This window comes from Pseudomonas sp. Marseille-Q0931, assembly GCF_940789645.1.
Classification (GTDB): Bacteria; Pseudomonadota; Gammaproteobacteria; order Pseudomonadales; family Pseudomonadaceae; genus Aquipseudomonas.
This window is the reverse complement of the sequence record NZ_CALNWT010000005.1, coordinates 54,734-148,580: the sequence shown is the minus strand read 5'-3', so window position 1 is coordinate 148,580 and position 93,847 is coordinate 54,734. Positions and strand designations below refer to the sequence as shown.

The following is a 93,847-nucleotide window of genomic DNA, read 5'->3' as shown; positions in this document are numbered from 1 at the left end:
TGAAGGTGGTTGCGGGAGCAGGATTTGAACCTACGACCTTCGGGTTATGAGCCCGACGAGCTACCAGACTGCTCCATCCCGCGGCGGCCATTCTACTCAGGGAGAGAGTGTTGTCAATCGGTTTGTTGCTTTTAATCGAAAATACTAATCGGCTAGGCAAACAAAAAGGCCACTCGCTTGAGTGGCCTTTTCTGAAGGTGGTTGCGGGAGCAGGATTTGAACCTACGACCTTCGGGTTATGAGCCCGACGAGCTACCAGACTGCTCCATCCCGCGGCGGCCATTCTACTCAGGGAGAGAGTGTTGTCAATCGGTTTGTTACTTTTAATCGAAAATACTAATCGGCAGGCAAACAAAAAGGCCACTCGTTTGAGTGGCCTTTTCTGAAGGTGGTTGCGGGAGCAGGATTTGAACCTACGACCTTCGGGTTATGAGCCCGACGAGCTACCAGACTGCTCCATCCCGCGGCGACCATTCTACCGGCAGAGAGCTTTTCGTCAACTATTATCTTCAAAAACTGTTTTCAACTCAGATGCTTAGCATCAAACAGCTGTTAGACTGCAGTGCTCCAGGCCAGGCCGGGCGAGGCTTCCGAGGATGTTGTGCGCAAGATAATCCACGTTGACTGCGACTGCTTTTACGCCGCCATCGAGATGCGTGACGATCCGAGCCTGGCCAATCGTCCGCTGGCCGTAGGCGGTTCGGCGGAGCGTCGCGGGGTGATCGCCACCTGTAATTACGAGGCGCGTGCCTATGGGGTGCGTTCGGCGATGTCCTCGCGGCATGCGCTGAAACTGTGTCCGGACCTGCTGATCGTCAAGCCGCGCTTCGAGGTCTACCGCAGCGTCTCGCGTGAGATCCACGGCATCTTTCGCCAGTTCACCGATCTGATCGAGCCGCTGTCGCTGGACGAAGCCTATCTCGATGTCAGCGACTCGCCGCATTTTTCCGGCAGCGCCACGCGCATTGCCCAGGAAATTCGCCGTCGCGTGGCGCAGGAGCTGCACATCACAGTGTCAGCCGGTGTGGCGCCGAACAAGTTTCTGGCCAAGATCGCCAGCGACTGGCGCAAACCCAATGGGTTGTTCGTCATCACCCCGGATCAGGTCGATGCTTTCGTTGCCGAGTTGCCGGTGAACAAGCTGCACGGGGTCGGCAAGGTCACGGCCGACAAGCTGACGCTCATGGGCATTCGTACCTGCCTGGATCTGCGCGACTGGAACAAGCTGGCGCTGGTGCGCGAGTTCGGCAGTTTCGGTGAGCGCCTGTGGCGCCTGGCCCAGGGCATCGACGAACGCGAAGTGAAGGTGGACAGCCGTCGCCAGTCGCTGAGCGTGGAGCACACCTATGATCAGGATCTGCCCGATCTGGACGCCTGCCTGGAAAAATTGCCAGCGCTGCTGGAAGAGATGAACGGCCGTCTGCAGCGCCTGGACGCCAGCTATCGGCCGGACAAGCCCTTCGTCAAGGTCAAGTTCCACGACTTCACCCAGACCACGCTGGAGCAGGCGGGGGCGAGCCGGGATCTGGAAAGCTATCGAGTATTGCTGAGCAACGCCTTTGCCCGCGGCGACAAGCCGGTGCGCCTGCTGGGCGTTGGGGTCAGGCTGCATGACCTGCGTGGGCGGCAGGAGCAGTTGGAGCTGTTTGCGTAACGCGGATGCAATCGCAAGCGTTCTGCGTTATCTGTTGATGTGCCGATTTGACTGGGTAGGGAGGGCGCCGCACCGCTTCCGGCTCATTTCGCGGATAAATCCGCTCCTACAACAGACCTACCTGACTGCAGTACGCCCTTGTAGGAGCGGATTTATCCGCGATTTCTTTGCCAGAGTGGGGCACCAATTGGGTGACCCCGGATTGCATCCGGACTACCTTCTTATTCCGCCCATAGGCGGATCGGCTTGCCGCTGGCCGGCCACAGCTGCAGCTGGCCGATACCATTGAAGTCCCAGCGCTGCACCTCGCCGAGCGCTGCGAGGAAGCGCTGCTCCTGTTCCATCAGCGCCGGTGCGCACATCTTGCGGGTGCTGCCCGGTGCCTCGAAACGGATCGCGTCATCCTTGAGCGAATAACCGGCGAACCAGTGATTGCAGCCGGCATGCCCGTGCGCCCGGCCGTCGGCGGCGAAGGTGATGGTCAGGTGGCTGCGATCGATCAACGGGCGCTCGCCGATCCACTCCACGCGATAGCTGCGTTCGGTTTCCAGTTGCGGCGTGTCGCTGGCGCAGCCGGCCAGTGTGGCGGCGAGCAGGGCAAGGGGCAGGGCGCGGTGCATGGGGTCAGGCCTCCTGGCAGGTACGGCACAGATGACGACCGGCGTCGTTGCGCCAGCCCAGTTCGGCTATGCGGGCCTCGGCAGCCGGTGCTTGCGCGGCTTTGCCGAGGGCGGCATCGACGGCGAATTCGAAATCCAGCTGTTTGCCGCAGCCGTCGCAGTTCACCTGCCAGTTATGGATGGCCAACTCCTTGAACTGCGGCCCTTTGCACACCGCCAGCCACTGGCCGGGCGGGTTGATCAGGTGGCGAACCTTTTCCACATCCAGGCGCATGTGCAGGTCGCGGCTACCTTTGAGAGTGACCAGCAGCGTGTCGCTGGGCTGGATCGAGCCGCCGTTGCCGGTGACCTGGTAGCGGCCCGGTGCAAGAGCGCGGCATTCGGTAAGGGTGTGCTGCGGGTTGAGCAGGGAATAACGGAAATCGTGTTCGGCCATGGGTCCTCCGGTTCAGCCGGCATGCTATCACGCGGGGCTGCGCGCTATGGCGTCTGCTAGGTGCGGATTTATTCGCGATATTCGCGCTGCAATCGCGAATAAATTCGCGCCTATAAAAGCTGCGTAACCCGGATACCCTGGACTGCATCCGGGCTACAGCTCTGGCTTTACGCGCTCTGGGCAGCTGCTTCGGTCAGGCGTGCAATGGCGTCGTCCAGCTCGTCCAGCGCGCGTTGAGCCTCGGGATCATCCTGCTTGAGCAGCGTCTCGCTGCGCTGGCAGGCGGCGCGCAGCTGTGGCACACCACAATAGCGGGTGGCGCCGTGCAGCCGATGAACCCGCTCGATCAATGCGGTGCGCTCGCCGGCGTCGCGTGCCTGACGGATGGCCTGGCGGTCGCCCGGCAGGCCGGCCAGCAACATGCTCAGCATGTCCGCCGCAAGGTCGGCTTTGCCCGCGGCCAGGCGCAAGCCTTCCTCGGCGTCGAGCACCTTGGAATGCAGCTGGGGCGGCGCAGGTGGCGCGACCTTGTAGCTCGGCTGGTTGCGCAGGTTCAGGCCGGTCCACTTGAGCACCACCTGGGCCAGTTGGCGCTCATTGATCGGCTTGGTCAGATAATCGTCCATACCGCTTTGCAGCAGGGCGCGCTTCTCATTGGCCAGGGCGTGGGCGGTCAGGGCGATGATCGGCGTGGCGCTGCGGGCTTCTTCGCTTTCCCACAGACGAATCGCTTCGGTGGCTTCACGGCCATCCATGCCGGGCATCTGCACGTCCATGAATACCAGGTCGAAGCTGCCTTGCTGGACGGCTTCTATTGCGGCGTACCCGCTATCCACAGCCTTGACCTGGGCGCCCAGATCATCGAGCAGGGTTTGCACCAGCAGCAGATTGGCCGGGTTGTCATCGACGCAGAGAATCTGCGGTCGGCGCGTGTCGCCGATGGCGACCGGCTCGCTGGCCGAGCGTTGCGGGCTGACCATTTCCACCAGCGCCTTGTGCAGTTTGCGCGTGCAGGGAGGCTTGGCCTGCAGTTGGGTGTAGGCGTCGGGCAGCGACTCGTGGAACAGCCCCAGCTCGGTGGTCGGGCACAGCACCAGGGCCTTGCAGCCGAGGTGGTCGAGCTCATGGATACGCTGGCCGAGGACATCGGGCGGCATCTGGCTGGCGGTGATGCCCAGCACCGCCAGGCTCAGCGGCGGTTGGCCATGCTGCTGGGCGTGCACGGCCTCGAAGAGCTGGCCAGGGTCGGCGAAGCTTTGCACTTCCAGGCCGCAGTCCTCGAGCTGGTGGGCCAGTGCCTGACGCGCCAGCTCGTGGCTTTCCAATACGGCCACGCGACGGCCCTGCAGGGCAGTGCGCGGCAGGTCTTCGGCGTCGTCGCGGGCCTTGGGCAGGGTCAGGGTGATCCAGAATTCGGACCCTTCGCCCGGGGTGCTGTCGACGCCGATCTCGCCGCCCATCTGCTCGATCAGGCGCTTGGAAATCACCAGACCAAGGCCGGTGCCGCCGGCCTGGCGGCTGAGCGAGTTGTCGGCCTGGCTGAAGGCCTGGAACAGCGCGCGCAGGTCTTCATCCGACAGGCCGATGCCGGTGTCCATCACGTTGATGCGCAGCTGCGCGGTGTCGGCGCTTTCATCCTCGACCATGGCACGCATGACGATGGTGCCTTCGCGGGTGAACTTGATCGCGTTGCTCACCAGGTTGGTCAGCACCTGCTTCAGGCGCTGCGGATCGCCGCGCAGGGCCAGGGGGGTGTCGCGGTAGATCAGGCTGACCAGCTCCAGCTGCTTTTCATGGGCGGCGGGGGCGAGGATGGTCAGGGTGTCCTGCAACAGGTCGCGCAGGTTGAAGGGAATGGACTCGAGCACCAGCTTGCCGGCCTCGATCTTGGAGAAGTCGAGCACCTCGTTGATGATGCCGAGCAGGCTGTCGGCGGATTTTTCGATGGTCGACAGGTAATCGTGCTGGCGCGGGCTGAGCTCGCTTTTCTGCAGCAGGTTGGTGAAGCCGAGAATGCCGTTGAGCGGGGTGCGAATCTCATGGCTCATGTTGGCCAGGAATTCGGACTTGATGCGGCTGGCCTCCAGTGCCTCCTTGCGCGCGAAGTCCAGCTCGATGTTCTGGATCTCGATGGTCTCAAGGTTCTGGCGCACGTCCTCGGTGGCCTGTTCGATGCTGTGCTGCAGTTCTTCGTGGGCGTTCTGCAGGGCTTCGGCCATGCGGTTGATGCCGCCGGCCAACTCGTCCATTTCATGACTGCCCAGCGGCGGCAGACGGGTTTCAAGGCGGCCGTCCTTGAGCAGGGCGACGCCGGCTTTGATCTCGCGCAGCGGGCCGTTGATGCTGCGGCTCATGCGCAAGGCGAGCAGGGCAGTGACGGCAAGGCCGCCGACGATCAGCAGCAGGCTGGCGAACAGACTGCGATAACCGCTGAGCAGCGTGCCCTGGTGCGAGAGCTCCAGCTCGACCCAGCCGAGCAGCTCCAGCGTGCGCTCATCATCCAGGCTGTCGCTGAGCACCAGGTGCTGGTCGTAGACCGGCAGCAGAAAGCGCGTGGCGTCCTGTCCACTGAGCAGGCTGACGCCCGGTTGGCCGGTGGGCGACGGGTTGAGCATGCTCGGCCCGGCATGCGCCAGTAACGCACGCTCGGGGGCGAGAAAACCGACCGCGCGAACGTCCGGATGCTCCAGCGCCTGCCGGGCGATGCGTTCGAGTTTTTTCACGTCGTTCTGTTCCAGCGCCGGGGCAGCCAACGGCGCCAGGTGTTCGACCAGCATCTCGCCACGCTGCAACAGCTGCGTCTGCAGACCCGACAACTGCACCCAGGTGAAATAGCCGCCCAGCACCAGCGCCAGCAGGCTGGTGGGCAGCAGGGTGAGCAGCAATACGCGCCCCTTGATGCTGAGATCCTTGAACACGATCTTCCTCCTTCAGAACATCTGGGCAGTGTAGCGATTCGGCACGCCGGAATCTGTAGGTGAGCGATTGTCGTTTAGTAGGTAGAATTGTTCTCATTCTGCCTGTTCGGTTTTTCGCCATGATGACCTCCACTCCTGCCTCGGCTCGAATCCTTGCGGTCGAGGACGATCCCCTGCTTGCCAGCCATCTGCAGTCCCACCTCATGGGCTGCGGCTTCGATGTGACGCTCAGCCATGACGGCAGCGAAGGCCTGCAGTTGGCCGAAAACGAGGATTTCGACCTGATCCTGATGGATATTCTGCTACCCGGCACCAACGGTCTCGAAGTGTTGCAGCGCCTGCGTCGGCAGCGCAGCGTGCCGGTGTTGCTGATGTCGGCGCTGGGCGATGAGCAGAATCGCATCGCCGGTTTCAGTCAGGGCGCCGACGACTATCTACCCAAACCCTTCAGTCTGGGCGAACTTAGCGTGCGGGTGGAGGCCATTCTGCGGCGTGTCGCCTATGAGCGTCGCGAGCCGCAGCCGAGCACCGAGGGCAGTGGCTTGCAGTTCGACGAAGGGCGTAGCGACGTCGCCTTCCGTGGCAACTGGGTTGGCCTGACGCCCAGCGAATACCGCGTACTGGAGCTGCTTTGGCGGCACAAGGACGAGGCCCTGAGCAAACCCTTCCTTTATCAGCAGGCGCTACGCCGCGCCTACGCCCAGCACGATCGCAGCCTGGACATGCACGTCAGTCATATCCGCCGCAAGCTGCAGGCTGTCGGTCACGAGGCCACGCGCGTCGATACCGTGTGGGGCAAGGGATACATCCTGGCGCAGGCCGGCGCATGAGTCTGCCAGGGAAGCACTCGCTGCTGTGGCGCCTGGCTGGTGCGCTGGCACTGTTCTGCCTGCTGCTGGTCAGCCTGCATGTGGATGTCGGGCGCGAGCTGATCGATGCGACGTCCTACCTGTCCGAGTCGACCCGCAAGACGCTCAAGGGCTATGCCCAGGAGGCGGAAACCAGCTGGCGTGAGCAGGGTGCGCCTGGCGTCGATGAGTTTCTCCAGAAGCTGCAGGCGCGCGAACAGATCTGGGCCGTGGTGGTCGACGCGCACAAGGATTCGCTGTCCTCGCAGCCCTTGACCGGCGAGCAGGCGCAGCGCCTGGATTTCGTCCGCAGGCTGGAGTTTCCCGTGGGGCGACCGGGTGGTACGCCGACCTTCTATATCCCCTTCGCCGACAGCGATGCCCGCCTGGTAATGGAGTTGCCGCAGCGCCTGAACCCGCGAAGGTACAACGAGCTATGGGAGTTGCTACTGCAGCGCGTACTGCCGGCGATCCTGGCGGTGGTCGTGGCGCTGCTGCTGTACCGCCTGCTGATTGCGCCGCTGGCGATCCTCAGGCGTCAGGCTACTGCACTCAGCGCAGGCGACCTGTCCGCCCGGCTCGGGCCGCAAGTGACGCGACGCAAGGATGAGCTGGGTGAACTGGCGCGCACCTTCGATCATATGGCCGAGCGGCTGGATCGCACCGTGGCGTTCCAGCGTCAGCTGCTGCGCGACCTGTCCCACGAACTGCGCACGCCGCTGGCCCGCCTGCGCGTGGCCGGGGAGAGTGAGCAGGACATCGAGGCCCTACGCCAACGCCTGGCGCGTGAGGTGGCGGAAATGGAAAAGCTGGTCGGTGATGCGCTGGAGCTGGTCTGGCTGGATACCGAGCGGCCCAGCTTGCCGCTCGAGGAAGTGGACATCGTCAGGCTCTGGGACGTGCTGCGGGAGAACGCCGGCTTCGAGACGGGCTGGCCGATCGAGCGCATGCCCTGCGAGCTGCCGGCCGATTGCCGGGTGCTGGGCAATCTCAATGGCCTGGCGCAGGCGCTGGAAAACATCCTGCGTAATGCCATTCGCCACTCGCCGGAAGGCGGGGTGGTGCGCCTGGCTGGGCGGCGCGAAGATGACCAGTGGTTGCTATGGATCGAGGACCAGGGGGCGGGTGTCGCCGAAGGCGAGCTGGAGACCATCTTCCGACCCTTTACCCGCCTCAGTGCTGCCCGTCCGGGTGGGGATGGCTTCGGCCTTGGGTTGGCCATCGCACGCAGCATGATCGCCACCCAGGGCGGGCGCCTGTGGGCAGAGAATGCCCGGCCCGGTCTGCGGCTCAAGCTCTGCCTGCAAAGTGTATAGTTCGTAAATTAGATTTACTCTCAAATGTAAATTCTTACTATTTGCGCCTGACCCGAAAGGGCCGGCAAATAGTGGCGTTCCCTTTTTCAGGTGCGCTCGCTCCCGATGGTGCATCTGGCCGTCCGTGGCTTTGTCAGGCCCCTTTCGTTTGGTTGCGGTCATCGCCGCTGGCTGTTGCCGCTTGTCGTGGTGACGCCTGCGTTGCTGGTTCGCACGGGTCTGCCAGCCCAGCCTGTGTCCGGGGGCGTGCAGGGATTCGAGTTCCTGTTCGGAAGGCTGCTGGCGACCCAGCCGACAACTCGACTCACCTCGATCACTGGGAGCCACTACATGTCACTCAACACGCGACGTCTCGTTGCCTCGTCTCGACCTCGATTCGAGAAAACTTTGCTGGCCGTCACGCTGGCCTCGTTGGCCTGTTCGGCGGTAGCCGAGGAAAAGGCCGAGCAACTGGAACTCGGAGCGGTAGTCGTCACCGCCACGGGCTTCGAGCAAAGCGTCAAGGATGCGCCTGCCGCCATCACCGTCATCTCTGCCGAGGAGTTGAAGAAGCGCTCCTACACCGATGTGACCGATGCACTGAAGAATGTGGCCGGGGTGCAGATTGCCGGTGGCGGGGTGGAGCGCTCGATCCAGATCCGCGGCATGACGTCCGGCTACACGCTGTTTCTGATCGACGGAAGGCCGATGCAGGGCAACGATGCCTTCGGCCTGAACGGTACCCAGAACGGTACGCCGATCAACTTCCTGCCGCCCATCGAGGCCATCGAGCGCATCGAAGTCATCCGCGGCCCGGCGTCCTCGCTGTATGGCTCCGACGCCATGGGCGGGGTGGTCAACATCATCACCAAGAAGGTCCGCAACGAGTTCAGCGGCAGTATCACCGGCGAATATTCGCTGGCCGACAGCGCCAACAAGGTCAACGAGGACGGCTACCAGACCAGCGCGTACCTCAATGCGCCGCTGATCCGTGACGTGCTCTCCCTGCAGCTCAACGGCTCCTTTCTGAATCAGGACGAAAGCCACCTTGCCGGCCTGGACGACAGCGGCGCCACCGACCCGCGCTACAGAAGAAGCAACGCCGGCGGCAAGCTGGGCTGGAACATCAATGAGCAGAACCTCGTCACCCTGTACTACAACGAGGGGCGCCAGCGGCGCTGGGCCAATCCCGGCAGGAGCCTGCCGCAGGCCGATGAGCCGAGCTTCGCCGACTCCATCCAGCGGACCTATGCGCTCACCCATGAAGGCCGCTACGACAACCTGCTCACCGACAGCTACATCAACTACGACCACTCGGAAAACCTCAGTCGCCTCAACGCGACCACCGGCAACGGCATCGAATACGGCGTGCTGACCGCCAACACCCAGGCGACCTACTTCATTGGCTCGCACGCTCTGACCGGCGGCCTGACCCACAAGTACGAGAAACTGGAGGACGGCGCCAGCAGTGGTTTGCGCGAGCCCGTGGTGGCCGATGCCAACGCCGTTGTGGAGATGGACCGCTACCAGAACTCCCTGTTTCTGGAGGACAACTGGAGCCTGACCGACGACCTGACCCTGACTCTCAGCGGCCGCTTCGACGACAACCAGGCCTACGGCAGCGAGTTCAGCCCCAAGGCGTATGCGGTCTACCGAATCAACGACAACTTCACCCTCAAGGGTGGCGTGACGTCCGGCTACAAGGCGCCGAGCCTGCGTCAGGCCGCAACCGATTTCGGCTCCACCTCCCGCGGCGGCGTGATCATCGGCAACCCCGATCTCACGCCGGAAACCAGCCTCAACCGCGAGCTCGGCATCGGTTACGAGAACTTCGATCTGGGCCTCAACACCACGTTGACCGTCTACCAGACCGACTACAAGGACAAGATCAACCGCACTGGCCGAATCTGCGAGCCGAACGTGCCCTGCGTCTACAACGGCACCAACTACCCGGCACACCAGTTCGGCTACACCGCCTACGAGAACGTGGACAAGGCCGAGCTCCGGGGCGTCGAGTTCACCCTGGATTACCAGCTTCTCGACAACCTGATGTACCGCCACAGCTACACCTACACCAGCACGGAGCAGAAGTCCGGCCAGTACAAGGGCGAGCCGCTCAACGACATGGCCAAGCACATGTTCAACGTGTCGCTGGACTGGCAGGCGACGGAGAAGCTGAACCTCTGGACCCAGGTCAACTACCGGGGCGAGACGTCCGGGCGCTGGCAGACCGGCACCAGCGGTGCCTCCAGCAACGGCGTGACCTACCCGTCCTACACCTTCGCCGACGTCGGCCTGGTGTACCGGCCAACCCGGGATCTCAGCCTGAAGTTCGGCGTTTACAACGTCACCAACAAGGAAGTCACCACCGACGATGACTACGCCTACAACCTCGACGGCAGGCGCTACGTGTTCGGTGTGACCCAGAGCTTCTGACCCCTGCGCATTGGCCAGGTCGCCGATGCTGGCGGCCTTTTGCAACTCGTTTCCGGCGCTGGCACGGCGTCGGACATGACCCCCATCGAGAAAAACGAGGAAAGCGATATGACGCTATTCAAGCGTACCCTGACGAACCTGCTGCACCTTGGCGCGCTGATGTGCGCCGTATCGGCCCACGCCGCCTACCCGCTGGCCATTGAACATGGCCAGGGCAGCCTGACGCTGGACGAGGCGCCCAAGCGCGTCGCCGTATTCGATCTGGGCGTGCTCGACACGCTCGACGCCCTGGGCATCGCTGCCGCCGGCGTGCCGCAGATGGCCGGGCCGGCTTACCTGAAAGCGCAATACGCCGGGCGCGAGACCGTCAACATCGGCACCCTGTTCGAGCCGAACCAGGCCGCGCTGGAAGCGCTCAAACCTGACCTGATCATCATTGGCGGCCGCTCCAGCAATCAGTTCGAGACGCTCTCGGCGCTGGCGCCGACCATCGACCTGAGCATCGCGCCGGACCAGTTCCTGGCGGGTGTGCGGAGCAATATAAAGGTGCTGGGCGAGATATTCGACAAGCAGGAGCAGGCTGCGCAGCTCGAGGCGCAACTGGGCAAGGAACTGGCTGCGGTTCATGCCAAGACTGCCGGCCAGAGCTCTCTGACCCTGTTCACCATCAACGATGCGCTGATGCTGCACGCGCCGGGCGAGCGATTCGGCATGCTCAACGAAGTGCTGGGTACTCGTCCGGTGGTCGAGGCGGTCGACCCGGCGAGCGTCGCGCAGGGGCGCCCAGCGCCGGATTCGCCCGAGGCCAGGCAATTGCGTGAGCGGCAGAAGGTGCGTCTGGATGCAGCGTTGAAAGAGCAGCCGCAGCGGCTGGTGGTGCTCGACCGTGGTGCGGCCACCGGTGGTGAAGGCAAGGGCGCCGAAACCCTGGGCAAACATGCAGGTGTCGCGGCCAGCACGGCCTGGCAGCAGGACAAGGTGTTCTATCTCGAGCCGGCTACCTGGTACATCGCCACTGGTGGCTACCAGGGGCTGATGAACACCCTGAAGGATTTTGCCGCCGTGCAATAAGGACGTGGCTTTACTCGACTGCGGTTGGCAGTGCTCGGTCACTGCCAACTGCAGCCGGGCTAAGGTCCGATCACGCCCTGAAACCGATCATGGCGTGATGAAGCCCTGGGTTCGGCGTATCATGACGCCCCTTCGCGTCAGTCTGGATTCGAGCGACCCATGACCCTGCAATTTCCTACCATTGCCGACTGCATTGGCAATACCCCCCTGGTACGCCTGCAACGCCTGGGCGGCGACACCAGCAACACCCTGCTGGTCAAGCTGGAAGGCAACAACCCGGCCGGTTCGGTCAAGGACCGCCCGGCGTTGTCGATGATCGATCGCGCCGAACTGCGTGGTGCCATCGTGCCCGGCGATACCCTGATCGAGGCGACCAGCGGCAACACCGGCATCGCCCTGGCCATGGCCGCGGCGATCAAGGGTTACAAGATGATCCTGATCATGCCGGACAACTCCACCGCCGAGCGCAAGTGGGCGATGACCGCCTATGGCGCCGAGCTGATCCTGGTCAGCAAGGAGGAGGGCATGGAAGGTGCGCGCGATCTGGCCGAAAAACTGCAGGCCGAAGGCCGCGGCAAGGTGCTCGACCAGTTCGCCAACGGCGACAACCCCGAGGCGCACTACAGCGGTACCGGCCCGGAGATCTGGCGCCAGACCGGCGGCACCATCACCCATTTCATTAGTTCCATGGGCACCACCGGTACCATCATGGGCACCTCGCGCTATCTCAAGGAGCAGAACCCGGCGATCCAGATCGTCGGCCTGCAGCCGCAGGAAGGCTCGGCCATTCCCGGCATCCGCCGCTGGCCCGAGGAATATCTGCCGAAGATCTATCAGGCCGAACGGGTCGACCAGGTGATGGACATGGGCCAGGCTGAGGCCGAGCACGTCATGCGTCGTCTGGCACGGGAAGAGGGCATCTTCTGCGGCGTGTCCTCCGGCGGCTCGGTGGCCGGCATGCTGCGCCTGTCGCAGCAGGTGGAAAACGCGGTGCTGGTGGCGATCATCTGCGACCGCGGCGACCGCTACCTGTCCACCGGCATTTACCAAGAACCGGCGCACTGATGGCCAGACGCAGCTCCAACCTGCGCTTTCAGCCCAGCGGCGGCAGTCGCGCGGCGCAGGTTCCGGTCGGCAAGAAGCAGAAGCTCGCCATTGAGCGTCTGGCCGGCGACGGCCGCGGTATCGCCTTCGAAGGCGGGCGCACCTGGTTCGTCAGCGGCGCCCTGGCCGGTGAGCAGGTCGAGGCGCGGGTGCTCAGCGCCCGCAGCCAAACCATCGAAGCGCGCGCCGAACGCATCATTACCGCCAGTAGCGAGCGCCGAGAGGCGCCTTGCATTCATGCCGACCGCTGCGGCGGTTGCAACCTCCAGCACATGCCGCATGCCGAGCAGCTTGCCCTGAAACAGCGCACGCTGGCCGAGCAGCTGTCCCGTCTGGGCGGTATCCAACCAGACGAGTGGGCAGCGCCGTTGACGGGCCCAGAGCTGGGTTACCGCCGCCGTGCGCGCGTCGCCGTGCGCTGGGATGCCAAGGCGCGCCAGCTGCAGGTTGGCTTCCGTGCTGAAGCCAGCCAGGACATCGTCGCCATCGATGAGTGCCCTGTGCTGGTACAGCCCTTGCAGCCTATTTTTAACGCCTTGCCGGCGTTGCTGCGCAGCCTGGAAAAACCACAGGCAGTTGGCCACGTCGAGCTATTCAGCGGCACGGCCGAAGCGTTGCTGCTGCGCCACACCATCGCGCTGATAGAGGCTGATCTGAACCGCCTGCGCATGTTCTGCCTTGAGCACCGCGCGCAGCTGTGGCTGCAGGGCGAAGGCCAGCCCGAGCCGGACGATCCGTCCGCCGAGTTGGGCTTCGAGTTGCAGCGCTGGCAACTGCAACTGGCCTACCGTCCGGGTGATTTCGTACAGGTCAATGGTCTGGTCAACGAGGCCATGGTCGCTCAGGCGCTAGACTGGTTGGCAGTGCAGCCTGGCGAGCGGGTGCTGGATCTGTTCTGCGGCCTGGGCAACTTCGCCCTGCCGTTGGCCCGTCAGGCGGCTGAAGTGGTGGCCGTGGAAGGCGTCGAGGCGATGGTTCAGCGCGCGGCAGCCAACGCGCGAAACAATGGTTTGGGCAATGCGCACTTTTATCGTGCCGACCTGTCCAACCCGCTGGCCAATGAGGCCTGGGCGCGTGGTGGTTTCGCTGCGGTGCTGCTCGACCCGCCGCGCGACGGGGCGCTGGAGGTGGTACGTGGGATGGGTGAGCTGGGCGCGCGGCGTCTGGTCTATGTATCCTGCAACCCGACCACGCTGGCGCGCGACGCCGCCGAGTTGGCGCAGCAGGGCTATCGCCTGCGCCGTGCCGGGATTCTCGACATGTTCGCGCAAACGGCGCATGTCGAGGCGATGGCACTGTTCGAGAAACCCGAGGCTTAGGTCTGGGCAAAGCGGTACGTTCGGTACCGCAGGGGTGTGCAGGATGCGCATCCTTTCAGTTAATCCGACCGGCTCAGAGAAGGCCGGCGACTGCTCGGTGTGATCTATACGCACCGTAGGGAAGGTAAGACGATGGTTCAGGTGAGAGCGCATCAGCCGATCAACGATGACGGCAGCATCAACCTCGAGGCCTGGTTGGATCATGTCACCCGCGTCGATCCGGCGTTGGATCGTCAGGCCCTGCACGAGGCCTGTGAATTCGCCCGCGATCTGGAGCAGCAGGCCAACACCACCGAGCATCACTGGAGCGAGGGCGCGTCGACATTCCGCGCCGGCCTCGACATCGCGGAAATTCTCGCCGATCTCAAGCTCGATCAGGATTCGCTGGTTGCGGCGATCATTTATCGCGGCGTACGCGAGGGCAAGATCACCCTGGCCGCGGTGCACCAGCGTTTCGGCCCGGTGGTGGCCAAGCTGATCGAAGGCGTGCTGCGCATGGCGGCGATCAGCGCCAGTATCAACCCGCGCGAGTCGGTAGTGGTCGGCTCGCAGACGCAGGTGGAGAACCTGCGCAAGATGCTCGTGGCCATGGTCGACGACGTGCGTGTGGCACTGATCAAGCTGGCCGAGCGCACCTGTGCCATCCGCGCGGTCAAGGAAGCCGACGAAGAGAAGCGCCAGCGCGTCGCGCGCGAGGTGTTCGACATTTATGCGCCGCTGGCCCACCGCCTTGGCATCGGCCATATCAAGTGGGAGCTGGAGGACCTGTCCTTCCGCTACCTGGAGCCGGAGCAGTACAAGCAGATCGCCAAGCTGCTGCACGAGCGTCGCCTGGACCGCGAGCAGTACATCAACGACGCCATGGACCATTTGCGCCAGGAGCTGGAAGCCACCGGCATCAAGGCCGACATCAGCGGCCGGGCGAAACACATCTATTCGATCTGGCGCAAGATGCAGCGCAAGGGCCTGCAGTTCAGCCAGATCTACGACGTACGCGCGGTGCGTGTGCTGGTGCCGGAGGTGCGCGACTGCTACACCACCCTGGGTATCGTGCACACCCTGTGGCGGCACATTCCCAAGGAGTTCGACGACTACATCGCCAACCCCAAGGAGAACGGCTACCGCTCGCTGCACACCGCCGTGCTCGGCCCGGAAGGCAAGGTGCTGGAAGTGCAGATCCGCACCCACGCCATGCACGAAGAGGCCGAGCTGGGCGTCTGTGCGCACTGGCGCTACAAGGGCACCGACGTCAAATCCGGCTCCAACCACTACGAAGAAAAGATTTCCTGGCTGCGCCAGGTCATCGAGTGGCACGAGGAACTGGGCGATATCGGCGGCCTGGCCGAGCAGCTGCGCGTCGATATCGAGCCCGACCGGGTCTACGTCTTCACCCCCGACGGCCACGCCATCGACTTGCCCAAAGGCGCGACGCCGCTGGATTTCGCCTACCGCGTGCACACCGAGATCGGCCACAACTGCCGTGGCGCCAAGATCAACGGGCGTATCGTACCGCTGACCTACAGCCTGCAGACCGGCGAGCAGGTGGAGATCATCACCAGCAAGCAGGGCTCGCCAAGCCGCGACTGGCTCAACCCCAACCTGGGCTACGTCACCACCAGCCGCGCGCGGGCCAAGATCGTCCACTGGTTCAAGCTGCAGGATCGCGACCAGAACGTCGCCGCCGGCAAACAGCTGCTCGAGCGCGAGCTGGCGCGCATGGCTCTGGTGGGTGCTGACTTCGACAAGCTGGCCGAGAAGGCCAACCTGAAGACTGCCGAAGACCTGTTCGCGGCCCTGGGCGCTGGCGACGTGCGCCTGGCCCATGCGGTCAACCTGGCGCAGCAACTGGTCGAGCCGGAGCGCGGCAACGAGCAGCTCGAGTTGATCCCGCGCAAGGCGCAGGGCTTCAAGCCGGGCAAACGTGGCGATATCCAGATCCAGGGCGTCGGCAACCTGCTGACGCAGATGGCCGGCTGCTGCCAGCCGCTGCCGGGCGACCCTATCGTCGGTTACATCACCCTTGGTCGGGGCGTCACCATTCACCGTCAGGATTGCCCCACGGCACTGCAGCAGACCGCGCGCGAGCCGGAGCGGATGATCCAGGTGAGCTGGGGGCCGGTGCCGGTGCAGACCTACCCGGTGGAGATCGTCATCAAGGCCTACGACCGTTCCGGCCTGCTGCGTGACGTCACCCAGGTGCTGCTCAATGAGAAGCTCAACGTGCTGGCGGTCAATACGCGTTCTGACAAGGAGGACAACACCGCCTCCATGTCGATCACCGTGGAGATTCCCGGCCTCGATGCGCTCGGCCGTCTGCTGGCGCGTATCGGCCAGTTGCCCAATATCATCGAGGCGCGTCGCCACCGCGTCAGTTGAACGGCAAGCAATCGTAGCCCGGATGCAATCCGGGGCGTGTGACGAGGCATTCCCTACCTCTCCAAGGAGTTCCATGTACCAACTCGATGACCTGCTGCACCTGATGGCACGCCTGCGCGATCCGCAACACGGCTGCCCGTGGGACCTCAAGCAGAGCTACGCGAGCATCGTGCCCTACACCCTGGAGGAGGCTTACGAAGTCGCCGATGCCATCGAACGCGGCGATTTCGATCACCTGCCCGGCGAGCTGGGGGACCTGCTGTTCCAAGTGGTCTATTACAGCCAACTGGCCCGCGAGGAGGGGCGCTTCGACTTCGCCAAGGTGGTCGACGGCATCACCGCCAAGCTGATCCGCCGCCACCCGCACGTATTTCCCGACGGTGATCTGTACGGCGCACCGGATGCGGCAAAGCTGGAGGAGGCCGCGGTCAAGCAGCGCTGGGAAGAACTCAAGGCGCAGGAGCGCGCCGACAAGGCCGCGGTCCCTGAGCAGCTGTCCCTGCTAGACGATGTACCCAGCGCACTGCCGGCGCTTTCGCGCGCCGCCAAGTTGCAAAAGCGCGCAGCCCAGGTCGGCTTCGACTGGCCTGAGGCGCTGCCGGTGGTGGACAAGGTGCGCGAAGAGTTGGACGAAGTGCTCGAAGCCATGAGCGAGAACGATGCCGAGGCGGTGGCCGAGGAAATTGGCGATCTGCTGTTCGTGGTGACCAACCTGGCGCGGCACCTGAAAGTCGACCCGGAAGCCGCGCTGCGCGCAGCCAATGGCAAGTTCGAACGACGTTTTCGCTTCATCGAGCAAGGCGTGCGTGAGGCCGGGCGCAGCCTGGACAGCTGCTCGCTGGAGGAGCTTGACGCCCTCTGGGGCGAGGCGAAGAAGCAGGAGAAGATGTAGCCCGGATGAAATCCGGGAAATGGCTGGCTAGTCGCTCCCGAATTTCATCCGGGCTACGAGGGCCGCATCGTGCCCCGATTCGGGCTGGAGCCGCTGCGCCTTAGCCCTTATGCTGGGCGCCTTGGACTGGCAGCGCGAATCTGCGTGGCTGCCGCAACAACATCATGTTCGGGATCTTTAGTCATGGGTCTTTCCCTGCGCGACCAGCTGCTCAAAGCCGGCCTGGTCAACGAAAAACAGGCCAAGCAGGTTGGCAAACAGCAGCAGAAGCAGAAGCGTCTGGCGCACAAGGGGCAGGCCGAACTGGACGACAGCGCGCGCCAGGCGGCGCTGCAGGCCCAGGCCGAGAAGGCTGCACGCGACCAGGAACTGAACCGCCAGCAGCAGGAAAAGGCCGAGCAGAAAGCCCGTATGGCGCAGATCAAGCAACTGATCGAGCGTTCGCGCCTGCCCAAGCTCGATGGCGAGGACTACTACAACTTCGTCGACGACAAGAAGGTCAAGCGCCTGCCGGTCAACACCATGGTGCGCAACAAGCTGTCCAACGGCTGGCTGGCCATCGTTCGCCATGGTGGCGGTTATGAAATTATTCCGCGCGAGGCGGCGTTGAAGATCCAGGAACGCGATGCCTCGCGCATCGTCCTGCTCAATACCCATGTCGAAGAGCCGGATGCCGACGATCCTTACGCGGCCTATCAGATCCCTGACGACCTGATGTGGTGACGCTGCGTTACTGAGCGCTGCGCTGCATGCACCGCAACTGATCGTGGTGCGTCGCGCTCAGCAGCGCTTGCCGCCCAATAGCACCCGGCCGAAGCTGGCGCCGGCGTCCTGTGGGGTGATCGCCAGCAGGCGATCCATGCGCAGGCGCTGTTGGCCATCGCTCGTGTGCACCAAAAGAAACTCCTCCTTGCTCGCCGTGGTTTCCGTGGACAGGGCCTGGCCCTGCAGGTGGGAACCGTCGACCAGTTCGATATCCAGTTGATAGCGGTGCATGCAGGCGATCTCGAGATAGTCGTAGAGGTCGCAGGCCAGGGGTTGGTAGTCGTCCATCGAGTTATCCTCCGAGATCGTTAGAGCCTAGCCGACTGTTTTTCGGATAGACAAAAAACGCCGCAACCCGGTACCGGTGTTGCGGCGCTTTATTTTCGGCGTGGAGCTTACATCAGCGGGATGGTGTAGCTGACGATCAGACGGTTTTCGTCCAGGTCGCCGATGCTCGCATTTGAGCGCACCATTGCGTTACGCCAGCGCACACCCAGGTTCTTCAGTGGGCCTTCCTGGATGATGTAGCTGATATCGACGTCGCGTTCCCATTCCTTGCCGCTGGCGCCACCTACGCCATCGAAGCCGTCGCCGGTGACGTAGCGTACGAAAGCCGTCAGGCCTGGGATGCCATAGCTGGCGAAGTTGACGTCATAACGTGCCTGCCAGGATTTCTCGTCCTTGCGGGTGAAGTCGAGAATCTGCAGGTAGTTGACGATGTAGGGGTCGGTTTCGGCCAGGAAGGGGAAGGCATTGTCGCCACCGACCTTCTGATAGCCCACGCGGAAGGTGTGCGCGCCAATGCCGGCCCAGAGGTTGACCGAGGTGAGATCGTTATCGAGATTGCCGCCGAGTTTGCGACCGTTGTCCTGGGAGTCGAAATAAGCCAGGTTGGCGCCCAGTTTCCAGTCGCCGATCGGCTGTACATGGATCAGGTTGTACAGTTTCTGATCGTAGATGTCTTCCAGCTCGCCGTACCACAGGCCGACGGTGGTGTTGCCGCCGTTGAACTTGTAGTCGCCGCCGGCGAAATTGTAGCGATCGCTCTCGCCGCCGACGTTGGTGGCGGTGATGTCCTGGCTATTGGTGGAATTGCGGAAATTCACTTCGCGCAGTTGGCCGCCGTTGAGCGTCAAGCCGTCGATTTCCTGCGAGGTGATCATGCCGCCGTTGAATACTTGCGGCAGCAGGCGCGAGTCGCCTGAGGAGACGACCGGCAGCTTGGGCATCAAGCCGCCGACTTTGCCCACGGTCTTGGACAGGCGCACCTTGACCGCGCCGGTGGCTTCGGAGTACTCGTCAGGCCCTTCGTTGCCGAAACCATTGGGCAGCAGGTTGGTACCGGCGCGCTCGTCCGAGGAGTCGAGTTTCAACCCCAGGCCGGCATAGGCATCCAGACCAAAACCCACGGTGCCTTCGGTAAAGCCGGACTCGGCCTTGAAAATGAAGCCCTGCGCCCATTCCTCGCGCTTGGACTGGGCGACGCCCGGGTCGCGCAGATCGCGATTCATATAGAAGTTGCGCAGTTCCAGAGTGGCTTTGCTGTCGCCAATGAAATCAGCCTGTGCCAGGGTTGGCAGGGTCAGGCTGGCGCCCAGCGTGGCGAGGGCCACGGCGCGGGCGAGGGGAGTCTTGCTCATTATTGTTGTCTCCTCGTTGTTATTAGCAGGCTGGCCACAATGTGACCGGCCAGTTACGGCGCGATGAAATAAAGCATCTGGATTGCGAGTCGACTGTAAGACTTTAGTCTGGCGCGTTTGCAAGCGAAGCCGTGGCCTGGCAGACCTACGCTCTAGGACGTGGCTTTGGGGGTTATCGGCTGGTGGCCATCGATCGGAAAAATAAGCGCTCGCGGCCAATGAGACTGAGAAAAAACGGCAGCCGTTGGTCGATAAAGGTTAAAGCTAGTCTTCTTTCGGCCGTTAAGTTCGGCAGATAACCTATTCGGGTACCTAGCCATGAATCTTCTGAGCTCACTCAATTCCGCCGCGTCCCGCGCTGCGCAATCCGGCCAGTCCATGGCGGCGCGCAACAATGCTGCCGACGCCCAGGCCACCCTGGCCAACCGCCTTGCCGAGAAGCTGGGCGTGCCGCCGGGTTCGCTCTCCGGATCACGTGATGACTACACCCCGGAGAAAGTAGCCGGGCGGATCATCGACTTCATCGAGCAGCGCCTGCAGAGCGAGGCGGCCGCTGGCGCTGATCCGGCCAAGCTGGACAAGCTGCTGTCCCAGGCGCGCGACGGTGTGGAGAAGGGCTTCGCCGAGGCGCGCAAGATCATCGATGGCATGGGCGCGCTCAAGGGCCAGGTGGCCAGCGATATCGACGATACCTACAAGCGCATTCAGGACGGCCTTGGCGATCTCGACAAGCGCTTCGGCAGTGCGGCTTCTTCCGCTTCCGACAAGGTTGCCCTGGCGGGTTACAGCGAGCGCTTCAGCGCAGTGGCCGAGACGTTCGACCTGTCCGTCACCACACGCGATGGCGATCGTCTGCGCATTTCCGTGGCGCAGGCTTCGGCCAATTGGTCGCAGAGCAGCTTCGCTGCCGCCAGCGATGGCAATTCCACGACGGTCTCCGGTAGCAGCCAGTCCGGAAGCATGCGCATCGGCGGCTGGCAAGTGGAAGTCGAGGGCGAGCTGGATGATGACGAGGTCAAGGCGCTGGAGAAACTCTTCAGTCAGGTGCAGGACCTCTCCGACAAGTTCTATGCGGGTGATCTGGCTGGCGCCTTCGACCGCGCCATGGCGCTGGATATCGACAGCGAGCAATTGGCGTCGATGTCCCTGCGTCTGACCCAGACCAGCGTGCGTCAGGCCACCGATGCCTACGGTGCGGTGGCCGGGCAGGGCGCCAGCGCGGTCAATGGTGGGCTGCAGGAATATGCCCAGGGGCTGCTCGATGCGCTGCGCAGTGCCGACGGCCTGAGCAAGGATGCCGGTGGCCTGCTCAAGGATCTGCTCAAGGGCGGCTTCTCGCTCGATGATCGCTTCGACCAGGCGCGTCTGGACAAGGCCGACAGCCTCAACCGCAGCCTGCTGGACGGCTTGCAATCGCTGCTCGCCGATCAGGCCGGCAAGGATGTCGACGCGAGCTGATCCAGGCCGGTGCTAAACTGCGCACCTTGCTGACAGTGAGGTGCGCTTATGACACCGGAATGCCAACTTTTCGGAACCCTGGGATGTCACCTCTGCGAGGTGGCCGAGGCGTTGTTGATGCCCTTCGTCGAGAATGGCCTGCTGGTCGAGTTGATCGACATTGCCGAGCACGAAGGGATGGTCGAGCAGTACGGTTTGCGTATTCCGGTACTGCGCCGTTGCGATACCGGCAGCGAGCTGAACTGGCCATTCGATGCCGAGCAGGTGGTGGTCTTTCTGAGCTGAAAGGCCGATGCCGACAAATCGCAGGCAATAAAAAACCCGCCGGTTAAGGCGGGTTTTTGATTTGGTCGGAGAGACAGGATTCGAACCTGCGACCTTCTCGTCCCGAACGAGACGCGCTACCAAGCTGCGCTACACTCCGAATGAGGCGTATTCTACCGAAAAACTTTTATTGCACAAGGGGTTAGCCTGAAAAAATCTGTAGGCCAATCATCCCTTTTTGCAACCGGGGCGAGCCCCGGTGTCTGTCAGCAGTGCCTCAGGTCCGGGCTCAGAGATCCTTGACGGTCTGCACCTGATCCTTGTTGATCGTGGCGCGCTTGCCGTCGAGTTGCTCGAATTCGTAGAAGCCGGAGTCTTCATCGAACTTCGGCTTGTCCACGGTCTGGATCTCACGCCCGTCGTTCAGCGTGATCACCGACGGCGTAGAACAGCCGGCCAGTGCAGCGAGGCCGATAGTCATCAGCAGGGCGGGGATGATCCGTTTGGTCATGGTCTGTCTCCTTGCATTCAAATAAGTGCCATACCCTCGCTCTGACGTAAAACTGTCGTATGAGTTCCGCTTAGGGCGTTGCGCTTCAATTGGGGGCTGCGTTTTCCGCGAGCGTTTCCGGTGTGTTCAGGTTGGCTAGCCGGAGGTCGTCCAGGGCGCAGTCGATCGCCACGGGCGACAGCCTGCCGAACCAGCGTTGCGGGCTGCGTTCGCCTGCGTGCCAGGCTTGTTCCAGGTCATCCTTAAATCGTGTCGGCAGCAGGCAGAAAAGTGGTTGCCAATAGCTGCCCTGGCGAATCACCACCGGCCGGCTGCCGGCGTGGGCGAGAAGCGATTCGATCAGTGCGCGGTCCACCAGCGGCGCATCGCAGGGCAGCACCAGCATCTGCTCGTGGCGCGCCGCGGCCATGCCGGCGCGAATGCCGGCTAGCGGCCCTTGAAAGTCCTGGTGCGCATCGGCGACCAGTTGGTCGGCATAGGCTGCGTAGCGCTCGGTGTTGCGATTGCAGGAAATGATCAAGTCGTCGCTCAACGGCCTGGTCAGGTCGTGCAGCCAGGCTATTAGCGGCTGGCCTCGCCATTCGATCAGCCCCTTGTCGCGTCCGCCCATGCGCTGGCCGCGGCCGCCGGAAAGCAGTAACACCGAGCAGGCGGGAAGGGTGGTGGATGCGTGCATGCGACAGTCTCCGAAGTCAGGCTGTGTGATATAACAGCGCCCATTCTCTCTCAATTGGAAGCCTGCCATGAACCACAAGGCCGATGCGGTTTTCGTGCCGCTGAACATTGCCGTGCTGACCGTCAGCGACACGCGCACGCTGGAGACCGATACCTCGGGGCAACTGTTGGCCGATCGCCTGACCGCTGCCGGGCACCAACTGGCGGCGCGCGTCCTGCTCCAGGACGATCTGTACAAGATTCGCGCCCAGGTCGCGACCTGGATTGCCGAGGATCAGGTGCAGGTCGTGGTGATCACCGGCGGTACCGGCTTCACCGGGCGCGACAGCACGCCGGAGGCGGTCGCCTGCCTGCTGGACAAGCAGGTCGATGGTTTTGGCGAGCTGTTCCGGCAGATCTCCGTGGCCGACATCGGCACTTCCACCGTCCAGTCGCGCGCGCTGGCCGGCCTGGCCAACGGCACGCTGGTGTGCTGCCTGCCGGGTTCGACCAATGCCTGCCGCACGGCCTGGGACGGAATTCTCGCTGAACAACTGGATGCACGGCATCGCCCCTGCAATTTCGTGCCGCACCTGAAACCGATGGGTGCCTGCGAGTCGCGCGGATGAGTTGTTGCGATCATCCCGGCCTGCTGCCCATGGAGGCGGCGCTGGAGCGTCTGCTGGCATTGGCCGATGCTGCGCCCATCGAACAGACCGAGCAGGTTGCGCTGGCCGATGCCGATGGCCGGGTGCTGGCCGAGCCGCTGATCGCGGCGCTGGATCTGCCGCCCTGGGCCAACAGCGCCATGGACGGTTATGCCCTGCGGCTGGCCGACTGGAGCGGCCTGCCATTACCGGTCAGTCAGCGCGTCCAGGCCGGCACTGCGCCCACGCCACTGCAGCCGGGAACCTGCGCGCGCATTTTCACTGGTGCGCCGCTGCCGGAAGGCGCCGACACCGTGGAGATGCAGGAGAACGTCGAGGTCGATGAAGCTGGGCGCGTGGATTTCCGCGAGCGGCTGAAGGTCGGGCAGAACGTTCGCGCCCAGGGCCAGGAAACCCGCACAGGTGAATGCGTGCTGCCCGCGGGTACGCGCCTGGGGCCCATCGAGCTTGGGCTGGCCGCGTCTCTGGGGGCGGCGCAGCTGTTGGTACGTCGGCGCCTGCGTGTTGCGGTTCTGTCCACTGGCGACGAGTTGGTCGAGCCGGGGCAGTCACTTGGCCCGGGCCAGATCTATAACAGCAACCGGCGCCTGCTGATCGCCTGGCTGCAGCGTCTGGGCTGCGCGGTGGTGGATGCGGGGATATTGCCCGATGACCTGCAGCGTACTCGTGAGGCGCTGGGCGCCTTGAGCGAGGTGGATCTGATTCTTTCCACGGGCGGTGTTTCGGTGGGTGAGGCGGATTACCTTGGCCTGGCGCTGCGCGAGGCGGGCGAGCTGGCGTTGTGGAAGCTGGCGATCAAACCGGGCAAGCCGCTGACCTTCGGTCATTACCAGGGCGTTCCGGTGATAGGTCTGCCGGGCAATCCGGCTTCGACGCTGGTCACCTTCGGTTTGCTGGCGCGTCCGTACATGTTGCGTCGCCTCGGCGCGCAGCGAGTGGAGCCGCTGGGTTTCGCCATGCCGGCAGGGTTCACCTGGGGCAAGCCGGGCATGCGTCGTGAGTACCTGCGCGCGCGCCTGGAGAATGGCCGCGTAGTGCCGTACGCCAACCAGAGTTCGGGTGTTTTGCGAAGCGCCGCGTGGGCCGAAGGGCTGGCAGAAGTAATGGAAGGTAGCACGCTGGCCGAAGGGGATATGCTGCGCTTCATCCCCTTGAGCGAGATTCTCGGCTAGCGCCCTGAAGCGCCCGGTTGTGCGAATGGTCGGGCGCTTTAGATGGCGCGGTGAAACCACTGGGTCACATTTCCGTCGATAGAATTTGCAAATGGGCTTTATAGAGGGCATAGTCGCGCACTTATAAATTCAATCGACACGGTCGTGCCCATGCTAAAACGCTTCGCACCCCTCGTGCCTCTTGCACTTACAGTCTTTCTCGCTGCCTGCGCCGGCCACTCGCCGCAACCGCAGGTCAGCGAAGCCACGGTCGAGCCCGTTGTTCGTCCGCTGTCTCAGCAGGCCGAGCCTGCCGATGATGAAATCAACGCGCTGATCGACGACGAACCCTATGAAATGCCGCAGCTGGCCGACAGCCTGCTCGATCTCGGGCGTTCGCTGATCGGTACGCGCTATCGCTACGGCGGCACCTCGGTACAGTCCGGTTTCGATTGCAGCGGTTTCGTCGGTTACCTGTTCCGTGAGGAAGTCGGCCTGGAGCTACCACGCTCCACTCGCGAGCTGATCAATCTCGACGCGCCCAAGGTGGCGCGCGCCGATCTGGAGCCTGGCGACCTGATCCTGTTCAATGACCGCGGTCGTGGTCGTGTCAGCCACGCCGGCATCTACCTGGGTGATGACCAGTTCATCCATTCCAGCAGCAGCCGCAGCGGTGGCGTGCGCATCGACAGCCTCGATGACAGCTACTGGAACCGCAGCTACCTGCAGGCCAAGCGCGTCCTTGCGCTGGCTCCGGTGGAAGAGCAAGTCGCGGCCAAGCGCCACAATTGATGTGTCACGGCGTAACTCCAGGGTTGCGCCGTTTGCCTGCAAGCGGCAGAGTAGAGCGCATTCAGGCCCTGGATCGCCTCGCTTATGCCTTTCACGACCCGTGTCGTCCTCGTTTCTCTCGCACTGCTGCTGACTGCCTGTAGCAGCCGCGCTCCCGCCCCCCAGCCCATCTACCATCCGCCGGTTTCTTCGTCCTCCTATCAGGGTGGCGCGCAGGACGTGTTGTTCCGTGCGCTGGGACTGGTCGGTACGCCGTATCGCTATGGTGGCAACACGCCGGAAGGTGGTTTCGACTGCAGCGGCCTGATCGGCTATGTCTACCGCGATGCTGCCGGTATTAGCCTGCCACGCTCGACCCGCGAGTTGAGCGCGATGCGCACTCCTGACGTTCGCCGTGATGCGCTGCAGAGCGGTGACTTGGTGTTCTTCGCCACCAACGGCGGGCGCGCCGTGAGCCATGCCGGCATCTATGTCGGCGAAGGGCGCTTCGTGCATGCGCCATCCAGTGGCGGCACCGTGCGCCTGGACAGCCTCGACAACGTCTACTGGCAGCGCGTCTATCTCGATGCCAAGCGTGTGATCACGCCCGAGCTTGCGCGCAACCCCTGATTCGCCATGGCCGAGCCCATCCGCCTGCCGCCCCAGCCCGAGGTCTGCGAGCTTTGCGCGCGGCCTGTGGCACTCACTCGTCACCATCTGATTCCCAAGGCGCTGCACGACAAGGCCTACGTGCAGAAGCGCTTTGCCCGTCATGAGCGCATTACCGCCACGCTCTGGGTCTGCCGGGCCTGCCACAACCAGATTCACCGGCTGTTCAGTGAAAAGGAGCTGGCCCTGACCTACAACAGTCGCGAGGCGCTGTTGGCGGACGAGCGCTTGCGGACCTTCGTCGAGTGGCTGGCGAGCAAGCCGCCGGGGTTCACACCCAGGCATTAGTGCGGCGGCGTTGACGGGCAGGGCTGCCAGCCTCTACCCTGCGCGCCTTGCTTCAGGTGCCCCAAGTCGTCATGAATGACCACGCCAGGGTGAAACAGGGAAGCCGGTTCCAATGCCGGCGCTGCCCCCGCAACGGTAGGTGAGTCAAACGCTGTTTCAGGCCACTGTGCAATGCACGGGAAGGCGCAGCGTCGAACCTTCGGGTTCGCTCACAAGCCCGGAGACCGGCCTGTCGCAGTTTCACGGCATCGCGGAGGGCGCTGCCCGGCCAACGCTCCGGTTCCACCGGGGCGTTCGTGTTGTCTGTCTTCCGCTCGCCTGATCAGCCATTGGTGCCTGGATGAGGACGCGCAGCGCATCGCGATCTCTTCATTACCGTTCGCACTGCTCATGCAGGCAACGAGGGCGCCTGACTTGCAGGAGCACAGCATGAGTGAGTCCACCGAACGCGACGTCCGCCACAAGGCGCGTATGCAGCGCAAGAAAGCTCTTATCGATGAAAAGATCGCCCAGGCCCAGGATGAATACGGTCTGCTGCTGGTACACAGCGGCAATGGCAAGGGCAAGAGCAGCAGCGCCTTCGGCATGGTCGCGCGTGCCCTCGGTCATGGCCTCAAGGTGGGCGTGGTGCAGTTCATCAAGGGCGCGGCCAGTACCGGTGAAGAAGCCTTCTTCCGCCGCTTTCCCGAGGAAGTCAGCTACCACGTGATGGGCGAGGGCTTCACCTGGGAAACTCAGGATCGCCAGCGTGATATCGCCAAGGCGCAGGAAGCCTGGGCCGTGGCTCAGCGCCTGCTCAGCGACGAATCTGTCGGCCTGGTGGTGCTGGATGAGCTGAACATCGCCCTCAAGCATGGCTACCTCGAGCTGGAGGCGGTCCTGGCCGATATCGAAGCCCGGCCGCTGCTGCAGCATGTGGTGGTGACCGGCCGTGGCGCCTTGCCGGGAATGATCGAGGCGGCCGATACGGTCACCGAGATGAGCCTGGTCAAGCACGCGTTCAAGTCCGGGGTGAAGGCGCAAAAGGGCATCGAATTCTGATGAATGCACGTCACTGCCCGGCGCTGCTGATCGCCGCCCCGGCGTCTGGTCAGGGCAAGACCACCGTCACCGCCGCGCTGGCGCGCCTGCATACGCGCCAGGGCCGGCGGGTGCGTGTCTTCAAATGTGGGCCGGACTTTCTCGACCCGATGATCCACGCCCGTGCCAGTGGCGCGCCGGTGTACCAGCTCGACCTGGCCATGGTCGGCGAGGCCGAGAGCCGGCGGCTGTTGTGGCAGGCGGCGGGCGAGGCTGATCTGATCCTTATCGAAGGGGTCATGGGCCTGTTCGACGGCAAGCCCTCGGCGGCCGACCTGGCCCGCCATTTCGGCGTGCCCGTACTGGGGGTGATCGACGGTGCGGCCATGGCGCAGACCTTTGGCGCACTGGCCCATGGCCTGGCCACTTTCCAGCCGGACTTGCCCTTTGCCGGCGTACTCGGCAATCGCGTCGCCAGCACCCGCCACGGCGATATCCTGCGTGATGCCTTGCCGCCCAGCATCCACTGGTTCGGCGCCTTGCCGCGCAGCGCAGCAGTGGAGTTGCCGAGTCGGCATCTGGGCCTGGTGCAGGCTGCCGAGCTCGCGGATCTGGATGCGCGCCTGGATGCTGCGGCCGATGCGCTGGTAGCTACCGCCGATGTGGACCTGCCGCCGGCAGTGAGTTTTGCCGCGCCGGTGATTGAGCCGCCACCTGAGCTGCTGGCCGGAGTTCGTATCGGCGTGGCGCGTGATGCCGCGTTCGCCTTCCTTTATCAGGCCAACCTTGATCTGCTGCAGGCCCTCGGCGCAGAGCTGCGTTACTTTTCGCCGCTGGCCGATAGCGAGCTGCCCGAGGTGGATAGCCTTTATCTGCCTGGTGGTTACCCCGAGTTGTACCTGTCCGAGCTGGAGAGTAATCAGGCCATGGCCGATGCGATTCGCGCCCATCACCAGGCCGGCAAACCGCTGCTCGCCGAATGTGGTGGCATGCTCTATCTGCTCGATGAGCTGCGCTACAAACATGGCGCCAGCGGGCGCATGCTTGGTCTGCTGGCGGGCAGCGCCGCGTTGCAGCCGCGCCTGACCGCACTGGCCCTGCAGGAAGTGACGCTCCCGGAAGGTGAGCTGCGCGGTCACACCTACCATCACTCGCGGCTGGAAAGCCCGCTCGATCCACTGGCACTGGGTCGCTGCCCTAACGGCAAGCCGGTGGCCGAAGCGGTGTATCGCCTGGGGCGGCTAACTGCCAGCTACATCCACTTCTATCTGCCGTCCAACCCGGAGGCGGCCGCCGCGCTGTTGCGTCCATGAGCGAGCACGCCTTCAGCCCCGAAGAGCGCGCGGCGGTGTACCGCGCCATCGCCGAGCGTCGCGACATGCGTCACTTCGCCGGCGGCGAGGTGCCGCCCGAAGTGCTGGCGCGTCTGCTCGAAGCGGCGCATCACGCCCCCAGCGTCGGCCTGATGCAGCCCTGGCGTTTCCTGCGTATCAGTGACCGGCAACTGCGCGAGGCCGCCCACGGGTTGGTGGAGGCTGAGCGGGTGCGCACCGCCGAGGCCCTGGGCGAGCGTAGCGACGAGTTCATGCGGCTCAAGGTCGAGGGCGTTCGTGACTGCGCCGAACTGCTGGCCGTGGCGCTGATGGAGGGGCGCGAAGCGCATGTCTTCGGGCGACGCACGCTGCCGGAAATGGATATGGCCTCGGTCGCCTGCGCCATTCAGAATTTGTGGCTGGCTGCGCGCGCCGAAGGCCTTGGGCTCGGCTGGGTATCGTTGTTCGACCCCGAGGCGCTGGCCGAGCTGCTGGGTATGCCGGCCGGCAGCAAGCCGGTGGCGCTGCTGTGTCTGGGGCCGGTGGACGCCTTCTATGAGAAACCGATGCTGGTTGAAGAGGGCTGGGCCACGCCTCGACCGCTGAGCGAGTTGCTATTCGAGAATCGATGGGGAGTGCAGGGTGACTGAACGATGAGCCTGGCGCTGATCACCTGTGCCGGCGTGGCGCTGGATGCCGTGCTGGGCGAGCCGCGTCGCGCGCACCCGCTGGTGGCCTTTGGGCGCCTGGCCGATCGCCTGGAGCAACGCTTCAATCCCGCCGGCGGCGGCTGGCGCAGCCACGGTGTCACTGCCTGGTGCCTGGCGGTGCTGCCGCTGACCCTGCTCACCTGGCTGCTGGTACAGATCAGCGGGTTGGGCTGGGCGGTGGAGATCTTCGCCCTGTACTTCGCCCTTGGCCTGCGCAGCCTTTACGAGCATGCGCAACCGGTAGCGCGCGCACTGCGCCTGGGCGATCTGCCGCTCGCCCGTGAGCGCGTCGGCTGGATGGTCAGCCGCAACACCGCCGAGCTGGACGCCACCGGCGTGGCCCGCGCCGGTACCGAGTCGGTGCTGGAGAACGGTTCCGATGCGGTATTCGCCGCCTTGTTCTGGTTCGTTGTCGCCGGTGCGCCTGGCGTCGTGCTGTATCGCCTGAGCAACACCCTGGACGCCATGTGGGGCTATCGCAACGAGCGCTTCGAGCGCTTCGGCTGGGCGGCCGCGAAAATCGATGACGTACTCAATTACGTGCCGGCGCGCCTGGTGGCGCTGACTTATGCACTGCTCGGGCGTACCTGGCTGGCGTTGCGCTGCTGGCGCAGGCAGGCGCCGTTATGGGACAGTCCCAATGCTGGCCCGGTGATGGCGGCCGGTGCCGGCAGCCTGGGAGTGAGTCTGGGCGGCGCCGCCGAATACCACGGTGAGCTGCATGAGCGCCCGCAGCTAGGCGAGGGCCCGGCGCCGCGCGCGCGGGATATCGAGCGGGCAATGAACAGAGTCGTTGCCGGCGTTGGCCTGTGGCTGCTGTGCCTGATGATCTGGGAGGTGCTGGGTGCTTGAACACGGAGGTCGACTGCGCGCCGCGGCGCAGCGCTACGGCATTCCCCTGGAAGACTGGCTGGACCTGTCCACCGGTGTCGCGCCCTACGGTTGGGAGCTTCCGCCGGTTCCGGCTGCCGCCTGGGCGCGGTTACCCGAGGTCAACGACGGCCTGGAGGCGGTCGCGCGCGATTACTACGGCGCCGCCAGCCTGTTGCCGGTGGCCGGCTCGCAGGCGGCGATCCAGGCGCTGCCACGTCTGCACGGGCACAGCAGCGTGGGCATCCTCACGCCGACCTATGCCGAGCATGCAGCGGCCTGGCGCCGCGAAGGTCATCGCATCACCAAGCTCAGCGAGGGTTCGGTGCATCGAGCCCTGCCACAGCTCGACGTATTGCTGGTGGTCAATCCCAACAATCCGACTGGCCGCCTGATCGAGCCGGCGCGCCTGCTCGACTGGCACGATGAGCTGGCCGAGCGCGGCGGCTGGCTGGTGGTCGACGAAGCGTTCATGGACTGCACGCCGGAGCACAGTCTGGCTGCCTACAGCGATATGCCCGGGCTGATCGTGCTGCGCTCGTTCGGCAAATTCTTCGGCCTGGCCGGCCTGCGTCTGGGCTTCGTCCTGGCCGCCCAGGCACTGCTGGATGAGCTGGAGGTGCTGCTCGGGCCCTGGGCCGTCAGCGGTCCGGCGCGTAGCGTGGCGTTGAGTCTGCTGGCCGACCGTGATGGGCAGCGCCGCCAGCGCGAGCGCCTGCTGGCCGACGGCGAGCGCCTGGCGGCACTGCTGCGTGATTGCGGCATGCCGGTCACCGGTAGCTCGGCGCTGTTCCAGTTCTGCTGCACCCGTCGTGCGGTGCCCTGCATGGAGCTGTTGGCGAGGCGCGGCATCCTGGTACGCCTGTTCGCTGAGCTGGACAGCCTGCGTTTCGGCCTGCCGGCAGACGAGGCCGGCTGGCTGCGGCTGCAGCAGGGCTTGCTGGAGTGCGCGCCGATCCTCGCCAGTCTTGAGGAAACCTCCTGATGCCGACCCTGATGGTGCAGGGCACCACCTCCGATGCCGGCAAGAGCACCCTGGTAACGGCGCTGTGTCGCTGGGCGCGCCGCCAGGGCGTGTCCGTGGTGCCATTCAAGCCGCAGAACATGGCGCTCAATTCGGCGGTGACCGAAGATGGCGGCGAGATCGGCCGTGCCCAGGCGGTGCAGGCGCAGGCGGCTGGCCTGGCGCCGCACACCGATATGAACCCGGTGCTGCTCAAGCCCAACAGCGACATGGGTGCCCAGGTGATCATCCATGGCCGGGCCATCGGCAATATGCAGGCACTGACCTACCACGGCTATAAGCCGGTGGCGATGGCGGCGGTTCTGGAGTCCCACGCTCGTCTGCTGGAGAGCCACCAACTGGTGCTGGTCGAAGGCGCCGGCTCGCCGGCCGAGATCAACCTGCGCGCCGGCGACATCGCCAACATGGGCTTTGCCGAGGCAGTCGATTGCCCGGTGATACTGATCGCCGATATCGACAAGGGCGGCGTGTTCGCCCATCTGGTCGGCACCCTGGAGCTGCTCAGCCCCAGCGAACAGGCGCGCGTGAAGGGGTTCGTGATCAACCGCTTTCGCGGTGATATCGCCCTGCTCAAGCCGGGCCTGGACTGGCTGGAGCAGCGCACCGGCAAGCCGGTGCTTGGCGTGTTGCCGTACCTGATGGATTTCCACCTGGAGGCCGAGGACGCCGTCGATACCCGTCAGCAGGCCAAGGAAGAACAGGCGTTGCGCGTGGTGGTGCCGGTGCTGCCGCGTATCAGTAACCATACCGATTTCGACCCGCTGCGCCTGCATCCTCGGGTACAGCTGACCTTCGTCGGACCGGGTCAGGCCATCCCACCTGCGGATCTGATCATCCTGCCCGGCTCCAAGAGCGTGCGCGCTGATCTCGCGCGTCTGCGCGAGCAGGGCTGGGATGCAGCTATCGCCCGCCATCTGCGTTACGGCGGCAAGGTCCTGGGCATCTGCGGCGGCCTGCAGATGCTGGGGCGGCAGATTCATGACCCGCATGGCCTGGAGGGCGCTGTTGGTACCAGCGAAGGCCTGGGCCTGCTGGATTTCGAGACGGTACTGGAGCCGGAGAAACAGCTACGCAACGTGCACGGCCAGCTCTGCCTGGAACAAGCGGATGTCAGCGGCTACGAGATTCATGCCGGCGTCAGTCGCGGGCCGGGTCTCAATGGCGCAGTGCGGCTCGCCGACGGCCGCAGCGACGGCGGCTTCAGCGCCGATGGCCAGGTGCTCGGCACCTACCTGCATGGCCTGTTCGAACAGCCTCCAGCGTTCGCTGCGCTGCTGCGTTGGGCTGGCTTGGACGAGGTGCAGCACGTGGATTATCAGGCCTTGCGCGAACGCGATATCGAGCGCCTGGCCGATCAGGTGGAGTTGCACCTGGATAGCGAAAAACTCAGAGCGCTGTGCGGCCTATCGGTAGAAACGAATGTGGATTGAATCATGCTTGAACTGATCCTCGGCGGTGCCCGTTCCGGCAAGAGCCGCCTGGCCGAGAAGCTTGCCGACGAATCCGGATTGGACGTGGTGTATATCGCCACCAGCGAACCGCTCGATGGCGAGATGAGCGCCCGTGTCGCACAGCATCGCACGCGGCGTCCGGCGCATTGGGCGCTGATCGAAGAGCCGCTGGCGCTGGCTCGCGTGCTGCGCGAACAGGCAGCCCCCGGGCGTTGCCTGCTGGTGGATTGCCTGACCCTGTGGCTGACCAACCTGCTGATGCTGGAAGACCCGCAGCGCCTGGATGCCGAGCGCGAGGCGCTGCTGAACTGCGTGGCCGAGTTGCCGGGGCGCATCCTGCTGGTCAGCAACGAAACCGGGCTGGGGGTGGTGCCGCTGGGCGAACTGACGCGCCGTTATGTCGATGAGGCTGGCTGGCTGCATCAGGCGCTGGCCGAACGCAGCCAGCGCGTGGTGTTCACCGTCGCCGGGCTGCCGATGACCCTCAAGGGAAATGCCCTATGAGTCTGCAATGGTGGCAGGGGTCGTGTCAGCCGCTCGATCATGTTGCCCAGTCCAAGGCTGAAACCCGTCAGCAGCAATTGACCAAGCCGGCCGGCTCGCTCGGCCGACTGGAGGCGCTGGCCATTCATCTGGCGGCGCTGCAGGGGCGCGAGCGGCCCAGCCTGGACAAGTTGTGGATCGCCATTTTCGCCGGCGACCACGGTGTGGTGGCCGAGGGTATTTCCGCCTACCCGCAGTCCGTGACCGGGCAGATGCTGGCCAACTTCGTCAGCGGCGGCGCGGCCATCAGCGTGCTGGCGCGTCAGTTGGATGCCGCGCTGGAGGTGATCGACCTGGGTACTGCCGAGCCGCTGCCGCTGCTGCCTGGGGTAAGACATTTGCAGGTTGGCGCCGGTACACAGAATTTCGTCCGTGATCCGGCCATGACTCTGGCCCAGGCGATGATCTGTCTGGAAGCGGGACGCGACAGTATCCAGCGCGCCCGCGCCGCCGGCTGCGATCTGTTCGTCGGTGGCGAGATGGGTATTGGCAATACCACGGCAGCGGCAGCGCTGGCCTGCTGGCTGCTGAACTGTCCGGCGAGCGATCTGGCTGGCCCCGGCACCGGCCTGGACGGCGCGGGCGTGGCGCACAAAGCGCGGGTCATCGATGCGGCGCTGGCATTGCATCGGGCACAGATCGATGAACCCTTGCAGGCGCTCGTCCACCTTGGCGGCTTCGAGATCGCGGCCCTCGTTGGCGCCTACCTGGCCGCTGCACAGCAGGGCGTCGCGGTACTGGTCGACGGCTTTATCTGCAGCGTTGCGGCCTTGCTCGCCGTGCGCCTGAATCCTGGTTGCCGTGACTGGCTGCTGTTCGCCCACCACGGAGCCGAGCCAGGCCACGTGCGTGTGTTGCAGGCGCTGGAGGCCGAGCCGCTGCTGGAGCTGGGTTTGCGCCTGGGCGAGGGCAGCGGCGCTGCCCTGGCCGTACCCTTGCTGCGTCTGGCTTGTGCGCTGCACGGCCAGATGGCGACCTTCGCCGAGGCTGCTGTGGCAGAGAGGCCGAGCTAATGCTGCATCTGGAGTTGCTGCGTCACGGTGAGACGGAGCAGGGCGGTGGTTTGCGCGGCAGCCTGGACGATGCGTTGACCGAGCAGGGCTGGGCGCAGTTGCGCGTCGCCGTGCAGGGCGCTGGGCCCTGGGATCGATTGATCAGCTCGCCGCTGCAGCGCTGCGCGCGTTTCGCCGAGGAAGTGGCCGCAGCTCATGGGTTGCCGCTGCACTACGAGCCAGGCCTGCAGGAATTGCATTTCGGTGACTGGGAAGGACGCAGCGCCGCGCAGCTGATGGACAGCGATGCCGAAGCGCTGGGGCGTTTCTGGGCCGACCCTTATGCCTTCACGCCGCCCAATGGCGAGCCGCTGCTGCAGTTCGAGGCCCGCGTGCTCGCCGCCTTGCAGGGGCTGGCGAGGGCGCATGCCGGCCAGCGTCTGCTGCTGGTCACTCACGGCGGCGTGATGCGCCTGCTGCTGGCGCGGGCACGTGAGCTGCCGCGCCAGGATCTGCTGCAGGTCAACGTCGGCTACGCCGAACGCTTTCGCCTGAGCCTGGATGCCGACGGGCGCCTGACGGAGTTGCCATGATTGCGCTGCTGATCGCCCTGCAGTTCCTCACCCGTCTGCCGGTCAGTCTGCCGGGCATGCCGACGCCCGAGCAGATGGGGCGCTCGCTGCTCTGGTATCCCGCGGTAGGGCTGTTGCTCGGCCTGTTGCTATGGCTTGCACATCTGCTGCTGGGGCAGACTTCGGCTCTGTTGCAGGCCGCGATCATCCTGGCACTGTGGGTTGGCCTGAGCGGCGGATTGCATCTGGATGGCCTCGCCGACGCCGCGGACGCCTGGGTGGGCGGCTTTGGCGACCGCGAGCGCACCCTGACGATCATGAAGGATCCACGCAGCGGGCCGATCGCCGTGGTGGTGCTGGTGCTGCTGCTGTTGCTCAAGTTCGCTGCGCTGCTGACGCTGTTGCAAACCGGAAAGGGCGCCTGCCTGATACTGCTACCCTGGCTGGGGCGCAGCCTGCTGCCGCTGTTGTTGGCAAGCACGCCATACGTGCGCGCCGGTGGCCTGGGCCAGGCGCTGGTCGATCATCTGCCGCGCCAGCAGTTGCCCTGGGTGCTCGGCGGGCATCTGCTGGGCATGCTGCTGTTCGGCTGGCCCGCATTGCTGGCTCTGGCGACGGCATTGCTGTTGTTCGTGTGGCTGCGCCGCGCGCTGTTGCGGCGCCTGGGCGGCACCACGGGCGATACCGCTGGAGCGCTGGTCGAACTGGCCGAATGCGGCGCGCTGCTGGCGTTGGCATTGAGCCTCTGAAGCAACTGTTATGGTGACGCGCTACGTAACTGTATGAGTGTGAATCGCCGATGCGGGTATATACCTGCATTTATGTTGCCGACTTCCTGTCTTTGTACCCAACTGCGCCGCGCCAGCCGTGGCGTGACCCGACGCTACGACGACGCGCTGGCCGCCGTCGGCCTTGGGGCTGCCCAGTTTTCCTTGCTGCGCCATGTTCAGCGGCTCGGCCAGCCGAGCATATCCGTGCTGGCCGAAGCCATGGGGCTGGATCGCAGTACTCTGGGGCGCAATCTGCGGGTGCTGGAAGAACAGGGGCTGGTGCAACTGGGGGAAGGGCGCGATTTGCGCGCTCGCGAGGTACGGCTCACAGAGGCCGGCCTGCAACGTGTCGAACAGGCGCTGCCGCTGTGGGAACAGGTGCAGTGTGCGCTGAACGCTCGGCTGGGTGAGAGTCGCCGCGCCGAGTTGATGAAGCTGCTCGACGAACTGGCCTGATGGCCGTATTACTGCCTACGCGGTCGCAGGCGGCCGTACGCTGGAGACAATAATGACAACTGCTTGGCGTTCAACCACCTGGCTGCTGCTCGGCGCCTCGCTGATCCTGGCGCTGTCGCTTGGCACTCGCCATGGCTTCGGCCTGTTCCTGCCGCCGATGAGTGCGGAGTTCGGTTGGGGGCGCGAGGTGTACGCCTTCGCCATCGCGCTGCAGAACCTGATCTGGGGCCTGGCGCAGCCGATCACTGGCGCACTGGCCGACCGTTTTGGTGCGCGCAAGGCCATCGTCATCGGCGGCGTGCTTTATGTGCTGGGGCTGCTGTGCATGGGCATGGCGGACTCGCCGCTGTCATTGTCGCTGAGCGCCGGCCTGCTGATCGGTATCGGCCTGTCCGGCACCTCGTTCTCGGTCATTCTCGGCGTGGTCGGGCGCGCCGTGCCGGTAGAGAAGCGCAGCATGGCCATGGGTATCGCAGCGGCCGCCGGCTCGTTCGGCCAGTTCGCCATGTTGCCGGGTACGCTGGGCCTGATCGCTTGGTTGGGCTGGTCGGCGGCGCTGTTGGCGCTGGGCCTGCTGGTGGCGCTGATCGTGCCGCTGGCCGCGATGATCAACGAGACGCCGCCACCGGCGAGCTATGGCCCGCAGCAAACCCTGGGTGAGGCGTTGCGTGAGGCCGCCAGTCATTCCGGCTTCTGGCTGCTGGCGCTGGGCTTCTTCGTCTGTGGCTTTCAGGTGGTGTTCGTCGCCGTGCACCTGCCGGCGTATCTGGTCGACCACCACCTGCCGGCACTCACCGGCACTACGGTGCTGGCACTGGTCGGGTTGTTCAATATCTTCGGTACCTACATCGCCGGCTGGCTCGGCGGGCGCATGGCCAAGCCGCGTCTGCTCAGCATTCTTTACCTGTTGCGTGGCGTGGTGATCACGCTGTTCCTGGTGGCGCCGTTGACGCAGTGGAGCGCCTACCTGTTCGGTATCGCCATGGGCCTGCTGTGGCTGTCGACGGTGCCGCTGACCAACGGCACCGTGGCGACCCTGTTTGGTGTGCGCAACCTTTCGATGCTCGGCGGTATCGTCTTCCTGTTCCACCAGCTCGGCTCCTTCCTCGGCGGCTGGCTGGGCGGTTATCTCTACGACACCACCGGCAGCTACGATCTGGTCTGGCAGATTTCCATCGGCCTGAGCCTGATGGCCGCGGCGCTCAACTGGCCCGTGCGCGAGGTACCGGTGGCGCGCCTGCAGGGGGCGCCCGCGTGAGCCGCAAGGCGCTGACGTTCGGTGCCGTGGCGCTGGGCTTCGCTTCGCTGCTGGCGCTGGCCTGGTGGGGTTGGCGCCAGGGCGGGCTGGCTTTGCTGCAGTTGGGCGTCGGTATCTGCTAGTTGCCTGCGGGCGGACCTGCGAGTAGCGTGGCGAGATCGCTTTATCGCTCGAGGTTAATCGTCATGTCTTTCCGCCGTTTTGCCTGCTTCCTGCTGCTCTCCAGTTTGGCGCTGCCGGTGCTGGCCGCCGAATGTCCGGCGATGCTGCAGGGCGAGCTGCCCAAGCTGCGCACCAAGGGCGAGAACATCGAACTCTGCCAGTACAGCGGCAAGCCGCTTGTGGTGGTCAATACTGCCAGCTTCTGCGGCTTTACCCCGCAATTCAAAGGGCTCGAAGCGCTCTATCAGCGTTTCAAGGATCAGGGCCTGGAAGTGTTGGGCGTGCCGTCCGACGACTTTCGTCAGGAGTCTGCTGACAGCAAGGAAACGGCTACGGTCTGCTACGTCAATTACGGCGTGACCTTCGCTATGACCGAGCCGCAAGCGGTGTCAGGCGATGACGCCATTCCGCTGTTCAAGGGCCTGGCCGAACAGAGCCGGCAGCCGCGCTGGAATTTCTTCAAATATGTGGTCGACCGCCAGGGCAAGGTGGTGGCCAGCTTCTCCAGCCTGACCAAGCCGGATGATCCCGAGTTGATCGCCGCTGTGGAAAAGGCCATCGCCTCGCAGCCCTGATCCTCAGCGGTTGGAGGTAGCTCACGCAGCCGTCCCTGGCCGCGTGCGTGACGCCGATCAGAAACGGTAGCTGAGCGACGCCCCCAGGCCATGCGCGCTGTTCTTGTAGCGGGCGCTGTAGGCGCCGCGAGTGGCGCTGACGTGATCGACGTCTACCGACTCTTCGCGCAGGTAGGAGTAGGCCAGGTCGATGGTCATGTCCTCGCTCGGGCTCCAGCCGGCACCGACGCTGAAGATGGTGCGGTCGCCGGACGGCACGCGCGGCGAACGGTCGACGTTGTTGGTCGGCGACTGGTCGATGGCGACGCCGGTACGCAGCGTCCACTGTGGGTTGAGCTTGTACGACAGGCCGACCGCATGGGCCCAGGTGTCGTGCCAGTTCTGCTCTTCGACGATGGTGGCCAGCGGCGGCGGCAGCGTCGAGGTTTCGTTCTCGATGCGGATTTCCTGGAAGCGGCTCCAGCGCGTCCAGGTGCTGCCGGCGTACAGGGTCCAGCGGTCGTCGAGTTCGTGGGTGAGCGAAAGGTCCACGGATTCGGGAGTGGTCACGTCGAGCGAGGCATCGTACTTGCCGGCCAGGCCTGCCAGTGCGCCACCGACCTGTACCCGGGTGTCGCCTTCCAGCTCGTACTTCACGCGCGAATGGTAGGTCAGACCGAGGCGGGTCTGCGGGGTGAATTCGTACAGCACGCCGACGTTGAAGCCGACCGCCGTATCATCGCCCTTGACCTTCACCTTGCCGTCTTCGGTGCCGGCATTCAGCGACGAGGAGAGCTCGCCCTCGATATGGTTGAAGGTGGGGCCGAAGCCTACCGACAGCTTGTCGTTGAAACGATAGCTGAGCGTCGGCTGGACAGTGATGACGCGCACATAGCTCTTGTCGGCGTAGTAGCGGCCCTGGTAGCCGCTTTCGTAGTCGGTCATCAGACCGAATGGCACGTAGATACCGAGGCCGAAGGCGACCTTGTCGTCCAGCGGCTTGACGTAATAACCCATGGGCACGCCTGTGACCGGCACCATGTCGCCGTCATTGCTGCCGGCTACAGGGCCGAAGGCGGAGCTGGCTGTGGCATGGCTGATATCGCTCTTGGCATAGATGGCAGCGGCGCCAACGCTGATTTCCTCGCGCTTGAGGCGGGACATGCCGGCCGGGTTGCCGAACACGGTGCTGGCGTCATCGGCGGACGATGAGCGGCCGGCAAACGACGTACCCATGCCGGAAATGCTTTGTTCGTTAAGGGCGAAGCCGGCGGCGAAGCCATGGCTGGAAGTGGCAGTGATAGCGACGGCAAGGCCGGTCTTGAGAAGGCGTTTGCTCACGGGGAAGCTCCTGTGGTGAGGCGAGGGGGCGCACGCTACAGTTTTTCCTGACCGCTGCCAAGGCGCTGAAGTTCCCGAAATAGAGCGCATTGTCGGACAATTGGTGAGATTTGGCGCGTATCTCCCTCAGGTTTTTTCTGACGGCTTGGTCAGGCGACCTGGCTCACCGGCTCGATACAGCGCTGCCAGGCTTCGAGAAAGTCGTGCTGGCGGCCTTGAGGTTGAAAAACCTTGCACCAAATTCGGCCCAAGGCCATCAGGTCATTGGCGGCTGGCAGCTGCAGTTTTTCGGCTTCCACCAGTAGCCAGGCGATGGCCGTGGCGTAGCGCAGGTTGACGGTCAGTTCCATATGCGGGGCTTCGAGAAAGGCGTGCTGGCTGGCGAGACCACGGACGCGGCTGGCCAGTTCGGGGTCGAAGGCCAAATGCTGATCCCAGAGCGTCTGGTGACGCTGCCCGCTGATGCGGTAAAGGCCATGGCCTTGCGGGGTGTCCAGCGCGCTGCCGAGTGCCGATTGGCAGGCTGCAGCCCCCAGCAGCAGGGCTTCGGCCGTGGCGCTATGACACTTCAGATAGAGAAGGGTAGGGCGGATCACGTGCTGGCTGAGATCGCAGGCGGCAATTCCCATGGCATCCTCGCGGAGAGTGCCGGTGGGGCCGGGCGCGTGGCAGCTTTTCTAGTGGCTCTTCGATAAAGGCCCCACCGGGAGCGGGGTTAGCCGCTCAATTTCAAGTCTAGCGCGATATTTCAGCTGTAAAGGACTGTTTTTAAATTGATTCCAGATTTGAGTTATTGCGCATATTTCGATTGGTACTTAAAACCCGGTCATTCTCCGGTGGCAACCGGACGCGCCGGGTCGGTGATCCATTCGCTCCATGAGCCGGCGTACAGCGGTGCCAGCGGATAACCGGCCAGGCTCATTGCGAACAGGTTGTGGCAGGCCGTAACCCCGGAGCCACAGTAGGCCACCAGGTTTTCCAGTGGGCGATCGCCGCGTAGTTGGTCGAAGCGATCGCGCAGCGCTTGTGCCGGCAGGAACCGGCCATCGGCCCCGAGGTTGTCGGTGAATGCCGCGCATTGCGCGCCGGGAATGTGTCCGGCGACTGGGTCGAGTGGCTCGACCTCGCCGCGAAAGCGCGGCAACGCTCTGGCGTCGAGCAGGGTGAGATCCGGATTGCCCAGGCGCAGGGTCAGTTGCTCGGCACTCAGCAGCAGGTCGCTGTCGGGTTGCGCCGAGAAATCACCGGGTGCGTTCTCCGGCGGGGCAATGCTCAGTTCCTGGCCGGCCTCGCGCCACGCCTTCAAGCCGCCATCGAGCAGGTAGAGGCCATCGCGCTTGCCCAGCCAAAGCAGCAACCACCATGCCCGAGCCGCGAAGGCGCCGGGGCCGTCGTCGTACAGCACCACCTGGCTGTCCGCCCGCAGGCCGCAGCTGCGCAAACGTTCGACCAGTGAGCTTGGGTCCGGTAGCGGGTGGCGACCGGTTACGCCCTTGATCACCGGGGCAGACAGGTCTTGTTCGAGATCGAGGAAGTGGGCACCGGGAATATGCCCGTCAAGGTAACTGCGACGGCCATAGGCCGGGTCTTCGAGGGCGAAGCGGCAATCCAGGATCAGCAGGTTGTCCTGGCCCTGGCGACTTTGAAGCTGTTCCGTGCTGATCAGTTGAGCGAATGGCATGGTACCTCCTGTGTCGTAGACGCGTTTGTCGGCATCATACCGCCTAGCCAATGCGCTGCACCCGGATCAACCTCCCGATAAGTAAGGAGCCATTTCATGCTGAGACTGCAACCCATCGCGCACAGCGCGAATCTGGCTCGTCGTGCCGGTGTGGTGTTGTGCACGCTTGGCGTGACGCTGCATTTCTGCCTGCTGGTGATTGGCCGGGCCGCGGTAGGGCGGTTGCGCCGCGAGCACGTCGATGGTTATACCCGTGCCTGGTCTGCAACATTGCTGCGTTTGGTGCGCATGCATATGACGGTGCAGGGCCAGTGTCCGGACTTCAATGACGGTCGGCGTTACCTGATCCTCAGCACGCATTCCAGCCATTACGACATTCCGGCCAGCTTCGTTGCCATGCCGGGTTCGATTCGCATGCTGGCCAAGAGCGAGTTGTACCGCATTCCATTTCTCGGCCGCGCCATGCGCGCTGCAGAATTTCCCTCAGTGGCCCGGCACAATCCGCAGCAGGCCCGACGTGATCTACAGCGCGCCCGTCAGATGATGGAAAGCGGCATCGTGCTGTGGGCCGCGCCGGAGGGGACGCGCTCGGTCGATGGCCGGCTGCAGCCGTTCAAGAAAGGTTGCTTCCACCTGGCGCTGGATACCGATGCGGTGATCGTGCCGGTCGCCATCCGCGGCATTCAGCATGTGCTGCCGGCGCGTACCTGGCGCCTTAATCTCGATCAACCGGTACAGCTGGCGATCGGCGCTGCGATCGATGCCAGTCGCTATGACCGCGATAGCCTCGCCACCCTGATGGCCGATACGCGGCAGAGCATGGAGGCGCTGCTGCTGGGCGCTGAAGGCGCACCGATAGCGGACCTCGAGATGACGGCGGTGATCGAAAACTGTGCGCAGTAGGACGGATTTTGGTGCGCGCGTGAACGGGCGTGAACGGCTTTAAAGCGGGCCATTTGGCCATGCGCCCGGGTTAATGCACTAAAAAGTTTCACTAAAGCGACATTTTGATCTGTTTTGGTGCTTTGCCGCCTGATAGAGTGCCGGCCACTTTTGTCTTTGTGGTGTCGAGGTGCCGCATGTCGTTGTCCGTCGATTCTTTCCTGGCGCGCCTGAAACAGCGCGATCCCGATCAGCCGGAATTTCACCAGGCGGTGGAGGAGGTCGTACGCAGTCTGTGGCCCTTCCTTGAAGCCAACCCGCGCTATCGCGATGCCGGTATTCTCGAACGCATGGTCGAGCCGGAGCGCGCCATCCTGTTCCGTGTGCCGTGGGTCGACGACCGCGGCCAGGTGCAGGTCAACCGTGGCTACCGCATCCAGATGAGCAGCGCCATCGGTCCGTACAAGGGCGGCCTGCGCTTCCATCCTTCGGTGAACCTGGGCGTGCTCAAGTTCCTGGCCTTCGAACAGGTGTTCAAGAACTCGCTGACCTCGCTGCCGATGGGCGGTGGCAAAGGCGGTTCGGACTTCGATCCCAAGGGCAAGAGCGAGGGCGAAGTAATGCGCTTCTGCCAGTCGTTCATGAGCGAGCTGTACCGCCATATCGGTGCCGACCTGGACGTACCAGCCGGTGACATCGGCGTCGGTGGCCGCGAGATCGGTTATATGTTCGGCCAGTACAAGCGTCTGTCCAACCAGTTCACCTCGGTGCTGACCGGCAAGGGCCTGAGTTACGGCGGTAGCCTGATCCGCCCGGAAGCGACCGGTTACGGTTGCGTGTATTTCGCTCAGGAGATGCTCAAACGCATCGGTAAGGGCTTCGAAGACAAGCGCGTGGCCATCTCCGGTTCCGGCAACGTCGCCCAGTATGCGGCGCAGAAGGTCATGGAACTGGGCGGTCGCGTCATCTCGCTGTCCGACTCCGAGGGCACTCTGCATATCGAGAGCGGCCTGAGCGATGAGCAGTGGCTGTACCTGATGGATCTGAAGAACGTGCGCCGTGGCCGTCTGCGCGAAATGGCCGAGCACTACGGTCTGCAGTTCCTCGCCGGCCAGCGCCCCTGGGACCTGCCGTGCGACATCGCGCTGCCCTGCGCGACGCAGAACGAGCTGGACGGCGACAACGCCCGCACGCTGCTGAAGAACGGCTGCATCTGTGTGGCCGAGGGCGCCAACATGCCCTCGACCCTGGAAGCGGTTGACCTGTTCGTCGACGCCGGCATCTGCTACGCACCGGGCAAGGCGTCCAACGCCGGCGGTGTGGCTACCAGCGGTCTGGAAATGAGCCAGAACGCCATGCGTCTGCACTGGAGCGCCGGCGAGGTGGACGAGCGTCTGCACGGCATCATGCAGAACATTCACCATGCCTGCGTGCACCACGGCGAAGAGAATGGCCGCATCAACTACGTCAAGGGCGCCAATATTGCCGGCTTCGTCAAGGTCGCCGATGCGATGCTGGCGCAGGGCGTGGTCTGAGAATTGCGCAAAGTCTGACTTTGACCAGGCTCTGAAAGCAGCGCCGCTGTGACCTCGAGGCCACGCGTGTGAACGCGGGGCCTCGTCATTTCTGGCGCGTGGCTGTGTTGCCCGAGCGATTCAGGCATGCTGCCTGCCCTCACGCTCGCTACACAGGTCCTTGCCACGTATGAAACGTTTTGTCCTGCTCGACACCGCTCCGATCCCGGGTACGAATGGTGCGTTGAACCTGTTCGAATACGGAGAGGATTTCGTCATCAAGATCGCCGGTGGCGATGGCGGGCAGTTGATGAATACGCGTATGCACGGCTCGGAAGATGCCCTGGCGGCGATTCCCTGCAAACAGATTGCCGGTCGTCCACAGGTGCGGGTGCTGATCGGTGGTCTGGGCATGGGCTTCACCCTGGCTTCGGCACTCCAACACCTGGGCGCGGATGCCGAGGTGGCGGTGGCCGAGCTGGTGCCTGGCGTGGTCGAGTGGAACCGTGGCCCGTTGGGGGCGAAAGCCGGTTACCCATTGAACGATCCGCGTGCGCTGATCATTCAGGACGACGTCGCCAAGGTGCTGCAGGCTGCCGAGCAGTGCTACGACGCGATCATGCTGGACGTCGACAACGGTCCCGAGGGTTTGACCCAGAAGGGCAATGACTGGCTGTACAGCATGGACGGCCTGCGCCAATGTGCCAAAGCGCTGAGGCCCAAGGGCATGCTGGCGGTCTGGTCATCCAGCGCTGACCGGGCGTTCTCCGAGAAAGTGCGCAAGGCCGGTTTCAAGGGCGAGGCGGTGCAAGTCTATGCCCACGGCAACCGCGGCACGCGGCATACCATCTGGATTGCCCAGAAGGTCTGAGTCCACCCTTTCGATTTGGTGGGCTGAAGCCCGCCCTACGATAGGGTAGGCCGGGCGGCGATCCGCTTCAGCCCACCAACTTGGGCACGACTGCGAATGACCGCTTTGCCTTTTTGTTGTCATTCGCAGGTGGACTCTGGTCGAACGATCGTGGGCAGACTCTTAGTGAATCTGCAGTTTGCCGATGCGGTCGTTGTCGAGGCTGCCGAAGTACAGGTAATCACCCACCGGCTTCACCGAGGTGACCATGCGCAGATGCGTGCCGCTGGTGTCGTGCAGGCTGCGGACGATGTTGCCCTGTTCATCGAGCGCGATGGCGAAGCCATAGGGAATCGCCTTCGGCCACAGCGCGCGCGGCAGCTTGGCCAGTTGCGCCTTGAGCCAGGGGTGGCGATGGAGGAAATCGGCGTCGGCCTTGCGCGGGGTGGGCAGCGCCACCCAGAAGGTGCCCTTGCGGTCGCCCTGCAGGTTATCCGGCAGCCCTGGCAGGTTATCGATGAAGATGTCGTGCTGGCCGGCCTTATCGCCCTTGAGCCAGTAGCGGGTGATGCGGTAGCGATAGGTCTCGTTGACCAGCACGAAGTCCTCGTTCGCCGACAGCGCCACGCCGTTGGCGAAGTACAGGCCATCGAGCAGTACGCGGGTTTCGCCGCTGGCCGGGTTGTAGCTCAGCAGACGCCCATGCGGGCGGGCTTCGAGCAGGTCGAGCAGGTAGTCCGGCTGTTCGAAGCGCGAGGAGGCGTCGCTGAAGTAGATGGTGCCGTCGCTGGCAATATCCAGATCATCGGTGAAGGCGAAGGGCAGGCCGTCGGCCTCGGTGGTCAGCACCTTGATCGCACCCTGTGGGTCGATGCTCAACAGGCCCTTGTAGGCGTCGGCGACAATCAGGTTGCCATCGGCATCGAAGTTCATGCCCAGCGGGCGGCCGCCAGTGTCGACGAATGTTTCCAGGCTGTCGTCCTCCTGAACACGCACGATGCGCCCGTCATGCAGGCCGGCGTACACCCGGCCCTGGCCATCGACCGCGGTGTCTTCCGGGCCGTGAACCTGACCGCGCGCCAGCAGTTCAGCCTTCATCAGGGTGTCGTTGGGTTCCAGCACGCCGGTCATCTCCGGGGCCGGCGCGGCGTCCCAGGGCAGCGGATCGATCGGGCTGGGGGTCAGGGCCAGGTAACCGGCCGCTGCGGCCAGCAGCATGACGAGCAGGGCAAGCAGTTTCTTCAGCATTGTCGTTCTTCCGTGGCGGAGGTGGTGCGCGGCACAGATTACACAGTTCCTGTTGCCGACGGCAGGCCGCACCCCGTGGGATCGCCTAGGCATATATACTGCGCGGCATTGTTCATGGGAGAGCCGCGTGGCTAACGACATTCACTGGATTCTCGACGACGCCGGCCTGGCCGAGCATTGCGCTGCCTGGCAGGCGCTGCCTTTCGTCGCGCTGGACACCGAGTTCATGCGCGTCGACACCTTCTACCCCATCGCCGGGCTGCTGCAGGTCAGCGCTGGCGAGGGTGCCTATCTGATCGACCCCTTGGGTATCAGCGACTGGCGACCGTTCGCTGCACTGCTTGAAGCGCCGGGCGTGGTCAAGGTGCTGCATTCGTGCAGTGAAGATCTGGAGGTGTTCCTGCGCCTGACCGGCAGCCTGCCGGCGCCGCTGTTCGATACGCAACTGGCGGCCGGTTATCTCAACCTCGGTTTCTCCATGGGCTACTCGCGCCTGGTGCAGGCGCTGCTCGATATCGAACTGCCCAAGGGCGAGACCCGCTCCGACTGGCTGCAGCGGCCGCTGTCCGAGCTGCAGGTGCGTTACGCCGCCGAAGACGTGCTGCATCTGGTCGAGGTGTACCGTGCGCTGATGGCTCGCCTGGCGCCGCAGAAGGTCGAGTGGGTGCTGGAGGACGGCGCCGAACTGGTGGCCAACCTGAGCCGTGAAGTGGCGCCAGAGGACGCCTGGCGCGATGCCAAGCTGGCCTGGAAACTGTCGCGTCAGCAGCAAGCGGTGCTGCGCGCGCTGTGCGCCTGGCGCGAGCGCGAGGCGCGGTCGCGCAATCAGCCGCGTAATCGCGTGCTGCGCGAGCATTCGCTGTGGCCGCTGGCGCGCACCCAGCCGGATAACCTGGTGGCGCTGGCGCGTATCGAGGACATGCACCCGAAGACCGTGCGCCAGGATGGCGAAACCCTGCTCAAGCTGATTCGCGAGGCCGCAGCATTGCCGCCCGAGCAATGGCCGGAAGCCTTGCCCGAACCGCTGCCAATCGAAGCCTCGGCGCTGCTGAAGAAACTACGTGCCGTCGGCCAGCGTGAGGGCGAGCGCCTGGATATCGTGCCCGAGCTGATGCTGCGCAAGAAAACCCTGGAAGCCCTGCTGAAAAGCGGCTTTCCCAATGGCCCGTACCAATTGCCCGACTCCCTGCGGGGCTGGCGCCGGGAGTTGATGGGTCAGGCGCTTCTGAACTGCCTGGCCGCTGAAGGAGAATCCGCGTGAAACGCATCTGTTCCATCTACAAGAGCCCGCGCAAGAACGAGATGTACCTCTACGTACTCAAGGCCGAGGCCCTGACCCGCGTGCCCGAGGGCCTGCTCGCGGTATTCGGCCCGCCCGCGCACGCCTTCGACCTGGTGCTCAGCCCGGAGCGCCAGTTGGCGCGGGAAGACATCGCCACGGTGCTGGAGAATCTCGAAAAGCAGGGTTATCACCTGCAGATGCCGCCGCCCGAAGAAGACTACATTCAGCACTTGCCCGACGAGTTGCTGTGCCGTAACGACCCGGTCTGAAGCATGCGCCTGCTGATCGCAGAAGATGACCACGTTCTCTATGCCGAGCGTATTCGTAGTGCCTGCCCTGAGCTGCAGCTGGTAGCCAGCTCGCAGTCCGAACAGCTGCGTACGCTCGCCGGCGAATGCGAGCTGTGGCTGGGTCAGCCCGACCTGCTCGCCCCCTTGCTGCGCGAAGGGCTGCGCCCGCAGTGGCTGCAGTCGACCTGGGCAGGCATCACGCCGCTGCTGGCGGCCGGCCTGCCGCGTGATTATCGCCTAAGCCGCGCCGTCGGCGTCTTTGGCCAGGTAATGGCCGAATACGTGCTCGGCCATATGCTGGCCCATGAGCGGCGCCTGTTCGCTCGGCTGGCAGCGCAGGTCGAGCAGCGTTGGGATCACAGCTTGCCGCGCAGCCTGCGTGGGCGCCGGGTGCTGGTGGTCGGTTGCGGCGATATCGGACAGGCCGTGGCCACTTTTCTGCAGCCCTTCGCTGTGGAACTGCGTGGCGTTGCCAGCCACGCCCGAGAGCAGGCGCCTTTTGCCGAAGTGGCGGCCATGGACGACTTGCCTCGGCTGATCGCCTGGGCCGATTACGTGATCAACCTGCTGCCGGACACGCCGGCAACCCGCGATCTGTACGATGCCGATCTATTGGCTCATTTCCGTGAAGAGACCGTGTTGATCAATGCTGGGCGCGGTGTCGCCGTGGTCGATGCCGATCTGGTCGCCGCGCTTGAGCGCAACCAGTTGGCCGGCGCGGTGATCGACGTCTGTCGCGAAGAGCCACTGCCGCCAGGCCACCCGTTCTGGACGGCGCCGCGCCTGCTGCTCACCGGTCACAGCTCGGCGCCCACCGACCCGGCACTGATGAGTGAGCTGTTCATCGATAACCTGGCGCGCTGGCAAGCCGGAGAGCCGCTGCGTGGTGAAGTGGATTTCGCTCGCGGTTATTGAGGCACTTGGCGGGTTGCGCCCGCCCTACGGGTGCAGATCTGTAGGGCGGGTGCACCCCGCCAGCGGCGATGACCGGCTCGTACAATCAATCCCTGATGGCGCCATTCGGCATGCGCCGCTTGGCCAGGGCTGGGGCTCAAGCTAGACTGCCGCGCTTTTTTCACCTGAGTCCATACTGCTCCATGACCGCCAACCTCGAACCCTTCTGGAAACGCAAGACGCTCGCCGAGCTCGATCCGGGTGAGTGGGAGTCGCTGTGCGACGGCTGCGGCCTGTGCTGCCTGCAGAAGCTCGAGGACGAGGATGACGGCGCCGTCTATTACACGCGTATCGCCTGCAAACTGCTGGACCTGCAGAGCTGCCGGTGCAGCGACTATCCCAATCGAGTCAAGCATGTGCCCGATTGCATCCAGCTCACGCCGGCGCAGGCCGATCAGTTCCAATGGCTGCCGCCGACCTGCGCCTATCGTCTGGTCAGTGAGGGCAAGGATCTGCCGCACTGGCATCACCTGGTGAGCGGCGATGCGGATGCGGTGCATGCCGAGCGGATTTCCCAGTCGGGACGTATGCTGAGCGAGAACAGCGTGGCCGAAGAGGACTGGGAAGATCATCTGATTTTCCGCGCTGGTTGATTGCCGCGCGGCTTCGTGGCAAATCTGTCCCCCGTTCATGGAATTTGCCCTGTGGCACGGCGGTCATATGCCGCCATGTCCCCGCATCAGGAGTGTTGCTCGATGTCCCTTCGCTTGCCGTTGTACGCGTCTCTGCTGCTTCTGAGCCTGCCGGCCTTCGCTGCCACGCAGAAGGTCGATCTGGATTATCACGTGCGCTTTCTGCCCGAGAGCAATCAGGCTGAGGTCAGCATCACGCTGGAGAAGGGCGAGCGCGTGCGCAGTTTCGATTTCAATCTTGGCGAAGATGGGCGCTTCAGTGATTTCAAGGCCGATGGCCAGTGGTCGCAGGAGGTCGCCGGGCGTGGCAAATGGCAGCCGGGCGAGGGCAAGAGCGTGCTCAGCTATCGGGTGCTGATCGACAGCGAGCGCAAGCCTGGCCGTTACGATGCCAGGATGACCGAGGACTGGGCACTGTTTCGCGGTGATGATCTGGTGCCCGCAGCCAGGCTCGATCAGCGTGACAAGACCGACCTGGTGGCGCGCCTGCAGTTCGAGCTGCCCAAGGGCTGGAAGAGCGTGGAAACCGGCTGGCCGCGCATCGGCAAGAATCGTTTTCGTATCGACAACCCGGAGCGCAAGTTCGATCGTCCCACCGGCTGGATGCTCGCCGGCAAGCTGGGCACCCGCCGCACGCGCCTGGGCGATACCGAAGTCGCCATTTCCGCGCCGGTCGGCGAGGGCATGCGGCGTATGGATATCATGACCTTCCTCACCTTCGTCTGGCCGCAGATGCAGCAGGTATTCCCGCGCGATCCGGACAAGCTGCTGATCGTCGGCGCCGGCAACCCGATGTGGCGCGGCGGTCTGTCGGCGGCCAATTCCTACTACATGCATGCCGACCGTCCACTGGTCAGCGAGAACGGCACCAGTTCGCTGGTGCATGAGCTGGTGCATGTATTCGGTCGCATCTATGGTCGTGATCGCAGTGATTGGATCGCTGAAGGTCTGGCCGAGTACTACGCCATCGAGGTGATGCGCCGTGCCGGAGGTATCAGCGAGGACCGCTATCAGAAAATCCGCGAGCAGCTGATTCGCTGGAGCAAACCGGTCAACAGCCTGCGCACCGACAATGCCAGCGGCCAGGTCACCGCGCGCGCCGTGCTGTTGTTGCAGGAGCTGGACCGGGAAATCCGCCAGAAGACCAAGGACAAGGGCAATCTCTCGCTGGACGACGTCACCCGCGGGCTGATGCGCCTGGATCGCGTCAGCACCAGGGACTTCATCGATATCACCGAGAACGTCATCGGCGGTCCGTCGAAGACGCTGGATACGCGCTTGCTGCGTTGAGTCCTGGTGCAATCCCGCAGGAGCGGCTTCAGCCGCGATTCGCGAATGAATTCGCTCCTACGGACCGCGGTTCAGTCCTTTTTAGCGTCCGCCTGGCCCAGCAGTGCGGCCAGGCCGGCCAGCCCCTTGTGCGTGACCTTGCTGCCGGAACCTGCGCTGGCCGCCTCTTCCTTCTGGTAGTGCAGGTCGACCTGACGCTGGTGTTCGTTGTCATGGCAGTACAGACACAGCAGCTCCCAGTTGGAACCGTCTTCCGGGTTGTTGTCGTGATTGTGGTCGCGATGATGCACGGTCAGCTCGCTCAGGCGCTTGCCGCTGAACTCGCGGCCGCAGCGGCCACAGATGTGTGGGTACATGCGCAGCGCCTTTTCCCGATAGCTGGTTTCGCGGCGTTGCTGGGCTTCGGCGAGAATCTTGTCGAGCTTGCTGGTCGGATTCATGGAGCGGTTCGCTGGAACGTTGGTGGGCAGGAGTTGCCAGAATAGAACGAAAGCCAGTCGAGCAGGAGAGCCATCATGCGTATCCCCATTCTCGCCGCGATGATCCTGGCATCCAGCGTCGCCACCCTGACATGGGCGCAGCAGCCCATGCGCATGCCATCAGCCCCGGAGGCCGGGTCGCCGGGAACGGCGACGCCACAGCCCTATGGCCAGCCCTCGAACGCTGTACCGATCAAGCGCCAGGGAACGGCGCCCCTTCTTCCGCCGCCTCAGGGTCAACCCCTGCCCGGTGCGCCTCGCCCCAACGGTGATCAGCCGATCCCGCAACTGGATGAGCAGATACGCCGCAACAGCCAGGGCCTGGAAGGGCAGCGCAAGCAGGACTGAGCGTCGGTTTGTGTAGGAGCGGCTTCAGCCGCGATGCTTGGGGCGTCGCGGCTGAAGCGGAGTGCCGCCCAACCGCTCTTACGAGTGTGCTACGCCGAGTACGCGGAATATGAACGCATATTCCAGCGCCACATCCTTGATGCCCTGATAACGCCCACTCATGCCGCCATGGCCCGCGCCGAGGTCGGTCTTCAGCAGCAGCAGGTTGTCGTCGGTCTTGTCGCGGCGCAATTTGGCCACCCACTTGGCGGCTTCCCAGTACTGCACGCGACTGTCGTTGTAGCCCGCGACGGCGAGAATCGCCGGATATGCCTGGGCGCGGACGTTCTCGTAAGGCGCGTAGGCCTTGATGCGCTCGAAGACCTCGGGCTGGTTCGGGTCGCCCCATTCATCGTACTCGGTCACGGTGAGCGGCAGGTCCGGGTTGAGCATGGTGTTGAGCACGTCGACGAAGGGCACTTCGGCGATGGCAGCGGCGAACAGCTCGGGACGCTGGTTGAGCACGGCGCCGATCAGCAGGCCGCCGGCGCTGCCGCCGCTGATCGCCAGTTGCGAGGCGGTGGTCAAGCCCTCGGCGATCAGGCGTTCGGCGCTGGCGATGAAGTCAACGAAGCTGTTCTGCTTGTGCTCCAGCTTGCCGGCACGGTACCAGGCTTCACCCATCTCGCCGCCACCGCGTATGTGCGCGATGGCGAAGACGAAACCGCGGTCGAGCAGGCTCAGGCGAGCATGAGAGAACCAGGGGTCGAGGCTCGCGCCATAGGCACCATAGCCATAGAGGTAGAGCGGGGCTGGTTGGCCTGCCGCGAACACCTCGCGGCGCGCCACCAGGCTGATGGGGATCTGCGTACCGTCGGCTGTACTGGCCCAGAGGCGGCGGCTCTCATAGACATCGGCATCGAACGGGCCTTCCACCGGCGTCTGCTTAAGCACCTGCTGCTCACCCGTGGCCAGTTCCAGCTGACGTACCTGGGCGGGGCGGTTCAGCGCTTCGTAGCGCAGCCGAATCACCGGGCTGTGAAACTCCAGGCTGTCCTGCACATAGAGGCTGTAGGCCGCATCCGGCAGCTGCACGCGGTATGCCATCTGGCCCTGCGGCTGCACTTCGAGGATCGGCAGGCCACCTTCGCGCAGCGCCAGGACGATGGCGCGCTGGTTCAGCGTGGCGCCTTCTAGCATCACCTGCGGGTCATGTGGACGAATCTGCTGCCAATGCACGCGCTGCGGCTTGCCCTCGGTGGCGCGGTACAGCGCGAAGTTGATACCGCTCTGGTTGCTGCGAATCAGCCAGCACCACTCGCCGTTGAGCATGCCGTGGTCGACGTCGTATTCGTGATCTTCCTCGCGGGGCGCCAGGCAGGTGAAGGCGTCTTGCGGGGTTTGGGCGTCCAGCACCCAGACTTCGCTGGTGGTCTTGCTGCCCAGTTGCAGAATCAACTGGCGCTCGGAGCTGGAACGATAGCAATGCAGGAAGAAACGGCCATCGGCCTCCTCGAATACCGCTTCGGCTGCGGCCTCGCCGAGGCGATGACGATAGAGCTTGTAGGGGCGGTGGGTGTCGTCCAGTTCGGTGAAGAACAGCGTCTGGCTATCGTTCGCCCAGGTCATGCTGCCGTCGCAATCGTCGAAGGGCAGCTCGCTGATCTGGCCGCTGCCCAGCTCCTTGACGAACAGGCGGTAGATCTCGTCGCCGCTGCTGTCGAGGCTGTAGGCCAGGCGTTGCTGGTCGGGGCTGATGCTGAATGCACCCACGGAAAGAAAGCCGCCACCGGCCAGCTCGTTGGGGTCGAGCAGCAGCGTTTCGCTGGCGCTGTCGACCTGCAGCGAACCATCGGCAGGGCGACGGCAGCGATAGTGCCGTGGATATTCGTCACCAGCGGTGGTGCGCTGGTAATAGAGGTAGTCGCCCCAGGGCGTGGGCAGCGACAGGTCGGTCTCGCGGATGCGCCCCTTGATCTCCTCGAACAGCTGCTCGCGCAGCGCCTGCTGTGGTTCCAGCACGCTCTCCAGGTAAGTGTTCTCCGCCTGCAGATGGGCCAGTACTTCCTCGCTGTCGCGGTTCTCCAGCCAGTGATAGGGATCGTTGCCGGCTTCCTGGCGGGCGATGGGGGCAGAGGACATGGCGAAACTCCAGATCGGCCTGGCCGGCAAGAGCGCCGAGCCGGGTAAAAACCGCTATCATAAGCGCCCCTTTGCCAGACCTGCCACGCCGGCGCCTGCTTATGATGAATGAAAACGACTACCTTCTGGCCTGGGCGGCTTACGGCTTCGCTGCCCTGGGTTGCCTGTTGGTATGGATGCGCCTGACCAGCTGGATGTGGCGCTATCTGCGCGAGCCGCTGGCGGTGCTGGTGGCCGTGCTGCTGTTCAGCCCGACCATCGTCGATCCGACGCGCGAGCTGTTCGCGCCTGCATTGGCGGTCACCGCCATGGACGTTTTGCTCAAGGTTGGCAACAACGCCTGGCGGGCCGTGGCCGATCTGGCGCTCTACAGCCTGATCGCTTTTGCCGTTTACCTGCTGTTCGTCGCCATTCGCTGGCCCATCGAGCGCTGGTGGAAGAACCGCCATGGCCAGGTGGCCGCCGAGCCTGACGAAGACCCGCGCACGCTGCGCGAGCGCATGGAAGAGGACGACGATCTGCCGGTTCGCGACTACGAACGCGATCGCAGTGGCCGTATGGAGCCGCGTATCTGATTTGCCCCCTTGCGCCGGCTGGCCCGTGCGTTCAGCATGATGGCCTTGTGCAAGGGAGGCTCGATGGATTGCGTTTTCTGTGCCATTGCCGAGCGGCGGCTACCCGCTCATCGGCTTTACGAGGACGATGACTTCATCGTTCTGCTGGATATCTTTCCCATGCGTCCGGCCCATGTGCTGATCGTCAGCCGCCTGCATGCGCCGTTTCTGCGTGACTTGCCCGTGCCGGTTCGTGAGCGTCTGCTGACCTTGTCGGAGCGCGTGGCCAGTGCGCTGCGTGAGGCCGGTTACGGGGTCAACGGCATCAATATGCTGATCAACGATGGTCCGGACTCCAACCAGCACGTGCCTCATCTTCATCTACACCTGATTCCGCGTCGGCCGGGCGACTTGCCGGCGCTGCTCTGGCGATTGCTGGTGCGTTTTCTGCCAATGGGCCGCAAGCGACTCGAAGCGCGTCTGCAGGACGAAGCCGAGCGTCTGCGCCTGATCCTCGGCAAGGAGAATTGATTCGATGTGCGAATTGCTCGGCATGAGCGCCAATGTCCCCACCGATATCGTCTTCAGCTTTACCGGGCTGATGCAGCGCGGCGGCCGTACCGGGCCGCACCGTGATGGCTGGGGCATCGGTTTCTACGAGGGGCGTGGCCTGCGTCTGTTTCAGGACCCGCGGGCGAGCAGCGAGTCCGAGGTGGCGCAACTGGTACAGCGCTATCCGATCAAGAGCGAGGTGGTGATCGGCCACATCCGCCAGGCCAATGTCGGCCAGGTTTCTCTGGTCAATACCCATCCCTTCAGCCGCGAGTTGTGGGGGCGCAACTGGTGTTTCGCGCACAACGGTCAGTTGGCCGGTTTGCAGGGCTCCACCAGTTTCTATCGGCCGGTGGGCGAGACCGATAGCGAGGCCGCCTTTTGCGACCTGCTCAACCGTGTGCGGCGCGCCTTTCCCGAGCCGGTCTCGGTGGAAATGCTCCTGCCGGTACTGGTCGCAGCCTGCGCCAGCTACCGCCAGCTCGGCGTGTTCAACTGCCTGCTCAGCGATGGCGATTGGCTGTTCAGCTTCTGCTCGACCAAGCTGGCGCATATCACCCGACGCGCGCCGTTCGGCCCGGCGCAGCTCAAGGACGCCGATCTCAAGGTGGACTTCCACTCGGAAACCACACCCAACGATGTGGTGACGGTCATCGCCACCGAACCTCTGACCGACAACGAACAATGGTCGCTGTACCAGCCGGGCGAATGGCGCCTGTGGCGCCGCGGCGAATGCATCACTCACGGCAAGGCCTGATCCTATGCTTAGAAGCTACCTGCGTCTGACGCTGTTCGCCTTCGGCCTGTTGCTTGGCGTACAGGTGCCGGGCTTCATCGATGACTATGCCAAGCGCGTCGAGGCGCATCGTCTGGAGTCGCAACAGAGTCTCAAGGGCTTCCAGGAAACCGCACAGAAATTCTTCAAGGGCGACATGGACGCGCTGGTGGCGCACTACCGCGTCAGCGACGACCCGGTGATGCGCAGCGACGCCAATAGCGTCGGGCATCTGGTGCAGCGTTCGGCTTTGCTCGAGCGCGAGTGGCAGGCCATGCAGGGCCCCTGGTACGCCCAGGCCTGGCACCTGGCGACTGGCGCCGATCACGAGCTGTTCCAGGAAACCTTGCGGGCGTACCGCTATCAGGTGCTGTTCACTCCGGACGCAATTCTCTGGGGAGTAATTAGCGCGTTGCTGCTGGCCTGGCTGGCGGAGCTGCTGGTGCTGATGTTCGGCTTGATATTCGGGGCAGGGCGGACCAGGCGCGCCCAGCAACGCCACTGGCGGTGAATCGGTAAGCCCTGGGAGCGATACTCCGGGCAAGCCGAGCGGAGCAAAAGGTGCGCTGGTTCGCCAGACGTGTGAGCAGGGTATGTTAATGTAATACCGCGTTACATTTATCTCTTACCCTGTTTCACTGGAGTTTCCATGTCGATCAAGGATTCGATCCTGGCAGCCGCGCTGGCTGCCGTCCTGCCGTTCACCTCCGTTGCGTACGCCAATCCCGAGACCGAGCCAGAAAGCGCTGCGGTCAGCGAGGAGGTCACCGAAGGTGATGATTCGGCGCAGTACATCAGTCCCGAAGAATTCGTCGCCAGCCTGGAGTTCAAGACCGGGCGAGTGGTGCTTGGCAACAACCTGGCTACCCTGAACCTGCCCGATTCGCTGGTGTTCCTCGATGGCGAGAATGCCCAGCGCCTGCTGGTCGACGGTTGGGGCAACCCGCCGGATGACGTACCGCCGCTGGGCATGATCCTGCCGGCCGGTGTGTCGCCGTTGGCCGACGAGTCCTGGGGCGTGACCGTCGAATACGAAGACAGCGGCTATGTGTCCGACGAGGACGCCGCCGATATCGACTATGGCGACATGCTCAAGGACATGCAGGCCGACATGCGCGAGGCCAACACCTGGCGTGAAAAGAACGGCTACGAGCCGGTACAACTGGTCGGCTGGGCCGCTGCGCCACGCTACGATGCTGAAGGTAAGAAACTGCACTGGGCCAAGGAACTGAAGTTCGGCGACAGCGAGATCAACACCCTGAACTACAACATCCGCGTGCTGGGCCGTAAGGGTGTGCTGGTGCTGAATTTCGTCGCCAACATGGACCAGCTGGCTGAAATCGAAGCCAACGTACCGGCCGTGCTGGCAGCTACCGAATTCAACCCTGGCCAGCGCTACGCCGAATTCGACCCGGATCTGGACACCGTCGCCGCTTACGGCCTGGGCGCGCTGGTCGCCGGCAAGGTGGCGGCCAAGACCGGCCTGCTGGCCATGCTGCTGGTACTGCTGAAGAAGTTCTGGTTCATCCCGGTGGTGGTGATCGGCTGGCTGTTCAAGCGTATCGGCCGGAGCAAGAAGGACATGCCGAGCGAAGAAGCGAGTGCGCCGCAAGCGCCGGTAGCCACTGCCGAGAGCAAGCCGGAAGAGCCACTGCAGACCCCGGCCCAGACGGTGATGGACCTTAACAAGCCGGACGACGACAAGCCCTGAGTGCGCGCCTTTCAGGCAAAGGGCCCTTCGGGGTTATGTCGTCAATCAAGGAAAACGCCGCGACTGCTCTGCAGGGGCGCGGCGTTTTTATTTGATCAGGCAGCAGCGACTGCCGCGGCGAGGCAAACTTATCGCGGACAAGTCCGCTCCCACATAGGTCCAGCGTTCGCAGGGCTGGTGCGGTTATTCCTGTGGGAGCGGATTCGTCCGCGAAGCCCTGTCCCCTGGATACCGATTAAACCCGTGGCGTAGCCCTGAACAGCGATGGGTGACAGGCTTTACCCTTTCGTTGCAGCGCTTTCGCTTACTTGGACAGGTACTTCATCCCATCTTCCAGCCCCTGCAGGGTCAGCGGGTACATGCAATCCTCGATCAGTTCGCGCACCAGATGGGTGGAGGCGGTGTAGTTCCAGGTGTCCTTGGGGTAGGGGTTGATCCAGATGATCTTCTTGAACTTCTCGGTGAAGCGCTTCATCCAGACGTAGCCGGCTTCCTCGTTCCAGTGCTCGACGCTGCCACCTGCCTGGGTGATCTCGTAGGGCGCCATGGCCGCATCGCCGACGAACACCACCTTGTAGTCGGCGCCGTACTTGTGCAGCAGGTCCATCGTCGAGGTGCGTTCGCTGGTGCGGCGCATGTTGTTCTTCCACACGCTCTCGTAGATGAAGTTGTGGAAGTAGAAATATTCAAGATGCTTGAACTCGGTCTTGCAGGCGGAAAACAGCTCCTCGCAGACCTTTACGTGGGCGTCCATCGAGCCGCCGATATCCAGCAGCAACAGGAGCTTGACCGTGTTGCGGCGCTCCGGGCGCATCTGGATATTGAGCAGGCCGCCGTCCTTCGCGGTGTGGTCGATGGTGCCGTCCAGGTCCAGCTCTTCGGCTGCGCCCTGGCGGGCGAACTTGCGCAGGCGGCGCAGCGCCACCTTGATGTTGCGCGTGCCCAACTCGACTTGGTCATCAAGATTCTTGTACTCGCGCTGGTCCCACACCTTGGCGGCCTTGCCCTGGCGCTTGCCGGCGTCGCCGACGCGAATGCCTTCCGGGTTGTAGCCGCCGGAGCCGAACGGGCTGGTGCCGCCGGTGCCGATCCACTTGTTGCCGCCGGCGTGCTTCTCTTTTTGCTCCTCGAGGCGCTTCTTGAATTCCTCGATCAGCTTGTCCAGGCCGCCCAGGCTCTGGATCTGCGCCTTTTCCTCGTCGCTCAGCAGGCGCTCGAATTCCTTGCGCAGCCATTCCTCGGGGATCATCGCCTCGATATGTTCGTTGAGGTTTTCCAGACCCTTGAAGTAGGCGCCGAAGGCACGGTCGAACTTGTCGAAGTGGCGTTCGTCTTTGACCAGGATCGCGCGCGCCAGGTAGTAGAACTCGTCCATGTCGGCGAACACGACGTTGTGCTTGAGCGCGTTGATCAGGTCGAGCAGCTCGCGCACCGACACCGGCACCTTGGCCGCGCGCATTTCGTTGAATAAATTGAGCAGCATGGCTGCGCCCTCGTTTATTGGTTGGCTCTGGCACGTTGCGTCAAAGCCTATTGCCGGGGGACGGCTTCTCTGTTGCACGGGGCAAGGGATTGCGAGCTAGAGCCAGGCAAGGCGGAATCAGGTGAGCAAGCGCAGTGTACTTTTGTACATGAGCATTGCGAGCCTGATTCCAACGCAGCATGGCCGACGCGCAGCAGCCCGAATTCCTACCTAGAAGCGCGGCGGGTCATGAAGGCCAGGCGCTCGAGCAGTTGCACATCCTGCTCATTCTTCACCAGAGCACCGGCCAGCGGCGGGATGGCCTTGGTCGGATCGCGTTCGCGCAGCACCGCTTCGCCGATGTTGTCGGCCATCAGCAGCTTGAGCCAGTCCACCAGTTCGCTGGTCGAGGGCTTCTTCTTCAGGCCCGGCACCTTGCGTACGTCGAAGAATACGTCCAACGCCTCGGCCACCAGCTCGCCGCTGATGTTGGGGTAGTGCACGTCGACGATCTTCTTCAGCGTGTCGCGATCCGGGAAGGCGATGTAGTGGAAGAAGCAGCGGCGCAGGAAGGCGTCCGGCAGCTCCTTCTCGTTGTTCGAGGTGATGATGATGATCGGGCGCTGCTTGGCCTTGATCGTCTCATTGGTCTCGTAAACGTAGAACTCCATCTTGTCGAGTTCCTGCAACAGGTCGTTGGGGAACTCGATGTCGGCCTTGTCGATTTCGTCGATCAGCAGGATCACGCGCTCGTCGGACTCGAACGCCTCCCACAGCTTGCCCTTCTTGATGTAGTTGCGAACGTCGTGGACCTTGTCAGAGTCGAGCTGCGAATCGCGCAGGCGGCTGACCGCATCGTATTCGTAGAGGCCCTGGTGCGCCTTGGTGGTGGACTTGATGTGCCAGGTGATCAGGCGGGCAGAGAAGGCATCGGCCAATTGCTCGGCGAGCATGGTCTTGCCGGTGCCCGGCTCACCCTTAACCAGCAGCGGGCGTTGTAGGGTGATGGCGGCATTGACCGCTAGTTTGAGGTCGTCGGTGGCGACGTAGGACTGGGTGCCTTCGAATTTCATCGGGAAGATTCCTCGAACGGGCGCGCGCGGCGCAGCCGGCTGACTTTGTGAATGCGACTATAACGCGCAGCCGGTTCGCCTGTGAACGAAGACGCAGTATTCAGTCACTGAATGGCGGGTCACGCCGATCGAGACCATCTTCAGCGATGATTAGTCTTCACTACCCGGCGGAGCGTTCTCAAAGCGCGCATTGAAGGCTTCGACGAAGCCGTTGCGCAGGATGCCGATGAACGCCTGAAAGGCGCTGATATCCTGCTGACGCGTGCTGCCGCTGAGTTCCACGCGGGTGGCGATCTGGTCTTGGCGCTGGTTCTTCAGCACCTTCTCGCTGCCGCCGACCAACGCCTCCCATATCGAGCGCAGGAAGCCCTTGTCCTGGTCTTCCACATCCTGCTGCCAGTCGAATACCTCGACGTTACGCAGTAGCGGTTTGATATAGCCGCTGAGCTGCGCGTCCTCGGCGTGGGCCTCGATCACCAGGTCGCCATTACCGCTTTTGAAGTCGAACTTGCCATAGGCGTTGGCCAGCTCGTTCAGGCGCGGTAGCTCGATGCCGGTCGCGCGTACGCGGAATTCGAAGTCTTCGAAATTGTGGAAGGGGTCGAACACGGCAGTTGCTTCCAGTGGCGCGTGATCGAGCAGTTGTGCGGTGCCTTCGAACCGGGCGACGCGATCGCCCTGTTCATCGGCCACGTTGGTCAGGTTGTAAAGACTGGCGTCGATAGCGTTGGCGTGCAGCTTCACCGGGGGCGAGGCATTGAAGTTGTAGAAGCCCAGGGTGCCGTCGAGCACGCGCACTTCATTGAGGGTGATTGGCAGCAGCTTGTTCAACTGCTCGCGCCAGTCGACACCTTCACCGGTCTGGGTGTCGTCGCTGTTTTGCCCGTCGACGAAGTTCACCTGCGGCTTGTCGAAGATCACCCTGGCCACCACGGCACGCTCCTGCCACAGGTCGCGCCAGCTCACCGAGATGTCGATGCGCGGAGCATCGACGAAAGGCACCGGTACCTGCTGTTCGGCCTTGACGATGTTCAGGCCATTGATGCGATAGGCGCCGCGCCAGAGTGCGAGGTCGATGTCTTCTATGTGCCCACGGTAATCGCCCATGTCGGCGAGCTTGCCATTGAGGTAGTCGCGAAGGACGTAGGGCAGGGCAACGTGCAGTATCACCAGCAGGGCGAGCAGGCTGAGGCAAATCCACAGCGGCAGGCTGTAACGGCGTTTCATCTGGTGTATCCGTCAGGTCTGTTCACCTCAGGTTGACTGCGCGAGCGGGTGCAGAGTTCGACCTTCCTGATGCTGGACGCCATGGATCATCGGGCATAGGCTGATGGGCTCCGCAACGACAAGGAATCGATGCATCATGAGCCGCATTTTCGCAGATAACGCCCAGACCATCGGCAACACGCCGCTGGTGATGATCAACCGTCTGGGGCCGAAAGGCGTGACCATCCTGGCCAAGATCGAGGGGCGCAACCCGGCGTATTCGGTCAAGTGCCGCATTGGCGCCAGCATGATCTGGGATGCCGAGGAGCGCGGCGTGCTCAAGCCGGGCATGACCATTGTCGAGCCGACCTCCGGCAATACCGGTATCGGCCTGGCCTTCGTCGCTGCCGCACGTGGTTACAAGCTGGTGCTGACCATGCCGGCCTCGATGAGCCTGGAGCGGCGCAAGGTGCTCAAGGCCCTGGGCGCCGAGCTGGTGCTGACCGAGCCGGCCAAGGGCATGAAGGGCGCGATCGAGAAAGCCCACGAGCTGGTCGCCGCCAACCCTGACTACTACCTGCCGCAGCAGTTCGAGAACCCGGCCAACCCGGCCATCCACGAAAAGACCACAGGGCCGGAAATCTGGCGCGACACCGAAGGCGCCATCGACGTGCTGGTCTCCGGCGTCGGCACCGGCGGCACCATCACCGGCGTTTCGCGCTACATCAAGCAGACCCAGGGCAAGCCGATCCTGTCGGTGGCGGTGGAGCCGGTGAGTTCGCCGGTGATCAGCCAGACCCTGGCGGGTGACGAGGTCAAGCCGGCCCCGCACAAGATTCAGGGCATCGGCGCCGGTTTCGTGCCGAAGAACCTCGACCTGGCAATGGTCGATCAGGTCGAGCAGGTCAATGACGATGAAGCCAAGGCCATGGCCCTGCGCCTGATGCGCGAAGAAGGCATTCTCTGCGGGATTTCCTGTGGCGCGGCGATGGCGGCGGCGGTGCGCCTGGCCGAGAAGCCGGAGATGCAGGGCAAGACCATCGTGGTGATCCTGCCTGACTCCGGTGAGCGTTATCTGTCGAGCATGCTGTTCAGCGATCTGTTCACCGAGCAGGAATTGAAGCAGTAAGACCCGCTGCTCGCGATCAAAGCCGCCTTCGGGTTAATGCCGATCAGTTAAGCGCCGACTGGCTACTATTCAGTCCCCTCGCCCCTCTGGGGAGAGGGTTAGGGATAGGGGTAAATGCCCTTTTGCGGTATTTCGGCCCTCTCCCCCAGCCCCTCTCCCGTAAACGGGAGAGGGGAGCCATGCGCTTACAGCCTTAACTGACTGGCATTCGCCTTCGGGCGGCCTTTTCGTAGGGGCGCACCCTACGCCTTGGCTACGCCAGGCCTGACCACCAACCACAGAGCCAGGGCGATCAGTACGCAGCCGGGCAGGTAGTCCCAGCTCAGTGGCTCACCCAGCAGCAGGGCGCCCCACAACACGCCGAACGGCGGGATCAGGAAGGTCGTGGTACTGGCCCTGATTGGCCCGATGTCGGCCAGCAGGCGGAAATACAGCACGTAGGCGAACGCCGTGCAGATCAGACCCAGGCCGGCCAGCGACAGCCAGACTTCCAGACCGCCCCAGCTGGGCGGCGGTTGCAGCGCCAGGCTTCCGATGAACAGCGGTAGCAGGAACAGACTGGCTCCTGCCAGGCTGGCGAAGGCGGTCAGGCGGTTGTCCAGGCCGCCCTGCTGGCCGATCCAGCAGCGGGTAAGAAAGCCCGCGAAGCCGTAGCAGGTGGTGGCCACCAGGCAGGCTCCGGCGCCGAGCAGCAGTTGCAGGTCGAAGGCCACCGGCCCGGTACGGGTCAGCACCGCCACGCCGAGCAGACCGAGAAATACGCCCGCCGCCTTGCTTGGCGTGATGCCCTCATGGAAGAACAGCGCACCGATCAATACGCCCATCAAAGGCGTGGTGGCATTGAAGATCGCCGAGTAGCCGGCCGGCAGGATGAGCGCCGCCAGGCAGTACATGGCCGAAGGCAGGCCGGCGTTGATCACGCCCAAGCCCAGGCAGATGCGCAGCTTGCCGCGAAAGTCCCAATTGCTGCGCAGCAGCACAAGCACGGCGAGCAGCCCGAGTGCGCCGAAGCTGGCGCGAAAGAAGGCGGTCGGCATACTGCCCAGCACCGGTGCGGCAACGCGCATGAAGAGGAAGCTGGCGCCCCAGATGGCAGCGAGCAGCAGCAGGCGAAGCAGATCGGCGGTACGCACGGCGAAGCATCCAACAGGGTGGGTGCGAGAGTGTTGCCGCTGGGCAGGGTTCTGGCAATCCGCGTTGCACTTTTGAACGAGGTTTGTGCAACCCGTAGCCCGGATGCAATCCGGGAAGACGTGGGCGATATTCTCCGGGCTGCATCCGGGCTACGTTAGGCCGGCTTTGCGGCTAAGCTCGCTTCACTCATTACCTTGCGAGACACATGTATGGGGCAACAATGGCCAGCCGGCGAGATCGCTCGCCTGATCCTCGACGGCTTCGACGATTACCGCGAGCACTTTCGCCAGATCACCGATGGCGCCCGTGTGCGCTTCGAGCAGGCGCAGTGGCAGGAGGCGCAGCAGGCCTCGGCGGCGCGGATCAACCTGTACGAAGAGAAAGTGGCGCAGACCCGCGAAGGTCTGCTCGCCGGCTTCGATCAGTCGCTGCTGGAGGTCGGTCAGTGGCCGCTGGTCAAGAGTGCCTATATCGTCCTGATCGATCGGCGTTTTGACGACGAGCTGGCGGAAACCTGGTTCAACTCGATCTTCTGCAGCCTGTTCAGCCATGACCAGATCAGCGACGGCTGCATGTTCATCCATACCACCCGGCCATCGCTGCGCAACCAGCCCGGCGCTGCCCAGACGCGCAGTTACCGGCCCGCCGGCGAGCTGCATGCGACGTTGCAGGCGATCTTCGAGGATTACCGTTTCGACGCGCCCTACGAGGACCTGCCTCGCGATCTGCAGCGCATGGAGGAACAACTGCGCGCCAGCCTGCCGGACTGGGTGTGCAAGGACCCACAGCTATGCATCGAGCTGTTTTCCTCGGTGCTGTATCGCAACAAGGGCGCCTACCTGATCGGACGCATCTACAACCTTGAGGAGCAGTGGCCACTGGCGATCCCGCTGCTGCACCGCGAAGGGCAGGGCATCCAGGCCGATGCGGCGATCACCGACGAGGCGGAGGTGTCGATCATCTTCTCCTTCACCCGCAGCTACTTCATGGTCGACGTGGCGATCCCAGCCGAGTTCGTTGGCTTTCTCAAACGCATCCTGCCGGGCAAGCACATCGCCGAGTTGTACACCTCGATCGGCTTCTACAAGCACGGCAAATCCGAGTTCTACCGGGCGCTGATCGGCCATCTGGCCAGTACCGACGACCGCTTCATCATGGCGCCGGGTGTGCGTGGCATGGTCATGAGCGTGTTCACCCTGCCGGGCTTCAATACCGTGTTCAAGATCATCAAGGACCGCTTCGCCCACGCCAAGACGGTGGACCGCAATACGGTGATCGAGAAGTATCGCCTGGTGAAAAGCGTCGACCGCGTAGGGCGCATGGCCGACACCCAGGAGTTCGCCGACTTCCGTTTCCCCAAGGCCAAGTTCGAGCCCGAGTGCCTGGCGGAGTTGCTGGAAGTGGCGCCGTCGACCGTGGTGGTGGAGGGTGACGCCGTGCTGGTACGCCACTGCTGGACCGAGCGGCGCATGACGCCGCTCAACCTCTACCTGGAAAGTGCCAACGAGGCGCAGGTACGCGAAGCGCTGGACGATTACGGCCTGGCCATCAAGCAACTGGCGGCGGCGAATATCTTCCCCGGCGACATGTTGTTGAAGAACTTCGGTGTCACTCGCCATGGCCGCGTGGTGTTTTACGACTACGACGAGATCTGCTTTCTCACCGAAGTGAACTTCCGGCGCATCCCGCCGCCGCGCTTCCCCGAGGACGAGATGAGCTCCGAACCCTGGTATTCGGTGGGGCCGATGGACGTGTTCCCCGAGGAGTTCCCGCCGTTCCTGTTCGCCGATATCAGGCAGCGCCGGCTGTTCAGCCAGCTGCATGGCAACCTGTATGACGCCGACTACTGGAAACAACTGCAGGAAGCGATTCGTGCAGGCAAGGTGATCGACGTGTTTCCCTATCGGCGCAAGAGCCCGGTGATTTGACCGAGCCGGGTTGAAATCCGCTTTGCCCGGCCTAATCTGATAAGTGAGCCCCTGGCTCTTCCCTTTACTTGGCAGGAGGTCGTACCCATGCTCGCCAAGCTGCAAGAACAACTGCAAGCCGTGCTGCAGGCCCTTGGCCTCGTCCCGCAACCTCAGCCGATTCGTATCAGCGAAGCCGAGCAGGAGCGCCTGCGTCGCGAAGCGCGTCAGCGTCGCTGAAGCTTGTCAGCTGAGCCGATGGGCGTCGAACCAGGCGCCTATCAGTTCGCGCATCCGCTCTCCCGAGAAACTCGCGAAATGCCCGCCATGCACGGTGCGCACGGGCAGTTCGCGCAGGCGCGCCAGACTCTGCGCGTAATCTTCCAGGTTCGAATGGTAGGCGTCCTCGATCAGTGGGCCGTCATAGAGGATGTCGCCGGAAAACAGCGTCTGCGTCTGCTCTTCCCACAGGCTGATGCCGCCCGGTGAATGGCCGGGCGTGTGCAGCACCTGCAATACCCGATTACCCAGATCCAGCACGTCGCCGTCCTCCACCAGGCGCGTGGCCGGCGCTGCCCGTACGCGGTATTCGGCGTAGCACAGCGGGCAATCCGGGTGCGCCTCGAACATGTCGTCACCGACAAAGTCGGTGGCCAGGGTATTGGCGCCATCCGGCGCAGCGAGAATGTCGGCCTCGGCCGGATGCACCAGGCGCTCCTCGAATTCGTGATGCCCGGCGATATGGTCGAAGTGGCAGTGGCTGGCCACGGCCAGCAGCGGCTTTTCGGTCAGCCACGGCAGTTGCTCGCGCAGACTTACCAGCCCGGAACCGGAGTCGATCAGCACGTCATGCTCGCGCCCCTGCACATGCCACATGTTGCAGCGGTAGAAGGGGCGCACGTAGGGCTCGTGGATCAGGCAGATGCCGTCGTGGCGGTGCTCCACCTCGAACCAGCGGTCGCGGCTGACGATTTTCATGGCGGGGATTTGCCTCATTGGCGGGTTGCACCCGCCCTACAGGTTCGTATGGCGGGTAGGGCGGGGGCAACCCGCCACGACTTTCATCACGCTACGCCAGCTGGGCCCGTGGCACCAGCACCCAGCGGCGCAGCACGGCGTAGCTGGCGGCGGTGATCAGGAACACCGGCAGCGAAGCGCCCCAGGCAAGCGGCGAGACCCAGCCCCAGTAGTACGCAAGTACTGCGCCCAGGCCATATGCGATGAAGGCGGCCGGGTTGAAGCCGTTCAGGTAACGATAGCGACCGCCGTCTTCGCTGAGCAGCTCTTCCACTGCGTAGTCACCCCTGTGGATCAGGAAGTAGTCGGCGATCAACACGGCGAACGCGGGGATGAACACGCTGCCGATCACCAGCAGGAAACTCTGGAAGTTGTCGAGGATGCCGGGGATCTGCGAGCCGAGGATCGACATTACGCCGATGGCCAGCGCCGGCTTCCAGAACGGTGTTTTCGGGCTGATGTTGAGGTACGACAGCGAGGCGCTATAAACGCACATGACGTTGGTGGTCATCACCGAGAGGAAGACCACGATGGCCGCCGGCAAGCCGAAGCCGAAACCAGCCAACAGCACGGCCGGGTCGTAGGTCTGCTCCACGCCGGTCAGTACCGAGAAGCCCGACACGGTGGCGCCCAGGCCCATGGCCAGCAGAGTCGCCGCGACATAGCCGACCCAGGTGCCGACCGCCGCCACACCCTGGCTACGGCAGTTACGGTTGTAGTCGGCGGCCAACGGAATCCAGGAGAACGCGGTGGCGATGACGATATCGAAGGCGATACCGGGGGTGATCTCGTTACGCGGTTCGGTTGGCATGGCCAGGAGGCTGGCGAACTCGAACTTCTGCCCCATCACGTAGAACACCGCGCCGGCCAGCAGGAGCATGCCGATGGCGGCCCAGCGTTCGACCCGCTCGATGCCCAGATGGCCGCGCAGGGCGATCAGCAGCACCAGGGTCTCGCAGAGGATGGTGAACAGCGGCAGGTTGGAGTAGCCGGTCAGGTGCTCCACCGCATAGTTGAGGCTCATGCCGGCCAGCAGCGCCTGGATCCAGCTCCAGGCCAGCAGGGTCAACAGGTTGACCAGCGAGGGTAGCTTGGCGCCGCGCGAGCCGTAGCTGCCGCGCGCCAGCACCATGGTGGTCAGGCCCGAACGCTGGCCCATCAGGCCGACCAGCACCAGCGGCAGAATGCCGATACCCGAACCGATCAGCACGATAAGCATGGCCTGGGTGAATTTCAGATCTGGCACTAGCAGCATGCCGGTGAGGATGGTGGTGACCACCACGTTGGCGCCCAACCACAGGGCGATGGTGCCACCGAGACCGAGGCTGCGATGAGCCTTGTCGGTTGGGGCCAGGCCATCCTGGCCGAAATGCTGGCTGAGATTCTTGAACATGGAACGACTCCCCGATACTTGATTATTGGTCTTGGTAGAACGGCAGTCAGTGGTACAGCTGAATCTTGTGGTTATGCCCGTCGCCCGGATGCAATCCGAGGCGGGGATGTCGCGGCTAAAGCCCCTCCCACAGGGGCACCTCGATTTCCGTGGGAGGGGCTTTAGCCGCGATCAATGTTGTCAGGGATGAAAGGGTGCGGCCTCCTGTACTTCGATAATCAAGGGACGATCATGCGGCGCGCCGCGTAGCAGTTCGGTCAGATGCGCATGGTCACGCGCACGTTCGGCCGCGCAGCCAAAGCCACGGGCGATAGCCAGCAGATCTGGCGTGTAGATGTCGACGCCGATCGGCTCGATGTCGCGGCGCTGCATGTAGCGCTTGATCTCGCCGTAGCCGGCGTTGTTCCACAGCAGCACGATGATGCCGACCCGCGCTTCCACGGCGCTGGCCAGCTCGGGCAGGGTGAACTGGATGCCGCCGTCGCCCATCAGGCTGATCACCGGGCGCTGCGGCTCGGCCAGCTTGGCGCCGATGGCAGCCGGCAGGCCGTAGCCGAGGGTGCCGTAGCCGGTGGAGGCGTTGAACCAGCGCCGCGCGCCGTCCAGTTCTACCAGGTGATTGCCGCTGTACACGGTCTGCGTCGAGTCGCCGACGAAGCGGGCATCGGGTAGGGCATCCAGGATGCAGCCGAACAGCTGGCGGTAATGCGCCCAGCCGCTGAAATCCTCATCGAGCCGCGCCTGCACGGCGGCGGTGCGCCGTGCGCCGGGGCTGTCCGCATGGGGTTCGCCGGGGTTGCACTCGGCCAGCAGCATGCGCATGGCTACGCGAGCATCGCCCTGGATCGCCAGATGCGGGGTGAAGTTGCGCTGCAGCTGTTGGGCATCGATGTCGATGCGGATCAGCCGGCCGGGCAGGCGGAAGTCGCCGTCGAACACCACGTCATAGTCGGTCTCGCCCAGCTCGGTGCCGATGGCCAGCACCACATCGGCCTCCAGCGCCAGGTCGCGCACCGGGCGCAGCGACTGGTTGCTGCCCAGCAGCAGTGGGTGGCCTGGCGGCAGCAGACCCTTGGCGTTGATGGTCAGCGCGGTCGGCGCATCCAGCGCGGCGGCCAGGGCCCGCGCTTCGGCTTCGGCGGCGACGCAACCACCACCGAGTAGCAGCAGGGGGCGTTCGGCCTGCTTGAGCAGGCCAGCGGCTTCGCGGATCAGCGTGCGATTCGGTGCCGGGCGGCGCACGGTCGGTCGCGGCGCCACGGCCATATGCGTGGCGTCGGCGGTGATGATGTCGAGCGGCAACTCGATATGCACCGGCCGCGGCCGCTCGCCCTCGAACACGGCGAAGGCGCGGGCCAGCACGGCGGGCAGCTCCTCGACGCTCATCAGGGTATGGCTGAAGGCGGTGACGCCCGCGGTCATTGCACGCTGGTTGGGCAGCTCGTGCAGATAGCCCTTGCCCAGGCCCAGGCGCGCCCGCTCGTTGACGCTGGAGATCACCAGCATCGGGATCGAGTCGGCATAGGCCTGGCCCATGGCGGTGAGGATATTGGTCATCCCTGGGCCGGTGATGATGAAGCACACCCCCGGCTTGCCACAGACGCGGGCATAGCCGTCGGCCATGAAGCCGGCGCCCTGCTCGTGGCGCGGCGTGATATGGCGGATGCCGCTGGCGGGCAGGCCGCGGTAGAGCTCGACGGTGTGCACGCCGGGAATGCCGAACACGGTGTCGACGTCCCAGGCTTCGAGTTGCCTGACGAGAAATTCGCCGCAGGTGGTCATGGTCATTCCTCCTGGCATCAGCCAACGATCCAATGCGCCATCAGCGCGATGATCGGCAGGGTGATCAGGGTGCGGATGGTGAATATGACGAACAGCTCCAGCAGGTTCAGCGGCAGCTTGGCCTTGAGGATCAGCACGCCGACTTCGGACATGTAGATCAGCTGGGTCAGCGACACACAGGCGACCACGAAGCGCGTCAGCTCGCTTTCGATGCCCTTGCCCAGTACCGCCGGCAGGAACATGTCGGCAAAACCCACCAGCATGGCCGGCGCCGCCTTGGCCGCTTCCGGCAACTGCAGCAGCTCGAGCAGGGGCACGAAGGGGTAGGACAGCCAGTTGAAGACTGGCGTGAATTCGGCAATCGCCAGGGACACGGTGCCGATGGCCATCACCAGTGGCAGCAGACCCAGCCAGATGTCGACCACGTTGTGCACGCCGATCTTCACCATCTGCGCCGGCGAGGGGGTGGCGTTGGCGCGCTGGACCGCCTGGGTCAGGCCCCAGCGCAGCAGCGAGGTGCCGGCCGGCACGTCTTCCTGGATCTGCTTGCCGACGCCGGCGACGTATTCGTCCTTTTTCCACGACAGCGGCGGGATGCGCGGGGTGATGATGGCGGCGGCGAGGCCAGCGACCACCACGGTCAGGTAGAAGGGCACGAACAGGTGATCGAGCTTCATGAAACTGGTGATCAGCAGGCTGAAGGCGATCGAGGCGATGGAGAAGTTGGTGGCGATCACCGCGGCTTCCCGCGCGCTATAAAAACCCTTCTGGTACTGCTGGGCGGTGATCAGCACGCCGACGGTGCCGGAGCCGAGCCACGAGGCGATGGCGTCGATGGCCGAGCGGCCCGGCAAACCGAATATCTTGCGAAACACATTACGCACGATGGTGCCGATGAACTCCATCAGACCGTAGTCGGTAAGCAGCGGCAGGATCAGGCCGGCAACCAGGAAGAAGGTGATCAGTACCGGCGCCAGGTCTTTCAGCACCACGCCGCCAGTGTTGGCGCTCCAGATCCATTCCGGGCCGAACTGCCAGAAGGTCATGGCGGCGAACAGCGCGCCGAGCACACGCAGGCCCAGCCACAGCGGGTGCAGCACGAACAGGTCGTGCAGCGGTTGGCGCTCGCTCAGCCAGCGCGGCTTGAGCAGGCTGCCGAGGACGCCCAGCACGGCCGAGAGGATCAGCAGTGCGGTGGCGATAGCCGGCAGATGGTCGTTGACGGCGGCCTTGAGCGCATCGGCCATCACGCCGAGGCCGATGGTTACCTTCTCTTCATAGACGATGGGAGTCAGAAACAGCAGTACGCCGAGCAGCGAGGGGATCAGGAAGATCAAAAGCTGGCGCAGGCTATAGGGCTGTGCGGCAAGGTCGTTGGCTGGCGGCTGCTTGTCCAGCGTTGGAGCAGCGTCTTCTCGATTCATCAGGGCACCCTAATTCTTGTTGTATGAACGTGCCGGGTGCCGCTATGGACACCCGTGCGGGTATAAAAAGCCGTGGGTCAGCGGCGCTGAACCCCCGGCAGCACGCAGAGCATTTCGTAGAGCAGGTTGGCACCGAGCAGCGAGGTGTTGCCCGTGGTGTCGTAGGGCGGCGAGACCTCCACCAGGTCGCCGCCGATCAGGTCCAGGCCCTGGCAACCGCGGATGATCTCCATGGCCTGGATGGTGGTCAGGCCGCCGATTTCCGGGGTGCCGGTGCCGGGCGCCCAGGCCGGGTCGATGCCGTCGATATCGAAGGACAGGTACACCGGGCCGCCGCCGACCTTCTCGCGCACTTCGGCCATCAGCGGCGCCAGCGACTGGTGCCAGCATTCCTCGGCCTGCACCACGCGAAAGCCCTGCTTGCGGCTCCAGTTAAAGTCCTCGGCGGTGTAGCCCTGAGCGCGCAGGCCGATCTGCACCACGCGCTGGCTGTCGAGCAGGCCTTCTTCCTGGGCGCGTCGGAAGGTGGTGCCGTGGGCAATCTTCTCGCCGAACATGTGGTCGTTCACATCGGCGTGGGCATCGACGTGCACCAGGCCGATCTTGCCGTACTTCTTATGCAGCGCGCGCAGGATTGGCAGGGTGATGGTGTGGTCGCCGCCCAGGGTCAGCGGCTTGATATCGAGTTCGACGATCTCGTCGTAGGCCTCTTCGATGATGCGCACGGCGTCGAGCAGGTTGAAGGTGTTGATCGCCACGTCGCCGATATCGGCCACGTTCAGCGAGTCGAAGGGGGCGGCGCCGGTGGCCATGTTGTACGGGCGGATCATCACCGACTGGGCGCGAATCTCGCGCGGGCCGAAGCGGGTGCCGGAGCGCAGCGAGGTGCCGATGTCCAGCGGCACGCCGACGAAGGCAGCATCGAGCTGGCGTTTTTCCTCGGGAGTCTGGATATGGGGCAGGCGCATCATGGTGGCGATGCCGCCGAAGCGGGGCATTTCGTTGCCGCCCAGGGGCTGATGAAAAGCGTTGTCCATGGGAGGGCCTCACGGTTGTTGTGTTTGTAGGAATCGTTGCCGCGGATTCTTGGGCAGCTGTTCATCAGGAAAAATCGATTCAGGCAAAAACTTAGTTCAGAGATTTCTAAACTAACTGTTCGATACTAGACTGATCGACCTCAGCTCCGAAGCGCCGCCGGTAACTGTTAGCCTCAGTACGGCGGCGTGTGGGTATGTTGCGTCTGATACTGAACTTACGGCGAGGAAGCCCGGATGCCGCTAACCGCTTACCGCGCCAATCGTCTCCGCCTTAGGCTGTGCGCATCTCTCACGGTAGGAATGCTGCCGATCGTGCTCGGCCTGATATTTCTGTACGTGCAGGCCGGAATCGTGCTGCGTGATATCAGCCGCACCAGCGCCGCCGACGCCGTGCGCCAGATCGACCTGATGCTCGACAATGCTGGCTTGGCCGCCAGCGAAGTATTGCCGCAGGTTGGCAGACCCTGCGAAGAGGTCGAACTGGTGCTACGCGAACAGGTTGCCACCGTGCCCTTCGTGCGCTCGGTCAACCTGACGGATAACGGACGGCTGTACTGCTCATCGCTGTTCGGCGCATTCGAGGAGCAGATCGACTCCGCCACCTACGTAGCCGGTCGGCTGCGGTTGCTGGCGGGCAACCCGGTCACCCCGAATCATTCATTGCTGGTTTATCGCGACGTCGTGGGCGAGCGCGGCGCGCTGGTGGCGATAGACGGACGTTACCTGGCCAACGTGTTGCAGTCGGTGGATCGCGGGGCCTTCATGCAATTGCTGGTGGGTGAGCAGTGGATGCCGCGCAGCGGGCTGGTGCGAGCGGGGCGCCTGCCCGAATACCCCTTGGCTCAGGTCACGCTGGTTTCTGCGCGCTATCCCTATCAGGTGCGTGCGGCGTTTCCCGGAGGCGCGCGGCTGCGCTACATGGGCGCGCAATATCCGGTGTTGTTCGTGTTGCTGGGGCTGCTGGGCGCGCTGGCCGGCGTTGGCAGCCACTGGTTGCTGGCGCGCTCCAGCTCGCCCAGCATCGAACTGCGCCGTGCGCTGCAGGCCGGGGAGTTCATTCCCTATTTCCAGCCGCTGGTGCGCAGCGGTTCGCAGCAGTGGACAGGCGCCGAGGTGTTGATGCGCTGGCAGCACCCGCGCGAGGGGCTGGTGCGCCCGGATCTGTTCATTCCGTTGGCAGAAAGCTCCGGCCTGATTGTGCCCATGACCCGAGAGCTGATGCGGCAGACGGCCGAGTTGCTGGCGCCGGTGGCAGATCGACTCGGCGGCGGGTTTCACATCGGCATCAACATCGCAGCCGTACATTGCCGTAGCCGTGAACTGGTCGAGGACTGCCGGAGCTTTCTGCAAGCCTTCGTACCGGGTCAGGTGGTGCTGACGCTGGAATTGACCGAGCGCGAACTGCTGGAGCCGGACGCCTTCACCGATCAGTTGTTCGCCGACTTGCACGAGATGGGCGTGAAGATCGCCCTGGACGACTTCGGCACTGGTCACTCCAGCCTGAGTTACTTGCACAAGCTCAAGGTGGACTATCTGAAGATCGACCAGAGTTTCGTTGCCATGATCGGCAAGGATGCGCTGTCGTTGCACATTCTAGATAGCGTGATCGAGCTGTGTGCCAAGCTGCAACTGGAGGTGATCGCCGAAGGGGTGGAGGATGAACAGCAGCTTCGTTACCTGGCCGACCAGAAGGTCGATTATCTCCAGGGTTACCTGATTGGCCGGCCGCTTCCTGCCAGCGAGTTTCTCTCTCGTGCGTGTTCTGACCTGGCTGCAACCAATCCGTCATAACTCTAGACTGCTCAGCATGCTGACTCATTCCTCTTCGCTACCCGATCTCAAACTGCTTCGTGTCTTTGCCTGTGTGGTGCGCCACCAGGGCTTTGCCGCTGCGCAGCAGGAGCTGAACCTGTCCACTTCAGCCATCAGCACCTACATGAGTCAGCTGGAAAGCCAGCTCGGCATCGTGCTTTGCCATCGCGGCCGTGGCGGCTTCAGCCTGACCAGCAAGGGCGAACTCTTCCACCAGGAAACCCTGCGCCTGCTGAGCGAGCTGGAGGATTTCGAACGCTACTCCGCGGCGCTCAAAGGCGAGCTGCGAGGCACGCTCAACCTGGGTGTGCTGGACTCGACCGTCAGCGATCCGGCACTGCCGCTGGCTGACGTGATCGGTGCGTATAGTCAGGAACACCCCGGCGTGCATCTGCATCTGTCGGTAATGAGCCCATACGAACTTCAGCTGGCTGTACTGGACAACCGTCTGGATCTGGCCATCGGCGCTTTTTCCACGCGAATGACCGGCCTGGTCTATCAGCCGCTTTACCGCGAGCAGCACTGGCTCTACTGCAGCGAGCGGCATTCATTGTTCGAGCAGCGCCGTATCCCCGCAGAAGTGATCACCCAGCAACGTATGGTCGGTCGCGGCTACTGGAGCCAGGCGGAGCTTGCTCGTCATGGTTTCAAGCACAGTGCGGCCACCGTGGAGTCGATGGAGGCGCAACTGATTCTGGTGCTCTCCGGCGCTTATATCGGTTACTTGCCAGAGCACTACGCGCACCCGTGGGCCGAGCAACAGCGCCTCAAGGTACTGCTGCCCACGACGTTCGGCTACCAGGCACCGTTCTCCCTGATCCTGCGTCGTGGCCGCTCGCGTGAACCTATGATCCAGACGTTCCGAGATTTGCTCAAGACGCAGCTGAATCAGAACTGAAACAGGGTCGCCTTCTTCTCCGAAAGGCGTACAGCCTAACCCTGGCGCGCTTATTAGGCTGTGCTAGTACTTATTCATACGTCTGTCTCAACTCTAATGCGAACAGGGAAGCCTCGATGCGCCAGAACCTGCCCGTGACTCAGCGGGAAAGAACCTTCCCCGCGGAAGACCGCCTGATTTCCACCACCGACCTCAACAGCAAGATCACCTACTGCAACGATGCATTCGTCGAGATCAGCGGCTTCACGCGTGAGGAGTTGATCGGCCAGCCGCATAACCTCGTGCGACATCCGGACATGCCGCCGGCGGTGTTTGGCCACATGTGGGAGACGATCAAGCAGGGCAAGCCCTGGATGGGGATCGTCAAGAATCGCTCGAAGAATGGCGACTTCTACTGGGTCAGCGCGTACGTCACGCCGATCTATGAGAACGGCCGAATTGCCGGATACGAGTCGGTGCGTTCATTACCGACAGAGGCCCAGAAACGGCGTGCAGAAGCGCTTTATGCGCGCTTGCGTGCGGGCAAACCGCCAGTGCCGAAGCTCGAGTACTGGACTTACGACCTGGTACGGTCATGGCCGCTGATTGTCGCGTCATTACTGATCGTCGCGGCGCACTGGGTGATCTCGGGCTGGCCACTGATGGCCTTCATAATTCTGACCTTGTTCGCTCTGGGCTCCTACCAGCTTCATAGCAAGCGGCAGCTCATTCGACGAACCCTCGCCGAACATCCGAAAGCCTTCACCAGCGGTCTGGTGGCGTTGACGTACAGCGACAATCGCGGCGCCCAGGCGCTGCTGGATATGGCGATGATCAGCGAGGAAGCGCGTTTGCAGACGGCGCTGACGCGATTGGAAGACGCCGGGGAGGGCGTCAAGAAACGCGCATCGCAATCCGCCGAGCTGTCGCGTTCGAGCTCCGAGCTTCTCGACCAGCAACGTGCCGAGACCGACCAGTCGGCAACGGCCATCAACCAGATGGCCGCGACCATTCAGGAGGTCGCGCACAACGTACAGAACACCTCGCATGCTGCCGAGGAAGCCGATCGCCTGGCGCGTGACGGGCGCGACCTGGCGGTCGGCAGTCTCGACTCAATGCGGCAGATGGCCAAGGCCGTCAACGACATTGGCCAGGCGGTCAACGAGCTGGCCAACTCCACCCAGTCCATCGGCAGCGTGGCCGATGTGATTACATCGATCGCCGAGCAGACCAATCTGCTGGCGCTCAATGCCGCCATCGAGGCGGCGCGGGCAGGCGAGCAGGGCCGTGGCTTCGCGGTGGTGGCCGATGAGGTGCGTTCGCTGGCCTCGCGCACGCGCCAGTCCACCGAGCAGATTCACCAGATCATTTCCGACCTGCGTGCCGGGGCCGAGCGTGCGGTGGTGACCGCGGGTAGGGGCGAGGAAATTTCCCGCGGCAGTGTGCAAAGCGTGGAGTCGGTGCGCGATGCGCTGGAGGGTATCAGTTCGGCGGTGACGCGCATCACCGGCATGAGCCAGCAGATGGCGGCCGCGTCCGAAGAACAGAGTCACGTGGCCGAGGATATCAGCCGGCAGATCACCCGCATCGCCCAGCTTTCCGATCACAGCGCCGGTCAGGCGCATCAGGGCGTGGCCATCAGCCGAGAGCTGGAAGAGATGGCCGATTATCTGCACAGCCTGGCTGAGCGCTTCAATCGCTGACCGCGCAACGCGGGTGCGTCCGGAAATTTCGAGTCATTCCCGGATTGCATCCGGGCTACGTGAGCGCGGGGGTATTCTGGCAAACTGCGGCGCATGCCTCGTCCGACCTGTTGCCGTTGTCAGCGCCCCCTCAGCCGTTGTCTCTGCCCGCTGATTCCCGATCTCGATAGCCGTACTCATGTGCTCATCCTGCAGCACCCGAGCGAGGTCGGCCATGCGCTGAATACTGCGCGCCTGGCGGCGTTGGGGTTGCGCAATGCCGAGCTGCGCGTCGGCGAGGTATTCGATGATCTGCCGCAATTGCTCGCTCGGCCTGACTATCGGGCCTGCCTGCTGTTTCCCGGTGAAGAGGCTGTCGCTCTGAGCGCTTATGCGCCTGACGAGAAACCCTTGCTGCTGGTGGTGCCCGATGGCACCTGGCGCAAGGCGCGCAAGCTGCTGCACCTCAACCCGCTGTTAGCGGCATTGCCGCGCGTTAGCCTGGGCACCGTCGCTCCGTCACGCTATCGGCTGCGCAAGGCGCCGCAGGAGGGTGCGCTGTCGACCATCGAAGCGATTGCCGCGGCATTGGATACGCTCGAGGCGCCTCAGGGTTTCGCTGCATTGCTCAGACCCTTCGATGCGTTGATCGAGGGGCAGATCGCGGCGATGGGAAAAGAGGTCTTCATCCGCAATCACCAGCGCTGATGCAGTGCGCACGGCGCACCAGCTTTTGATGAATGCTAGGGTTCGGGCTCGTGACATATGGCGCATCCGGCGATGCCGCGTAGCCCGGATGCAATCCGGGGAGGTTCTACGTCTCGACGATCAATCCCGGATTTCATCTGGGCTACGCAGAGTGCACGGCATGTATTCAGCGCTCGCGCATGGCCTCCGAGCGGGCCTTGAGCACCGGCTTGAGCAAGTACGACAGCACGCTCTTCTCGCCAGTGATGATGTCCACGGTGGCGACCATGCCGGGGATGATCAGCAGGGGGTTCTCCTCGCTGCCCAGGTGGCTTTTGTCCGTGCGCACCTGAATCAGGTAAAAGCTGTTGCCTTCCTCATCGGTGATGGTGTCGGCGCTGATCAGTTCCAGGTTGGCCTTGAGCCCGCCATAGATGGTGTAGTCGTAGGCGGTGAACTTGACCATCGCCTTCTGCCCGGGGTGCAGGAACGCCACGTCCTGCGGGCGTACCTTGGCTTCGATCAGCAGGCTGTCGTCCAGCGGCACAATCTCGACCATGTCGCTGCCCGGCTGCACCACGCCGCCGATGGTGTTGACCTTGAGCTGCTTGATCACCCCGCGCACGGGTGACGTCACGGTGGTGCGGGTCACTTTGTCTTCGATGGCAACACGGGTCGCGGTGATCTTCTGCAGTTCGGTGCGCACCTCGTTGAGTTCCTTGAAAGCATCGGAGCGGAAGCTCAGCTCGGACTCGTCCATCTTGCTCTTGATCTCGCTCATCGCTGCTTCAGCGCGAGGGATGGCCAGGTTGGTGGCTTCCAGCGAGCCACGCACCTCCACCAGGCTGCGGCGCAGGCGCAGCACTTCGACTTGGGAAATCGCGCCCGAGGCCACCAGCGGTTGCGACATGTTCAGCTCCTGCTGCAGCAGGCCCAGGCTGGAACGATACTGCTGGGCCTTGGAGCGAAATTCGGCGAGCTCCTGCTCCTTCTGGCGCAACTGCTCGCCGAGGGTGCGTTGTTCGCTTTGCAGGCGTTGCTGCCGTGAGCGGTACAGGGCCAGTTCATCCTCGGCCAGTTGCGGTGCGCCCTGGAGGACCTCTTCCGGCAGGCTGGGTTCGCGCCCTTCGGCTTCGGCGCCTAGCCTCTCCAGACGAGCCATCAGCGCCAGGCGATCGGCTTCGGTTTCGCCACGATTGGACAGAAAACGTGTGTCATCCAGGCGCAGCAGAGTGTCGCCCTTGTCCACTACCTGGCCTTCGCGAACGAAGATTTCGCTGACGATGCCGCCTTCCAGGTTCTGGATCACCTGAATTTTGCTCGAGGGAATGGCCTTGCCCTCGCCGGTGGTGACTTCCTCCAGCACGGCGAAGTGGGCCCAGGCCATTGCGGTCAGCAGACAGGCGCTGACTGCCCATACCGTGACGCGGCTCAACCAGGGCGAATCCTCGAGAATGGCGCCTTCCACTTCCGGCATGAACTCGGTGTCCTGGCGTTTCTCGCGCAGGCCATCAAGGTAACTGCCGAGGCTCTGTGTGGCTTGCATGGCAGGGCGCTCCTAGAGGCTGGCCGGGCCAACACGGCCCTTGCGCAAGGCTTCGATGACGGCTTCCTTCGGCCCGTCGGCAACGATGCGGCCGTTGTCGAGAACGGCCAGGCGGTCGACCAGGCTGAGCATGGAGGCGCGGTGGGTGATGAGAATCAGGGTCTTGCCCTGCACCCAGTTTTGCAGTCGTTGACGCAGTTGGTCTTCGCTGGTGTTGTCCATGGCGCTGGTGGGCTCGTCGAGCACCAGAATCGGCGGGTCGAGCAACAGTGCGCGGGCCAGCAGCACGGCCTGGCGCTGACCGCCGGAGAGCAGCTGGCCGCGTTCGCCCACCGGACGGTCGAAGCCCTGCGGATGCTGTCGCGCCAAGTCGACCACGCCGGTCAGTTCGGCGACTTCGAGCATGCGCGCATCGCTGATGTAACGCGCGCCCAGGGTCAGGTTGTCGCGCAGGCTGCCGGCCAGCAGCGGCAGATCGTGGGCAACGTAGCCGATCTGGTGGCGCAGGTCGGCCACATCGAGCTGACGCAGGTCGAGATTGTCCAGCAGGATCTGGCCTTCATCGGCGCTGTAGAAGGCCATCAGCAGGCGGGCCAGGGTGCTCTTGCCCGAGCCGCTGCGGCCGATGATGCCGAGGCGCTCGCCAGCCGCCATGCGCAGGCTAACGTTGCTCAGCGCCGGCGCGCTCTGGCCAGGGTAGGTGAAGCTGATCTGGCGCACCTCCAGCGTCCCCTTGAGCTGGGTGCGGTCCAGCGGGCGCTGCTTGTCCTGGCGCTCCTGGGGCAGGGCCATCAGCGCGTCGGTACTGGTCATGGTCAGGCGTGCCTGTTGGTAGCGGGTGATCAGTCCTGCGATCTGTCCCAGCGGCGCGAGAATTCGGCTGCCGAGCATGTAGCAGGCCACCAGCGCACCGACGCTGAGGTTGCCGGCGATGATCAGGTACACCCCGGAAACGATGGTGGCCATGCCGGCGAACTGCTGGAGGAACAGGGTGCCGTTGGTGGCCAGCGAGGCAAGGAACTTGGCATGGCCGTCCAGGCGAGTGAGGGCGCCATGGGTCTGTTCCCACTGATGCTGGCGTTCGCTCTCGGCACCGCAGACCTTGAGCATCTCCAGCCCGCCGAGCGTTTCGATCAGCAGCGCCTGACGTTGTGCGCCGAGTTGCAGGCTCTTCTGCACGGTGTCGCGCAGGCGCACCTGGATGATCCAGGCGAAAAGGATGGTGATGGGGAAGGCCAGCACCGGAATGACCACCAGCGGTCCGCCGATCAGGCCGATCACCAGCAGCATCAGCAGGGAGAAGGGCAGGTCGATCAGGCTGGTCAGGGTGACCGCAGTGAGGAAATCGCGCAGCCCCTGGAAGTCGTGGATGCTCTGGGCAAAGCCGCCGATGGTTGCCGGCCGTGCCTTCATTGACATGCCGGTGATGCGCTCGAACAGGGTAGCCGAAAGCACCACATCGGTCTTCTTGCCGGCGGTATCCAGCAGATGCGCCCGCAGCACCTTGAGCAGCAGTTCGAAGCCGGTGCCGATAAAAAGACCGATGGCCAGTACCCAGAGCGTCGAGGTGGCCTGGTTGGGTACGACGCGGTCGTAGGTCTGCATCACGAACAGCGGCACCATCAGGCCCAGCAGGTTGATCAGCAGGCTGGCCAGCACCGCATCGGTGTAGAGCCAGCGCGACAGCTTGAGGGTGTCGCGGAACCAGGCCTCGATGCGCGGCACCAGCGGTGTACGGGCTTCTTCCAGCTCATGCCGCGGACGTGCGAAGAAGGCCTGGCCGCTGTACGCGGCGGCCAGTTGTTCGCGGCTGACCCACTGTTCGCCGCCATCGGTCTCGCAGGGCAGAATCTGCGCCTGCTGCTTCGGCCCCCATTGGCGCAGCACGGCGCTGCGGCCGTCCTTGAGCAGCAGCAGCACCGGCAGGTTGAGCGGCGAAATGCTGGCGAGATCGCGCTGTAGCAGGCGGCCCTGCAGCCCGGCCCTAGCTGCGGCGCGAGCCAGCAAGTCAGGGCTCAGGCGCTGCGCCGGCAACGGCAGGCCGGCGCTCAGGCTGCCGCGACTGGCGCTGCAGCCATGCAGCCGACAAAGAATCAACAAACCATCCAACAGCGGATCGTCGTGACTGAGCCGTGGATCACTGGCTGGCCCTGGTCGTTCCATGGTGGTCAATTTCTACTACTCCTCAGAGCCTGTGCCAGGTTTGCTGCGCGTCGGCCATGCTGCGTTGAAATCGGGCTCAGAAAGCTGCTCTAGCTAACGCGCTTCAGCGCGGCCCGAAGGGCGAGCGAAGCGAGTAATGCTCATTTACAGCACGTAAACTCCGCTTCTTCGCCCAATTTCGCCTTGCCTGGCTCTAGCTCGCGAAACCTGACTGTGCAATGTCTGCTGCGCCGTCGGCCCAAGTACATTCGCGTGGGCCTTCGAACCGGGATCACTTCATATCCGGCAGGCGTGCTTCGCTTTTCACTTCCGTGAGGGCTACAGCTTCTGCCGGGACCACGACCTGTTGCTGACGCAGCAGATCCCCCATGGCCGCAACGACGCGGTACATGGAGAACTCTTCGCCATAGCGAACCTCGGTGTAGCGGCGATTGGCAGTGAACAATTCGTTTTCGCTGTCGAGCAGGTCGAGCAGGGTGCGTTGGCCCAGGCTGAACTGCTGCTGATAGGCCTCGCGAACGCGAGAGGTGTAGTCCGCGTAATCGCGCGCCTTGGGAGTCTGCAAGCGTGCGTTCTCCATGGCGTTCCAGGCCAGCGAGAGGTTCTCGTTGAGCACCCGCAGCGCGTTGTTGCGGATGTCCATCGACTCGTTGATCTGGTGCGCGGCCGACTGCAGGCGAGCTTTGTCGCGCATGCCGTTGAACAGGTTGTAATTCATCACCACGGCGGCTCGCCAGGTGTTGTAGTGGCCTTCGTCGCCCTGCACGTTGTCATCGGCCGAGGTGGCCAGTTCCAGGTCGAAGCGCGGATAGAAGGGGGACTTGGCAACCTCGTACTGCTTCTCGGCAGCGTTGACGTCGGCTTGCGCCGATTTCAGGAAGGGGTTGTTGTCCATCACCGTTTGCCGGGCGGCCATCAGGTCGGCAGGCATGCTGCTCTTGATCGATGCGGGGGCTTCGAGCTGGTCGGGCAGACGACCGGTGGCACTGAAGAAGTTGGCCTCGGCATCGGCCAGGTTGACCTCTTCGGTGTAGAGGTTGTTCTGCGCCAGGGCCAAACGTGCTTCGGACTGATCCAGGTCCGCGTTGCTGCCTACGCCCTGGCGGCTGCGCAGGCCGATCTGATCGCTGATGCGCTGGTGCGCCTGCAGGTTGTTGCGAGCCAGGGTGACCATCTCGCGGCGCATCAGCAGATCCAGATACACCTCGACGGTACGCAGCGCCAGGCTCTCGGAGGTGCCGAGCAGGCGATAGGCTCGGGAATTGACCACGGCCTGGGTACGCGCCACTTCGTTGGGCGTGTTGAAGCCGTCGAAGAGCATCTGGCGCAAACGCAGCTCGGCGTCACGGTAGTTCAGCGTCTCCTTGTTGTGATCGCCCAGTGCCCGGGTGCTTGGGCTGTCTGTGCGTTCCCGGCCATAGCCGACCAGCAGGTCGACGGTTGGCAGGTAGCCGCCCTTGGCGAACTTCACATCTTCATCCGATGAAAGCCGGCTATTAGCGGCGGCGTGTATCTCCGGGTGGTTGTCCAGCGTGCTCTGGATCGCTTCCGACAAATTCATGGCTTGCGCCTGACTGCAAACAGTCGCCAAAAGCATGGCGCTCCACAGCGGGGTTAAGGTGCGCATTGGCGTTTCTCCTGACTGAAGTTCTTATCCTGTCGCCATAAAAATGGCGTTTTTCCCTGTCAAACCGTTTCAGGCTTGTAACATCAGAGCTAAGAACAACTTTTGAAGGAGATAAGATGATTTTTTCACAAGCTATATTCAGAAAAAATCTTATGAAGTCTGAGAAAAGGAGCACATTGTTTGACCCTGTGAGCTGCCTGGGTCGGCATTTTCCGTGGCCTGTGCAGCTGAAATGGGCAGTCAGACATCAAAAGGGCGGGGATTTCAACTGATGGAGTAGTTCGACGCATGCTGTGGTGACATTTTTCTGTCAGTAGCGTTTTTGGGATTTTGCGCCGTTCCATTTCAATCAGCTGTCCAGGTTCTCTCCTCTGCTTCGAAAAGGTGCTCTGACCCTTTCGCTAGGTACGTGTCGGCGGTGGTCGGCAGCTGTAGTGAGGATGGAATCATGGCTACTCTTATTGGTGTCGTCAGTCAGGTTGTCGGCGAAGTGTTCGCGGTAGCGAGCGACGGATCGCGCCGGCCAATCAGTGAAGGTGATCGGGTCTACGCGGGCGAGCAGCTGGTCACCGGAGCGTCCGGTGCGGTTGCGGTGGCCATGAGCAACGGACAGCAACTGACCCTGGGTCGCGACAGCAGCATCACCCTCGATGCGCAGATGCTCGCTTCTGGCAGCGAGACGCAGCCCCCGAGCGCAGATACACCTCCGAGCACTGCGCCGAGCGATGACGACCTCAGCGATGTCGAGCGCCTGCAAGCGGCCATCGAAGCGGGTGTCGATCCCACCCTGGAAGGCGAGGCCACCGCTGCCGGTCCTGGCGCCGGTGCCGGAGGCGCAGGCGGTGCTGGTGGCGGCAATTCATTCGTGATGCTGAGCGAGGTCGGCGGGGCACTGGATCCGGTCATTGGCTATCCTACCGGACCTCTCGCGGCCGCCCCGCTGTTTCCCGAGGGCGAGGTATTCGCCACCGCCGACTTCAGCCCCGAGCTGACGGTGGTCTTTCTGGATGAGCAGGGCAGCGTGGTCACCGGCCCCGGCGTGGTCGATGAAGCGGCGCTCGATGGTGGTGAGAACGGCGGTGGCCAACCGGGCAGCAACCCCGGTAGCAACGCCGAGAGGACTTCCGGCAGCCTGATCATCAATTCTCCAGATGGCATCGGCCGCATCGAGGTGCTGGATGCGAGCGGCAACTGGGTCAACGTCACGGGCGGCGGCACCGTGCAGGGCGCCTATGGCGTGCTGGTGTTCGACGCTGCCGGCAACTGGACTTACACCCTGACCGACAACAGCCTGAATCACGGTAACCCCAACGCCACTGGGGCCGATGATCAACTGTTCGATAACTTCAGCGTGCGTGTGTTCGACCTCGATGGTGATGTATCGCCGAGCGTGCCACTGACTATCGCCATCAACGACGACGGCCCCAGCGCCAGCCTCGAGTTCTCTCGCGAAGGTGGTGATGTGGTGCTCGACGAGAGCGCCGGCCTGCAGGCGGGCAGCAATGACGTCGCCGGTCCGCTGGCTGTGTTCGATAGCGTCGCCAATGCCTCTTCCGACATGCGCGCTTACGCCCAGGGCACCGCCCCTGCAGTGGTGGCCAGTTATGAATTTGGTGCCGACGAAGGTGGCGCCAGCGCCGTCTATTCCCTGGCGCTGGTCGAAGACCAGGCCAGCGATCTGACCACTACCAGTGGCAGTCCCATCACCCTGACCATCGAGAACGGCCTGGTGGTCGGTCGGGACGCCGACGGCAACGCCGCGTTCGCCGTTGCCATCGACCCGGGCACCGGCGTCATCAGCGTTGCCCAGTACCAGTCCCTGCGTCACCCCGATGGCGACGACGCCAACGACAGTATCGACCTCAATGGCCTGATCCGTGCCGTGCTGACGGTCACCGACGGCGACGGCGACAGGGCTGTGGCCAGCGCCGACATCGGCCAGTTGATCCGCTTCGTCGACGATGGCCCGACCGCCAGCATCCGGACCAACGAAGGCGTGCGCGTCAGCCATGACGAGAGCGCCGGGCTGCAGAATGGCACCGTCACCCCCACGCCCAATGGCGACGCCAACGACAACGATACCGCCTCCGGAGCAGTGGCGAGCCTGTTCAGCGGCGTCGGCAACCCCGGGAGCGATCTCTCCGCCGCCGGTTACGCCACCAGCAACGGCGCAGTGGTGGACATCTCCGGCAGCAGCAGCGGCGAGGACAATGAAGGCGCCACCACCGTGCTCAGCCTGTCCATCGTCGACGGCAACGGCAGCGACTCCGGCCTCACCACCACCGACGGCCAGACCATCCGCCTGTACCTGGAGAACGGCCTGATCGTAGGGCGCGTGGATGGCGGTGAGGCCGGCCCCGGCGCGGCGGCCTTCGCCATCGCCATCGGCCAGGACGGCAGCGTCAGCGTGGCCCAGTACGTCTCGCTGTACCACCCCGACACTGGCAGCCCCGACGACGCCGTGACCCTGGCCGGCAAGGTGCGCGCCGTGGTCACCGTGACCGACGGCGATGGTGACGTGGACAGCGCTCAGGTGGGCATCGGCGACGCCATTCGCTTCGAGGACGACGGCCCCAGCGCCGTCATTGAGCGGCTCGAAGGCGTGCGCGTCACCCACGACGAGAGCGCCGGCCTGCAGAACGCCACCGAGACCCCGGCGCCGCAGGGCGATGCCCTCGACGACGACACCAGTAACCCGGACGTGATCGCCCTGTTCGCCGGCGTGAGCAATGTCGGCACCGACCTCGCGGGCTACGCCACCAGCGCCGGACCGGTGGTCAGCACCGCCGGCAGCAGCAGCGGCGAGGACAACGAAGGCGCCACCACCGTGCTGAGCCTGGCTATCAATGGCGGCGACGGCACCGACTCGGGCCTCACCACCACCGACGGCCAGAGCATCCGCCTGTACCTGGAGAATGGCCTGATCGTTGGCCGTGTGGAAGGGGGCGACAGCGGCCGCGGCTCCGCGGTGTTCGCCGTGGCCATCGGCCAGGACGGTACCATCAGCGTCGCCCAGTACATGTCGCTGAATCACCCGGACACCAGCAGCCGCGATGAAGGCGTCGACCTCGGTGGCCTGGTCCGTGCGGTGGTCACCGTCACCGACGGGGACGGCGATGTCGATGTGGCCTCGGTCAACATCGGCGGCGCCATCCGCTTCGAGGACGACGCCCCCACTGCCAACATCCAGGTGGTGGAAGGCGCTCGCGTCACTCACGACGAAACCCCCGGCCTGCAGAACGGCAGTGCCACCCCGAGCCCGGGCAACGACGCGAACGACAACGACAGCAACAGCCCCAGCGTGATCGCCCTGTTCAGCAGCGTTGCCAATGCCGGCACCGTATTGGCGGCCGGCTACGCCAGCAGCGACGGCCCGGTGGTCGACGCTTCCGGCAGTACCACCGGCGAGGATCAGGAGGGCGCGACTACCGTGCTCAGCCTGGCAGTGCAGGACGCCGACTCGGGCCTCAGCGCCCTGGACGGTTCGCCCATCAGGCTCAGCGAGGAGGGCGGCCTGATCGTCGGCCGCGTGGAAGGTGGCATCTATGATGGCAAGGCTGCCTTCGCCGTGGCCATCGGGACGGACGGCAGCCTCAGCGTCGCCCAGTACCTCCCCCTGCGACACCCGGATAACGCCAGCCATGACGAGGCGCTGAACCTGTCTGGCAAGATCCGCGCCGTGGTCACCGTCACCGACGGGGACGGCGACGTATCGGTGGACTCCGTCGGTATCGGCGGCGCGGTGCGTTTCGAGGACGACGGCCCCACTGCCAGCAACGTGATCGCCAGCAAGGTACTCGATGACGAAGGCCTCAAGGGCGGCATCAATGGCGGGCCCGGCGATGTGAACGATGCCAACACCAGCACCAGCGGTACCCTTGGATATTACTCCGGGGCCGACGGGCTGCAGTCCATCGAGCTTACCGGGCCCAGCATGCTGGGCACAGAAAACGTGACCTCGACCTGGGACACCACCAGCAAAACCCTGACCATCGGCAGCGCCGCTCGCGGCGAACTGGTGACCGTGGTGCTGACTGACCTGGCCAGCGGCGCCTACACCGTCAATTTGCTCAAGCCGCTGATGCATCCGACCAGCGGCATTGAGGACAACGTCACCCTCAACATCGGTTATAAGATCACCGATGGCGACGGCGACACCGCTGATGGCACGCTCAAAATCATCGTCAACGATGACACGCCGACCATTCAGGCCATGCAGCCGGGCTTCGAGTCTCAGGCGACCTTCCTGGGCACCGATGCTGGCTTCAGCAACAGTTATGGCTACTACACCCGCGACGCAGACGGTGATCCGGTAGCCGGCAAGGTGATCTGGGCCAACGTGAAAACGGTTGCAGTCGGAACCGAATTCGACCTGGGTGACCTGGACCCGACTGACATGGGCTTCTTTATCATCCCCAACGGCGGCGCCAACGCTGGCTTGAGCGATGAAGCCGAGCTGACTTTCGAACAGGATGCCAACGGCAACTGGCAGGCCGTGCTCAACGGCACGCCATTGACAGGTGCGGGCGGTGCAGCTGTGCTGTTTGATAGGGCCGAGCTCAACCCCCGTGGCTCGGCGCTGCAGGACAACGACGAGCCGGGTAACCAGAACTGGGAAGATGTCGCCAGCAGTCCAGATTATGACTATAACGACGTCAGTACCAATGTGAGCTGGGGCATGCCGCTGCAGGTAGACGAAACCGACCTGGGCACGCCCGCTGGCGCCGTTGCCACGCGCGATTTCAGCTCGGCGTTCAATGCCGAATACGGCGCTGATGGCGCGGGTTGGTTGCGCTACGACCTGGCGATCAAAGCCACCGACTCGGGCTTGGTGGATACCACGTCTGGTGAGAAGGTCAAGCTGTCGTTCAACGCTCAGGGGGTGCTGGAAGGCCGTACCGAAACAGGTAATCAATTGGTCTTCACCCTGGCGGTCGACCAGGCTGGCGTCGCAACCCTGACGCAGCTGCGCGCCGTCGTGCATCCGAGCAGCCAGCCCGATGAGCTGAATCTCCTGGGTGCTGGCAAGGTGGAACTCAAGGCCACCATCACCGATGCCGATGGCGATCAGGCCACGGCCCGCATCGATCTGGGCCAAGTCATTGGCTTCCGCGATGACGCGCCGACTGCGGTGGATGATATTGCTGCGCTGTTAGTCGAGGGAAGCGCGACCAATGTGGTGCAGGGCAACGTCCTAGACAACGACCTGGCCGGTAATGACGGTGGCAAGGCGTTCAAGCAGTGGAATGATTCGCCGAGTAACGCTGCCGCCATCGCCGAACTCGGCAAATACGGCTCGCTGTTGCTTGACCCCGCTACCGGCGCCTACAGCTTTACCCTTGACAACGATGACGCCGATACCCTGGCTCTGGCCGAGGGACAAACCGTTAGCCAGCGCTTGCAGTACACAATACGCGATGCCGACGGTGACGTGTCCTCTGCCTACCTGACCATCAGAATCGTTGGTAGCAATAACGGCGTCAGCCTTGGCAACCTGGATGTATCGGGTGGCGAATTGATAGTGGACGAGCAGCATCTGGCATCAGGCTCGGCGCCGGATAGCGATGCGCTGACCCATTCCGGAACCTTCACCATCGAAGCGCCGGGCGGTATCGCATCGCTGCAGGTTGGCGACGCCCCTGCCTTCACCTTTGACCAATTGCAGGGGGCCAGCGCCAGCAGTCCGTTGCTGATCGAAAGTGCCGCGGGTGTGCTGAAGATCACCGGTTTCGACGACACCTCCGGCGCTGACACCGTCCGTTATGAGTACACGCTCGAGAATGCGGTTGCCCATCCTGGAGAGCAGGGCCGGAATACCGTGACCGACCAGTTCGGCATCGTGGTGACCGATCGTAACGGGGACAGTGCCACCGGCACGCTCGATGTCACCATCATTGATGATGTTCCGGTAGCGAAAGACAACAAGGTCTGCATCGAAGTTAATGGCCTGCCACCCTACAACCTGACCCTCGTACTGGACTCTTCCGGCAGCATGGATGAAAAGGTCAATGCCGATTTGAATGGCGATGGTACCAATGAGAATGTTACCCGGCTGGACGTTGCCAAGGCTGCGCTCGTCAATCTGATCGATAGCTACCTCGCGCTGGGCGTGTCACTCAACTTCAAGGTGATCGACTTTGATAACGGTGGTCGCCTGGTTTACGAAGGCACTGATGCTGCTGCCGCCAAAACTGCAATTAACGCCATGGAGGAAGGCGGAAACACCAACTACGCCAGTGCTCTCAACCTGGCTCGTAGCGAATTGGAATCCGACCTATCCAACCCGGCGTTAGCAGATTACGAGAATCGCCTGTACTTCCTCTCCGATGGTGAGCCGTATCCGTCTAACAACGGTGCTCCGGCAGGCTGGAAGGTCTTCGTCGACAGCAACGACATCGATGTGGTCACAGTGGGTATCCAGATTCCGGTCAATGGTAGTGCCGCAGCTGAACTGGGCAAGGTCGGCAATGCCGGTGACTCGGTCATCGTGGTTTCTGACCCGAACGACCTGTCGGCCACCCTAGGTGAAACTGTGCCGGATGCTGTGGAGGGTAACGTCATCAGCGACAGTGACTCGAGCGGCGTTGATGTACCCGGTGCGGACGGTGTGCTAAACGTAATCTCAGTCAGCTATCTTGCTGCCGACGGTGTATTGCGAACGGCTGCTGTGCCGACGGGCGGTACGACCGGTCCGCTGGAAACCTTCCGGGGCGGCAAGCTGGTCATGGCCAGTGATGGCAACTACAGTTATGTAGCGCCGAAGGGCGTCGCCGACGACAGCGAGGATGTCTTCACCTACACCGTTCGCGATGCGGATGGCGACACCTCTAGCGCTAATCTGATCCTCTGCACCAAAGATGGCGTGCCGGTTGCCAAAGACAACGAGGCTAGTGTTCCTGAGAGCGGCCTGCCGCCTTACAACCTGACCTTCGTGCTGGACTCGTCGGGTAGCATGGGCGACGTAGTCAGTGCCGATCTAGATGGTGATGGCGACAAGGAAAACGCCACCCGCCTGGATGTGGCCAAGGCAGCGTTGATCAACCTGATCGACAGCTACATCGCCTTGGGTGTGCCGCTGAACCTCAAAGTGATAGATTTCGACAGCGGTTCCGGTCTGGTCTACGAAGGCACGGATGCAGCGGAGGCCAAGATTGCCATCAATGCTATGGGCGAAGGCGGAAACACCAACTATAGCAGCGCTCTGAGCCTCGCTCGCGCGCAATTAGAAGAGGATCTGTCCAACCCCGGCCTGGCTGACTATGAGAACCGGTTGTACTTCCTGTCCGACGGCGAACCTTATCCTTCAGGCAATGGCGTGCCAGCCGGCTGGCAAAATTTCGTTGATAGCAACGATATCGACGTGATCGCGGTGGGTATCCAGGTACCGTACAGCGGCAGCGCGGTAAACGAGCTGCGCAAGGTCGGCAACACTGGCGACGCAGTAATTGTGGTGCAGGATCCGAACGAACTCTCGGCCACGCTGGCCGATACCGTACCGGCGTCGCTGGAAGGTAACGTGATCACCGATGCGGGCCCCGATGGCGTAGACGATCCGGGAGCCGATGGCCCCGTCAAAGTGATATCTATCACGTACATCGATGCGCAGGGTAACGAGGTCACCGCCGCAGTACTAGAGGGTGGTTCCAGCGGCCCGCTTACTACCGAACTCGGGGGGACGCTGGTGATCTCCAGTGATGGCAGCTACACCTACTCGGCGCCTCGCAGCGCACCTGTAGGCGCACAGGAAGTCTTCACGTACACAATTGCTGATCGTGACGGTGATACCTCCAATGCCAAGTTGACCATCAACATTCTTGATGGTGCACCGATTGCCGTGGACGAACGCGCAGTGGCACAAGAGGGCTACTGGAAAGTCGATGGCAATGTTACCTACAGCGCCGAGTATGTCGCCCCAGGACATGCTATCGATATTGGGATTTCTGACGTCTCTAATGCGCCCAATCAAGGGCAGAGGAGTTCGGCGTCCGAGATGTTCAGCGTGACAGCGCGTGATGGGGCGCCGGCTACTGTAACTTTCAGCGTCCGGACAAGTGACTGGAACTCTGAGGATCGTTGGCAGGCTGAGCTATTCAAAGTTGGTCAAGCCATGGCAGTGGACTCAATCTTCGATCAGGATGCCGGTAGGCAGGATGTGAGCTTCGACTCGATTAACGAGTCGGGGGACTACTACGTCAAGTTCACCGTTTTCGACAAGTCGGGTTCCAGCTGGAACCCGTTCAATGATCGAGCTGATCTGCGCATCGACAAGCTGCAGTACACCAACAACCTGCAGAGCATCAACGTCACGGTACCTGGCGTCGCCTGGGTCGTTGCACTGCTTGCTTCGGGCAATGTGCTCGGCGGCGACAATCCGGGTCCGAATGGTGGGCTGAAGGTTACCCATGTCGATGGTCATGCGATACCGGTTGACGGGCTGACCCTGCAAGGACAGCATGGCAGCCTGCATATCGCCAGCGACGGCGCCTATACCTACACGCCGAACGCTACCGATCTGCCTCTGGGGTCATCCGAACAGTTCGCCTATAAGATTGTGGATGCCGATGGCAGCACTGGCAGCGCGGTGCTGAAGATCGATATCAAGGATTGGTCGTACAGCGAGAGGGCCACCAACGGCAATGACATGATCGGTGGCAACGACGTTGGAAATACGCTCAGCGGCCTGCGCGGCAACGACGTGATCTATGGAGGAGCGGGCAGCGACACGCTCAGCGGCGGCGACGGCAACGATCACCTGCTCGGGGGGGATGGCGATGACGCCCTATATGGCGATTCCGGCAACGATGTGCTGAACGGTGGCGCCGGTAACGACCGCCTGGAAGGAGGTGCTGGCAACGACATCCTGCTCGGTGGTCTCGGTGATGACATCCTCATCGGCGGTCCGGGTAACGACATCCTCATCGGTGGTGCTGGCGACGACACCTTCGTCTGGAATGCCGGGGATCGCGGCGGCAACTATCACGACATCGTCAAGGACTTCGGCAACGGCAATGACCGACTCGATCTGTCCGAGCTGCTGACCGGTGTTGGCCCCAACGCCGATGGTGATGCGCTTAGCCACTACCTGAGCTTCGACTTCGCCATTGACCCGGGCAGCACAGTGATCGCTGTGTCCAGCGCGGGTAATGGCAACGTCGACCAGACCATCACGCTGGAGAACACCATCGTCGGCGGTGGCATGGGTAATGCGGCCGACATTATCGACAACATGCTGGACAACAACCAACTGGTGGTCTGAGTGGAGCAGGGCGCCCGCAGTTTGCGAGCGCCTTATCCGCTACGGGATGTTCCCTTGGGCCGCTCTCTCAACTAGAGTAAGCCCGCTGCCGCGAGGTGGCGGGCTTTCTTATGGGTGTTTGTTGGAGGCACCGATGGTTTACGTACAGCGCGACGCAGCCGGGCGTTTGTTGCGGGTTGAGCATGAACCCTTCGAGGGGATGACGGAGAACCTGGCGGTCGAGAGCGAGGAGTTGCATAACTGGCTGGCTGCCAAGGAAGAGGTCAAGGCTCGCCTCGATAGCCTGAAACAGTCCGATCTGGAACTGGTGCGCGTACTCGAGGACGTCGTAAGCGTGCTGGTTGAACGAGGCGTGATCCGTTACACCGATCTGCCCGAGGCTGCGCGGCAGAAGCTCGATCAACGCGCCATTGCTCGGGCCGAGATCGAAGGCTTGAGCGGTCTGCTCGGTGACGACGAACATAACCTCGTGTAACCGCTGCGAGGTAGCGCCCGACAGGCTTTTGAACAGGCGATAAACCCCTTCACAGCCAGGGCGTCGGTGCGCCGATCAAGCGACCCATGGCGCCGTGTATGCCCTGTTCGGTGAGCACCTCGAGCTCGCCCTGGGTTTCCACCATCTCGGCAATCAACGGTAGGTCGATGCTGTTGGTGGCACGGAATACCGCTTCGATGAACATGCGTTTGTCGCTCTCCTGATCAATGGCGCGGATATAGGTGCCGTCGATCTTCAGATAGGCCAGGCCCAGGTGGGTCAGGTTGCCGATCAGGCTGAAGCGCCCGCCGAAATGTTGCAAACCCAGCCCGTAACCGATTTCACGCAGGTTCTGACTCAAGCTCTCCAGTTCTGCTGGGGGTGGCAGATGACGCTCGTCCACTTCCAGGGTCAGCAGGCTCGCCTGCTCAGGGTGGCTTTTAAGCAGGGCGAGCAGTCTTTCCCGCTGCGCAGGTTCGCGCAGGGTCGCGGCGGACAGGCTCAGCGCCAGAGGCTCGGCGTGTTGAGCCAGGTGGGTGAGGGCGTGCTTGAGCATCGCCAGGTCGAATCGGGCGCTCCAGCCGAGGCGCTCGATCCATGGCAGGAAGCGCCCGGCGGCGATGGCTTCGCCCTGCGGGTCAAGCAGCCGCGCCAGCACCTTGCGTTGCAACAGCCGGCCGGAAACGCATTCCACCACCGGCTGGAAATACAGCTGCAGCTTGCCCTGGTTGAGCGCATCGTTGATCCAGCCGCGCCAGTCGTGCAGGCCCTGACCACTCTGCGCGGTGAAGTCGTCGAGGCGCTCCCAGCTGCGCGTTGCATTGCTCTGGGCCTGGGCCAGCGCCTGGTCGGCGCGGCCGATTACGCTGGCCGGGGCCTCGCCCGGACGAAATGCCGCGATACCCAGGTGGGCCACGGGGCTGCAGTCACTGGCGCCGGTCTGGCGCAGGTTGTTCAGGTGTTCGCTGATCTCTTCAGCGAGACGATCGGCGTCATCGCTGTTCAAACCCGGAGCAAGAAGGGCGAATTCGCCACCGCGGCTGCGCGAGGCCAGCCATTCGCTGCGGCCCGGCGCCTGCAACAGGCGCTTGAGCAGCTCGCCGAGGGCGCTGATCAGCGCATCGGTACGTTGCCCGCCCAGGCGCTGATTCAGCCCCCCGAGATCGTTGACACGTAACAGCAGCAGATAGCCCTCGGCATTCTGCTCGTTGACTACCAGTTGATTGCCCAGGCGAATATCGAACTGGCGGCGGTTGGCCAGGCCGGTCAGGCTGTCCTGATAAGCCTCCTCGCGCAGTTTTTCGCTGCGCGCGGCCTCTTCGGCGAACAGCGTCTTGAGCTTGTCGACCATCTGGTTCATGGCCAGGACCACGCGTTTCAGCTCCGGGGTACGTGGTACGCGGGGCAGGGTGAGGAACTCGCGGCGGGTAATGGCTTGCGCCTGTTGCACCATGTTGTCCAGCGGGCGCAGTTGGGTGCGCAGCAGCCAGCCGCCGAGCACGGCGCTGACCAGGCCGCACAGCAACAGCCAGAGCAGGCTGCCTATGGCGCCGTCCCACAACTTGGCCAGGGCGAATTGCGGATGACTGAGCACTTCGACCCGCGCGGCCTGTTCCCAGCCGCGCATGATCAGGGCGTCGCCACCTTCGGGCTCCAGGTCCACCAGATCGACGAACCACTGCGGGACACTTTCCGCGCGTACCTCGGTGCTGCGCTCGACCAGCACCTTGTCGTCAGGAATGCTCACCACGCGGATGCTGGCGAAGTAGCCGCTGTCGAAGATCGAGCTGACCATCAGCTCGAGCATGGCCGGGTCGTCCACATGGGGCGTCATCGACAGGCCCAGCGCCGTGGCTGCGTCCTGCGCGTGAGAGCGCAACTGACTGAGCAGTTGCTCGCGCGAGGTCTCGACGCTGGCGATGAAGCTGCCGGTAAAGGCCACGACCAGAAACAGGCAGATGGCGAGGAACAGTTGTTTGAGTAGGGACATGTCTTCCTCCTAGCCTTCGCCCACGGCGAAACCTTCGGCATGCATTTTTTTCAGGATGTCCTGCCAGCGCGAAAGCTTCTTCGAGTCGCTCTTGCGTGTGTTGGAGCCGGGCAGGTAGAGGCCTTCGGCATTGAAGGCGTAGACCGGGAGCAGGTCCTTGCGCTGCGACGCAGGACGGATGTCGTTGATAAGGTTGTCCAGCACCAGCGGCTCTGCGCCTGGGCTGGCGTAGTAGGTCAGCACCATGTGCGCCTGGTTGTAGTTCAGCGCCTTGACGTAGGTGATGCGCAGCTTCTCGCTGGGAATACCGAGGCGGCGCAGGGTGAAGTACTTGGCGATGGAGTAGTCCTCGCAGTCGCCGGCGCCCTTGACCAGCATTTCCACGGGAGTGGCCCAGTAGTCGTTTTCCCGCCAGAGTTGCATGTCGTCGACGAAGCGCACCTTGCGGTTGAAGAAGCGATTGACCTCGTTGAGCTTGTCAGGCTCCGGCAGCGCCGCGCTGGTCTTGATCAGTTCTTCCCAGTCGAGCAGGCGTGCTCGCGCTGGGCCGAGGTTGCCGTAGCGGTTCTCGGCATTCTTGATGATCAGGGCGAAGTCCCAATTCGCCTGGGACAGAGCGGCCAGCAACCCGCCGCCAATCCAGAGGATCAGCAGCCGCCACCGCCATCGCTGAATGCGCAGCCGTCGCATGGGTCTAGTCTCAGTGCCTGATCGTCGGAGTCTAGGCGAGGCGTCGACTTTTTGCCGGCCGCTTCGCTGGGAAAAGAAGGCGGAGTCAAAAGGCTGGCGACAGCGTGCCGTAGTCCGAAAGGCAGCGTTAGCTCACCCGCGGATTGCATCCGTGCTACGTACAGCACTCAGGGGCTGGGCAGGGTCTTCTGGCGCAGGATGTAGATGCTGACCAGCACCGCGCTGGTCAGCATGAAGGCGCGGGCCCAGGGCAGGGGCACCAGATAGCAGGAGAAGGCGATGCTCACCCACATCAGCGTCAGCGCGTAAACCTTGGCCTTGAGCGGGAGTCCCTCACCATCCAGATAAGGCAGTATCCATGGCCCCAGGCGCGGGTGCTCGACCAGCCACAGATAGAAGCGCTGTGAGCTGCGCATGAAGCAGGCGGCGGCCAGCAGCAGAAAAGGTGTGGTCGGCAGCACCGGCAGGAAG

At 63.6% G+C, this 93,847-nt stretch carries 82 protein-coding genes, 4 tRNA genes and 1 riboswitch (1 of these 87 only partly in view); of the genes, 54 read left to right on the top strand and 32 right to left on the bottom strand.

The window, feature by feature from the left end:
* Positions 1-6: 6 nt before the first annotated feature.
* The 3 genes from P3C50_RS12130 to P3C50_RS12120 all read right to left on the bottom strand — a co-directional run bounded on the left by P3C50_RS12130 (position 7) and on the right by P3C50_RS12120 (position 466).
* Positions 7-83, bottom strand: a tRNA-Met gene (locus P3C50_RS12130).
* A 115-nt stretch (positions 84-198) separates the two neighbouring features.
* A tRNA-Met gene (locus P3C50_RS12125) sits at positions 199-275 on the bottom strand.
* A gap of 114 nt (positions 276-389) precedes the next feature.
* Positions 390-466 (bottom strand) — tRNA-Met (locus tag P3C50_RS12120).
* 135 nt (positions 467-601) lie between these two features.
* On the opposite strand from P3C50_RS12120, the gene dinB reads away from it, so the two are divergent.
* Positions 602-1,654 (top strand): DNA polymerase IV, encoded by a 1,053-nt coding sequence (gene dinB / locus P3C50_RS12115; RefSeq protein ID WP_275546197.1) that lies wholly within the window; start codon positions 602-604, stop codon positions 1,652-1,654.
* A gap of 221 nt (positions 1,655-1,875) precedes the next feature.
* Here dinB and P3C50_RS12110 read toward each other — a convergent pair whose 3' ends face one another.
* The 3 genes from P3C50_RS12110 to P3C50_RS12100 form a co-directional block, all read right to left on the bottom strand.
* Complete coding sequence (locus P3C50_RS12110; protein ID WP_275546196.1) at positions 1,876-2,274, bottom strand: META domain-containing protein; 399 nt, start codon at positions 2,272-2,274, stop codon at positions 1,876-1,878.
* A gap of 4 nt (positions 2,275-2,278) precedes the next feature.
* Positions 2,279-2,710: a hypothetical protein gene (locus P3C50_RS12105; RefSeq protein WP_197856706.1), complete on the bottom strand. Its 432-nt coding sequence runs from the start codon at positions 2,708-2,710 to the stop codon at positions 2,279-2,281.
* A 167-nt stretch (positions 2,711-2,877) separates the two neighbouring features.
* Positions 2,878-5,628: a response regulator gene (locus P3C50_RS12100; RefSeq protein WP_275546195.1), complete on the bottom strand. Its 2,751-nt coding sequence runs from the start codon at positions 5,626-5,628 to the stop codon at positions 2,878-2,880.
* A gap of 119 nt (positions 5,629-5,747) precedes the next feature.
* Between P3C50_RS12100 and P3C50_RS12095 the strand changes: the two genes are divergently transcribed.
* The 9 genes from P3C50_RS12095 to P3C50_RS12055 all read left to right on the top strand — a co-directional run bounded on the left by P3C50_RS12095 (position 5,748) and on the right by P3C50_RS12055 (position 17,692).
* Positions 5,748-6,458, top strand: a complete 711-nt coding sequence (locus P3C50_RS12095) for a response regulator transcription factor (protein WP_275546194.1) — start codon at positions 5,748-5,750, stop codon at positions 6,456-6,458.
* Positions 6,455-7,792, top strand: coding sequence for a sensor histidine kinase (locus P3C50_RS12090; RefSeq protein WP_275546193.1), 1,338 nt, complete (start codon positions 6,455-6,457; stop codon positions 7,790-7,792). Before P3C50_RS12095 ends, P3C50_RS12090 begins: the two co-directional genes overlap by 4 nt.
* Before the next feature lie 330 nt (positions 7,793-8,122).
* On the top strand, positions 8,123-10,207 hold the full coding sequence (locus P3C50_RS12085; protein WP_275546192.1) for a TonB-dependent receptor domain-containing protein: 2,085 nt from the start codon (positions 8,123-8,125) through the stop codon (positions 10,205-10,207).
* Between the two features lie 108 nt (positions 10,208-10,315).
* On the top strand, positions 10,316-11,278 hold the full coding sequence (locus tag P3C50_RS12080; RefSeq protein WP_275546191.1) for a siderophore ABC transporter substrate-binding protein: 963 nt from the start codon (positions 10,316-10,318) through the stop codon (positions 11,276-11,278).
* 159 nt (positions 11,279-11,437) lie between these two features.
* The gene (gene cysM / locus P3C50_RS12075) at positions 11,438-12,343 is read left to right on the top strand and encodes a cysteine synthase CysM (RefSeq protein WP_197856700.1); all 906 of its coding nucleotides are present in this window, start codon (positions 11,438-11,440) and stop codon (positions 12,341-12,343) included.
* Complete coding sequence (gene rlmD, locus P3C50_RS12070; protein ID WP_275546190.1) at positions 12,343-13,701, top strand: 23S rRNA (uracil(1939)-C(5))-methyltransferase RlmD; 1,359 nt, start codon at positions 12,343-12,345, stop codon at positions 13,699-13,701. Before cysM ends, rlmD begins: the two co-directional genes overlap by 1 nt.
* A 132-nt stretch (positions 13,702-13,833) precedes the next feature.
* A complete protein-coding gene (relA, locus tag P3C50_RS12065) occupies positions 13,834-16,077 on the top strand; it encodes a GTP diphosphokinase (protein WP_197856698.1) in 2,244 nt (747 codons plus the stop codon).
* A gap of 73 nt (positions 16,078-16,150) precedes the next feature.
* Entirely contained in the window at positions 16,151-16,969 is an 819-nt protein-coding gene (gene mazG / locus P3C50_RS12060; protein WP_275546189.1) for a nucleoside triphosphate pyrophosphohydrolase, read from the top strand.
* A 183-nt stretch (positions 16,970-17,152) separates the two neighbouring features.
* Positions 17,153-17,692: a DUF2058 domain-containing protein gene (locus P3C50_RS12055; protein ID WP_275546188.1), complete on the top strand. Its 540-nt coding sequence runs from the start codon at positions 17,153-17,155 to the stop codon at positions 17,690-17,692.
* A gap of 57 nt (positions 17,693-17,749) precedes the next feature.
* On the opposite strand, the gene P3C50_RS12050 is transcribed toward P3C50_RS12055, so the two are convergent.
* Together P3C50_RS12050 and P3C50_RS12045 are read right to left on the bottom strand one after the other, a co-directional pair.
* The gene (locus tag P3C50_RS12050) at positions 17,750-18,022 is read right to left on the bottom strand and encodes a Rho-binding antiterminator (RefSeq protein WP_197856695.1); all 273 of its coding nucleotides are present in this window, start codon (positions 18,020-18,022) and stop codon (positions 17,750-17,752) included.
* Between the two features lie 107 nt (positions 18,023-18,129).
* Positions 18,130-19,374: an OprD family porin gene (locus P3C50_RS12045; protein ID WP_275546187.1), complete on the bottom strand. Its 1,245-nt coding sequence runs from the start codon at positions 19,372-19,374 to the stop codon at positions 18,130-18,132.
* Between the two features lie 318 nt (positions 19,375-19,692).
* On the opposite strand from P3C50_RS12045, the gene P3C50_RS12040 reads away from it, so the two are divergent.
* Complete coding sequence (locus P3C50_RS12040; RefSeq protein WP_275546186.1) at positions 19,693-20,832, top strand: DUF5610 domain-containing protein; 1,140 nt, start codon at positions 19,693-19,695, stop codon at positions 20,830-20,832.
* Between the two features lie 48 nt (positions 20,833-20,880).
* Positions 20,881-21,117 (top strand): glutaredoxin family protein, encoded by a 237-nt coding sequence (locus P3C50_RS12035; protein ID WP_197856692.1) that lies wholly within the window; start codon positions 20,881-20,883, stop codon positions 21,115-21,117.
* A 62-nt stretch (positions 21,118-21,179) separates the two neighbouring features.
* Here the strand turns inward: P3C50_RS12035 and P3C50_RS12030 are convergent.
* The 3 genes from P3C50_RS12030 to mobA form a co-directional block, all read right to left on the bottom strand.
* A tRNA-Pro gene (locus P3C50_RS12030) sits at positions 21,180-21,256 on the bottom strand.
* Positions 21,257-21,385: 129 nt separating this feature from the next.
* The gene (locus P3C50_RS12025; protein ID WP_197856673.1) at positions 21,386-21,607 is read right to left on the bottom strand and encodes a YgdI/YgdR family lipoprotein; all 222 of its coding nucleotides are present in this window, start codon (positions 21,605-21,607) and stop codon (positions 21,386-21,388) included.
* Between the two features lie 85 nt (positions 21,608-21,692).
* Positions 21,693-22,283: a molybdenum cofactor guanylyltransferase MobA gene (mobA, locus tag P3C50_RS12020; RefSeq protein ID WP_275546185.1), complete on the bottom strand. Its 591-nt coding sequence runs from the start codon at positions 22,281-22,283 to the stop codon at positions 21,693-21,695.
* Between the two features lie 67 nt (positions 22,284-22,350).
* Here mobA and moaB point away from each other — a divergent pair, with 67 nt between their 5' ends.
* From moaB to P3C50_RS11925, 19 genes are all read left to right on the top strand, one after another.
* Positions 22,351-22,890, top strand: coding sequence for a molybdenum cofactor biosynthesis protein B (gene moaB, locus P3C50_RS12015; RefSeq protein ID WP_275546184.1), 540 nt, complete (start codon positions 22,351-22,353; stop codon positions 22,888-22,890).
* Positions 22,887-24,101: a gephyrin-like molybdotransferase Glp gene (gene glp / locus P3C50_RS12010; protein WP_275546183.1), complete on the top strand. Its 1,215-nt coding sequence runs from the start codon at positions 22,887-22,889 to the stop codon at positions 24,099-24,101. The genes moaB and glp overlap by 4 nt, the downstream gene beginning before the upstream one ends.
* A gap of 150 nt (positions 24,102-24,251) precedes the next feature.
* Positions 24,252-24,872 carry a C40 family peptidase gene (locus tag P3C50_RS12005; protein ID WP_275546182.1) on the top strand — a complete coding sequence of 207 codons (621 nt, stop codon included), beginning with the start codon at positions 24,252-24,254 and terminating at the stop codon, positions 24,870-24,872.
* A gap of 84 nt (positions 24,873-24,956) precedes the next feature.
* On the top strand, positions 24,957-25,481 hold the full coding sequence (locus P3C50_RS12000; RefSeq protein WP_197856668.1) for a C40 family peptidase: 525 nt from the start codon (positions 24,957-24,959) through the stop codon (positions 25,479-25,481).
* Positions 25,482-25,487: 6 nt separating this feature from the next.
* The gene (locus P3C50_RS11995) at positions 25,488-25,808 is read left to right on the top strand and encodes a hypothetical protein (protein WP_275546181.1); all 321 of its coding nucleotides are present in this window, start codon (positions 25,488-25,490) and stop codon (positions 25,806-25,808) included.
* Positions 25,809-25,845: 37 nt separating this feature from the next.
* A riboswitch (cobalamin riboswitch) is annotated at positions 25,846-26,056 on the top strand.
* A gap of 181 nt (positions 26,057-26,237) precedes the next feature.
* Positions 26,238-26,849 (top strand): cob(I)yrinic acid a,c-diamide adenosyltransferase, encoded by a 612-nt coding sequence (cobO, locus tag P3C50_RS11990; RefSeq protein ID WP_275546180.1) that lies wholly within the window; start codon positions 26,238-26,240, stop codon positions 26,847-26,849.
* The gene (locus P3C50_RS11985; RefSeq protein ID WP_275546179.1) at positions 26,849-28,141 is read left to right on the top strand and encodes a cobyrinate a,c-diamide synthase; all 1,293 of its coding nucleotides are present in this window, start codon (positions 26,849-26,851) and stop codon (positions 28,139-28,141) included. The genes cobO and P3C50_RS11985 overlap by 1 nt, the downstream gene beginning before the upstream one ends.
* On the top strand, positions 28,138-28,791 hold the full coding sequence (gene bluB / locus P3C50_RS11980; RefSeq protein WP_197856664.1) for a 5,6-dimethylbenzimidazole synthase: 654 nt from the start codon (positions 28,138-28,140) through the stop codon (positions 28,789-28,791). Before P3C50_RS11985 ends, bluB begins: the two co-directional genes overlap by 4 nt.
* Before the next feature lie 3 nt (positions 28,792-28,794).
* On the top strand, positions 28,795-29,703 hold the full coding sequence (gene cbiB / locus P3C50_RS11975; protein WP_275546178.1) for an adenosylcobinamide-phosphate synthase CbiB: 909 nt from the start codon (positions 28,795-28,797) through the stop codon (positions 29,701-29,703).
* Positions 29,696-30,706 carry a threonine-phosphate decarboxylase CobD gene (gene cobD, locus P3C50_RS11970; RefSeq protein WP_275546177.1) on the top strand — a complete coding sequence of 337 codons (1,011 nt, stop codon included), beginning with the start codon at positions 29,696-29,698 and terminating at the stop codon, positions 30,704-30,706. The genes cbiB and cobD overlap by 8 nt, the downstream gene beginning before the upstream one ends.
* On the top strand, positions 30,706-32,175 hold the full coding sequence (locus tag P3C50_RS11965; protein ID WP_275546176.1) for a cobyric acid synthase: 1,470 nt from the start codon (positions 30,706-30,708) through the stop codon (positions 32,173-32,175). Before cobD ends, P3C50_RS11965 begins: the two co-directional genes overlap by 1 nt.
* Before the next feature lie 3 nt (positions 32,176-32,178).
* Positions 32,179-32,700 carry a bifunctional adenosylcobinamide kinase/adenosylcobinamide-phosphate guanylyltransferase gene (gene cobU, locus P3C50_RS11960; protein WP_275546175.1) on the top strand — a complete coding sequence of 174 codons (522 nt, stop codon included), beginning with the start codon at positions 32,179-32,181 and terminating at the stop codon, positions 32,698-32,700.
* Entirely contained in the window at positions 32,697-33,752 is a 1,056-nt protein-coding gene (gene cobT / locus P3C50_RS11955) for a nicotinate-nucleotide--dimethylbenzimidazole phosphoribosyltransferase (RefSeq protein WP_275546174.1), read from the top strand. The genes cobU and cobT overlap by 4 nt, the downstream gene beginning before the upstream one ends.
* Positions 33,752-34,324 carry an alpha-ribazole phosphatase family protein gene (gene cobC / locus P3C50_RS11950; RefSeq protein WP_275546173.1) on the top strand — a complete coding sequence of 191 codons (573 nt, stop codon included), beginning with the start codon at positions 33,752-33,754 and terminating at the stop codon, positions 34,322-34,324. The genes cobT and cobC overlap by 1 nt, the downstream gene beginning before the upstream one ends.
* Complete coding sequence (locus P3C50_RS11945; protein WP_275546172.1) at positions 34,321-35,052, top strand: adenosylcobinamide-GDP ribazoletransferase; 732 nt, start codon at positions 34,321-34,323, stop codon at positions 35,050-35,052. The genes cobC and P3C50_RS11945 overlap by 4 nt, the downstream gene beginning before the upstream one ends.
* A gap of 72 nt (positions 35,053-35,124) precedes the next feature.
* A complete protein-coding gene (locus P3C50_RS11940) occupies positions 35,125-35,529 on the top strand; it encodes a MarR family winged helix-turn-helix transcriptional regulator (RefSeq protein WP_197856656.1) in 405 nt (134 codons plus the stop codon).
* Between the two features lie 52 nt (positions 35,530-35,581).
* Positions 35,582-36,787: an MFS transporter gene (locus tag P3C50_RS11935; protein WP_275546171.1), complete on the top strand. Its 1,206-nt coding sequence runs from the start codon at positions 35,582-35,584 to the stop codon at positions 36,785-36,787.
* Complete coding sequence (locus tag P3C50_RS11930) at positions 36,784-36,909, top strand: hypothetical protein (protein WP_275546170.1); 126 nt, start codon at positions 36,784-36,786, stop codon at positions 36,907-36,909. The genes P3C50_RS11935 and P3C50_RS11930 overlap by 4 nt, the downstream gene beginning before the upstream one ends.
* A 63-nt stretch (positions 36,910-36,972) precedes the next feature.
* A complete protein-coding gene (locus P3C50_RS11925; RefSeq protein WP_275546169.1) occupies positions 36,973-37,524 on the top strand; it encodes a glutathione peroxidase in 552 nt (183 codons plus the stop codon).
* Positions 37,525-37,581: 57 nt separating this feature from the next.
* On the opposite strand, the gene P3C50_RS11920 is transcribed toward P3C50_RS11925, so the two are convergent.
* The 3 genes from P3C50_RS11920 to P3C50_RS11910 all read right to left on the bottom strand — a co-directional run bounded on the left by P3C50_RS11920 (position 37,582) and on the right by P3C50_RS11910 (position 40,525).
* Complete coding sequence (locus P3C50_RS11920) at positions 37,582-38,844, bottom strand: OmpP1/FadL family transporter (RefSeq protein ID WP_275546168.1); 1,263 nt, start codon at positions 38,842-38,844, stop codon at positions 37,582-37,584.
* Between the two features lie 149 nt (positions 38,845-38,993).
* Positions 38,994-39,473 carry a hypothetical protein gene (locus tag P3C50_RS11915; protein ID WP_275546167.1) on the bottom strand — a complete coding sequence of 160 codons (480 nt, stop codon included), beginning with the start codon at positions 39,471-39,473 and terminating at the stop codon, positions 38,994-38,996.
* 197 nt (positions 39,474-39,670) lie between these two features.
* Positions 39,671-40,525, bottom strand: coding sequence for a sulfurtransferase (locus P3C50_RS11910; RefSeq protein ID WP_275546166.1), 855 nt, complete (start codon positions 40,523-40,525; stop codon positions 39,671-39,673).
* A 96-nt stretch (positions 40,526-40,621) separates the two neighbouring features.
* Between P3C50_RS11910 and P3C50_RS11905 the strand changes: the two genes are divergently transcribed.
* From P3C50_RS11905 to P3C50_RS11895, 3 genes are all read left to right on the top strand, one after another.
* Complete coding sequence (locus P3C50_RS11905) at positions 40,622-41,428, top strand: lysophospholipid acyltransferase family protein (RefSeq protein WP_275546165.1); 807 nt, start codon at positions 40,622-40,624, stop codon at positions 41,426-41,428.
* Positions 41,429-41,604: 176 nt separating this feature from the next.
* Positions 41,605-42,942 carry an NADP-specific glutamate dehydrogenase gene (gene gdhA / locus P3C50_RS11900; protein ID WP_275546164.1) on the top strand — a complete coding sequence of 446 codons (1,338 nt, stop codon included), beginning with the start codon at positions 41,605-41,607 and terminating at the stop codon, positions 42,940-42,942.
* A 169-nt stretch (positions 42,943-43,111) separates the two neighbouring features.
* Positions 43,112-43,792: a spermidine synthase gene (locus tag P3C50_RS11895; RefSeq protein ID WP_275546163.1), complete on the top strand. Its 681-nt coding sequence runs from the start codon at positions 43,112-43,114 to the stop codon at positions 43,790-43,792.
* Positions 43,793-43,954: 162 nt separating this feature from the next.
* Here the strand turns inward: P3C50_RS11895 and P3C50_RS11890 are convergent, their stop codons facing one another.
* Positions 43,955-45,016, bottom strand: coding sequence for an SMP-30/gluconolactonase/LRE family protein (locus P3C50_RS11890; RefSeq protein ID WP_275546200.1), 1,062 nt, complete (start codon positions 45,014-45,016; stop codon positions 43,955-43,957).
* Between the two features lie 130 nt (positions 45,017-45,146).
* Between P3C50_RS11890 and rnd the strand changes: the two genes are divergently transcribed.
* From rnd to P3C50_RS11865, 5 genes are all read left to right on the top strand, one after another.
* A complete protein-coding gene (gene rnd / locus P3C50_RS11885) occupies positions 45,147-46,280 on the top strand; it encodes a ribonuclease D (RefSeq protein ID WP_275546162.1) in 1,134 nt (377 codons plus the stop codon).
* A complete protein-coding gene (locus P3C50_RS11880; RefSeq protein WP_013716186.1) occupies positions 46,277-46,570 on the top strand; it encodes a YcgL domain-containing protein in 294 nt (97 codons plus the stop codon). Before rnd ends, P3C50_RS11880 begins: the two co-directional genes overlap by 4 nt.
* A gap of 3 nt (positions 46,571-46,573) precedes the next feature.
* Complete coding sequence (locus tag P3C50_RS11875; RefSeq protein WP_275546161.1) at positions 46,574-47,506, top strand: D-2-hydroxyacid dehydrogenase; 933 nt, start codon at positions 46,574-46,576, stop codon at positions 47,504-47,506.
* A 182-nt stretch (positions 47,507-47,688) separates the two neighbouring features.
* A complete protein-coding gene (locus P3C50_RS11870; protein ID WP_197856646.1) occupies positions 47,689-48,138 on the top strand; it encodes a YcgN family cysteine cluster protein in 450 nt (149 codons plus the stop codon).
* Between the two features lie 102 nt (positions 48,139-48,240).
* Positions 48,241-49,467: a hypothetical protein gene (locus tag P3C50_RS11865; RefSeq protein WP_275546160.1), complete on the top strand. Its 1,227-nt coding sequence runs from the start codon at positions 48,241-48,243 to the stop codon at positions 49,465-49,467.
* Positions 49,468-49,538: 71 nt separating this feature from the next.
* Here the strand turns inward: P3C50_RS11865 and P3C50_RS11860 are convergent, their stop codons facing one another.
* Positions 49,539-49,907 (bottom strand): YajD family HNH nuclease, encoded by a 369-nt coding sequence (locus P3C50_RS11860; RefSeq protein WP_161866313.1) that lies wholly within the window; start codon positions 49,905-49,907, stop codon positions 49,539-49,541.
* Between the two features lie 75 nt (positions 49,908-49,982).
* Between P3C50_RS11860 and P3C50_RS11855 the strand changes: the two genes are divergently transcribed.
* On the top strand, positions 49,983-50,294 hold the full coding sequence (locus tag P3C50_RS11855; protein WP_275546159.1) for a hypothetical protein: 312 nt from the start codon (positions 49,983-49,985) through the stop codon (positions 50,292-50,294).
* 78 nt (positions 50,295-50,372) lie between these two features.
* Here P3C50_RS11855 and P3C50_RS11850 read toward each other — a convergent pair whose 3' ends face one another.
* A complete protein-coding gene (locus P3C50_RS11850; RefSeq protein WP_275546158.1) occupies positions 50,373-52,415 on the bottom strand; it encodes a S9 family peptidase in 2,043 nt (680 codons plus the stop codon).
* A gap of 101 nt (positions 52,416-52,516) precedes the next feature.
* Between P3C50_RS11850 and P3C50_RS11845 the strand changes: the two genes are divergently transcribed.
* From P3C50_RS11845 to P3C50_RS11825, 5 genes are all read left to right on the top strand, one after another.
* Positions 52,517-52,990, top strand: a complete 474-nt coding sequence (locus P3C50_RS11845) for an MFS transporter (RefSeq protein ID WP_275546157.1) — start codon at positions 52,517-52,519, stop codon at positions 52,988-52,990.
* A gap of 63 nt (positions 52,991-53,053) precedes the next feature.
* Positions 53,054-53,500, top strand: coding sequence for an HIT family protein (locus P3C50_RS11840; RefSeq protein ID WP_197856641.1), 447 nt, complete (start codon positions 53,054-53,056; stop codon positions 53,498-53,500).
* 4 nt (positions 53,501-53,504) lie between these two features.
* Positions 53,505-54,278: a class II glutamine amidotransferase gene (locus P3C50_RS11835; protein ID WP_197856640.1), complete on the top strand. Its 774-nt coding sequence runs from the start codon at positions 53,505-53,507 to the stop codon at positions 54,276-54,278.
* Positions 54,279-54,282: 4 nt separating this feature from the next.
* On the top strand, positions 54,283-54,807 hold the full coding sequence (locus P3C50_RS11830) for a DUF2937 family protein (protein WP_275546156.1): 525 nt from the start codon (positions 54,283-54,285) through the stop codon (positions 54,805-54,807).
* Positions 54,808-54,945: 138 nt separating this feature from the next.
* Positions 54,946-56,007: a DUF2167 domain-containing protein gene (locus P3C50_RS11825; RefSeq protein ID WP_275546155.1), complete on the top strand. Its 1,062-nt coding sequence runs from the start codon at positions 54,946-54,948 to the stop codon at positions 56,005-56,007.
* Between the two features lie 304 nt (positions 56,008-56,311).
* On the opposite strand, the gene P3C50_RS11820 is transcribed toward P3C50_RS11825, so the two are convergent.
* The 3 genes from P3C50_RS11820 to P3C50_RS11810 all read right to left on the bottom strand — a co-directional run bounded on the left by P3C50_RS11820 (position 56,312) and on the right by P3C50_RS11810 (position 59,769).
* Entirely contained in the window at positions 56,312-57,490 is a 1,179-nt protein-coding gene (locus tag P3C50_RS11820; protein WP_275546154.1) for a vWA domain-containing protein, read from the bottom strand.
* A 206-nt stretch (positions 57,491-57,696) separates the two neighbouring features.
* On the bottom strand, positions 57,697-58,542 hold the full coding sequence (locus P3C50_RS11815; RefSeq protein WP_072424653.1) for an AAA family ATPase: 846 nt from the start codon (positions 58,540-58,542) through the stop codon (positions 57,697-57,699).
* Between the two features lie 150 nt (positions 58,543-58,692).
* A complete protein-coding gene (locus P3C50_RS11810) occupies positions 58,693-59,769 on the bottom strand; it encodes a DUF748 domain-containing protein (RefSeq protein WP_275546153.1) in 1,077 nt (358 codons plus the stop codon).
* 136 nt (positions 59,770-59,905) lie between these two features.
* Here P3C50_RS11810 and cysK point away from each other — a divergent pair, with 136 nt between their 5' ends.
* On the top strand, positions 59,906-60,877 hold the full coding sequence (gene cysK / locus P3C50_RS11805) for a cysteine synthase A (RefSeq protein ID WP_275546152.1): 972 nt from the start codon (positions 59,906-59,908) through the stop codon (positions 60,875-60,877).
* Positions 60,878-61,119: 242 nt separating this feature from the next.
* On the opposite strand, the gene P3C50_RS11800 is transcribed toward cysK, so the two are convergent.
* Positions 61,120-62,010, bottom strand: coding sequence for a DMT family transporter (locus P3C50_RS11800; RefSeq protein ID WP_275546151.1), 891 nt, complete (start codon positions 62,008-62,010; stop codon positions 61,120-61,122).
* 210 nt (positions 62,011-62,220) lie between these two features.
* Here P3C50_RS11800 and aceK point away from each other — a divergent pair, with 210 nt between their 5' ends.
* Together aceK and P3C50_RS11790 are read left to right on the top strand one after the other, a co-directional pair.
* Positions 62,221-63,939 carry a bifunctional isocitrate dehydrogenase kinase/phosphatase gene (aceK, locus tag P3C50_RS11795; protein WP_275546150.1) on the top strand — a complete coding sequence of 573 codons (1,719 nt, stop codon included), beginning with the start codon at positions 62,221-62,223 and terminating at the stop codon, positions 63,937-63,939.
* 87 nt (positions 63,940-64,026) lie between these two features.
* Positions 64,027-64,158 carry a PA1414 family protein gene (locus P3C50_RS11790; RefSeq protein ID WP_269476126.1) on the top strand — a complete coding sequence of 44 codons (132 nt, stop codon included), beginning with the start codon at positions 64,027-64,029 and terminating at the stop codon, positions 64,156-64,158.
* A gap of 6 nt (positions 64,159-64,164) precedes the next feature.
* Here the strand turns inward: P3C50_RS11790 and P3C50_RS11785 are convergent, their stop codons facing one another.
* The 5 genes from P3C50_RS11785 to speB form a co-directional block, all read right to left on the bottom strand.
* Entirely contained in the window at positions 64,165-64,896 is a 732-nt protein-coding gene (locus P3C50_RS11785) for an MBL fold metallo-hydrolase (RefSeq protein ID WP_275546149.1), read from the bottom strand.
* A gap of 91 nt (positions 64,897-64,987) precedes the next feature.
* Positions 64,988-66,328, bottom strand: a complete 1,341-nt coding sequence (locus P3C50_RS11780) for a purine-cytosine permease family protein (protein ID WP_275546148.1) — start codon at positions 66,326-66,328, stop codon at positions 64,988-64,990.
* A gap of 180 nt (positions 66,329-66,508) precedes the next feature.
* Positions 66,509-68,110: a 5-guanidino-2-oxopentanoate decarboxylase gene (locus P3C50_RS11775; protein WP_275546147.1), complete on the bottom strand. Its 1,602-nt coding sequence runs from the start codon at positions 68,108-68,110 to the stop codon at positions 66,509-66,511.
* Positions 68,111-68,127: 17 nt separating this feature from the next.
* Positions 68,128-69,534: a YjiH family protein gene (locus tag P3C50_RS11770; protein ID WP_275546146.1), complete on the bottom strand. Its 1,407-nt coding sequence runs from the start codon at positions 69,532-69,534 to the stop codon at positions 68,128-68,130.
* 77 nt (positions 69,535-69,611) lie between these two features.
* A complete protein-coding gene (gene speB, locus P3C50_RS11765) occupies positions 69,612-70,571 on the bottom strand; it encodes an agmatinase (protein WP_197856628.1) in 960 nt (319 codons plus the stop codon).
* Positions 70,572-70,805: 234 nt separating this feature from the next.
* Here speB and P3C50_RS11760 point away from each other — a divergent pair, with 234 nt between their 5' ends.
* The 4 genes from P3C50_RS11760 to P3C50_RS11745 all read left to right on the top strand — a co-directional run bounded on the left by P3C50_RS11760 (position 70,806) and on the right by P3C50_RS11745 (position 75,650).
* The gene (locus tag P3C50_RS11760; protein WP_275546145.1) at positions 70,806-72,362 is read left to right on the top strand and encodes an EAL domain-containing protein; all 1,557 of its coding nucleotides are present in this window, start codon (positions 70,806-70,808) and stop codon (positions 72,360-72,362) included.
* A gap of 16 nt (positions 72,363-72,378) precedes the next feature.
* The gene (locus P3C50_RS11755) at positions 72,379-73,281 is read left to right on the top strand and encodes a LysR family transcriptional regulator (protein WP_275546144.1); all 903 of its coding nucleotides are present in this window, start codon (positions 72,379-72,381) and stop codon (positions 73,279-73,281) included.
* A 116-nt stretch (positions 73,282-73,397) separates the two neighbouring features.
* The gene (locus P3C50_RS11750; protein ID WP_275546143.1) at positions 73,398-74,963 is read left to right on the top strand and encodes a PAS domain-containing methyl-accepting chemotaxis protein; all 1,566 of its coding nucleotides are present in this window, start codon (positions 73,398-73,400) and stop codon (positions 74,961-74,963) included.
* A gap of 93 nt (positions 74,964-75,056) precedes the next feature.
* Positions 75,057-75,650: a tRNA-uridine aminocarboxypropyltransferase gene (locus tag P3C50_RS11745; protein WP_275546142.1), complete on the top strand. Its 594-nt coding sequence runs from the start codon at positions 75,057-75,059 to the stop codon at positions 75,648-75,650.
* A gap of 166 nt (positions 75,651-75,816) precedes the next feature.
* On the opposite strand, the gene P3C50_RS11740 is transcribed toward P3C50_RS11745, so the two are convergent.
* From P3C50_RS11740 to P3C50_RS11730, 3 genes are all read right to left on the bottom strand, one after another.
* Positions 75,817-77,175: an HlyD family type I secretion periplasmic adaptor subunit gene (locus P3C50_RS11740; protein WP_275546141.1), complete on the bottom strand. Its 1,359-nt coding sequence runs from the start codon at positions 77,173-77,175 to the stop codon at positions 75,817-75,819.
* Positions 77,176-77,187: 12 nt separating this feature from the next.
* Positions 77,188-79,338, bottom strand: coding sequence for a type I secretion system permease/ATPase (locus P3C50_RS11735; protein WP_275546140.1), 2,151 nt, complete (start codon positions 79,336-79,338; stop codon positions 77,188-77,190).
* A gap of 271 nt (positions 79,339-79,609) precedes the next feature.
* A complete protein-coding gene (locus P3C50_RS11730) occupies positions 79,610-80,965 on the bottom strand; it encodes a TolC family outer membrane protein (RefSeq protein WP_275546139.1) in 1,356 nt (451 codons plus the stop codon).
* Positions 80,966-81,413: 448 nt separating this feature from the next.
* Between P3C50_RS11730 and P3C50_RS11725 the strand changes: the two genes are divergently transcribed.
* Both P3C50_RS11725 and P3C50_RS11720 read left to right on the top strand, forming a co-directional pair.
* Positions 81,414-90,221: a retention module-containing protein gene (locus P3C50_RS11725; RefSeq protein WP_275546138.1), complete on the top strand. Its 8,808-nt coding sequence runs from the start codon at positions 81,414-81,416 to the stop codon at positions 90,219-90,221.
* 133 nt (positions 90,222-90,354) lie between these two features.
* A complete protein-coding gene (locus P3C50_RS11720; protein ID WP_197856619.1) occupies positions 90,355-90,696 on the top strand; it encodes a tryptophan synthase subunit beta in 342 nt (113 codons plus the stop codon).
* A 49-nt stretch (positions 90,697-90,745) separates the two neighbouring features.
* Here P3C50_RS11720 and lapD read toward each other — a convergent pair whose 3' ends face one another.
* From lapD to P3C50_RS11705, 3 genes are all read right to left on the bottom strand, one after another.
* Entirely contained in the window at positions 90,746-92,686 is a 1,941-nt protein-coding gene (lapD, locus tag P3C50_RS11715; RefSeq protein WP_275546137.1) for a cyclic di-GMP receptor LapD, read from the bottom strand.
* A gap of 9 nt (positions 92,687-92,695) precedes the next feature.
* Complete coding sequence (gene lapG, locus P3C50_RS11710) at positions 92,696-93,376, bottom strand: cysteine protease LapG (protein ID WP_275546136.1); 681 nt, start codon at positions 93,374-93,376, stop codon at positions 92,696-92,698.
* Positions 93,377-93,543: 167 nt separating this feature from the next.
* Positions 93,544-93,847 carry the 3' portion of a YbaN family protein gene (locus P3C50_RS11705; RefSeq protein WP_275546135.1) on the bottom strand. The gene runs 95 nt beyond the window's last position, so only the last 304 of its 399 coding nucleotides appear in the window; its start codon lies off the right edge, out of view — the gene reads right to left on this strand; the stop codon is at positions 93,544-93,546.

Bases quoted from the DNA above. Each gene is read 5' to 3' on its own strand.
- P3C50_RS12105 (WP_197856706.1), bottom strand. From the start codon at position 2,710: ATGGCCGAACACGATTTCCGTTATTCCCTGCTCAACCCGCAGCACACC.
- P3C50_RS11870 (WP_197856646.1), top strand. From the start codon at position 47,689: ATGACCGCCAACCTCGAACCCTTCTGGAAACGCAAGACGCTCGCCGAG.
- P3C50_RS11780 (WP_275546148.1), bottom strand. From the start codon at position 66,328: ATGTTCAAGAATCTCAGCCAGCATTTCGGCCAGGATGGCCTGGCCCCA.
- cysK (WP_275546152.1), top strand. From the start codon at position 59,906: ATGAGCCGCATTTTCGCAGATAACGCCCAGACCATCGGCAACACGCCG.
- P3C50_RS11850 (WP_275546158.1), bottom strand. From the start codon at position 52,415: ATGTCCTCTGCCCCCATCGCCCGCCAGGAAGCCGGCAACGATCCCTAT.
- mobA (WP_275546185.1), bottom strand. From the start codon at position 22,283: ATGCACGCATCCACCACCCTTCCCGCCTGCTCGGTGTTACTGCTTTCC.
- P3C50_RS12005 (WP_275546182.1), top strand. From the start codon at position 24,252: ATGCTAAAACGCTTCGCACCCCTCGTGCCTCTTGCACTTACAGTCTTT.
- P3C50_RS11750 (WP_275546143.1), top strand. From the start codon at position 73,398: ATGCGCCAGAACCTGCCCGTGACTCAGCGGGAAAGAACCTTCCCCGCG.
- lapG (WP_275546136.1), bottom strand. From the start codon at position 93,376: ATGCGACGGCTGCGCATTCAGCGATGGCGGTGGCGGCTGCTGATCCTC.
- P3C50_RS11775 (WP_275546147.1), bottom strand. From the start codon at position 68,110: ATGACCACCTGCGGCGAATTTCTCGTCAGGCAACTCGAAGCCTGGGAC.
- glp (WP_275546183.1), top strand. From the start codon at position 22,887: ATGAGTTGTTGCGATCATCCCGGCCTGCTGCCCATGGAGGCGGCGCTG.
- P3C50_RS11925 (WP_275546169.1), top strand. From the start codon at position 36,973: ATGTCTTTCCGCCGTTTTGCCTGCTTCCTGCTGCTCTCCAGTTTGGCG.
- P3C50_RS11825 (WP_275546155.1), top strand. From the start codon at position 54,946: ATGTCGATCAAGGATTCGATCCTGGCAGCCGCGCTGGCTGCCGTCCTG.
- P3C50_RS12110 (WP_275546196.1), bottom strand. From the start codon at position 2,274: ATGCACCGCGCCCTGCCCCTTGCCCTGCTCGCCGCCACACTGGCCGGC.
- P3C50_RS11995 (WP_275546181.1), top strand. From the start codon at position 25,488: ATGGCCGAGCCCATCCGCCTGCCGCCCCAGCCCGAGGTCTGCGAGCTT.
- speB (WP_197856628.1), bottom strand. From the start codon at position 70,571: ATGGACAACGCTTTTCATCAGCCCCTGGGCGGCAACGAAATGCCCCGC.
- P3C50_RS12050 (WP_197856695.1), bottom strand. From the start codon at position 18,022: ATGGACGACTACCAACCCCTGGCCTGCGACCTCTACGACTATCTCGAG.
- P3C50_RS11965 (WP_275546176.1), top strand. From the start codon at position 30,706: ATGCCGACCCTGATGGTGCAGGGCACCACCTCCGATGCCGGCAAGAGC.
- P3C50_RS11945 (WP_275546172.1), top strand. From the start codon at position 34,321: ATGATTGCGCTGCTGATCGCCCTGCAGTTCCTCACCCGTCTGCCGGTC.
- cobO (WP_275546180.1), top strand. From the start codon at position 26,238: ATGAGTGAGTCCACCGAACGCGACGTCCGCCACAAGGCGCGTATGCAG.
- relA (WP_197856698.1), top strand. From the start codon at position 13,834: ATGGTTCAGGTGAGAGCGCATCAGCCGATCAACGATGACGGCAGCATC.
- P3C50_RS11845 (WP_275546157.1), top strand. From the start codon at position 52,517: ATGATGAATGAAAACGACTACCTTCTGGCCTGGGCGGCTTACGGCTTC.
- P3C50_RS12090 (WP_275546193.1), top strand. From the start codon at position 6,455: ATGAGTCTGCCAGGGAAGCACTCGCTGCTGTGGCGCCTGGCTGGTGCG.
- P3C50_RS11935 (WP_275546171.1), top strand. From the start codon at position 35,582: ATGACAACTGCTTGGCGTTCAACCACCTGGCTGCTGCTCGGCGCCTCG.
- P3C50_RS12045 (WP_275546187.1), bottom strand. From the start codon at position 19,374: ATGAGCAAGACTCCCCTCGCCCGCGCCGTGGCCCTCGCCACGCTGGGC.
- P3C50_RS11865 (WP_275546160.1), top strand. From the start codon at position 48,241: ATGTCCCTTCGCTTGCCGTTGTACGCGTCTCTGCTGCTTCTGAGCCTG.
- cobU (WP_275546175.1), top strand. From the start codon at position 32,179: ATGCTTGAACTGATCCTCGGCGGTGCCCGTTCCGGCAAGAGCCGCCTG.
- cobT (WP_275546174.1), top strand. From the start codon at position 32,697: ATGAGTCTGCAATGGTGGCAGGGGTCGTGTCAGCCGCTCGATCATGTT.
- P3C50_RS12000 (WP_197856668.1), top strand. From the start codon at position 24,957: ATGCCTTTCACGACCCGTGTCGTCCTCGTTTCTCTCGCACTGCTGCTG.
- P3C50_RS12080 (WP_275546191.1), top strand. From the start codon at position 10,316: ATGACGCTATTCAAGCGTACCCTGACGAACCTGCTGCACCTTGGCGCG.
- gdhA (WP_275546164.1), top strand. From the start codon at position 41,605: ATGTCGTTGTCCGTCGATTCTTTCCTGGCGCGCCTGAAACAGCGCGAT.
- P3C50_RS11810 (WP_275546153.1), bottom strand. From the start codon at position 59,769: ATGAAACGCCGTTACAGCCTGCCGCTGTGGATTTGCCTCAGCCTGCTC.
- P3C50_RS11915 (WP_275546167.1), bottom strand. From the start codon at position 39,473: ATGGGAATTGCCGCCTGCGATCTCAGCCAGCACGTGATCCGCCCTACC.
- P3C50_RS11855 (WP_275546159.1), top strand. From the start codon at position 49,983: ATGCGTATCCCCATTCTCGCCGCGATGATCCTGGCATCCAGCGTCGCC.
- P3C50_RS11770 (WP_275546146.1), bottom strand. From the start codon at position 69,534: ATGAATCGAGAAGACGCTGCTCCAACGCTGGACAAGCAGCCGCCAGCC.
- P3C50_RS11790 (WP_269476126.1), top strand. From the start codon at position 64,027: ATGCTCGCCAAGCTGCAAGAACAACTGCAAGCCGTGCTGCAGGCCCTT.
- P3C50_RS12055 (WP_275546188.1), top strand. From the start codon at position 17,153: ATGGGTCTTTCCCTGCGCGACCAGCTGCTCAAAGCCGGCCTGGTCAAC.
- mazG (WP_275546189.1), top strand. From the start codon at position 16,151: ATGTACCAACTCGATGACCTGCTGCACCTGATGGCACGCCTGCGCGAT.
- lapD (WP_275546137.1), bottom strand. From the start codon at position 92,686: ATGTCCCTACTCAAACAACTGTTCCTCGCCATCTGCCTGTTTCTGGTC.
- cbiB (WP_275546178.1), top strand. From the start codon at position 28,795: ATGAGCCTGGCGCTGATCACCTGTGCCGGCGTGGCGCTGGATGCCGTG.
- moaB (WP_275546184.1), top strand. From the start codon at position 22,351: ATGAACCACAAGGCCGATGCGGTTTTCGTGCCGCTGAACATTGCCGTG.
- P3C50_RS11785 (WP_275546149.1), bottom strand. From the start codon at position 64,896: ATGAAAATCGTCAGCCGCGACCGCTGGTTCGAGGTGGAGCACCGCCAC.
- P3C50_RS11820 (WP_275546154.1), bottom strand. From the start codon at position 57,490: ATGCTGCTCAATTTATTCAACGAAATGCGCGCGGCCAAGGTGCCGGTG.
- aceK (WP_275546150.1), top strand. From the start codon at position 62,221: ATGGGGCAACAATGGCCAGCCGGCGAGATCGCTCGCCTGATCCTCGAC.
- P3C50_RS11720 (WP_197856619.1), top strand. From the start codon at position 90,355: ATGGTTTACGTACAGCGCGACGCAGCCGGGCGTTTGTTGCGGGTTGAG.
- P3C50_RS11985 (WP_275546179.1), top strand. From the start codon at position 26,849: ATGAATGCACGTCACTGCCCGGCGCTGCTGATCGCCGCCCCGGCGTCT.
- P3C50_RS11740 (WP_275546141.1), bottom strand. From the start codon at position 77,175: ATGCAAGCCACACAGAGCCTCGGCAGTTACCTTGATGGCCTGCGCGAG.
- P3C50_RS11840 (WP_197856641.1), top strand. From the start codon at position 53,054: ATGGATTGCGTTTTCTGTGCCATTGCCGAGCGGCGGCTACCCGCTCAT.
- P3C50_RS11910 (WP_275546166.1), bottom strand. From the start codon at position 40,525: ATGCCATTCGCTCAACTGATCAGCACGGAACAGCTTCAAAGTCGCCAG.
- P3C50_RS11755 (WP_275546144.1), top strand. From the start codon at position 72,379: ATGCTGACTCATTCCTCTTCGCTACCCGATCTCAAACTGCTTCGTGTC.
- P3C50_RS11830 (WP_275546156.1), top strand. From the start codon at position 54,283: ATGCTTAGAAGCTACCTGCGTCTGACGCTGTTCGCCTTCGGCCTGTTG.
- P3C50_RS11860 (WP_161866313.1), bottom strand. From the start codon at position 49,907: ATGAATCCGACCAGCAAGCTCGACAAGATTCTCGCCGAAGCCCAGCAA.
- bluB (WP_197856664.1), top strand. From the start codon at position 28,138: ATGAGCGAGCACGCCTTCAGCCCCGAAGAGCGCGCGGCGGTGTACCGC.
- P3C50_RS11940 (WP_197856656.1), top strand. From the start codon at position 35,125: ATGTTGCCGACTTCCTGTCTTTGTACCCAACTGCGCCGCGCCAGCCGT.
- P3C50_RS12040 (WP_275546186.1), top strand. From the start codon at position 19,693: ATGAATCTTCTGAGCTCACTCAATTCCGCCGCGTCCCGCGCTGCGCAA.
- P3C50_RS12095 (WP_275546194.1), top strand. From the start codon at position 5,748: ATGATGACCTCCACTCCTGCCTCGGCTCGAATCCTTGCGGTCGAGGAC.
- cobC (WP_275546173.1), top strand. From the start codon at position 33,752: ATGCTGCATCTGGAGTTGCTGCGTCACGGTGAGACGGAGCAGGGCGGT.
- P3C50_RS11725 (WP_275546138.1), top strand. From the start codon at position 81,414: ATGGCTACTCTTATTGGTGTCGTCAGTCAGGTTGTCGGCGAAGTGTTC.
- P3C50_RS11815 (WP_072424653.1), bottom strand. From the start codon at position 58,542: ATGAAATTCGAAGGCACCCAGTCCTACGTCGCCACCGACGACCTCAAA.
- cysM (WP_197856700.1), top strand. From the start codon at position 11,438: ATGACCCTGCAATTTCCTACCATTGCCGACTGCATTGGCAATACCCCC.
- P3C50_RS12085 (WP_275546192.1), top strand. From the start codon at position 8,123: ATGTCACTCAACACGCGACGTCTCGTTGCCTCGTCTCGACCTCGATTC.
- P3C50_RS11745 (WP_275546142.1), top strand. From the start codon at position 75,057: ATGCCTCGTCCGACCTGTTGCCGTTGTCAGCGCCCCCTCAGCCGTTGT.
- P3C50_RS11730 (WP_275546139.1), bottom strand. From the start codon at position 80,965: ATGCGCACCTTAACCCCGCTGTGGAGCGCCATGCTTTTGGCGACTGTT.
- P3C50_RS11905 (WP_275546165.1), top strand. From the start codon at position 40,622: ATGCTGAGACTGCAACCCATCGCGCACAGCGCGAATCTGGCTCGTCGT.
- P3C50_RS11735 (WP_275546140.1), bottom strand. From the start codon at position 79,338: ATGGAACGACCAGGGCCAGCCAGTGATCCACGGCTCAGTCACGACGAT.
- P3C50_RS11875 (WP_275546161.1), top strand. From the start codon at position 46,574: ATGCGCCTGCTGATCGCAGAAGATGACCACGTTCTCTATGCCGAGCGT.
- rlmD (WP_275546190.1), top strand. From the start codon at position 12,343: ATGGCCAGACGCAGCTCCAACCTGCGCTTTCAGCCCAGCGGCGGCAGT.
- P3C50_RS12025 (WP_197856673.1), bottom strand. From the start codon at position 21,607: ATGACCAAACGGATCATCCCCGCCCTGCTGATGACTATCGGCCTCGCT.
- P3C50_RS11835 (WP_197856640.1), top strand. From the start codon at position 53,505: ATGTGCGAATTGCTCGGCATGAGCGCCAATGTCCCCACCGATATCGTC.
- P3C50_RS11760 (WP_275546145.1), top strand. From the start codon at position 70,806: ATGCCGCTAACCGCTTACCGCGCCAATCGTCTCCGCCTTAGGCTGTGC.
- P3C50_RS11895 (WP_275546163.1), top strand. From the start codon at position 43,112: ATGAAACGTTTTGTCCTGCTCGACACCGCTCCGATCCCGGGTACGAAT.
- P3C50_RS12035 (WP_197856692.1), top strand. From the start codon at position 20,881: ATGACACCGGAATGCCAACTTTTCGGAACCCTGGGATGTCACCTCTGC.